A 115,343-nucleotide genomic window follows, 5' to 3' on the forward strand; every position below is an offset into this window, starting at 1 on the left:
AAATCATGCGATCCTCGGCCGTCACACTATCTGTATTGATCCCCGGTATTACAATCCGGTCGACATGGTCAATCGGCAGGGTTCGCAACAGGGTGCGCGGTGCACCATTGGCCAGGTGTGCTTCCATTGATTGCCGATCGCGATACTTGCCGGTGGCATCGATTACCATATCGACCGCGAAGATATCCCAGGGCATTTCTTCGGGGCTATCTATCTGCATCAGCCGCGCGCGAAAGCGCGGGTTAACCAGGAAGTTACCCTCCAGTGTATGCATCTGCGGCTCGTTCACTTCCGATGCCAGCAGATAATGCAGGATTTCAGCCTTGCCGATGTCGGCGATAGCGACGACTTCAATATCGCTGCTACAGGCGGCTAGATGGTAAATTTGCCTGCCAATCTGGCCAAAACCCATAATTCCCAGCCGAATAGGCCTGCTTGTTGCCATTGCTATGCTCCTCTGAAACCCGATACACGTTAATTGCGCATGCGCCAGTAACTGGATGCATTATCCCGCGCCGATCCGTCAACTACCATGACCCACCGCAACAAAACGGATCGGATGTCGGTCACAGCAGGAATGGACTTGCGCAGCGAGAATTCTCCTGCTTGACAGGAGACCTAGTAAAGAATCGGGCGGGGCCAGGCACCCCACATATCCCAATTCATGGTCGCATTGGTCACAGCCATATTCATGTTCTGGGCAGTCTGGCGCTGTTCATCCACAACGTTCTGTTGTATCGACAGGCGCTCGTACTCCTGATAGTTCTTCTGGGAACCGACATAGACACACTTGCAGCCTTTTCCGTCAGCGTAGACAAAGACCGTGGCACCGTCTTTCTCCATCGGTACCAGTCGGCGCTGACCGAGGCGGTTGAGGTGCTCCATTTTTTCAGGTGTGTTGGCCAGTTTCATCTGAAATCCGGCAGCGGACAGACGCCGCTCAGTCTCCATTGCATTCTGGTCGGCGATAGAGGCACACCCCCCTGCCAACGTTGCTACTACTGCGACTGCAACAAGTTTGTTTACACTGATGAACATAATTATTCCGTTCCTGTGAATGAGAGTTTCCCGAACTGGCAAATATAGAGTCTATCCGGGTTCGTGTCGATGGCTGGCCGCGAACTCGGGCACTTCAATTTGTGGACAGGCAGGCTTTCAAGAAAATTCACGCCGACACGTGGGGCTAGAGGAACAATGGCGGCGGCGCTAGAGGCCACTCACTCGGGCGAGATCGATGCCATAGGAAAGCGGCTGCAGACTCGTTTTTATCGTCAGGGGTGAAGCCCCTGATTCCGCGACAAATTCCTGTAGGTCTATTACCTGTGCAATGGGCAGCCGATTTTTCTGCTCATCAAGCAACAACATGACCTTTGGTCTTAAACGTCGCGTGCGATACTCTGCCACCACCACACCGACTTCGCCGGAAGACAACTCCACCAGCGTACCCGCCGGGTAGATTCCGACCGCCTGAATGAAGGCCTCCACCAGTTCTGCCTGGAAATCCTGGTCGCGCAGGCCATACAGCAACTTTATCGCATCGCTGGGGGAGACCGGCTTTGCGTGGCTGCGAGTAGTGGTAATGGCGTCGTAGGTATCAACGATGGCGGCGATACGTGCAAAGGGAGGTATCTGGTCCCTGGACAGGCCCGCGGGATAACCGGAACCATCATAGCGTTCATGGTGGTGCGCCACGATGTCTATAACATCCTGGTTGAGAATGCCGCACTCCTTGAGGATATCCAGGCCATGACTCACATGCAGCGCAACCTCGGCCGTCTCTTCGGTAGTTAGTTTGCGCTGTGCCTGCAACAGGGAACGATCGACACGCAGCATCCCAATATCCATCAGCATACAGCCCATGGCAAGTGAACGCAGGTCGCGCCGTGGCAGCCCAAGCTGGCGACCGAGTGATACCGCCCACATGGAGGCACTCAGGGCGTGATGATAGGTATATTGATCGTGGTCTTTCAAACGACTAACCCATAGGCAGGCATCGGGGTTTCGACTAATGCTTTCAACCATGGGCTCGACAGACTTCCGCAACTTGATGACATCCAGCTTTGCGCCGGCGCTGACGTTCTCAAAAATGTCATCGATGTCACCAATCAGCGTGGTCAGCATACGCTGTGCACGCGGTTGCTCTTCCTCCCACTTACTATCATCACGATAGGCCTTTAGTGGCCGGCCCAGAAAAATGTGGCTTAACGGAATTCGCGGGCGTTCCCTGAGTTTTTTGGCCGAACCCTCGTCGGGTTGCCGTTGAAGCCGCCTGGGTGGCTCGCTGCGCTTCGGTGGCGGCGACTCGCGCCGCACAACGGTGCCAGAACGGGCACTGCGCCTGCTATCAATATAAACAGACTCGCAGTACTTCTGCAGTTCACGTATATCCTCGGGGCGCTCTATCAGGAAGCCCTGCGTGATAAAAGGAGTCTCTAACCAGGGGCGGTCCAGCCCACTGATATACATACCAATGCTCAGGTCACTGGTGGGTATCTTAAGGGTTTTAAGCATAGCTGCCTGACATCCCGACTCAATCTTCCGTCCCGACAAATACAGCTCGAATACCGACAGTTGACCCGGTATGGGCTGCTCACAGCCTTTGACAGTATGTAGGCAATAGACAGGTGTCTACCAAAAACTGGAGATTTCTAGAGAAAAATCTGCGTAGAACGGCAAATTACGAAAAAATCTCTGGAAAATGCTCATCGGCTCGGGTATGAACCGCCAGAAAAATTCCCGCACAAAGGCCGACCCAGCCTGTGCTATATTCTCGCCACACGCTCAATCGCGATACTCTACACTGCCCTACAGGAACGCTTCATGCGCAAAATTCTAATTAGTCTGGTTGTACTGATAGCCCTTTTTGCTGGCTTAATCGTCGCACTGTTCACCAGCGGCCAGATAAGCGTCAATGGCCTGCCAGTACTGCTCAACACCCTGTTCGGCGTCGAGGGCCCGGCCGCCAATGATGCCACAGTGCGCCAGCGCTATCAGGTACCAGAGGGCTTTACGCTGGAACTGTATGCCAGTGAGGTGCCTCGCGCCCGCTTCCTACGGTTTACACCCGCTGGAGACCTGCTGGTCAGCCGACCCGGCATGGGCGATATCCTGCTGCTGCGCCGCGACACCGACGGCGACGGTCATCCCGATGCTCGTGAAACGGTGATTTCAGGGCTGGACAGACCGCTGGGGATGGAGATCAGTGATGGCTGGTTGTATATCGCTGAATCCACGCGCATCGGGCGCATTCGGTTGGACAGCAACAGCGGTACGGTGGAGGGTGACATCGAGCCGGTCGTGGAGGGGCTGACCGCCAACGGCAATCACTGGTCCAAAACCATCCGCATCGGGCCGGACAAGAAGCTCTATCTTGCACAGGGTTCAACCTGCAATGTCTGCGAGGAAGAGGACACCAGACGGGCGACGATGATGCGCTTTGAGAGGGACGGCAGCCAGGGCGAGATCATCGCGACAGGCCTTCGCAACAGTGTCGGTTTCGATTGGGCGCCGTGGAGCGGTGACCTCTATGCCACCGACAATGGCCGTGACATGCTGGGCGATGACTTTCCTCCCTGCGAGTTGAACCGGATAGAACAGGGAAAATTCTACGGCTGGCCCTATTTTAACGGAGACAACATCCCCGACCCCGACATGGGCGCGGACCCGCTTGCCGACCAACGCCAGCCGACAGCGCCAGCCCACGGATTTCAGGCGCACAACGCGCCGCTGGGCATGACCTTCCTGGATGCCGAAGCCCTGCCACCGCAGTACCGGCGCAGCGCACTCGCCGCGCTCCACGGCTCGTGGAACCGCAGCATACCCGACGGTTATAAAGTCGTGTCACTGCACTGGACAGAAGACGGCATCGAGGAGCGCGATTTTCTCGCCGGTTTCAATCTCGATGGCGATATTACCGGCCGTCCCGTCGACGTTGCTCAGGGTCCGAACGGCGACATTTATATATCCGACGACTACGCTGGCGCTATTTATCGGGTTGCCTACCGGGGAGACAATGACGATCTGGCACCGGGGTACAAGCCTGCGCCTATGGAGTTGCCCTCTGTGAGTAGTCTGGATACCACGCCCCCGGAGTGGCTGGCGGAGGCTGACCTACCGGAGATGGCCGCCAACGGTCGCGCGCTCTACCAGCGCTACCAGTGCAGCACCTGTCACGAGCAGGGCACCAATCCTGTGCGCCTTGATGATCTTGACCAGCGACTGGGATACACCGCAGTGATCGCGGCGCTCGAATCGCCGCAATCACCTATGCCGGTATTCCCCCTAAGTGCGACGGAGCGCCGCGAGCTGGCGGTATATCTGCTGTGGCAACCAGAGGCTGGCGACTAGATCCGGGCATGCTGCGATACCTCCCCAACTGCCTGACCTTTGTGCGACTATTGCTAGCGCTCCCACTGGGTCTACTGATTCTGCGCGAACAGTACGACTGGGCACTGATTACAGGCGTTATTGCCGGCATCACCGATGCACTGGATGGTTTTCTCGCACGGCGCCTCGACGCGCTGTCACGTTTTGGCGCCATACTGGATCCCATTGCAGATAAAGTTCTGATAACGGTCACCTTTGTCTGCATGGCGGTAGTTGGACTGGTACCGTGGTACCTTAGTATCGCCGTAATCGCTCGGGATCTGATCATCGTTATCGGCGCTGCCGCGTACTACCGGTTTGTCGGCCCGTTTGAGTTCGGCGCATCGACTTTGAGTAAGAGCAATATGGTGCTGCAGATCGCTTTTTGTGTGCTGGTATTGCTGTCACAGGTTCTGGATACGCTTCCACCACAGCTCACGCTTGCCGGAACTGCCGCGGTACTTTTCCTGGCCGCAGCGAGCGGCTTCGACTACGTTATGTCGTGGACAATCAAAGCCATTCAATCACGTAAAACCAAGGAATAACCTGGTGCAAATAGAAGCTTCAACTGTGTCAACGGGATGCCCGTGAGCGCAGAGATACATGTTTTAACGTACAACATCCACAAGGGGTACTGTACCGGTAACCGCCGCTTCGTGCTGGAGTCCATGCGCGAGAGAATTGCGGAGACGGGCGCTGACATTGTGTTTCTACAGGAAATACACGGGACAGCTATAAAAAGTGCTGCCAAACGCCGGCGCTTCTCCTACCCGGATCAGCCACATTTCGAATACCTCGCGGAGGAAGCCTGGCCTCACTACGCCTACGGTCGCAACGCGATCTACCGCAAAGGGGATCACGGCAATGCCATTCTCAGCATGTACCCATTTGCCAGCTTTGAAAACATCGATGTGTCAATATTTCCCCGCTCCAGCCGCAGCATTCTGCACGGTGTGATCGAATTGCCGCATAAAAATACGCGCTTGCATACGCTGTGCGTCCACCTCGGGCTACTCGAACAGGAACGTCGCGAACAGCTACAGGCGCTCACCGACAGGATAAACAGTCATGTGCCGCGCAATGAGCCGATGATCATTGCCGGAGATTTCAACGACTGGCGGCGCCGCGCCGAACTTCACCTGCATGACGATCTCGGCCTTGAAGAACTGTTCGTACAGATGAAGGGACGTCATGCGCTGACATTTCCGGTATGGCGCCCCATGCTGCCGGTGGATCGCATCTATTATCGCGGCCTGCAACCCGCAGCCTGCCAGCGGCTCAGTACCGGTCATTGGCGTGAGCTGTCCGATCACGCTGCCTTGTTTGGAGTATTTAAACTATGACAGGCAGCTCTCCAGATACCAAAGCCAGATCCATTTTGAGCGACGCAGCTTTCCTGAAAGAGCTGGAAGCGGCTGCCCGCGACAGCGGCAAAACACTGGAGCAGGCGCAGGCCTATGCACGCAAATGCCTCAAGGAAATCGAAGCCACGCCGCAGGAGTCCTGGCTGCGCCCGATGTCGAAACTCGCACGTTTTATTTACACGCGCAGCTATGAAGCAGAGCTGGACATCAACCTGGACAAACTCGAAGAGCTGCGGGAGCTCTCAAAAGATCATTTATTGCTTTTCCTTTGGTCACACAAGTCCCACATGGACAGCTTTGTATTTCTACTATCGCTATACCAGAATCACTTCCGCCCGCTGCCGCTGATATTTGCCGGCATCAATATGAATTTTCTCGGCTTTGGCGCACTTGCCCGTCGAGTGGGTGCAGTGTTCCTGCGCCGCACCTTTCAGGAAGACCCTGTCTATAAACTGGTGTTCCGACACTATATTGATCACCTGATCCGCAATCGTATGCCACTGTCATGGTCGATAGAGGGGACTCGCTCTCGCACCGGCAAATTGTCACCGCCCAAATTAGGGTTGCTCAACTGGGTGGTGGAGTCGTGCCACCGCGAGCAGACTGAGAACGTGCTGTTAGTACCCGTTTCCATCGCTTTCGATCGCATCGCAGAGATCGACGATTATGTGGCACTGCAGAGCGGACTGCCCAAGCGCAAGGAATCGTTGCGCTGGTTCTTCAACTATATATTTGGCATGAAACAGCCCTACGGCAAAGTGTATGTGCGCTATGGCGAGCCACTGCCGCTGGAGCAGCCAGATACACCGCAACCGGATGCCGAGTCCGCTGGTAGCGGACAGCAACAGTTCGACGTCACCCGTATGGCGCTGGAGGTCTGCACACGAATAGAGCAGATAACGCCTATCAAATCCGCCGATGTGCTGGCAATGGTGCTGTTAGGCGCCAACAAGCGCGCCCTGACAGCTGCGGAGATGTACAGCCAATCTGCCGGAATAGAAGAACTTATCCGCGAGCAGAAGCTGCCGACCGCTTCCGGTTTCAGCCTGAATAACGAGGCCCAGGTCAGCGCCGCAGTGCTGGCGCTGGAAACATCGGGTGTGGTGAAGTGCTTTGATGCGGCACAAGTACCTGTCTACTATATTCCGGGTGAACAGCGCCTGGCCGCTGCTTACTACCGCAACACCATCACCCACTACTTTTTACCTGCAGCGCTGGGTGAAATCGGTCTGGCAATGTGTGCGCTGGATATAGACCTCCCCAGTACGGAGTCACTCCACAGCAACGTGATGACTCTGCGGGACCTGTACAAATTCGAGTTCTTTTATAAATCCGCGGGTGATTTCTGGGCGGACGTACTGCATGAAACCGGGCGGCGGTACCCGAACTGGGACAACGGCGATCATTCCATACAGAAACTGCTACGCGATAAACCACCGCGCTTTGGGCATGCGATCCTGCGTTCTATCACCGAGGCCTACCTGATAATGGCTGTCGCCCTTCTGGATATGGAGGGACGCCCGGTACACGATAAGAAAGTCTTTACCCGGCAACTGATGGCACAGGGCCAGCAAATGTTACTGCGCCGGACGATCAGTTGTGAGTCCTCCATCTCGCAGGATCTCTTCACCAATGCTCTGCGGCTGGCCTCACATCTGGCGTTACTGGATGGACGGGACAGCGAGTTGAGCAGCAGACGCACCGAATTCGCCGATTCTGTGGTGTCGGCACTATCGGCGATTAATTTCCTGCAACGGGCCTATGACGAAGCCTGGTTTGCGCAGCTCTCGGCAGGGAAAATAGCCGATTTACTGGGGCCCTGATCGCAGCCAAACAGAGCGATGCCAATCTCTGTCTGTAGATACTTGCCGCAGTCTGTAAGACCCGTTATGGTTCCACCATAATCCATACCTAGAAGTGAACCGCAATGAGCCTACGCGATATTGTCACGACAATGGCAGAGACCTCCACACTACTGCAAGTTGTCAAGGAAGTTAAACCCAGACCAGCCACGACCCGCGACTGTTTCGCCGCCCGGGTTGAACGCACCACCGCCAGTTTCCCGAATCACACTGCCGTTAAGTTCGAGGGGCGGAGTCTGACCTGGCAGGAACTCAATGCGCAGGCCAATCGCTATGCTGCAGCACTGCGCACTCTGGGTCTGGTGCGCGGGGATGCGGTAAGTCTCATTATGGAGAACCGCATTGAGTTTCTCGCGACGATTATCGCGCTGAACAAACTGGGCATCATCGCCGCACTCATCAATACCAACCTTACAGGCAAACCCCTGATTCACTGTATGAACATCACCAGTTCCAGGCTTTGCATTTTCGGTGAGGAACAGTTGCACGCAGTAGAACAGGTGAGAAACGCACCGGAACTGGAAGGTATAGAGAATTGGCTGTTTGTCAGCGACGCTGGCGACAAGACCTGCCCCGACTGGGCCCAGGATTTCGACGACGAAGCCGCCGGCAAGCCCTCCGGAAACCCGCCCCAGACGAACCAGAACACGCTGGGGGATACCGCGCTTTACATTTATACCTCCGGCACGACCGGGTTGCCCAAGGCATCCGTGATCTCCAATCGACGCTTCCTGCTCGCCTCGGCCATGTCCTACAAGGGCGGACTGAAGTGTAAAGAGAATGACTGTATCTACCTGTGCCTGCCGCTCTATCATGGCACCGGCCTGTTTCTGGGCGTGGGCGCCTCATTCTCCACCGGGGCGACGATGTTCATCCGCCGAAAATTCTCCGGCAGCAATTTCCTCAAGGACATCAGGGAGAGCGGCGCGACATGCTTTATCTATATCGGGGAACTGTGCCGCTACTTGCTCAACACCCCCCAGGGGTCGGACGACCACGACAGCCCGCTGACTGCGATGATGGGCAATGGCTTGCGCCCGGATGTATGGCATGAGTTCAAGTCCCGCTTCGGCATCAAACGGATCGCAGAGTTCTACGGCTCCAGCGAGGGCAACGTCGCCTTCGTCAATATGCTGAACAAGGACTGCACCGTTGGCACCACCAGCATTCCTATCGCACTGGTTAAATACGATGTAGATGCCGATGAAATCGAGCGCGATAAAAATGGGCACCTGATAAAAGTCGCCAACGGCGAACCGGGGTTGCTACTCGGCAAGATCACCGAAAAAACAGCGTTTGAGGGATACACCAGCAAAGAGGATACCGAGAAGAAAATCCTGCGCGACGTGTTCAAACCGGGTGACGCCTGGTTCAACACCGGCGATCTGATGAAGACCGTGGATGTGGGTTTCTCACTGGGACTACCCCACTACCAGTTTGTCGATCGCATTGGCGACACCTTCCGCTGGAAGTCTGAAAACGTATCGACCAACGAGGTGGGTGAAATCATCAACGGTCATCCGCAGATCGATTTCTGCAATGTCTACGGTGTGGAGATACCCAAGGCCGACGGCAAAGCCGGCATGGCCTCGCTGGTGCTGGCACCCGGCGTAGACAGCCTCGATGTGGAGAGCTTCTCCAACTACGTCAACGAACAACTGCCGGCATACGCGCGGCCGGTCTTCCTTCGTATCCAGCGCGAACTGGATACCACCGGAACGTTCAAAATGGTCAAGGGTGATTTGCGCAAGCAGGGCTATGACCTGCAACAGGTCAGTGATCCGCTCTACGTCCTCAAGCCGCGCACCGATACCTATGTACCACTCGACGAAGAGTACGCCGAGATATTACGCACAGGAAAAGCCGGTTACTAGCGGGGGCGCCCGCCACCGCGCTTACCGCGCTGCGATCGCTTGTTCCCCTTGTCACCGCGCCGACGCGCGGTCGTTGCCGCTTTCCCGGTGCCAGCCCTGCGCGCGCTCGATGGCCTGCGCGACAACGGCTTTTTGGCCCGCCCCTGCCTGCGCACAGGGGCACTGTCCGGCACCTCGTGGACAGGCTCAAAATCACCGATATACTCGCGCGGAATATGCCGCTTCATTACCTGCTCTATCGCATTGAGCTGTTTGATTTCATCCGCACAGACCAGTGAACAGGCGTGGCCAGCGGACCCCGCCCGCCCCGTGCGTCCAATGCGATGCACATAGTCTTCGGGCACACTGGGCAGGTCGAAATTCACCACCTGTGACAACTGCGCGATATCCAGTCCGCGGGCTGCAACATCGGTTGCCACCAACACGCGAACCTTGCCGCGTTTAAATCCTGCCAGTGCGCGGCTGCGCGCGCCCTGGTTTTTATCACTATGGATAGCCACGGCATCGATACCACCTCCCTTGAGGTGCGCGACGATGCGGTCGGCCCCGGCGCGGGTACGCGTGAAGACCAGCACCTGTTGCCAGTCATTGCACGCAATCAGGTGCAGGAGTAGCTCGCTCTTGCGCTTTTTATCCACCGGGTGCAGGCATTGCTGCACGTTCTCTGCGGTGGCGTTCTCCGGCGAGACCGACACTTGCAGCGGCTTGTGCAGAAACGTGGCTGCCAGTGCGCGGATATCGCGGGAAAAGGTGGCAGAGAACATCAGGTTCTGGCGTCGCGTCGGCAGCAGCGTCAGGATACGCCGGATATCACCGATAAAGCCCAGATTGAGCATACGATCTGCCTCATCCAGCACCAGCACTTCCAACGCCGACAAATCCAGTGCTTGCCTTTGACATAAATCCAGCAGCCGCCCGGGAGTCGCAACGAGTATGTCGATACCTTTCGTCAGCGCGGTAATCTGTGGATCGATTTTTACACCGCCATACACTACGGTCGACTTGAACGGCAGATACGTGCCGTATGCAGCCGTGCTCTCGGCCACCTGCATCGCGAGCTCACGCGTCGGGGTCAACACCAGCACGCGAACCCGGCGGGGTTGGCCAGTGTTGATTTCTCGAAGTCGTTGCAGCAAGGGCAGGGTAAAGCCGGCCGTTTTCCCGGTACCCGTCTGGGCCGCAGCCATCAGATCCCGGCCGGCCAGAATCGCAGGTATCGCGGCGGCCTGAATTGGAGAGGGTGCGCGGTAACCTTTCTCCGCCAGCACTCGCAACAAAGGCGCGCACAGACCGAGTTGCTCGAAAGTCATGGGCAAACTGCGGAGTTAACGGTTCACCCTGCCGTGGGTTCAGGTGGGAAGTCCGCGAGAATCGCCTGCGCCACTTGCTGACGATACTGTGCGGCCTCTGCTGTGTCGGGCTGGTTGCGCAGGTTGGATTGGAAGGTGGCACGCCAGACTGATTGGAGCATAATGGGATCGATCATGGTCACGATCAAGGTACCACCCGTGACTTTTTGCGTTGCTGGGTCAAAGGTAGCGACTTCGTCTTTCTCCGGTGGCAGAAATTTCCACGAAAGAAAGATATCTGCCTGTGCATTTTCGGCCACCACCTGGAAACCACGGCGCTGAAATTCCGCAGTCAGCGCCTGATTGATACGCAAAATCTGTTCATCGGACGTCATCATTGTCGCCACAGTGTCCCTGGCGATCGGCTGAATAGCCACCTTGTGTATCTTGCTGAAATCATAGCTGTGATTGTAATTCGTTTTCACATCGAGATTACCCGGCATTGCGGCACAAGCACCGAGCACCAGCGTGAACCACATACCGACAATCACCCGATAGCTGAAAAAGAACATACACTCTCCTGAGCCGGTTGCCCGGCGGTTAACTATTCTGGCTATACGATTGGTCTCGCGCGGCCCACACAGACGGCTAGCAGCCCCAATCGCGTTGGCGACACATGTAAACTTCTGATCTGCACTTGGATCAATGCGCGATTAAACCTATATTGTTGTGCGATGCCAACCGCTGCAAGAGAAATTTGCCATTGAAAACACCTGCGCCTACCCTGATCGTGATTGCCGCCCTGTGTATAACAATGCTTCTTGGCGGTTGCGATAGCCCCGAGTTAATGCCCTGGCACACAGAGATTCTGGAGAACGAGTACTCCGACGCTAACGCAGACGGCATCATTACTCTCGCGGATTATCTGCAACTGGAAACAGCGTTGTTTGCCGAGCTGGAAAAGACGATCTACGCGTCATCCGCCACCGGCCCCGCCGAAGCACTTGAACGGTACAGCAGGGGCAGTCGCGCGGATCCGCAGCAGCGACAGCCCAACTGGAACCGCACATTCGAACTAACCAATGAATCTCCCGAGGCGGGCGTACTGCTACTGCACGGCATGTCAGATTCGCCCTACAGCCTGCGGGCACTGGGAGAGACACTGCAAAGCCGCGGCTACACCGTGCTGGGTCTGCGCATGCCCGGACACGGCACTCTTCCGTCCGGCCTTCTGGACCTGCAGTGGCAGGATATGGCCGCTGTGGTGAAACTCGGCATGAAACACCTCGCGCAGCAGGCGCCGGGTAAACGCCTGTACATTATCGGCTACTCGACCGGCGCCGCACTGGCGCTGGACTACGTCTTGAACCAATCGGGTAGTACAGCGCCACAGTCCGAACTACCCCCCGTCGCACGGCTGGTATTGATCTCTCCTGCCATCGGCGTCAGCCCGGCGGCAGCGCTGGCAAAATGGAGCCGACGTCTTTCAGAACTGCCGGGGCTGGATCGACTGGCCTGGCTCGACATTGAGCCCGAATTCGACCCTTACAAGTACAATTCGTTTGCGACCAACGCTGGCGAGCAAGTCTATGAACTCACCCGGTCGGTGGCGCAACGCCTGGCAAACCGTCCGGCAGAAGCGCCGCCACTGCCTCCAATGCTCGTGCTGAAATCCACGGTCGATGCGACGGTCTCCAACAATGCCGTGGTCGATCGCCTGCTGTTGAAACTGCCGCCCGAGCGCGATGAACTGGTGGTATTTGATATCAATCGCGTGGCCTCCCATTCCAGCCTGCTGATAAAAGACCCCGGCCCTTTCACCACCAGGATGATCGCCGACCAGCAGTTGCCATTCACCCTGACACTGGTCACAAACTCGGACGCAAACAGTCGCGCGGTGGCTGCATACACGAAGTTACCGTACGCAGCGGGCCACTCACACACGGAACATCTGGAACAGGCTTGGCCTGCCTCGGTGTTCTCACTCTCACACGTCGCACTGCCCTTCCCGCCCAATGACGCACTTTACGGGCGGCAACGCCCCGCCGGGAGCAAGCAGATTTTTCTCGGGGAGCAGGCCATGCAGGGTGAACGAGGGGTGTTAAAAATTCCCGGCGACTTCCTGCTGCGATTGCGCCACAACCCGTTCTACCGATATTTGCAGACGCGCGTACTGCAGTGGCTACAGTGATGCCGGCAAAGTCGATTCCGCCACACAGATATAGAACATGCGCCATCGTTCCCGCCACGTTCGAAAATCAGCGACGATGAGGTGAAGCGCACCGCTGTCGCCTCATCTGTTGGCCTTTATGGGAAGTACTGGTCGAGTGCCAAGGTGAGTTGATAGGTATTCTCAAAGTCGTCCTGTATGACTGTCGCAATACCCTCGACATCCTCCACTACCAGATCCTCTTCCAGCGTCAGTGCAGAAAAGCTCCAGCCGGCAGGCAGGCTCAGCCGACCAGAGAGGGATGCCAGGGTATTCAGGTTCAAGCCGTCGTCGACACTATGGCTGTAGGACTGCATGACATAGGTCTTGTTGTCGGGGCTGCGCAGCACGTAGTTTTCACCACCCTGGAAAAAGCTAAACAGGGTATCCCGCTCGACGCGCCTTTCGGTATACGGGGTTTGAACGGGGTTGGGCGGCAGCGCCAATGAAGCAGCAAGTCCCATCTCAAGACGGCCGAAGAAACGGATGTCCTCATAGCTTCCGCGATTGTTGAGGATAACATCCATCAGCCAGAAACGCGGGCCATTGCGCAGTGCGAACAAAGCACCCATGTCGGAGGCATACGCCACCAGATCATCACCTGAAATAGCATTCCACATCTCTTCGGGGCAATCATTGAGCCCGAACGTATTCCAGACATCCGCGTGCAGACCACCAACAGCTGGAGATACCAGCAGTAACTCGCAATAGCGCAAATTGCGAATACTGCCCGATATGGCCTCCTCGCCATCGCTGTCAGGTGTATCGGAGCAGGCCGTCAATAACAGTACCAGGCAGACAAATAAACGGTGTAGCGACATCGAGAGGCCCCCTGCTCGTCAAAGCATGGCAAATAGCAGAATCTTATTATGGACAAAGCAGCTTATACGAAATGACAGGAAAATGCCCAAGTCAGGCACAAAGGGACCTGGCGTGCGGGGAAAACCCGACCGTCTGGGGTTATCTCTGATCAGTGGCCGGTGGTACCGGCCATCTGGGGATCAACTCTCTACAAACGCTCGTTCGATAACATAGTGCCCGGCATCGCCGTGACGCGACTCCGCGAAACCGCGGCTGTTCAGCAGCGCGCAGATATCCTTGAGCATGCTGGGGCTGCCACAGATCATGAAGCGATCATTATCTACATTGATCGGCGGCAGACCGATGTCTGCATTCAGCTTACCGGTCTGTAACAGGTCGGTGAGGCGCCCCGTGTTTTCAAACGACTCACGTGTCACCGTCGGGTAATAGATCAGTTTGTCGCGCACGGAGTCGCCGAGGTACTCGTGCTGTGGCAAATGCTCAGTGATGAGTTCCCGGTACGCCAGTTCCTCAGTGTAGCGACAGCCATGTGTCAGTACGATTTTATCGTAGTGCTCATAGATTTCGGGGTCGCGTATGATGCTGAGGAACGGCGCCAATCCGGTACCGGTGGCAATCAGGTATAGGTGCTTGCCGGGCAGCAGATTGTCCTGCACCAGAGTGCCGGTGGACTTGCTGTTCACCAACAGGCCATCGCCGACCTTAATCTTCTGCAGTTGGGACGTCAGCGGGCCATCGGGCACCTTGATGCTGAAGAATTCCAGCTCGTCCTCATAGTTTGCGCTGGCCAGGCTATAGGCGCGCATCAACGGCTTGCCCTCCAGTTCCAGGCCAATCATCGTGAAATGCCCGTTCTTGAATCGAAATCCGGCATTGCGCGTGGTCTTGAAACTGAACAGGCGGTCTGTCCAGTGATGAACCGATGTCACTTCTTCCCGCAGTATATGTGCCATGGACTACTTCTCCTTGCCAATTTTGATAGGCAAATACTAAAAGGTATCCACTAATTGGAAAAACGGATATATTAGGTTAACTAAATCGATTTATACGATATAGGGAGATGCCATGCGTTATACACTGCGCCAGCTTGAAGTGTTTCTCGCGACAGCCCGCTTTGAGAATGTCACCCGGGCCGCTACCGAGCTGGCTATGTCCCAGTCTGCGGCCAGCGGGTCCCTGCGGGAGCTGGAGAGCCAGTTCGACGTAAAACTGTTCGACCGGCTGGGCAAGCGACTGCGCCTGAGTGAATTGGGGCAGCAACTGCGCCCCCAAGCTGAAAGCCTGCTGGCGCAGGCCAGAGCGCTGGAGCATGCGCTGGGCGGCGAGGATGTAATTGGGCGCTTGCAGGTGGGTGCGACACTGACCATCGGCAACTATATCGCGGTGAATATGATTGCCGACTTTCGACAGCGACATCCGCAGGCCGATATCGTACTGCGCGTCGCCAATACGGAGACTATTGCGGCGCAGGTGGCCAGTTTCGATCTGGATATGGGTCTCATCGAGGGGGAACTCCAACACACCGACCTCGACAGCCTGCACTGGCGCGGCGATGAACTAGTGGTGTTCGCCGCACCAGACCACGCGCTGGCGCAGGCCAGCGCCCTGACGGACGCTGATCTGCTGACACTGCCATGGATTGTCCGCGAACACGGCTCCGGCACCCGCCAGGCCTTTGAGCGCGCGATGCACGGCATCCTGACAGACCTGGACATCGCGATGGAGTTACAGCATACAGAGGCCATCAAGCGCGCTGTAGAAGCTGGCCTGGGTGTGGGTTGCCTCTCTCGCGTATGCCTTGTTGATGCCTTTAACCGGGGGTCACTGGTGCCGCTGGCCGTTCCCGAGCGCGACTTCCGCCGCGAGTGGTTCCTCATCACGCACCGCGAAAAGTTCCACAGCGCTGGTCTCCGGGAGTGGATCGCACTGTGCCGGGAGCGCTGGTCTGCCTGAGCAGGGCGGAATACCGTCAGGGCTTCCAGTTCTTATACGCAATATGCGCAGGGCCGGACTTCGGCTTGGCCTCCCGCGCCTGATCACCCAACCACTCAAACCACTCGCAAAACGACGGGTGCTGCTGCTCTTCACGCAGCTCCTCCATCCATCTATGCAACTTCTTGCTCATTACGGAGACGATACCCCCCGCCAGATCCAGCACCAGGTCCATGGGCGCGATGCGCTTGTATATCAGTAAACCCATCGTTTCAAACGAGGTACAAACAGTAATGGCCGCCTGCTGGTAGGGTTCCCCCATTGCGCGCAGTTGTGACAGCGATATCCCGTCGGGCAGGGGCTGCAGTAGCGCGATAGCCTCCGCGAGACTCTGGTTATAGAACGTTTGTGCGAGGTTGATCGCCACAGCATCGCGCTGTTGGCGGCGCACATGTCTGATCTGAATCCAGCCGACGATCAATCCGGTAACAATGCTGCCAGCCCCGATAATGTCGGCAATATCAGCCCAGGTTGAGAGGGCAAAATCCTGCATTGGCGTTCTCCCTGAAAATGGCGTCTTATAGTTTTGTGCGGGCAAGTCCTGTCGACTTAGCCTCTGAACAGTGTAGACTCCGCTGTAAAGTTGTACAGCCAATTCAGAGGATAGGATTATGAGTGAAGCCGCCAACACTATTGTGATGAATATGGACGACTCCAATAGCATGATCGCGCAGCCGGAGACTGTAGAGGAGATTCGCCAGGACCGGAAAAACAAGCTGGCGGCTGCACTGCGCCTGTTCGGTAAATTCGGTTTCGACGAAGGCGTGGCGGGCCACATCACCGTGCGCGACCCCGAGCGACTGGATCATTTCTGGGTCAATCCCATGGGACGCTCCTTCAAACAGATGACGGTTTCCGACTTGCTGCTGGTTAGCCACACCGGTGAAGTCGTGGAGGGCCAGGGCTTATTAAATGGCGCCGCCTTCACCATCCACTCGCAGATTCATATGGCCAACCCCAAAGTGACCGCTGCGGCGCACTCCCACTCGGTGTACGGCAAATCCTTCTCCTCTCTGGGCAAGCTTCTCGACCCGCTGACACAGGATGCCTGCGCCTTTTACGAAGATCATGTGCTATTTAATCACTTTACCGGGGTGGTACTGGACAACAGCGAAGGCAAAGCGATTGCAGCGGCACTGGGTGACTGCAAAGCTGCTATTCTGCAAAACCACGGGCTCCTGACAGTGGGCGAAACCATTGAAGCCGCCGCGTGGTGGTTTATTACTATGGAACGCAGCTGCCAGGCGCAATTGATGGCAGAGGCGGCGGGGACACCGAAGCTGATTCGCCCGGAGATAGCGCTAATGACGCGCGAGACTGTCGGCAACCCGCTGGCGGGTTGGTTCAGCTTTCAACCGCTGTACGACGTCATCACGGCGGAACAGCCCGAACTGTTGGGCTAATCCATCCGCCGCTCTCAGGATGCGCTGGCCAGGCGCTCGGCAGTTTGCTGGCTCGACAGGTATTCCTCGTAGGTTCCCTGGAAGTCGACAAGTTCGCCATCCTTGATATCGATGATGCGCGTCGCCAGTGACGATACAAATTCGCGGTCGTGGCTGACGAATATCAGTGTGCCGTCATAGTGTTCCAGTGCCAGGTTCAGCGCCTCGATACACTCCATATCCAGGTGGTTGGTCGGCTCATCCAGCACCAGCACATTGGCATCCATCATCATCATTCTGCCGAACAGCAGGCGATTCTTTTCGCCACCGGAACAGACTTTCACCTGCTTCTTGAAGTCGTCTGATGAGAACAGCAAACGGCCCAGCGTGGCGCGGACAATCTGGTCATCGTGGCTGGGTTTACGCCACTGGCTCATCCAGTCAAACAGGTTCAGGTCGCAGTCAAAATCGTTCGTACTGTCCTGAGGGCAATAGCCGAGCGTGGCGTTTTCCGCCCACTTCACGCTGCCACTGTTGGGCTTTATCTCATCCATCAAACAACGCAGGAAGGTGGTCTTGCCCGCACCATTTTCACCGATCACCGCAAGCCTCGCCCCGGCTTCCAGTATGATATTGCCGTGCTTGAACAGCGGGCCCTCATCAAAGCCGTGGCCCAGCTCCTCCAACACCAGCGCCTGGCGGTGCAGCTTCTTCTCCTGTTGAAAGCGGATATAGGGACTGACACGACTTGACGGCTTAATGTCGTCGAGCTTGATTTTTTCAATGCGTTTGGCGCGTGAGGTCGCCTGCTTGGCTTTGGAGGCATTCGCCGAGAAGCGGCTGACAAACTGTTGCAGTTCGGCGATCTCGGCACTCTTTTTGGCATTCTGCGATTGCAGCCGTTCGCGCGCTGCCGTTGAGGCCGTCATAAAATCATCGTAATTGCCCGGATAAACACGCAACTCGCCGTAATCAATGTCGGCCATGTGGGTGCACACCGCATTCAGGAAGTGACGGTCGTGTGAGATGATAATCATCGTGCACTTGCGCTCGTTCAGCATGGTTTCGAGCCAGCGAATGGTGTCGATATCGAGGTTGTTGGTGGGCTCATCCAACAGCAGGATGTCCGGGTCGGAGAACAGCGCCTGCGCCAGCAGCACACGCAGTTTCCAGCCGGGCGCAACCTCACTCATCGGCCCGTAATGCAACTCCTGCGCGATACCGGCACCCATCAATATCTCGCCGGCGCTGCTCTCGGCGCTGTAGCCGTCCATTTCGGCAAACTGCACTTCCAGATCGGCGACCTTCATGCCGTCTTCCTCGGACATTTCGGGCAGCGCATAGATGCGATCACGCTCCTGCTTCACCGCCCACAGTTCCTCGTGGCCCATCATCACGGTATCGATAACGGTGCACTTCTCGTAGGCGAACTGATCCTGGTTCAGCTTGCCCAGGCGTTCATTGGGCGTGATGGACACATTGCCCGCTGTGGGTGTCAGGCTGCCATCCAGGATCTTCATAAATGTCGATTTGCCACAGCCGTTGGCACCGATCAGGCCGTAACGATTGCCGTCGCCGAACTTGACCGAGATGTTTTCAAACAGGGGCTTGGCAGCGAACTGCATGGTGATATTGGCGGTAGAGATCAACGGGCTAATCCTGACACAGAAGTGTAGTTAAGGCGTGGGTACGAGGGGAATTCAAATAGGGGCGGTATTCTAGAGAGTTTGCGGCCTGAAATCGACCCCCGGCACTGGTAATAGTTGAATTAGCCCTCAGAGCTTGCGGACTTTGAATTTCCGGCCCTTGATCCTGCCATTGAGCAATCGTCCCAGCGCCTTGTCTGCGACGTTGCAGGCCACAGCGACGTAGGCGGCAAAGTCCGTCACGGTAATCTTGCCGATGGCCTTGCCATCGATACCGGCCTCCCCCGTCAGCGCACCCAGGATATCACCGGCACGTACCTTGTCTTTGCGACCACCGGCGATGACCAGCGTGTCAAAGGGCGCCGACGGCAGGTTTTGTGTACCCTGCGGCAATTGCTCTATTGCCTCATATTCCAGTTCCCGCTGTTGATACTCCCCGATATCCCGCAATCGGTGCCGTTCGGAGTCGGCGAACAGGCTCAGTGCCACACCCTCTTTGCCGGCTCGCCCGGTGCGCCCGATGCGGTGCACATACACATCCGCATTGCGTGGCAACTCAAAGTTCACCACCGCCGGCAGATCATCGATATCCAGACCGCGCGCCGCGACATCGGTCGCCACTAAAATAGTGCAGCTTTGGTGCTTGAACTGGATTAGCACCTGATCGCGCTCACGCTGTTCCATGTCACCATGCAGCGCCACTGCCTGAGCGCCTGACTGTCTCAGGTATTCACACACGTCCCGAACCAGCTGTTTGGTGTTGCAGAACACCACTGCCGAGGGTGGCTGAAAATGGGCCAGCAGCCTGATCAGTGACGGCAGCCGCTCACTTTTATCACAGACGTAAAAATGTTGTGTAATGTGTTGATCACTGTGCAGCGACTCAACGCTAATGCGTTGCGGATCGCGCATGAAGCGCTCACTCAGGCTCTGGATATTGTCGGGATAGGTCGCTGAAAACAACAGGCTCTGGCGCGCCGGGGGCGTTTGCGCGACGATTGTCTCGATGGCGTCGATAAAGCCCATCTCCAGCATGCGATCGGCCTCATCCAGCACCAGCGTATTGATATGCCGCAATGACAGCGTCTGCTTGCGCAGATGATCCATAATTCGTCCGGGTGTACCCACCACTACATGCGCACCGTGTTCCAGCGAACCGATCTGCGGGCCAATTGATTGGCCACCACACAGGGTGACGACCTTGACGTTGTCTTGATAGCGCGCCAGTCGCCGCACTTCACTGGCCACCTGGGTGGCCAGTTCGCGGGTCGGACAAAGCACCAGCGCCTGGGCGGAGAAAAACTGTGGCTGCAAGCGGTTCAGCAATGGCAGCGCAAACGCCGCCGTCTTTCCGCTGCCAGTTTTCGCCTGCGCGATCAGGTCTTTACCCGCCAGTGCCAGCGGCAGCGCCGCCGCCTGCACCGCTGTCATTTCGAGGTATCCGAGGCTTTTCAGGTTGTCGACCTGGGCGGCTGGCAATGGCAGGGTTGAAAAGGAATGCTCGCTCACAGTATAGGCCGTCGAGGATATCTGGGGGGCGGCAGTGTAACAGAACTGGCGATAACGTCACTGCGCGCGAGCGGACGGTACAGCACAAAACTCCGCTGAATCTACACTATGTCGCAAAGGTTACCCGCTATTTGAGCGCCGCGCTGGCGTATACTTTCGTCAAACGCGAGCTAGAGAGCTGTACTATGTCGACTCTACAACTTCACCGCCGCCGATTCCTGCAACACATGGCGACCATGGGTGTGCTCAGTGCCCTACCTGCTTCGCTACTGGCGCAGATCATCACACGCCAGCCTCCGCGCAGCCCTTTTGACAGCGATTCCACCGCAGAGGAAGTCACGGCGGGGCTGGATCTGAGTGGCCTTACCATCGCTATTACCGGAGCAAACTCCGGATTAGGATATGAAACCATGCGTGTTCTCGCCCTGCGCGGCGCACACGTCATCGGTATCGCACGCACGCAGTCCAAAGCCGAGGCGGCCTGTGCCACCATCGAGGGCGACACAACCCCGCTCTATCTGGATCTCACCGATTGGGAATCGATAGTGCGCTGTGCCGATACAATTCGCGCGATGAATATGCCGCTCGACGGGCTGATCTGTAACGCCGGCATTATGGCGTTACCCGAACTGGAGATTGTCAACGGTGTCGAGAAGCAGTTTGCCGTCAACCACCTGGGACATTTCATTCTTATCAATCAATTACTCGCACCGGTACTGGCCGCACCGCAGGGTCGCTTTACGCTGCTCAGTTCCATCGCACACCGCCGCGCAGACAACGGCATTGAATTCGATAATCTCGACGGCAGCCGCTTCTACGACCCGTGGACTGCCTACGGTGTTTCCAAGTTGGCCAACGCGCTGTGTGCGCGAGAATTGGCCGCGCGAATATCGCATACCGATGCTACGTCGAACAGCGTACACCCCGGTGTCATCGGCACCAATCTCCTGCAATATCTCCCGGCGTGGCAACAGTGGGGCGCCAAATATCTGGGTTGGATGTTCCTGAAAACCGTTGAGGAAGGCGCTGCCACAACTTGCTATGTAGCCACCAACCCTGAACTCGTGGATGTGCGCGGCTTCTATTTCTCAGATTGCAACGTGGACAAGGGCGACACCCCCTATATGAATGACGACGCCATGGCCGCAGAATTGTGGCAGGTGTCCGAACAACTCACCCGGGATTACCTCCCAACCAAGCAGCTGAGCTAGGGCTACCGCGCTACAAGCTGCACCGATCCGCCACTGTGCAGCAGGCGCTCAACCGGCCTGTGCCCTGAGCAGGGCTATCTGGTTGTTGAGCCACGACGTCAGCCAAAAGTTGTCGCTGTCCGCAAGTAATCCCTCGTGAGCTGCAATCCCGGCCACCAGCGCACCCGGTACCTGTCGATGCGCGGGGAGCACAATATCCAGCAGGTGCAACGCCTCCACATACTGTTTGCCGGCCAGCTTCTCCTGTGCGCGCGCGATGATGGCCTCCGGGCCTCCAGCGAGATCGATAAGGTCTTCGTTTACGCTGCTGCGCGGTTGTGGGTACAATTCGGTGGTGGATTCGTGCTTGAACCAGCCGGCATAATTCTCCCAGATGGCGCGCACACTCCATGACACCTTGCCGTAACCCTCTCCGACTTCCAGATGGGCCGGAAGTTTGATTTCGGACATCAATGTCGTCAGGCTCGCACCGGCATTCATGCCTTTTACCGTCTCATCGTGCACATAGAGTATGGCATCGCGCAGCACCTGCAACTCGGTGGCTATGAGTTCCCTGCCCACCACCGGTTGATGATGGCCGTATAAAATGGTGTCCGGCTCAAGATCCATCACCACCTGCACGGCCGCAGCAACCGTCAGTGCATCGCGGTAGCGGTCGCCCCGAATAGTGACCAGGTTGGGGAAATGCCCGAACGGGCACCCGAACAGATTGCCTGTCAGGCAAATTTTATGCTGCGGCAACCACACGATCAGCGAATCATTGGTCTCGGCACCGGGTACCGCTATCACTTCAACCTCCAGACCACCGAGTTCGAAAGCATGGCGCTCCTGCACCAGAATATCCGGCGTCGGCACATCCTGCGCCGGAAACTCCGTCAGCCCGTTTGCCGCGTAGTGCTCAAAAGCGCTGGCAAATTTCTCGGTAAACGCAAACGCAGAGCGACTACCCCTGAAATCCGCCAAACGCGTATCATACGACTGGTGCTCCGGGTTGCCGGCCTGCGCGATCACGCAGAGCTGCGGGTTGTGTTCGCGAAAATACGCGACCCCGCCAACATGGTCCACATGCCCCTGGGTCAGTATCAGGTAGCGCAAGGGATCGCCAGAAAACGCATCGAAGTTCTGTTTGACAACCGGAGCCTCAATGCCCATACCAGCATTGATCTGGATATTGCCTTCTGGTGTTTCCAACAGGTAGCAGTTGGAGAAGCCCTCGGACAAAACGATAAAATCATTGATGCGCTGGGCGCCCAATCGAGCCGGATTGGGTTCAACCGGGCGCGACTTGTAAATCGGATTTCTCATTGACGCTCCTTAGCCAGCATGCTGGATGGCATTAAGACTACCGCACTTCAATTTGCACAGGAAAACGCTCGAAGTAGAACGAAAAGTGCTCGCGCAATTGTACGGGATCGACCCCGAAGTCCTCGCGCAGGTTGTACACCACGCGGCCGTCTTTACCACGCGGATGTGTATCGACAAAGTGCTGCAGTTCAAGTCGCGCTGAATCCGTCATTACAAGGCCGGCAGTGGCATAGATCCGCTCGACCATACCAAGATCATCCGCCATAAATTCGTGGAACAGCACATCGATACTCTGCTGCACAGGCCACACAGCCCTGTCGTCCACACAGGCTTGCAGCAGGTGCAGTACGCGATCAGACCAGTACGTCACCAGTCCGTCGAGGTCCACTTGCTTGCGATTGATGCGCTGGCCGTAACCCAGCATAGTAATCGCCGACTGGATCACCGACACCGGGTCGCGATGTGTGACGGCCACCGTCGCATCGGGAAACACGCTGTGCAGCACTGTTAACTGTTCGAGGTGTTGTGGGCACTTCAACACCCAGCGCGTGTCACTGCCGCTGTGATCTCCATCCTGCCAGGTGAGAATCTTCAGCACCGTTTTGAGGTATTCGTAATGTGGAGTCTGGTCTGTGGCGTAATAGTGATCGCGCCAGCGCGGTGACACACTGAGCCACTCGTAGTTGTAAGAGGCGAAGTCCGGACCCATCAGCTCCAGCTCTTCGTGGATATGATCGGGGTTCATCGGGTGCATTGCCGCCAGTAGCGGTGTCAGGGATTGCATCATTTGCCACTGCTCGGCGCAGCGCTGGTAGCGAGGGTCCACCCCCGCCGCGGACGGCGTCTCGTCGGGGCGCGGAATGGGTTCGTACGACTCCCACAGCGGCAGGGCGCGCAACCTTGAGTCAGCCGCCATCAGATTGAGCAGATGCGTGGTACCCGAGCGCGGCAGGCCCGCTACGATTATCGGGGCCTGAATTTCGATGTCGTGAACTTCGGGGTGACGGCTTAGAACATCCTGGATCAACAGGCGACTGCTGGCGTGTTGCAGCAGCTTATTGCGCAATGACAGGCGTCCGAGACTGGTCAGACCAGCATCGCTACCCCACTCATCACACAGTAACTCAAGTCGCGGCCTGAAATCTGACGGCCCGAAATCGGTAAAACCCGTTATGTGCTGCGCTTCGTGCAGTATGCTGTCACTGTTTAACTCGATCTGCAGAGTGTCGACATAGTCCATTGCACCACGCTGCTGTGGCGTAAGCTCTGGATCTTTCAGGTCGCTTATCCGAATCTCATCACTCAAGAGGCAGAGTCTCGCATGAACACGCTACTGCGGTTGGGAAAAGCCAGGGTAAGCACCGTGGCTTCTGGCTAGCATAGGGTGAGGATCAGGACTGAGGCGCGAGTCGCTTCAGGTGCGCATTCAACAACTGCGCCCAGTGCTGCACGACGCGATCAAAGTCGGCGGTATTGGTAACGGCATTGGCCACCTCGGCAATACCATCCTCGCTCGCCGCTTCATTGTCGATAATTCTGGCCAGCAGATCACCGGTCTTACCGTCAAGCAGTTCCAGATACAAGGTCATGCTGCCGGTACTGGCAACAAAAGTCTGCTCCATACCGGGGGCCATCACATCGGGTGCAGTGATGCGCAGGTTGATGATGGCCGGCCGCAGGATAAGCACACCGGTGCCACCGGTTTTAACAAACTGACGGCCGTCGGCAGTCAATGTCTTGGTCAGCTCTTTGGCGAACTCCTCCGACACATTCGTGCGGATCTTCTGCATTTGCTTGTCGCTAACGCGGTCCTCGAAGGGGGCCTCTTCGTTGTAGTTGCGCTGCCAGTTCTTGGCAAAGGCCACATATGTGTCCAACAGTGCGAGTTTGTTGTACTGACTGAGGTCAGCTCCCGGCTTCAAATAGACGGCACCCAGCTTGGTGTCCGGCTCCAGATGCAGACCATCGGAGCTGACGGCGGGCAAGCTGGACTGCTGGTTGGCAGCACACGCCGACAACACTGCAACAAATATCAGAACAATCGTTCGCTTCAACATTACGCACACCTCACCGGGAGAATATAGAGCTATTAGAATTTGCGTTAAGTTAGTCCATTCATAAAGACAAATCAATCCTGAACTCCGCCAACAGCAAGCGCCGGCCCACGCGTTACACCCAATCGGGGTACTGGAGAATCTCGCGGCGGGCTGGTAGCATGTCCGGCCACACCCATGATACGGGAACGATTGCAATGTTTGATCGATCCAGGAAAAAAGCCGCTGCAAAACAACAGGCGCAGGAGCCCAAGCCTCCTCAATCTCCCCCTGTACCTGCTCCCCCCGTACCTGCGAGGAATACAGCAATGATTGGACCCAGCATAGTTATCAAAGGTGAAGTGACCGGCGAAGAAGATCTTCTCATCCAGGGGCGAGTTGAGGGTAAGATCAACCTCAACGGCAACCAGGTTTCAATTGGCGAATCCGGCGAGGTCTATGCCGACATCAAGGCCAAGGTGATACAAATCAATGGCAAAGTTACCGGTGACATCAACGGCCACGAGAAAGTGATTATCTCCAAGTCTGGCAATGTACACGGCAACATCGTTGCACCGCGGGTTACGCTGGAGGATGGCGCGATGTTCAAAGGGAGCATCGACATGGACCCGGCGGAGGCCAGTGCCGGCAGAACACCCGCGGCCGCTCACCCGGCAGGTCAGCCTTCGACTCCGCAGCTCAAGGCATCCGGCCTAGACCTGAAAAGTGTCTGACAGGGATGGCTCAAAGGTCTACCTACGCTCTGGTTGTTGCAGTCTAACCATTGCCTAAGATCACAACCCAGGCATCCAAGCTACTACCCTATCTGTTCCAGCATCTCGATGCGCAGCAGACGGTAACGGTTTTGCACGTCGGCTCGGCGCTGCCCGAGACGGTTGACTTTTTCTCTCACTACCGCTGTAAACTCTACTTCGTTGACATTTTCCAGGCCCTGCCTATCGTCTCAGATGAGGATGAAGATGAAGCCAGTGCAGCCCAGCAGCAGTTCCGACAAGTGCTGGAGCTACCAGAGGATACCGTTTTCGATGTCTGTCTTTTCTGGGATTTATTTAATTTTCTCAATGCAGAGGCCATCAAGGCACTTCTTGCCGTGCTGCAACCCCACCTAAAAAAGGGTAGCCTCGCTCACGCCTTCTCTGTGCACAACCGAAAAGCCCCGAAGCAGGATAACTATTATGGCATTCAGCAAATCGACGCGCTCAGCGTCAGAAATCGCAAAACATCCCCACCCGGTTACGCACCGCACAGTCAGCGTGAATTAACCGCCTTATTGGACGGTTTCCGGGTTGAACGCAGCGTCCTCCTCCCCGACAGCCGCCTGGAATTGCTGCTATTAAAGGCATAGACGTATAGTTCTGCATAAGACACTGTGCATTGGTTATACTTTCAACCGGTAAATTGAATCATCCACGCAGTAACGCCCGACAGGACACAACTCTATGGCACTACACGACAAAGATTCCATCCGTCACAAGCTGGACGACGATATATACGCCTCGGCAGACCTCAGCTTATCAATGCCGAAATACAAGTTCCCCGACGCCCAGCTCGACCCCCGGCACGCCTACACGGTGGTACACGATGAATTGATGCTGGACGGCAATGCACGCCAGAACCTCGCCACATTCTGCCAGACCTGGGAAGAGCCCGAAGTCCATCGCCTCATGGACGAATGTATCGACAAGAATATCGTCGACAAGGACGAGTATCCGCAGATTGCAGAAATTGAGTCGCGCTGCGTGCACATGCTGTCGGACTTGTGGAACTCACCATCCGGCGACAATGCCGTGGGGTGTTCCACTACAGGCTCCAGTGAGGCCGCCATGCTCGGGGGTATGGCCATGAAGCGCCGCTGGGAAGCCAAACGCAAGGCCGAGGGCCAGCCCATCGACAAGCCCAACCTGATCACGGGCCCAGTACAGATTTGCTGGCACAAGTTTACCCGCTACTGGGACATCGAACACCGCGAAATTCCGATGGATGAAGGGCGCATGCTGATGACGCCAGAAGAGGTGTTGGCGCGCTGCGATGAGAATACCATTGGCGTGGTTCCCACACTGGGCGTGACATTTACCGGCGAGTATGAGCCGGTGGCGGCAGTATCACAGGCACTGGATCAGCTTCAACAGCAGACAGGGCTGGATATTCCCATACATGTCGACGGTGCCAGCGGCGGCTTCCTGGCTCCGTTTTGCTCACCAGAGCTGGAGTGGGATTTCCGCCTGCCGCGGGTGAAATCGATCAATGCCTCCGGACACAAGTTCGGGCTGGCGCCACTGGGGGTCGGCTGGGTCATATGGCGCGAGGCGCAGGATTTACCCGAAGAACTGATATTCTGGGTAAACTATCTCGGCGGCAATATGCGTGATATCGCCCTGAACTTTTCCCGACCAGGAGGACAGGTCGCCTGCCAGTACTACAACTTTCTACGTCTGGGCATGGAGGGGTATCGAAAGATTCACACCGCCTGCTACGAAACTGCGCAATTCCTCGCTGGCGAGATCGCCAAACTCGGCCCGTTTGAAATGATCTATGACGGCGCCATGGACAGCGGTATTCCATCGCTGTGCTGGAAGCTAAAACCGGGCGCAGACCCCGGCTACAGCCTCTACGATCTGGCTAATCGGCTGCGCGCACGCGGCTGGCAGGTGCCGGCCTACTCGCTGCCGGCGAACTGTGAATCTATTCCGGTACAGCGAATCCTGGTACGTCACGGGGTGAGTCGTGACCTCGCTTCACTGCTGCTGGATGATCTTAAAAATGCGCTGGAGTTTTTTGAAAAGCACCCCGTGCACGCCACGCTGGGCGCTGCCGAAGCTTCCGGCTTCCACCACTAAGGCTTGCAGCATCTCCGGTTCAAAGCGCACTGAATCGGACGGCGCCTGGTACTTTGTAACCAGGCGGCGCCTCCCCAATCCGGATGGCTCGTTCACCGCACTGCACTCCCGCCCGCACCGCAAGGCGCTCTGTGGAGAGCGCTTGTGGGCCGATGTCGCCCGGCTGCGGTGGCGTGACCTGTGGTTACCAAACCGCCTGAACTGGTGGATTGGTGTAGTATTTGCGATCGGCGCCTCGCTGTTCGCACTGGGTGCCTTCCTGTCACTATTCCCGGTAGCCACCGGTTACTGGGCACTGGGCAGTGAACAGATCAACCTGATCTTTTTTATCGGTTCACTCCCCTTTACTACCGCCGCCTGGCTGCAGTTGATGCAATCTGCCAATGCCGGGGGGCTGTCAACACCGGCTGAAGAAGTAAACAGCAAGCGCTTTCGACTCTTCGGTTGGTACCCGGCCGATGCGGGATGGCTCAGCTGTGCGCTACAGTTTGCCGGCACCCTGCTGTTTAACCTCAACACCTTCAACGCCCTATCTCCCAGTGCCAGCCTAATAGTACAAAACCTGTCTATTTGGCTGCCCGACATGTTCGGATCGATATTCTTCCTGGCCTCCGGCTACCTCGCGTTTATCGAAACCTGCCACAGCCACTGGGCGTGGATGCCTCACCTGCTATCCTGGCGCATCACGTTCGTGAATCTGCTTGGCTGCATCTTTTTTATGATCTCAGCGGTTTCCGCATTTGTGCCACTACACCCGATAGGCTTCGATGCGACCACCGCGTCGTTGCTCTTCACGCTGCTTGGTGCACTGGCATTCTTTGTTGGCGCGCTCTTACTTTTACCAGAGGCCACCTCCGATGTGGGGTCCCCCGGTTAATTTACCGGCGCCAGGCTGGCAGAATCTAACACGCTTTCAGCAGGACAACACGCTGCCGAAAATACCGTATAATCTCTCGGGTATCTGCTGAGTTCGAGCGGGGATATCCGTACTCAAGACTATGAAGCACTGGCACAATCATTTCCTGACTTTCCCTTTGGCTCTGCTGTGCTGCCTGCCGGTTTTTGCCGAGACTGTATATAAGACCATTGACGACAGTGGTGTCGTGACTTTTTCGGATACCCCACCCGCGGAAAATGTAGTGGTGGAGACCGTGGTCATTGATACTCCGGCACCAGCTTCGAGCGATGTGACAGCACAGCGTCTTGAAGACATGCGAGAGACCACCGACCGTATGGTGGCCGATCGCATCGCGCGAGAAAAGCATCGCGCCGAGATGCGCCAGCTTGATGAACAGCGATACGTGGAAACACCCCATCCGCAACTGACAGAGTACTACGACACGACGGGCATCTATGCAGACTATATCCCCTATCCGACGCGTCGTAGCTGGCGACGTTCCAAGCGCCCGGTGCATCCAATCGCGCGACCGCCACATGTTTCTCCTGTGCCCTACCGACGGCCAGACTACAACTATCCAGCATCACTTATCCGCAAAAGCTATGACCCCAAAGTCAGGGCAGCGCTGCGCTGACCAGGGTTTCGTTACCCCCTTTTAGAAACTTCCACAGGTATGAATACCCCATGCAAGAACCCCGAGAATTCCGCCTCGACATCGGCGAGATTGAACTGGCCGGCATCGAATGGCCCGGACGAGGCGACCCCATACTGCTTTTGCACGCCACAGGCTTCCACAGCCGGTGCTGGAAGCAGGTGGTCAGGCACCTTCCCGATCGGCATGTCTACGCGATAGACCTTCGCTTCCACGGCGCTAGCGACAGCCATGGCGCTGTGGACTGGCAATTGATGGCGGATGATGTGTGCCAACTTGTAGAGAGGTTGGACCTGCGGCGTATAGTCGGTGTGGGACACTCCATCGGGGGCCATCTGATGGCGCGCGCTGCCGCGCGGATTCCCGCGCGATTCAAACACCTGGTACTGATAGACCCGGTGATTATGTCACCGCAGCGCTACGAGCAGTTTCAACATTTTTCCGCCGAGTTGAATGCCAGTGACCATCCGGTTAGCCGGCGCAAGAACCAGTGGCATGACGCGCAGGAGATGTACGATCGTTTCAGCGGACGCACGCCCTTCAATACCTGGCAGCCCGAGGTCCTGCGGGATTACTGCGATTACGCACTGCTACCCTCTGGTGAGAATGCCCTGTACCAGTTGGCCTGTGACCCGATCAATGAGGCCGGCATCTACCTCAACCAGGCTGGCAACGAAATCGTGCTTGACGAACTCTGCCACATCACCTCACGTGTCACACTGCTGCGCGCCGCCCCGTCTGAAACCGATGCACTGGACTTGAGCAGCTCACCCACCTGGCCCGGCCTCGCGTCAGCCCTGCCAGACTGCGAAGAGGTTTACCTTCCCGAACTGAACCATTTCATTCCAATGCAAGACCCGGAACTGGTAGCGCGCCACATCATCGCTGCGTATGATCATGCCTGAATAAAACTGGAGAACAGAATAATGGATACCGTTATCACAGGCTTACTCATTTTATGCATTCTTCCGATCGCCTGTTCCTGGGTTGCGGGTTATTACCGTCAGCAGCAGTTGGGCAGTGTCGACAACAAGGAACCTCGCGGCCAATGGCAGCAGTTATCCGGCGCAGGCGCACGGGCTGTGGCGGCGCAGGGAAACAGTTGGGAGGCGCTGGCGGTATACAGTGCAGCTGTATTGGCGCTGTTTATATCCGGCGTAAACCTGAACGGCGTCTCGACACCGGTCATGGTCCTTGTCGCCCTGCGCATCGCCTATATTCCCGCGTATATCGGCAATGCAGACAAGTTGCGCTCACTAATATTCATCGGCAGTTACGGCATCTGCATGTACTTTTTCTATCTGGCACTCAGCGCCAACTGACCCGCTTGGCATCAACTGATTAGCCTGGCGCGGTACCAAGCCGGTCCTGTCATCAAGAACCGGGCGCTTCAGCGACAGTCGATGTTCGCGCCCGCGCCTTGATCAACTGCGCATCTTTGGGAAGCAGGAAGCCAGCTGCTACCGACTCATCGGTAGATTTGTCGATGGCATCGATATACGCCTGCTTGTCCGGGTAGAGGCTTGCCAACAGCACATCATCAAACAGTTCGGTGGTGCCGAACAAGCCGCAGAATGCTGCGTTCGCAGGCGGCTGTCCGTCACCGGAAAGAACGGCGACAGGCGCATCGACATAGGGTGTGCGAACACCGCCGCGCACATTGCCCAAGTGGTCATACAGGAATTCTGTGCCCTGTGGATTCAGCGCCAGCAGCGGCGCTGAGGCCGCCGCCTCACCGCTGCGTATCCACTTGTCCACCGCCGCGACAGCGGCTTTAGCTACCCAGTGACCAGGACCATCGTTCACTGGGACAGGGCAACTGATAAATGGCGGGCGGGCATCACTGTTGGAAATAACATCGGCCACGGTGGGATCGCCGCCCCTGTCAACCGGCCCTTTTATGGTTGTGTACACATCGGAGTGGGCGGCACCGGCGACCTCCCACAGACGGATAAACCGCGAGTCAGGCTGTCGCTGCGTCACCGAACCCAGTATGAACAGGTCTGTTTCCGACTGCAGGACAAGTACCGGCTCAGTCAGGTCCTCACGGATAAACACAGGATCAGGCGTAGCAACCTCAAGCTGCGGCAATTGTGATATCGCGGAACTGCCTTTGCCACGAGCGTGAATGACAAAGCCATCGAACAGATCTATTGTGGGATGGACAGCATTAACATAGCTCACCAGGCGAAACGCCGACTGCGACTGCCCCACCGCAATCATACGCTGCACACTTAGGCCATCCAGCGGATCGATACCCACCGGGTTGCGTACGGCCTGTGCCGCCTGCGAGAAAATATCATAGGAGAAACTGTCACCGGGATGATTGAGACGGCCATAGCGCTGCGCATCGATCAGCTTCAATGGCAGGTCAAATGCACCACCGCCCTCTATGCCCGCTGACTGCGCGGACACCCCCACCCAGACATAACCTTCACGCATCAGTTCCGTGTGCATCTGGGTCAGGTCTGGCGCGGCATCCAGGCCACCGGAGACATTGAACCATTCCACGACAACAGTGCCGTTGAACGCGGCTTCATCCATGGGTCGCAGCACCACGATGCGCGATACATAGTCCGCAGCATCAGCACCCGTGACAGACCACTCCCCGTCAGATCGCAGCTCATCGGTGGCCATATAGGACATCGCCGTTCCGACTATAAAATACTCGGTTTCGCGATACCCGACTTCCGCTTCGTCGAATGAGACTCCGGCATAGAACGGTGTACCCGGTACATAGCCCTGTGTTCTTAAATCGACCGGCAGAGGACCGAAGTTAATAATGCAGCAATCCGCCGCTCCCCCACCGCTGACCGGCCCCTCGACAGTCGGGTTCGCTGCTTGCGGCTTCTGTTCAACAGGTGAATTATTCGATGTGTCGCTACAGGCCCAGAGCAGTGATAACAATGCCAGGGTTACAGACCACTTGCGCGACAGATGGCGAACGTACTTTGACTGTATCAACCTGAATCTCCCTACATATTGGGCGGCGGGTACCCACCCATTTATTATAATTACGGTACTTGGTCGAACGCGTACTGATGTAAAGAGTATAGTGCGGCGGCAAGCACGCCAAGACATTTTCGACGGCGTTGAAAGCTATGCCAAGCGCTATGCCTGGCTCAGCGCGGCAGCCGCCAGTTTACCGCGCTCTTCATTCACAGTGAACAACAGCAGCAGACCCAGCAGAAAGAATGCCAGTGTCGACACCATTGCGAGCGGGTAATTGCCGCCACTCAACTCACTGATAACCCCATAACTCACCGGGCCGATTATCGCAGCAGCGCGATTTGCCAGACCCCACAAACCAAATATTTCCGCGTTGCGTGATTCTGGGGTCAACTGTCCGATAAGCGCGCGACCACCCGCCTGCGTCGCGCCCATAGCAAGCCCCATAAGGTTTCCCGCCAGCCAGAGATCACTGGGCTCGTCAGCCAACAGTGTCACCACTATGGCGGCGACCCACACCAGCAACGCCACCGCGAGACTGCGCACAGAACCGAACCGATCCTGCGCATGGCCGAATGCGAAAGCACCGATGGCGGCCGTCAGGTTCACCACCATAATCAGGGTGATGAGTTGCTGCGTGTCAAAACCCATCTCCTCCTGCGCATAGATCGCCGCCACTACAATAACTGTAGCGACGCCGGCCTGAAACAGCGTAAGACACTGCAGAAAGCGGAACAGGTCCGGCATGTGTGCGGCGTGGCGCAGTGTTTTTCCAACCTGTGCGAAACCCGCCTTGAGGTAGGATACGCCGTCGATGGCCGGTCTGGGCTTTGCGCGCTCGCGCAGCCACAGAAAAGTAGGACAGGCAGTAATTGCGAAAATAACAGCTGTGATCAGCAGCGCAACGGGCACATAATCGGTGGAAGCAAGCCCCTGATCGCTCGCCCAATTGATATACATGAGGCAGGCACCCAGTGTCAGCAGCCCACCAAAGTAGCCCAGACTCCAGCCGTAACCGGACACGCGCCCCATTCCGTCGGGGTGAGCGATCTCCGGCAAAAAAGCCGCAATCAGATTTTCCCCCAGCGCGAATGCGACTGTCGCCACTACCAGAAGAATCATTGCTGGAGCCACTTCGCCAGGCCCTACCAGTGAGAGACCGGCTGTGCCGGCCACACACAGAATTGAAGACACCATCAGATAGCGCTTCTTTCTCGCCCTGTGGTCTGCCACCGCGCCAATAACCGGCCCTGCCAGTAGCACAAACAGATTTGCAGCGCCGATCGCGAGCGTCCAATACAGCGTCGCCGTACCAGGGGACTGCTCGTCAAGTGTCGCTGCGATCACGCCGACAAAATAGGCGCTGTAGATCGTCGTCATCACGACTGTGGTATAGCCGGAATTGGCAAAATCGTAGAATGCCCAGGCGGCCAATTCGCGCTTACTGGCGGGGTGACTACCGGGTGCAGAAGTCGTCAGATGGTTCGAGTTTCTCATGAAATTCTTCTGCTACTCCATTTACTCGGGCGCTACCGAGGGGCTAACATCCGGGGCAAATTCCCGAAAAAACTGTGGGTGGCCAATGAGTTTACTCGATATTGCAATGGCAGTCGTCGACTCAATCATGGCGGTGATACCCCGCCCAGTACCAGAGCACGCGGCACTTGAGCGCTGCAGAATCATTTCCCATCGGGGAGAACACAGTGGCAAAGGCGTGATGGAGAATACCATTGAGGCTTTCGAGCTGGCCAGCGCTGCTGGTGTCTGGGGAATTGAATGCGACATACGGTGGACGGCCGATCTGGTACCTGTTATCTGCCACGATGCCAGCCCGCAGCGTGTATTCGGCGAGCCGAGCGACGTCAGCAGCCTGACATTCGATCAGTTACACGCGCGGGTCCCCGACATTCCCAAACTGTCAGAGGTCATTCAACGTTTCGCGGGTAACACCCACCTCATGCTTGAATTAAAGGCGGAGCCGTGGCCGCAACCCCAGGAGCAACGCGAGATACTGCGCTCGCTGCTTGCACCGATGACGCCGGCACTCGACTACCACCTGCTGGCGCTGGACCCGACACTTTTCGAGCCGCTGGATTTTCTCCCACTCGAATGCTTCTTCCCCGTGGCCGAAACCAATGTAAGCACGATCAGCGCACAGACCATCGAGCACGGCTACGCCGGGCTGGGAGGACACTACCTGCTTTTGACCAATCAACTGATGCGGCGCCACGCGGCACACAACCAACGTCTGGGGACCGGTTTTCCCACGTCAAAAAACTGCCTGTTCCGGGAACTGAACCGGGGCATCGAATGGGTGTTCAGCAATGATGCTGTCGCCCTGCAAAAGATCCTGGATCGCCACCTCCAACGCCAGTAACCACTAATGGCACAGCACTGCGCAATGCGCGGCCTTGTAAAACAGCCTGTTTAATCCGCTCGCCAAGCTTTTCCCCAGAACTACAGCACATTTTTCAGTGCAAAAAAAAGCCGCGCTGTGACAGCGCGGCTTGAAGTGTCCCTGGAGGGAGTTGGGATGATCAGTCGAGAGACCCCTCGATGATCCAGTCTGCCCACCACGCGTCCGCCGGATCGGTACCAGGTTTGACCGCACCGATGTAGTCGGTGTTGTCAAACACAAAGCCTGAACCGTTGTCTACAGCGGGTATACCCGGTGCAACTACGTTGCCCGCAGCTGCGTTGAGTGCGTAGGCGGCATTCACCGTGAAGTTTGTGTCGCCTGAGTTCACTTCAGTATCCGCCGCTCGCTTGTTGTAGTAACCATCGATGCAGGCACCCGGTACATTGACCAACGTGACATTGGAAGGAACCGTGGTGTTTGTCAGCTCAGCATCATCGATGCGGATACAACCGGTGTCGAAATCCCTGACTGCCGAGTTGTAGATCGACGTGGTCAGCGCACCGCGCAGTCGCATGCCTGGCTGCTGCCCCTCTGCTGAGGAAGCATTGTTATTCACCGGGCCGCCGAGAACCAACACGTTTGCCAGTACGGCTTCCGTCTCGGGAACATAGGATGCATCACTTGAGTTGGCCTCAATACCACGTGGGTCGTTACTGCCTGTCGGTGCAACCTTGGTTTGGTTCTTACGAACGATGGCGTACTGGATATTACCTTTGTAGCCTTCGTCGTAATCTATGTCGTCATCATCGTTATTGGTGAGTACAACATGCGTTACGTTAACCGTACCACCGAACCACTCGATACCATCGTCAAGGTTGTTGTGAACCTGGATATAGCTGATATCAGTAGCATGACCCACACCTTGCAGGGTCAGGCCATTGAGCTCGTTATCCGGTCCGGCAACTTTACCACCCTCGGCAATACGCACATAGCGCAGTGAACCGCTATCGTCCGCTGGATCATTACCGCCGTAGTTACCTACGATGGTGCCACCCTCACCCTTGATGTTACAGACTGAACCCGTGCCGAAGCAGGCACCGGTACCACCCTGTCCATACTGAGGCGCAAAGCCCTGGATAACCACACCACCCCACTCGCCTTCACCGTCATAGCCTTCGTCGAGGCTGCTGAAGGTGATCGGCGCCGCGGGGGAACCCACTGCGTGAAGCTTCGAGCCGCGAGTGACGATCAGCGAACCGTCATCGAAAGAGCGAATATCCACACCGGGTCGGATAGTCAGTGTTACACCGGCATTGCGGATAGCCTGAACATCGGCGTCACCGGAAACTGTAACATTACCCGCGCCGACGATAACTTCACCATCGAGGCGCCACTCTACACCGGCGACCATCGTGTAATCCTGATCGATCGTACCGGTAACGGTACAAACGGTGGCGTCATCGGTACAGCTGACAAATGAAGCAGGCTCAACCGGCTCGGCCTCAGTCACAGTGCCGGGCAGTGTCCAGCCCTCCCACCAGGCAGTGCCGTTGGGGTCAACCGCGCCAATATAATCGGTCTGGTCAAAGACAAAACCTGAACCGTTGTTGACCGCAGTGATCACCGGCGCCTGCGCCAATTGAGCTTCACTTTCCTGGATAGCCATGGTGTCGCTGTAAGTCAGCACCAGCGCTTCCACATTGTCTTCAACATCGGGAGACAGTTTCTGGAACAGGCCATCCTCGCAATCACCGAGGAAGTTTTCCATGCCGATGATAGTAGGCACAATTTCTGTACCGTCACCTTTCACATCCGCATTGTCGATGCGCACACAGCCGATGTTGAAGTTGCTCACCGAGCTGTTGTAGATAGCTGTTTTTACAGCACCACGCAGACGCATACCAGGCTGCTGCCCTTCTGCTGAAGAGGCGTTGTTATTGACTTTACCGCCAATAATCGTGAAGTTGGCCAGTACTGCTTCCGTTTGCGGAACGTAGGCTGCATCGCTGGAGTTGGCTTCGATGCCGCGCGGGTCATTTGAACCCTGCGGAGCGTCATTGACGTTGTTTTTCGCAATGAAAACATACTGGATGTTGCCCATGTAGCCTTCATCGTAGTCAATATCATCGTCATCATTGCTGGTCAGTACCGCATACTTCAGATCTACCGTACCACCGAACCACTCGATGCCGTCATCCAGATTGCTGTGCACCTGAATGTACTCCAGCATAGTGCCGTAACCAACACCCTGTAATGTCAGGCCGTTGATCTCGTTATCCGGGCCGGCAACGAGGCCGCCCTCTGCGATACGCACGTAACGAATGACGCCTGAGTTGTCAGCCGGATCATTACCGCCGTATACGGATACGTCTGTGCCGCCCTCGCCTTCAACGTTACAGACATCGCCTGAACCGTAGCAAGGCCCTGTATCGCCCTGACCGTACTGCGGGGCGAAACCCTGGATAACCACACCACCCCATTCGCCAAGGCCATCGTAATCATCGTCCAGACTGCTAAAGGTAATGGGTGATGAGGCACTGCCGTCAGCCATCAGCATGGAGCCGCGAGTGACGATCAGGGAACCAGTATTGAATGCGCGGATATCAGTACCGGGCTGGATTGTCAGCGTGACGCCGGCGTCGCGAATAGCCTGGACATCGGCTTCACTGCTGACAGTGCGGTTGCCGTCGCCGACGATAACACTACCGTCGAGGCGCCACTGCACATCGCTCAACAGTGTGTAGTCCTCGTCTATGGTGCCAGAAATCGTACCGATGGAGCAGTCACTATTGAAATCGACAAAATCCGCAGCAACAACCTGTGCGCAATCTCCAGCGCCGCTGGAGCTACTGGAGCTGCTACTGCTGGAACTTCCCGAGAACTCATTGTTGATATTGACATTGTCTCCATCACTGCCACCGCAACCGACGAAGCCGGCGGTAAGCGGCACAAGTAATGCTATAAACAACTTTTGTTTAAACATGGTTTGCTTCCTGTCCAAGTTAAAATTTAATGCAGATCGACTGCACTTTCTTCGTTTTGCTGAGTAATTCATATCACCTCTCCCTGCCGCCTCGTGAACAAAGATCAGAACCTGTAGGTCATACCCACCTTGAAAAACCTACCCAAGTTGTAGCTTTCAATGGTGTTGCCGTTCTGCGAGTACTCGACTTTGGTGTTGAGGATATTTTTGATCGAACCCTCCAGTGTCAGGTTCTCGTTCCACTCTTTCTCGTAGGTGAAATCCACAAGCCACCGGCTATCCTCATACTCGGGTCCTGTGTTGGCACCGCGAGCAACCCGGAATATCCGCTTGTCGAAGTAGTTCACCAGCAGGGTAAATTTCTGCTCTGTCGGGTAGTGATCCATGCCGAGCTGCAAGTTGCCCAGCCATTCGGACTGACCCTGAAGCTGGCGGCCATCGGCATCGCTACCTTCGAGCCTTATCGAGTCGGGCGAGAGATCCACCTTGGAATCGATGTAGGACACGTTGCCGCTGACAAATACCAGGTAGTCGTCCTCTTCCAGTACATTCTTGAAGCCGTCCAGCTCGATACCCCAGAGGTCCGCGCTTTCCTGGTTGATGAAGGTATAACCGTTGGCAGAGGAACCCGAACCGTCCACGACCGCGCGCTCTACGGGGTTGTCGATGGACTTGTAGAAATAGGCAAGTGATACGCTCTCGGTTTCTGAGAAGTAGTACTCCAGGCGCAGATCCGAGTTATCAATCGTAGAAACATCGAGATCGGGATTGCCGTAGATCTCTTCGTTCGTCTGGTCGTCATAGGTCTGTGCGCTGGAGCGCTCGATGATCCCCGGGTAAGACACCGTCTGAGAGTAACCGGCGCGCACCTGTATTTCCTCGGTCGGCCGCCATGTCAGGTTTATCGCTGGATACCAATCGTCATAATCGAGTTCGCTGTTCACACGCGGGTCGTTGGGGTACTCCAGCTTCTGGTTGAATTTCTCAAAGCGCACACCGGCCAACAGCGACCAGCTTTCACCAAAGTCTGTATTGGTGGTGAGGTAACCCGCTTTGATCTCTTCCTCGGAGTTGTAGGAGTCGGTATCCGTGGTTTTGGCTGTCAACAACAGCTTGTTGATGGCGTAGTTGTTGTAGGTAAGAATCTCGTCCTCGATACTCTGGTCGATATTTCGGTCGATGTCGCTACCAAACTCGGTGAAGTCGACACCAAAGCGGTACTGATCGAAACTCCTGTCCTTGTCGGACCACATCCCACCCAACTTTATCTGTGTGGCGCTGTTGCTGCCCCAGTCCAGGTCGATGGCGTAGTCCGCGCCCAGGTCCTTGCTGGTCTCTTTCAGCTTGGACCAGCGACGCTCGAATGCCGTACTGTTGAAGAAGTTGTTGTAGTAGGTATAGGTACGTCGATCAGGTTCATCCCGACGGGTTTCCGAGTAGGCACCGCGCCAGTCCAGCTGGTGAATACCGTGATCAAAATCGAACTCGTTGTGCCCGGTCAGTGACTGTGAAATAAATTCCCGCTCGATCCAGTCCAGCAAATAGATGTTTTTCTGGTTCTCTTCCGCATTGTCGATAATGTCATCGACCCGCGTAATGTCGTCGGTATTATGCAGATACATGGTTTTTGCCATGATTTCATTCGCCGCACCGTACTCGTATCCCACGGCGCCATAACCCGTGATCGCAGTGGACTCATCAGAGCGTTGATACTTTCCCTCAGGGCCGATAGGGTCGGTGAGCTCGGCATCGCCGCGATCCGCAGTCTTGCGATCAAAATCGGCAGCCAGATAGTAACCCCACTCGTTTTCACCTGCGGGCAACCTGTCCCCAAAGGCGACTGATATCTCGCCATTGGGTAACCCGGTTTTGTCTCCCACCTTGTAGTCGTCCTGGAATTGAACTCCCAGTTGTGCCGCTTCCGCCGGCGATGTACAGCGAACCGGGTCGATGGCCGGGTCGCACACCGTCAATGAGCGACCGCCATCAGTGGCGCCAAGCACACCATTGGGCATTTCTCTCAAGCCGCTGTCATAGCCTGCCCAGTCACCATTGCTGCTGGCATAGCTGAGGATATCGGTGCCGGTAGTCCCCGGGTTGTAGCCGAGCGACCCACTCACCTGCAGAATGCGCTCATCGGGAATGCCTTTTGTTTCAATCTGGATGGCACCACCGGTGGTGGTCGCCAACTGGTCCGGGGTATACGATTTTTGAATCTCTATACCGCCCACGATAACGGTGGGAAACAGGTCGAGTTCGACCTCCCTGCGCTGCGTATCGGTACTGGGCATCAGCAGGCCGTTGAGCGTACTGGAGATATAGCGCCCATCGAGACCGCGAACAGTTGCATACTTGCGATCGACAATCGCCACACCTACCACACGATTCAACGCAGCACCTATATCGCTGTCGCCAAAGCGGCTCAGCTGTTCGGCGTCGATAGCATTGGTGATGGAAACCGCATAGCGCTCAACACTGGAGGCGTTCTCCTGCGGGTTGAATACACCCAGTACGAATACTTCTTCTATTGGCTGTGATGCTGCACCACCGGCGACAGGACCGGCAGCCCCCTCGGGCCGCAATGTTACGGTCGCGTTGATACCCAGGTCTGCCATCACGCGCACCTTCGGCGCAGTGGCACTCTGATACCCCGGGGCACTGACATCAATGGCGTACTCGCCGCGTGGAATCTTCAGCACATAGACACCGAATTCGTCGGTGGTGACAGTATAGGTAGAGTCTGCAGCGGCTACGGTTGCTCCGGAGATGGCGGCACCACTCGGGTCGAGAATCTTGCCCGTGATAAAGCCCTCACCAAGTCCCCCTTCAATACCAAACTTGCGAATAGCCACATCGGGCGCCGCACCGGCGCTAAACGTGACTTTTATCTCTACATCTTCCTCTGTAGCCGATCTGAACTCGACCGGAAAGTCGGTACCGTCATCTCGATCCACCAGCGTCAACACATGATCACCGGACTCCAGCACCGCCTCGGCACTCCCCCTGGCATCCGTTGTTCCCAGATTGCGCTCGTCGAGGAGCACGGTCGCACCACTCAGAGGTGCATCCTCGTAAAAGACCATTAGATACAGGTTGGCAGCAAGCACCTGTTGCGACAGAAGAGAAAGCGCGAGACCCGCGTATACTGCTAATCGTTTCATATTTGGTGTTCGCCTTGACCTTGGAACGGTTTGGTTTACGTGAGCTGTTTTTCCACCGGCCTGTATTCGTTTCAGAACCGGTGGAATAGACGTGGGTACTCACAGAATCGATCTGTTTTCTATGGGGAGGCATGCTAGGCGCAGCAGGTGACAGTCTCGTGATAGTTGTGTTTCAGATTTGTTAAACCTTTCAGGGCTGACAGATAAGCGTCCCTCGAACGACATCCACAGACGTCTGCCGGCATACCAGTACAAGGCCAGCCAGTGAAGGAACGGGATGGTGTCAGAGTGTTAGAAACTTTGTGTAGGCAGAGTTACGCGGGACACATCAGCCTGGTGACGACTGAAACGGGTTGACTGCTAAAGCGGGTAGACGGCCAAAACTGGTTGAAGAATCCCATCAGCGGCGGATTGCCCCGCTGTGTTGTTGCCCGGCTTTGGGATTACAACCGAAGAGTTACCTTACTATAGCCGTCGGCGCAGGTGCTGCTCGCGAGAAAATCCTCAAGCTTCAGATTTACGCCGGCATCATCGCTACTGGTTGTGGTGAACACCAGTCCACCATAATAGCCAAGCGCCTGAGCCAGAATATTGTCGCGCTCAGTCTCGTCAAACCCGTCCAGAAGCGTGTGCGTTCTCTCACCGTACTCATCTTCGCTGAGCTGACCGAGAGACTGTTGCGCCAGCACACATGCCAGCTTACGGGATGCCTGAAACTCCTCTGGCGCAAATGACAGGGCCAAGGACGGTGTCGCGTGGACGAACAGCAGGACCAGGCAGCAGCGGATCGTAAGTTTCATATAAAGGCAATCTCTTCAGGTCCTGCAGATACACAGGGGGTCGACGGATGGCCAGAGTATAGGCGGCGTTTTTTACAGGGATGTGACAACTTAATGACAACATCGGACGGTTCGCAGCAGATTTTTCACGCCCGGACGATCCGCTCCAAACGCATTACCCCGACTCACCGACGGGGCCAAACACATTATTGTTACAATTTGATGAATTTTCTTCCCCGCAAGGTGGCAAGCACGCTTCATTTAGGTGTACTGTTTTCCCGTGGACAAGAAATGGAGGTACATAATATGAAACCACTACTTAAAACACTGGCTATTCCGGCATTGGTACTCCTGACGCCTGTGGCATTTGCTGGCAGTGAGAAAGATTGCTTACTGGAAGGCACTGTGCAGCACGGTGAACAAGCTGGGCAAAATACTACGAGTGTGAAAATCCACTCTATCAGCCAGTACGATTCCGATTCCCGCTGCAAAATACGCAGCAACCAGAAGATGGAATTCAAGCTGCCACAGGATACGCGGCTGCAAAATGCGCCATCGGGAAGCGATGTTAAATACCGCTACCGCAGCGATGGAAGTGGCCAGTCCGATACACAGCTGATCAGTGTGGGTGCCTGACCCTCGCGCAGGCAGTAGGTGCTGATATCACACTGACTACTCCTAACGGGTAGTCGCTCCACCACCGTGCAGGTGCACAGCTGTAACCATGCACGGTGGTTTCTGCTCGAAGCAGGCTTTATCCAGTCATAAAGGCTTCATTTCTAATTCGCGCAAGTGAAATAAAAGCGTGTCATCGTTCCCTCACGTCAAAGGGAGAGCGAACCATGCACACGAGTCAAGAGCAGGACAATTTGCAGGCCAAGGCGCGTTTACGCATTGAAATTAGCAACCAGGTAGAGGCATTTCTGCACAGCGGTGGACGAATCGAAGTGCTGAACAACCTCCCCGATCACAAAGACAAGAAGATCGGTCACTGGCCGGCGGCTACGGAAGTGGGATTTACTCCCAGCATATCAACTGATTTCTAGGGATACGCCGTCGAGACAGCGCGGCATCCGCCTATCGCTGATCTACAACGCACACTTGTGCCAACAATGAACACAGCCCCGCTGTAGACCGGGGCTTCTCTTTCAACGACTCCCGCATGTAGAATTCCCGATACCAACCCAGACATATAACAAGGTGGATTCTGCTATGACTAATAATCGCGTGGCACTGCGTGAGTTTGTGTCAATGTACGGCCTTTTCCTGCTGTGCTACTCCATCGTTCACCTGAAGTTCGAATGGAACTTCTGGACCAAGGATGATTTTGCCATCTTCGCCAAGTATGCGCAGGGCGACAGTCCTGCCGCGCACCTGGCGGTAGCCAAACTGGTCTATTTCAGCAAGGCGACCTGGATGATATTGCTGGTGTGGCTTTGTGCACTCAAACTCCCCTTTCGGCGCGCACTGGCCATCAGCTTCGTGTACTACGCCATCGCCCTGATATTCCTGTTTCCCATCAACATTTACACCGCACTGAATGTACTGCTGGCATTCGGTTTCGGATTGGAGGAATGGCGCCTTTACAGAGCCGACTCGGCCGACTGATCTCGTCTCGGAACGCGCTTTACGCACCGCGATCAAAGCGACTGCGATCACCTCTCAGCCTCTACCTGCTCCGGTGAGGCTGCCTGGGTCGCTGCCGGCGAAAAAGGGCATCTTCACAACAACAATAGGCGACCCGCGCCGATGAAGCGGGGTGGGCAATGCTACGCACTGGCTCAAACATTAACAAATTGTAAGCTTTGTCATCTCGGGCAGCACATAAATTGACACTGCAAAGGCTGTCAATTTTAGGGCTGAAATTCCCAGCTATTTCACCGCCGCCAGTGACATGCATCCCACTCAAAACGGGAAAAATGACACTTGTCACCACACAACTGATTGATTTTTTTAGGATCTATCGAGGGTTCACATCAGTAGCAGAAGTCGTATACTCGGTTTAGCAGCGCGCTCATCAACAGGTGGTTATCGCGTGATCCAGTCCCGCGGACGCCACCGGCCCACAAGGAGGCTCAGCATGACACGTAGACAACGATTGCAACAATCAGCCCGGCATATGGATTCCAATGCGATAGCAGCTGCCGTCGCGGCAACCAAGCGAGGCGATGCCGAAGGGCGACTGCAACTCAGCGCCGTCATGGCGTGGGTCGCGTTCGCCTGCCCGGAGGCCTGTGAGTCTGTGTGTGACAATATCGCATCGGCCTGGCTCGGCAGCGGCCCCACCCCCGAGGTTCCCGTCGGTCTGGATGAGGCTCCGTTGGAGGACAGTTTCTGGTCGGCTTTCTGGACAGTAGTCGACGGGCACGATGAGGGCTACGATGCAATCTCTATCACAGTGGCAGTCGCGTCACTTGCCGGAGCGGTGCATCCGAAAATGGCTGAACTCGCCGAACACCAGGCTCGTCATCACAAGGGTTCTGCCGAGGCGGTAAAAAACCCGATTCCGGGCCACACAGATATAGAAGCACTGGCCGAATGCCCGCCCGGCAGCCTGGGACGTTCCCTACACACCATGATTGTGGAGAATGGCTATGATCCTGAAGTGCTGGATCGTGAATCCATTGCCCTGAGCGAACTGCCGCACTCCCTGCACTACCTCAATGCCCGCATACTGCAAATGCACGATGTCTGGCATCTGGTTGCCGGGTATGAAACAACATCCTCCAATGAGATTGCCATTTCGGGTTTTCAACTCGCCCAGTTTGGACACAACTACTCAGCGATGTTTCTCGCAACAGTCATGGCGATCAGTACGTTTAAGGAACCGCTGGGATTTACCATCCTGATGCAGATTATCTGGGAGGCCTGGCAGCACGGCCGGGAAGCGCCGGTGATGATGAACATCGAATGGGAGAAAGAGTGGAACAACTCTCTCGAATCGATTCGCCGTACGCACAATATTCCGAAGTACCAGAGTATCTTCCCGGCTGACCTGCTGGAAACGGCAGAAACTGCCTCGTTCTGGAAGAAGCTGCAACTGGGTGCTCAGCTATTGCTGTACAATTTCCGCCTGCGTCAGAATAAGCGCCAGCCCGCGCACCAATAGGTCCGGCATCGTCGCGTGGGGTATTTTACCCACGCAAGCCCGCAAAGCCGATGCTGCATGGCCACTGGCCTGTATGGGGTGGCAGTAGATTGTTATAACAAAAAATAAGGCTACACTATGACCATCGATCGCAAAGCCGCAAGGTTTGTTCATACCGCTTTACTTGCAAGCTTGCTACCCGTGCCCGTGCTGGCACAGTCACCCGCTACCGGTGCACGCCCGATACTCGAAGAGCTCATCGTAACCGCCCAGAAACGCGAAGAGAATCTTCAGGATGTACCCATTGGTGTCTCTTTGCTGTCGGGCAGGGCAATGGCGGAGGCTCAACTGAAAAACGCCGGCGAACTGGCCACATTGATTCCGACGCTAAACCTGCAGGCCAGCTCCGGCCCATCAACCTCCTCGTTCAATATTCGGGGTATCGGCACACAGACCTTCAGCCCCGGTGTAGACCCGAGTGTCTCCACCATGCTCGATGGCGTCGTGATGGGTCGCTCAGGCATGGCTTTCCTGGACCTGGTGGATGTGCAGCGCGTTGAAGTGCTGCGCGGCCCCCAGGGCACCCTGTATGGCAAAAACGCATCGGGCGGCGTGGTACACATCATCACCAAGGACCCCACGCCCGAATTCAGCGGCACCGTTGCAGCCACGGCTATCGAGGAAGGCGAGTACCGCATAGACGGCAGCGTAGCGGGTCCCATCACCGATACGCTGGGCTACCGGCTGACCGGCTTTGGGGTGAACGATGACGGCTACTCCAAGAACTATTACAACGACAAGAAGGTGAACGATAATGAAGCCTTTAATGTCCGCGGAAAGTTATTGTGGCAACCCACGGAGGATCTCGATTTTCTGTTGGCCAGTGACTACAGCAAAAGCGATTGTGATTGCACAGCACTGAGCGTGCGCGCCATTCTGCCCGGCCCGGACCAGCAGCGCCTGTTACAGGAACAATTACCGGTGGTGCCATCCAAGCACAATCAGGATGTGAACAACGATCAGCGGACATTTACCCGCATCACAAGCAGTGGCTATTCACTCACCGGCAACTGGGACGTTGATGGTTATGTGCTGACATCGATAACAGCCTACCGCGACTGGGAGAGTGAGAGCATTGTGGATTTTGATGACTCACCGATAAACCCACTGGCACTGACCTTTCCCTCCCCACCCAAAACGGAGCAGAATCAGTTTTCACAGGAGTTCCGCCTCGCTTCACCACCAACAGATTGGGGCTCGTATGTCATCGGTGCTTTTTATTTCGAGCAGGATGTAGATACCGGCAATACCGCCACCGCCGGCGTGCTGGAACCCATTGTTCCCGCCACTACGCGGATATCCAAAACCAGTGTCACCAGCAAGAATACCGCCGTTTTCGGCGAGGTGACGCTCAATCTCTGGCAGCAGTGGCGGCTCATTCTGGGCGGGCGCTATACCTATGATGACCTGAGCTATCATACATCGGCAGACAAGACCGACGGCATCGTCTTTGGTGACCCCGGCGAGGCCAAGGATTCGCTGGACAAGAGTGACTTCTCTCCCAAAGTAGCCCTGCAATGGGATGTCAGCGATAACGCCATGGCCTATGCCAGTTATGTCAGCGGTTACAAAGGCCCGGCTTTTGACACCGGCCTGTTTCCCGAAACGGCGCGAGTAGACCCGACGGACCCGAACTCGCCTCTGGCGGGCGGCGTTGTCGATCCTGAAACCAGCGATTCCTTCGAGATCGGCCTGAAATCAAGCTGGTTGGACAACCGTCTGATTGTGAATTTGGATGTCTATTACTCCAAATACCACGATTTTCAGGCGGAGACCTCACTCAATATCGGGCCGCTGGGTACTATCGTCGTGACGAATGTCGGTGCCGTATCCACCCAGGGTGTAGAGATGGATTTTATCGCCCTGCCAATGGAGAACTGGAGCATCAGCGGCGGTATCGTCTATACCGATGCCCAGATTGATGACTACCCCAATGGCAATTGCAGCGGCGGACAAAAAGCCAGGGGCGAGTGTCCCAACAATTATCAGGATCTCTCCGGCGGGAAGCTACCCTACACGCCGGACTGGAAGATGAACCTCAGCACAGACTACACGCTACCGCTGGATGATATGCCCTTCAACCTGACTCTGGGTGCCAATATACGCTGGCAGGACGACGTGCTTTACGAACTGTCACAAGATCCCTACACCAAGCAGGATGCCTATGGTATTGTCGATATCCGCGCCATAGTAGCAGGTGAGGATCAAGGCTATAGAATCACCGCATTCGTAAAGAACGTGTTTGACAAGAACTACGCCTCGTTGATTTACGCCAATAGCCCCGCACTGCTGCCCAACGGCTACATACAAAAAGTACCGAAATATGCCAACCGCATGGCCGGGATAGAAGTGAGGTATGACTTCTAGCACACACCAGCCCAGCACGGTGCCGTAACAGCGAGAACATTTGGTTTATGAGTGGGTGCTATAAAACGCCGGATAGACAGGCTATTGCTTCATGCCTGCTTTTTCTGGCCCTTTCTCCATACTCCATCACATACACAGTCGCCGCCGAAGGTGCTACATCGACAGTCCCACAGGGACAATTGACGCTGGATGAGGTCCTCGTGACGGCCAGAAAGCGAAATGAAGTGCTGCAGGAAACACCGGTTGCGGTCTCCGCATTTTCAGCCGAGGCACTCGAAGTGGCAGGGATTGCGAACACTCGCGATTTACAGGAATCCGTACCCGGGCTGATATTCAGTGAGATGGGCAACAAGGCACCCTCCATTTTTATACGCGGCGTTGGCCAGAAAGAGGCCTCGGCAGTGCTGGACCCTGGCGTCGGCGTGTATATCAACTCCGTCTATATCGCGCGTACCGACAGCCAGTTACTGGACGTGGTGGATGCCTCTTCGATACAGGTATTGCGCGGTCCACAGGGCACCCTGTTCGGCAAGAACAATACCGGCGGCGCGGTGCTGCTAACCACCCAGCTACCCGACACTCACGAATACGGCGCAGAGGTATCGACGCGGCTGGGGAATTACGGCCGTCGCGACCTCAAGGTAAGCGGCAACCTTCCCCTTATTGAAGACACACTGGCAGCGCGGGTCAGCCTGAATACAACCAACCTCGACGGTTACCTGAAAAACCGCTACGACGGCAATAAGTACGGGGATGAGGACAGGCTGGGTGCGACGGCCCGACTCTACTGGCAACCCACGGAAACGTTTAACACCGATGTGTTTTACTACTGGTCAAAAATCGACGAGAACGGCGCTGGCCTGACCTGTTTCCTGCAGAACCCGGACAGCGTTTTCAATACGTTCACCTGGCCGGGATTCACCGCACCCGAGTCGTACCAGTCTCGCTGCGACGCCAGCGAATCTGAAGCCGACGATGATAGAATCATCATCAACGGCCCCTCGAAATTCGAGATGACCAACCAGGTTCTCAGCCTGACGGCGAACTGGAAGTACGATAAGTTTGAGATCAAGAGCATCACAGCCTGGAGCCACCAACACGACATTCGGATAGTCAATGACAGTGACGCCACCGATATTCCCGGTGTTGAAACAGGTGGGGAAGCAGTCTACAACGCACTGCAGCGCTCACTCGATGCGGGCCAGGGGGACTTCTCACTGCCCAATGGCGAAAAGCGCGATCAGTACAGCCAGGAGTTACAGCTCTCCGGCAGGGCGTTCGACGAGCGCCTGTCGTTTACCACCGGCATTTTTATTGCCCGTGAAGAAATCAAGGACAACCTGTCCGGCAATATCGCCGGCTTCAATGGCTATTCCTACAAAGCCGATGCCGGCACCCTGATACCTAAGGTTATCGGCACCCGCAGCGACCTCACCAACGAGAGCTATGCCATTTTCGCTGAGGGCACCTACGATGTAACGGACTGGTATCAACTGACAATGGGTACGCGCTTCACTACGGAAAAACGCAAGCGCGAAGCGACACTGTATGAGGCCGATTGTGAAACCATCGCCGACGAGGACCTTGTTCCCGGCGCAAGTGGTGCCCTGTGCCTGTTTGATGTACTGGGACTGTCTGACCCCAGCGGATTTTACGCCGACCCTCCCTCATACCTGCCGATCCGTCTGGTAGATGAGTATGAAACTCTCAGCGGTGAAATCATCCGCACCGATAACAGTAAAGTGGAGGAAGACAAAGAGTGGTCGAAATGGACGCCCACCATCACCAACGCGATCACCCTACCGGACAGCTACCTGCACAATACAGTGCTGGACAGTACACTGGTGTACTTCACCTACAGCAAAGGGTTCAAGTCGGGCGGTTTCGAAATGAAGGGGCTGGAGATATCCGAGTTTGAGCCGGAGTCCGTCACCAATTACGAACTCGGTCTTAAGCTGGATGCGTTCGATCAGCGCATCCGTTTCAATACCGCGTTCTATTACATGGATTACGACGACATCCAGATACGCATCACCGAACAGGGGCGGTCATTCGCGGATATTCTGCTATTTATCGACAATGCCGGGGCCGCAACCATCAAGGGGTTCGAGATGGAGTTGACCGCCCTGCCCCTACCCAATGTCATACTCTCGGCAACCACCAGCTACACCGATGCCAGCTACGACGAGTTCATCGCGTCAGACGTGGATACCTCTACCATCCCGCCCACCCAGTCAGTAATAGACCGCTCCGACGAGGATTTCGCAGCCATTCCCAAACTGACCTACTCGCTCTCGGCGATGGCCGTCCTGCCCACAGCCATTGGCGAGTTCGCGCCGCGCCTGTCGATGTACTACCGCGATTCCTTCTACACCGGGCTGGACGCAACAGCGTGGGAAGAGGCGTATCGAGACAGTGCCACCATTGACGATGTGACACTATGGAACTTCCGACTCGGCTACAGCCCGGTCAATCATGACAATATTCAGCTGTGGCTCTACGTCGACAACCTGACGGACGAACAGTACTACCAGGGTGGCTTTTCCAATACTGAATCACTGGGCGCAGGCTCCTACGCCCTCGGGGCACCGAGATCATACGGCATAGAGGCATCCATCACGTTTTAGCGCGGGGTAACTGTCGCGCTGATCAGAGTATCGGCCCCAGCATCGCTACCGAATTATTCCACAGCCGCCGCGACAGAGACCAGGCTTCGACCTGCTCCAGTGTCACATCGTTGGCACTGTCGATGTAGCTTTGCTGGCGCGCTCGCACCGTCTCCGTCAACTCCGGGTCGTACATCAGAATATTGTTCTCGAAATTGAGGTCGAAACTGCGCCTGTCCATATTTGCAGACCCCACCAGCACAATCTCGCCATCGAGGGTCACGGTTTTGCTGTGCAACAAACCGCCCACGTACTCACGAATATCGACACCCGCCTGCAACAGTTCGGCATAGTAACTGCGACTGGCTGCTGCCACCTCCCTGGAATCGTTTCTGGCAGGCAGGATCAGTATCGTGCGGACACCGCGATAGGCAGCCGCGCAAAGGGCGGATTGCATGGACTGATTGGGCACGTAATAGGGTGTGGAAATAACAAGTTCGTGTCGCGCGGCAAACATCAGGGATACAAACACTTCGGGCATTGCGGATGCGCGCAGTGTCGGACCGCTGGCAATCACCTGTGCGATAACGCCCTTGGTCTCATCGCTGTCAATCGCCTCGTCACTATTGGCAGTATCCTTCCCTGAGTAGACCTTCCAGTCGCTGTTGAACAGCAGTGCATTCTGGTGAGCGATGGGGCCCTCGAGGCGCACGACAGAATCCACCCAAGGGGCAAACTTGGGTTTGACCCTGAACTCGGCATCCGCGCAATTCTGGCTGCCGCAATAGGTGATGCGATTGTCGATAACAATGATTTTGCGGTGATTGCGCAAATCGACGCGACCCTGTAGTGGCCGCAACAGAATATTACCCAGCGGCAGCGCTACACTGGTATGTACACCGGCCTTTTTCATCTTGCGCCAGAGTTTCGAGCGCAGCAACGGGCGCGAACCCAGGCCATCAACCATCGCTCGGCAGTTTACCCCGCGCTCGACGGCACGCATCAACGCCTGCGCCACGCTGGTGCCGTTATTGTCGGTCAGCCAGATATAGAACAACACATCAACCTGCTGTTTGGCGGCGTCAATATCCGCGATGACGCTGTCTATCGTCGCCTGTGAATCCGCCAGTAGCTGCGCTGTGTTGCCCGCGACAGCTGGATAGCCGCTTACCGAGTGCCCGACGCGGAAGAGGTGTGCGTACCGCACAGGCACACCGATTGGATCTTTTGCCTGACTTTCATCAACGGTCTGTTTGTGTAACTCCCCGCCTACAACCCCCTTCATTGCCTTTTGGTTGCGGCGACCAACATTGGTCTCACCCAACATCAGGTAGGCGAGGATTCCCAACACCGGCAAAGCCAGCACCACAACCACCCAGGCAATACGGGATGTTGGCTCCCGATTAGGACGCTGCAGTACGCGCACGATAACGGCCACCTGAATTATCAGGTGCAGGAGAACAAACCAGAGACTGTCTATAACCATTGGCGAAGCTTGCACTATCCGCAATGACGCATCAAGCACCGCAGCGGTGCACTACTGCAACTTGAAAATTCGCATGTCCAAAGCCAACCGTCGACATGGGTATATACGACGCCATAGATCCCTGTGCGATCTAGAATGTATAGCCCACGTAAAGTCTCACTGTGCGCGGCTCCAGTACATGGTAGTGGATATCCTCCACGCCGCCACTGGGTTCACCCGGCAGGCGCGAGGCATAAAAATAATCGATATCGTGATCATTGCTGTCCAGCACATTCAATACATCCACTTTCACAGACCACTGCCTGGCCTGGTATCCGGCGCGCAGATTCACCACCGTGGAGTCATCGGATTTGACGCTGCCGTCCTCGACCAGCGGTCGTTCACCAAAATAACGTACACGCACACTGCCGAACCAACCGCTGTCCAGTTCCGCGCTGATACCCGCCTGCAAAACCTTATCGATGGCCCCTGGAATATCATTGCCTTCTGGCGCGTAATCGGTAAATTTTGAATCGGTGAAGGCGTATTCCAGATCCAGTGTCCACTGATCCGTCAGGCTATAGTACGTCGACAACTCCACACCTTTGCGGCGCGAGCCACGGCTCGCCTCGGTGTTGCCGGCGTCACCGACGAACAGCAGTTCGCTATCGATTTCCAGCCGCCACAGCGCAATAGAAGCATTCAGGCGATCGCCCAGAAAACCGCGCGCCCCCACTTCGTAACCCAGGGAATCCACCAGCGGATCGACCGGCAAGACACTGCCACCATCAACCGGATCAACCGCTGCCGTTGTACCGCGCGCATCATTGGAATGCAGCCCCTGACCGATGGAGAAATATGACTCCCACGCCTCATTAAAGGTATAAATCGCACTGCCTTTGAGCGCCAGCTTGTCATCGTGCTCCTCACCGCTGTTGCTGCCCAGATCGACGCCGTAGATATTCTGATCAATTCGGCTGTCCACATCGAAGTTGAAGTAGTCGTAACGCGCACCCAGTACCGTGCGAATCCTGTCGCTCCAGGCAATCTCGCTCTCCACATAGGCACCGGTACTCCACTCGTCGACGCGATCGCTACGAATCGTGCCCAGACGATGCTGTCCCTGTGTTTTATACAACCCCACCTCATCGATATCGTCATAGCGAAGGTCCGCGCCATAGCGATTGGTCATCGGAAAACCCGCTATCGACAGTTCCTGCCGATATTCACTTCTACCGCCGTACACCCAGCGATTATCGCGCTGCTCAAACTGGTCACCGTCGGCCTCGTCATCGAGGAAATAGGTGAAGTTTGACCACAGCTTGAGTGAGTAGCGGATAGCGTAAGCGGACACGTCCCAGTGTTCATTCTGCCAACGGGTAGCCAGACTATAGCGATGTGATTTACCACCGAGAGTCTCATCGATAGAGCCGAGTTCATCAATAATCCCCCCTTCCACCGCTCTCAGCGGTATCTGATCGGGGCTGTGCCATTTATTGTCGTATGCCATAACGCTGACACTGGCCACACCATCACCGATATCTCGCGCATACTTCAGCATCAGGTTGTACTTCTTCACATCCTCCTTGATGTCACTCCAGGGGCCATCGTAGCCATTGATCTCCACCGCGTAACTGGCGGCACCGTCCAGCAGCGGTACGCTATCCAGCAACAGCATACGGTAGAAGTTGTTTTCGCCGGCGCCCACTTCCAACAGGCCGTCGTCGAACCTTTCTGGAGTTTGCAGATGGGCACTACCCGCGCTGCTGAAGTCATTCACATCGGCGTAGTAGGGTCCTTTTTTGTACGCAAGTGTTGCAATGGTCTCGGGAATGACAAAGTTTAGATCTGTATAACCCTGACCGTGTCCGTGTGTGCGCATATTCACCGGCATACCATCGACATAGGTCGCGAAGTCGGTACCGTGATCGAGGTTGAATCCTCTCAGGAAGTACTGGTTCGCCTTACCGGTTCCGCTGTGCTGGGTGGCAACCATGCCGGGTACGAGTTCGAGCACATCGCCACTGCGCAGCAACGGTCGCAGGGCAATCTCTTCCTGACTGATCACACCCTCGGAGGCAGACACCGCATCCCCGACCAGATTGATGTGCCTACCAGTCACCTGCACTTCCTCCAGCCCGGGGGAAGACGCTGTTGCCAGCGCAGTAGCGGGGAGCAGTAAAAACGTGTACAGGCGTTTGAGCATGTTGTAGTAACTCCGACAGTGGTTAAATCCTGCGACGGCCCCTGCGCTGTCAGGCTGCACTTGACTGCGCTGATCATTGCGTTAATCTTGGCCCCAATTTGGCCGCGAGCATAATAGTCATATACGCTTGCGTCAAAATTAATATTCATAAATATCAATAACTTATGATATTTTCGACACAAGCATTACGGGCGTCGTAACACCGAGCGACGATCGGTTTTTTAGGACGGATACTGTGGTCAGCAAGTCCCCCAATCCGAGCAATACACTGCCGCAGCTGGGCGAGTTGGAACTCACCCTGCTCAAGGCGCTGTGGCAGGCACCGGACCAGTCCGCACAGGCGCTGCGCGAACAACTGCCGACCTCGCGCACGTGCAGCCTGAGCACGGTGCAATCGACACTGGAGCGCCTGCACCGCAAACGGCTGGTCAACCGCGAGAAGCACGGCCACGCCTACCTGTACCGTGCGCGCATGGGACGCGCGGAATTACTTGGGAAATTGCTGGGAGGAGTGATAGGCCAGTTACACACAGGCAGCCTGGAACCCATACTGAGTAGCTTTGTCGATTTTGCCGATCGCTTTGACGAGAGCTCACTGGATCAACTCGATGCGCTGGTACAACAGCGACTTACCGAACGGGGTGACGAGTCATGCTGACACTGCTCTCCTCAGTTGTGCTCTGCATAGTTGTCCTGTGGCTGTTCTTTGGGGCGCTACAGGCATTGACCTACCGCTTACTGCAACCGTCACTGCTTTCGATAGATCCAGCACAGGCCAGCAAATGCCTGCTGGTGTGGCTGGCACTGCCGCCCGCAGCGGCACTGCTGGCAAGCTATGTCCTGTATTCACCTGATCTCGCGCAATGGTTCGTCGCCGGTCACTGCCACACCAACCAGTGTCAGTCGCACGGCCCGCAGTCGTCGCTGGCAGTGCTACCTGCGGCACTGCTGGCGGCGTGGACGCTCTACAGTGTCGTGCAGTGTCTGTACCGCCAGTGGCTAGCAGCCAGTCGCCTGTGCGATCAACTGACGATGATGGGCGTTGATCAGGGTGGCTATATCACTCTTGAGGACAACCAACCGATGGCGTTCACGCTGGGCTGGCTCAATCCCAGGATTTTTATTTCAAGAGGCCTGCAGAACGCGTGCTCGGCGACAGAGATCGACTGTATTCTCCATCACGAGGCCGCACACAGAGAGCGGCGCGACAATCTGTGCCTGCTGGCAGCCCGCGTACTGACTGCGCCACTACCACAGCGCTGGACGCACGGTGCACTGGATGATTTGAAACTGTGTTGTGAGCAGGCCTGTGACAGCCGCGCAGCCAACCTACTGTCCCGCGAGTCAGTGGCCGCAGCACTGATCAGTGTCACGCGGCTGCAACAGCATGCATCCCCCGTCGGCAGCCTGGCATTTTCCGGTAATCACACCCGCCAGCGTATTCTCGCGCTGCTTGATGAACCGCAAACACCGCTGGAAAAGGGCAAGCTGTTTGCGGCAGCCGCTGTCACACTGGTAATCATACTGGCGATCATCAACCCCTTGCATCAAGCCGTTGAGTTGCTGCCCTGACCAGGCCGGCTGACTCGATGCCTCAGGCATGCACGGTCAGCAGGCAGCTCCAACCGACCCACGCCCACAGCATTACGTAACTTGGCGGGACGAAGACGCAGTGTCCTGTCAGGCTCACATAGCACAACAAGTCTGGTACAGTAGTGCGTTATCAGAATAACAGTGTGCAGCCCCGCAACGGTTGCGCGGCGAAGACATGGCGAACACAGGGTCAACCATGGTTTTTACGCTGACATCAAGTAGTGTATGGCATCGGTGATACGGCTCACTCTACCGGCCCCTATCACTCAGCCAACAACGGCATGGTTACTGTGCATCATGCTGGCTCTCTCGAGCATTGTCAGTTGCTCGAGTAAAACCACGGAAGAGTACATTGCGTCAGCCCAGCAAAATATCGCTGAATCCCGTTACGGGCCCGCCACTATCGAACTGAAAAACGCGTTGCAGAAAGATCCTATGTCCACGCAGGCGCGCTGGCTTCTGGGCGAGACCTATCTGCTCACAGGCGATACCGAATCCGCAGCCAAGGAGTTGCAGCGCGCCTTGGAGCTGGGCTGGCCGGCCAACGATGTGATGCCGGCGCTGGCCAAAGCACTTCTCGCGCAGGGTGACTACGGCGGTGTCAGCGAATTACCCAGAGGGGAGATCGACCCCGCGCCCAAAGGTGAACTGATGGCGGTGCAGGCGCTTTCAGAATTTGCCCAGGGCAACACTGAACGGGCCAACTCACTGATCCGCCGCGCACTGAAGCTGGCGCCCGCAGTTGCCTATGTACAGATTACACAGGCCAGAATCCGATTTGCCCAGCAGGATTTAACCGGCGCCCTGGCTGCCACCCGCGAGGTACTGGAGAGATCCCCCGATGCAGCGCAGGCCTGGAGTGTCAGCGGTGATGTTTACATGCGCCAGGGTAAACTCGACGAGGCACTGAATGCCTATTCGAATACGATCAAGTACCAACCTTACAGCCCGATTGAACACCTGAAGAGAGGGATGATACGCCTACAAATGAAGGACTATGGCGGGGCGCTGGCAGATGCCAGGGCGCTGCTGGGCTATTCGCCGTCCAATCCCGCAGGGAACTATATCAAGGGGATAGTGCTGTTCCAGAAAGGACAGTACACCCAGGCACAGCGCCCTCTTGCACTCGCCGAACCCGCCTGGCAGCAATTTCCGCTGGTGCTGTTCTTTCTCAGCTCGACCAATCTGATGCTGGACAACCTTGAGCAGGCGGCAACCTATGCCGGTCAATTTTACGAGACCTTTCCCGACAACCTTGCCGGGAGAAAATTACTGGCAACCATTCGCCTCAAGCAAAAGGAATTCCCGCAGGTAGAGCCGCTGCTGATGCCGGTGCTGGAGGAAAACCCGGACGACGTCGACACCCTGACATTGCTGGCCAACGCCCTGCTGTTTGACAACCGGGTTGACGAAGGGATCGCCCTGCTGGAGCGGGTGGCACAGTTGCAACCCGCATCCGCATCGGCCCGCATCCGCCTGGGTACCGGTCTGATACTGGGAGGAGACAACACAGCGGCCAATGAACAACTTGAAACGGCTCTCGAACTGGACCCACAGTTTCAACAGGCTGGCGTGCTACTGATACTCAGCCACCTGCAGGCGCAGGACTACCCCGGCGCCATCGATGCGGCGAAAAAGTATCAGCAGCGCCATCCCGGCAACGCCATGTCCTACAACCTACTGGGCAGAGCCTACCTTGAAAACGGCCAGGCGGAAGACGCCAGAGACGCCTTTGAAGCAGCTGTAGAGGTGGCTCCGGGAGATCCCTCCGCTAACCATCAACTGGCGCAGATGGCCGAGGCAGAGGGGCATCCGGAGAAAGCAAGAGACTATTATCAAGGCGTGCTGGACCATCACCGCAACCACCTCTCTACGCTGATCCAACTGGCCCTACTCGATGCCGAGGACGGCAATGAAGAGGCTGTAATAGAAGGCATGGAGCGCGCGATGACGGCCCACCCGACAGCACTGCAACCCCGTTTACTGCTGGGCCGCTATTATCTTTCCCTGGGCAAACCGGAGCTTCTACCGCCGCTGTTTGCCACGCTTAACAAGGCCCAGCGTCGCTCGCCCAAAGTGCTGCTGCTGCTCGCACTTTCACAGATTTCGGACGCCGATAATATCAGCGCACAATACACGCTCGAAGAGATGCTGCGGGCCACGCCGGAAACGCCCGAGACCCATCACCTGCTGGCGATGGCCGCCGCCGGCACCGGTGATGGTGAACAGGCACGCGCGTCTCTGCGGGCCGCGCTGGCGCTCAACCCCCAGTTCCTGCCCTCTCGACTGGCACTGGCGCGAATGGATCTGGGTGTTCGCGAGTTGGAGGCCTTCCGAGCGCACCTGGACGTTCTGGTGGCACTGGCGCCGGAGTCAGTTGATGTTCTGCAGCTGCGGGCCGCTGCTGCCGCACTCGATCAACAACCGCAGGAGGCGCTAACATTCAGCCGACAGGTGTTCGCGCTGGCACCCTCCACCCAGACCGCGATGGAACTTGCATACTACCTCAATTTTGCCGGTGACAGCGACGCAGCAAGCAACGTGTTGCGGGAATGGGTTGCCGAGCACCCATCTGACCAGTCGGCCCGTCTTGCCCTCGGCGATCAACTCGGCCTGACAGGCCACAAAAAGGAATCCCTGGCGCAATATGAGGCTGTGTTGGAAGCAGATGAAAACAATGTCCGGGCGCTCTCCGCACTGTCCCGGGCACTGCAGCAAAGTGACCCGAGGCGGTCGTTGGCGCTGGCAGAGAAGGCCATTGAACTCGTGCCGGAGTCCGCCGCCGCACTCGATACGCTGGCTCTTGCCGCCTACTACAATGGCGACAATGCCAGAGCGGCGCTGAGCATTCGTCGCGCCGTGATGAAAGCCCCGCAACGCGCGGACTACCAGTATCACCAGGCATTGATTCTTCTGGCACAGGAAAAAACCGAGGGCGCTATCGCAGCACTGGAAGAACTACTGACCCGGGAGACGGCGTTCGCGGAGCGCGACAAGGCGATGCAATTGCTGGCCGAACTCAAGAACCCACAGTAGCGGAGCCCGGCAGTTCACTCTCGGGTAGTTCTACCCAACGGTAGGCGCCATTGAGCGTACCGTTAACCATCCAGGAACCCGAGTCCAACCGGTACAGTTCAAATGAGTCATTACAGTCGCGCCCGGTACCGGACTCACCCATCACGAATTCGACGCAGGCAACCACTTTCCAGGTGTCCTGCGCAGGCCTGTAGTGCTTGCCCAGTATTTGTGATGAACTGACATCGCTGGCGAGACCGGAACGCAGATACAATTCACCGACCGCCTTGCTGAGCGCAACATCCGCTGGTGGTTCCTGCGGCGGTATCGCAATATCGCACCCCGCCGGGAGACACAACAACGTGGCAATCCCTGCAGCCACAAATAGTGATGCCCCCCTGCTCACGCTTGAGACACCCAGCAGACCCGGTCAACAGCAGGCCGCGACCGACTGCTCAATGCACCACCTGCCGACGTCGGCGGGAAGTCATTACCAACAACCCTGTCACGAACAGCACAAGCGTGCCAGGCAGCGGCACATCGGTACCGGACTGGCGTACATCGATACGGAGGCTCAGAGTGATGGGATCCAAAGCGATATCGTCAAAGCCGGCGAGCGTGCTGAACGGGTTCAGCATAATACTGTCTTCGTACACACCCAGACCCAGCAGCGTGGTATCCAGTGACACCATCAGATTACCCAGTACATCACCGGCTGCGATATCGAAGAAGTCATCAAAGCTCGTCATACCATCGAGGCAGAAGATCGAGCAATCACTCAGGGCACTGAAAGTACCCGCCAGCAAATCGGCCGGACCGACCGCGATATTCTGTACACCGATCACATCGTCGAACATGGCGCCCAGGTCATCCGAGAAGATGGTTCCGAAGTCCAGCAGAAACGCTGAACCAGAGCCGCTCAACACCGCGTCGCCATCCGGGTCGGGGACATCGACAAATGCGGCTTCAGCGAGATTGTTAACCGTGCCGGTAAATGCGATTGTCTGGCTGCCCAGATCGATGTCGTTGAGGTGATCGTTATGACTGGCAAAACCAAGGCTGGCGGCGCCGGAAAACACACCAGCAACCGAGGTATCCATGCCTACCCCCAGTGCTCTGGTATCACCAGCGGCGATATCCCCGCCAAGTGCATCAACCGAGAACGGCGCAGCCACTGAGCGGGAGGTTTCGCGCAGATCATCAACCAGAGAACCGGTGCCGGTGTTGGCTACATCGACGCTGGATACCGCCGCTGTACCCACACGCACCGTTCCAAAGTCTACCGCCGGTGTCACGCTGGCCTCTGCCTCAGCATACACTGAGGTGTTGACGGCGACTTGTTGATTGCCGAGATAAACATTGTCGCCCAGACCCCACTGCTGGCCGTTGGATTCAAACGCCACGTCGACCTGACCGCTAAACACACCTGATGTGCTGGTATCTGCCGAGACACTGATACTGCTGTCGGCGTTACCAGCTGCCAACGCCAGCACCGGACCACCGGAAACGAAAGCGTTGCCACCGGCAAAAGCGCTGGCATTGAGGTTCTCAGAGTAGCCATCTACCAGTGCGGTATTTTGTACAGTGAGAGCCTGCCCAACGATATCGCCCACACGGGCATAGAAATCAATCGGGTCCGGAGAGGCTGCGCCCTGTGCCAGTCGATAGACCGCACCTGTAACAGCCACTTCCTCGGATGGCAGAACAGTAATTCCCAGCCCACTCGTGCCGGTACCATCAGACTGGAAGTCGATGGTGGTATTGCCGGATTTGTCACCCGCAGTGCTGGTGTCGATACTCACCGCAATCGCTGTGTCATTGGTGGCACCCGGGCCCAGCAGCGCAAATGAACCGCCATTGTTCAACACACCGCCTGTCGTGCCGGCCGCCTGTGCATTCAGCGCTTCAGAGAAGCCATCGTCCGGCACATCATTAGTAATGGAAATCGCCTGCTCGGACACTACTGTGCCCTCGCGCACATTGCCGAATGCAACCGGCTGCGCATTGTTGATTTCCGGATTGGCCAGACGATAGACGCCGCCCTCAATGACCGCCGTGACTGACAGATCCTGTGGGGCCAGCGCTGTTGTTCCCAGACCGCTGGTGCCGGTGCCGTCCGATTCAAAGTTGATCGTCTGTGTGCCGACGAGCACGCCCGCCACCGAGGTGTCAACACCAACCATCATGCTGGCAGTATCGCTTCCTCCCGCAGCCAACAGCGCAATGCTGCCGCCGTTATTGGTGATGCGCGCATCGCTGGATGCACCGAAACTGGCGTTCAATGCCTCGGAGTAGATGCCGTCCAGCGCGGTGTTGCTGATCTCCACCGACTGCGACACGGCATCGCCCACATGCACATTGCCAAAGGCAAAGGCCAGCGGGTTATCAATCGTCGCTTCCGCCAGGCTGTAAACCCCACCGCTGACATTGACTGTCTGCCCCGTCAGCGTGGTCTGACCCAGCGAGTTGATACCATCGCCATCGGACTCCAGCCCCAGCGCCACCGTACCGCTCTTGGCTCCTGCCGTCGCGGTATCAATACCGACCACCAGTGAGCTGTTGTCACTGCCACCGGCTGCCAACTGATTGATGGATCCGACACCTGTAGCGTCACCGGTAGTCGCACCGAGCACCGCATTCAGTGCTTCGGAGAAGCCATCTGCAACCGCCGTGTTGCCGATCGTCAGCGCCTGCTGCGCGGTATCGCCCACGTGCACATTGCCGAACACCACGGGCTCGGGTGTGTGCGTGCTGGCCTCGGCCAGACGGTAGACATTACCACTCACGTTCACCGTCTGGTCGCCCAGAACCACGTTGGGAACGATACCGCTGGTACCGGTACCATCGGACTCCGAGCTGATCGTCGCAGTACCACTCTTCGCACCGGCAGTACTGGTATCGATACCTACCACCAGACTGCTGTTGTCTGTCGCCTGTGCAGCCAACAGGTTGAACGAACCGGTACTGCTCACATCACCGGTATCGCCGCCGATAACAGCGTTGAGGCTCTCGGAGAAACCATCAGCGGCCGCCGTATTGGTCATCGATAGTGCCTGCTGTGCAGTGTCACCCACGTGCGAATCGGCAAGCACAACCGGCTCCGGTGTATGCGCACCGGCCTCGGCCAGACGGTAAACTGCACCGGTGACCGCGACGTTCTGTGACGGCAGTGCTGTGATACCCAGCCCACTCGTGCCAGTACCATCAGACTGGAAGTCGATGGTGGTATTGCCGGATTTGTCACCCGCAGTGCTGGTGTCGATACTCACCGCAATCGCTGTGTCATTGGTGGCACCCGGGCCCAGCAGCGCAAATGAACCGCCATTGTTCAACACACCGCCTGTCGTGCCGGCCGCCTGTGCATTCAGCGCTTCAGAGAAGCCATCGTCCGGCACATCATTAGTAATGGAAATCGCCTGCTCGGACACTACTGTGCCCTCGCGCACATTGCCGAATGCAACCGGCTGCGCATTGTTGATTTCCGGATTGGCCAGACGATAGACGCCGCCCTCAATGACCGCCGTGACTGACAGATCCTGTGGGGCCAGCGCTGTTGTTCCCAGACCGCTGGTGCCGGTGCCGTCCGATTCAAAGTTGATCGTCTGTGTGCCGACGAGCACGCCCGCCACCGAGGTGTCAACACCGACCGACATACTGGTGGTGTCGCTGTCACCGGCGGCCAACAGCGCGATGTTGCCGCCGTTATTGGTGATGCGCGCATCGCTGGATGCACCAAAACTGGCGTTCAATGCCTCGGAGTAGATGCCGTCCAGCGCGGTGTTGCTGATTTCCACCGACTGCGACACGGCATCGCCTACATGCACATTGCCAAAGCCAAAGGCCAGCGGATTATCAATCGTCGCTTCGGCGAGGCTGTACACCCCACCGCTGACATTGACTGTCTGCCCCGTCAGCGTGGTCTGACCCAGCGAGTTAATACCATCACCATCGGACTCCAGCCCCAGCGCCACCGTGCCGCTCTTGGCTCCTGCCGTCGCGGTATCAATACCGACCACCAGTGAACTGTTATCACTGCCACCGGCTGCCAACTGATTGATGGATCCGACACCTGTGGCGTCACCGGTAGTCGCACCGAGCACCGCGTTCAGTGCTTCGGAGAAGCCATCTGCAACCGCCGTGTTGCCGATCGTCAGCGCCTGCTGCGCGGTATCGCCCACGTGCACATTGCCGAACACCACAGGCTCGGGTGTGTGCGTGCTGGCCTCGGCCAGACGGTAGACATTACCACTCACGTTCACCGTCTGGTCGTCCAGAACCACGTTGGGAACGATACCGCTGGTACCGGTACCATCGGACTCCGAGCTGATCGTCGCAGTACCACTTTTCGCACCGGCAGTACTGGTATCGATAGCCACCACCAGACTGCTGTTGTCTGTCGCCTGTGCAGCCAACAGGTTGAAAGAACCGGTACTGCTCACATCACCGGTATCGCCGCCAATAACAGCGTTGAGGCTCTCGGAGAAACCATCAGCGGCCGCCGTGTTGGTCATCGACAGTGCCTGCTGTGCAGTGTCACCCACGTGCGAATCGGCAAGCACAACCGGCTCCGGTGTATGCGCACCGGCCTCGGCCAGACGGAATACATTACCGCTAACATCTACATCCTGTGACGGCAGAGCGGTCTGGCCGAGGGAGTTGACGCCGGTACCGTCCGACACCAGCTCAATGGTCGCAGTCCCCGATTTGTTGCCCGCCGTTGAGGTGTCGATGCCAACAATAATATCCGTGTCATTGGTTTCCTGAGGCCCCAGCCCCGTGAAGGAACCACTGGCAGCAACGCCACCGGAAGTTCCATCAACACTGGCATTCAGGTTTTCAGAGAAGCCGTCATCCGCTGCCGAGTTGGTAACAGACAGCGCACCTTCAGCAGTATCGCCGACGCGCACGTTACCAAAGCTGAAAGGCGAGTTATTGATGGTGGGATCAGCGTATTCATACACCGTCCCATCTACGGTGACATCGGCGCTGCCGAAGACTTCCGCATTACCTGTCACCGTACCGTCTGTGCTCAGCTGAATCGTCGCACTGCCAGACTTAATGCCCGAGGTGCTGGTATCGATTCCCACCTGCATACTGGCGTTGTCAGTGCCGCCATTCGCGGCAAGACCGGTAATCGTGCCTGCGTTAGTGGTAACGTCGCCGGTTACCCCCGTGAACTCAGCATCAGCACCATCGGAGCCAGCCACGGCGACGTTGGTGACCTCAACGCCCTGCAAAACCACGTCACCGACATGGTGATCGCCGACAGATACCGTGGTTTCAGGGACGTAGGGCACCGCGCGTTCGGTAATTGTCGAGTTACCGAAGACATAATCCACGGTGACACCATCACCGGGGTTGTCATTGCCTTTGACTTCCAGCTGGAACTTGATATCGCGATCGGTATCGCCGGCACTGGTAGCGCCCAGATCGAGCGTGTTGCCGGTGAAGAAGGCATTGAAAGACGCCTCGTCGGTAAAGGTCTGGTCAACCAGCGGTGTGCCCGTATTGTTATCGCCAAAAATTCGGAACCTGACTTCGAAATCCGGATCGTCAAATGGTGTACCTGTGATCTCCGGATTCATGAAACCAACCACAAGATTCTGCGCACCGCTCTGCAACAAAGTGGTGTCCACATCGTAATCCGCTGAACTGGTGTAGGTGCGAATCGTGGTGCCGCTGCCGTCTTCTGCATAGCGTCCACCGAGAACACCCATGCCGTATACGTCGCTGTCCAGTTGCGCGCTGTTGTTCACGGTATGCGCACCGTTAGTACCACTGATATCTAGATTCGCGAGAACGGCATTGCCAAGCACATTCGGCAGTGTAACGCTATCGGCAGGGGCACCGTACGCCAATGCAGCCGCCTGCTGCCCGGTGGCGCTAGATGTATCAAACCCATCGCCACTCAGTTGCGCACTCGCCTGGGTATTCACTGTACTGGCCACCTGCCCGGATGCATAAGTGGTCAGGTCATTAACCAAATTACCTACCGAGGTACCGGCGGTAGCCTCGGACGTGACAGTACCCGATGCGCCCGTACCCGTGGCAGTGGCAAACGCATTACCACCGAGGCCTGCCGTTGCACCCGCATTTGCCGCCCCGGCGTTACCGCCATCGGCATCGGCGCGGACGTTAATATTTCCGCCGCCGCTACCGCTGGCATCTGCGACTGCCGAGCCACCATCACCGCTGGTCTCTCCAGCACCGCGGCCACTGCCGCCATTACCGCCCTCGGCAGTTGTACCAACGGTGACTGACAAGGCACCAACATTGCCGCCCACTGCCGACGAGTTGGCGTCGCCACCGTCACCGCCACTGCCCGTTCCGCTATTAACTGAACCGCCACTGCCGCCATACGCACCGACTGAGTTGGCATCGATGGTGCCATTGCCGGTAGAGGTTACCGTAGTGGTGTCCATCGCATCGCCACCGGCACCTGCCGTACTATCGGAACCATTGCTGACACTGCCACCGTTGCCGCCTGTGGCGCGGCCAAAGGTTCGCGCCGTGTAATCGCCGATAGTGGTCGCAGTGGCAGTTCGCGTTGCGGCACCGCCATCGCCACCGCCCGCACCGTTGCTGCCCGCACCACCGGCACCACCCTGCGCATCTGTCGTAAAGGCGTAGTTGGCGCGTGCCTCACCGGCGGAATTCTCCGCGATGGACACCGATGTCGCCGCACCGCCATCGGCCGCCTTACCGCTGGCGGCATTGCGCGCACCTCCATTACCCCCGGTCGCTCGAGCGTCCACTGTCAGCAGGCTGCTGGTCGTACTACTTTTCGTCAGCGAACTGAAGGCATCCCCGGCTGTGCCATTGACACCCTCGTCCACCGTACCGCTGTTACCCCCGGTCGCCACCTGAGCTAACGAGAGGTTGCCCGTTGTATCACCATCCACCTGATCGGTCAGACTAGTGCTCGCGCCGTCTCCCGCATTCCCGGTCCCCGTCGCATTGCCACCATCACCGCCATTGGCCGTGCCGGTCACTCTTACTGTGCCGCCACTCGTGGAGTCGCCGCTGACACCCACCAGACCCGCACCCAGGTCGGCGCTGCCGCCGTCGCCTGCATCACCGTCTATTGCCGCACCGCCAGTTCCGCCATCGGCGATGGCATTCGCGGTCACGTTGCCGCTATCCGTCAACGCGATAGCAGCTGCCGCGTTCCCACCATCTGTCGCATCAGCCGTATTGCCGGCGCTGAAGACGTTACCACCGGCTCCGCCATCGGCGTTGCTGGTACCGGTGACATTGCCACCGTCGGAATTATTCGCCGTCAGTGAGGAGGTCGCATCACCCGCCGCGCCAGCCACGCTGGTCGAATCGCGCGCCGCACCGCCGGCCCCGGCCGCCGCGGTCTGGGTCAGCGTCAAGTTGCCCGATGTTGAACCGGTCACGACATCCACCAGATCCGAATCAGCACCCGCGCCACCGGCCGCGCCATCATACCCGTCACCACCACTGCCACCGCGTTGCGTGGCTGTCACATTCACTGCACCGCCGCCGGTTGACGTACCGGTCGCGGACACAATCACACCGGCAGCACCGGCGCCGCCTGATTCACCCACGCCGCGGCCATAACCGCCGTCACCGCCCTCTGCTGTCGTACCCACGGTAACACCCAGCGCACCGGCATTGCTGCCCGCGGCCGCAGCCGTGGCAAGGCCACCGTCACCACCGGTACCTGTGCCACTGACCACTGAACCACCGTTGCCGCCATAGGCCCCGACTGAATTGCCATCAATCGTACCGTTGCCGGTGGACGTCACTGTTGTGGTATCTGTGGCAGCACCCCCGGCACCCGCAGTACCGCCGGTGCCGCTGCTGAGACCACCGCCATCGCCGCCGGTGGCCCGGCCAAAGGTCCGCGCGGTGTAATCACCGAAAGTAGTCGCGGTAGCAGTCCGGGTCGCCGCACCACCGTCACCACCATCGGCACCATTAGTACCCGCACCGCCTGAGCCTCCCAGCGCATCGCTGGTGAAAGAATAATTGGCCCGCGCTTCACCCGCGGAGTTCTCCGCGACGGATACCGACGTCGCCGTGCCGCCATCGGCAGCCTTGCCGGTGGCTGAATCACGAGCACCTCCATTACCCCCGGTCGCTCGCGCGTCCACTGTCAGCAAGCTGCTGGTCGTACTGCTTTTCGTCAGCGAACTGAAGGCATCCCCGGCTGTGCCATTGACACCATCGTCCACCGTACCGCTGTTCCCCCCGGTCGCCACCTGAGATAACGAGAGGCTGCCCGTTGTATCACCATCCACCTGATCGGTCAGACTAGTGCTCGCGCCGTCTCCCGCATTCCCGGTCCCCGTCGCATTGCCACCGTCACCGCCATTGGCCGTGCCGGTCACACTCACAGTCGCGCCACCGGTGGAGTCGCCGCTGACACCCACCAGGCCCACACCCAGATCGGCGCTGCCGCCGTCGCCTGCATCACCGTCTATTGCCGCTCCACCAGTTCCGCCGTCGGCGATGGCTTTCGCGGTGACGTTGCCGCTATCCGTCAATGCGATAGCAGCTGCCGCATTCCCTCCGTCCGTCGCATCAGCCGTATTGCCAGCGCTCAAAACGTTACCACCGGCCCCGCCATCGGCGTTGCTGGTACCGGTGACATTGCCACCGTCGGAATTGTTCGCCGTCAGTGAGGAGGTCGCGTCACCCGCCGCGCCAGCCGCGCTGGTCGAATCGCGCGCCGCACCGCCGGCCCCGGCCGCCGCCGTCTGGGTCAGCGTCAAGGTGCCTGATGTTGAACCGGTCACGACATCCACCAGATCCGAATCAGCACCCGCGCCACCGGCCGCGCCGTCGTAGCCATCACCGCCACTGCCGCCGCGTTGCGTGGCGGTCACATTCACTGCACCGCCGCCAGTTGACGTACCGGTCGCGGACACAATCACACCGGCAGCACCGGCGCCGCCTGATTCACCCACGCCGCGGCCATAACCGCCGTCACCGCCCTCTGCTGTCGTACCCACGGTAACACCCAGCGCACCGGCATTGCTGCCCGTGGCCGCAGCCGTGGCAAGGCCACCGTCACCGCCGGTACCTGTGCCACTGACCACTGAACCACCGTCACCGCCATAGGCCCCGACTGAATTGCCATCAATCGTACCGTTGCCGGTGGACGTCACTGTTGTGGTATCCGTGGCAGCACCCCCGGCACCCGCAGTACCGCCGGTACCGCCGTTGAGGTTACCACCGGCACCGCCCGTGGCCCGACCGTAGGTCCGTGCAGTGTAATCTCCGAGGGTCGTCGAGGTAGCAATCCGGGTCGCCGCGCCACCGTCACCACCATCGGCACCGTTGCTACCCGCACCGCCTGAGCCTCCCAGTGCATCGCTGGTAAAAGAATAATTGGCCCGCGCTTCCCCCGCGGAATTCTCCGCGACGGATATCGACGTCGCCGTGCCGCCATCGGCCGCCTTGCCGGTGGCTGAATCACGAGCACCTCCATTACCCCCGGTTGCTCGCGCGTCCACTGTCAGCAAGTTGCTGGTCGTGCTGTTTTTAGTCAGCGAACTGGAGGCATCACCGGCCGTGCCATTGACACCATCGTCCACCGAACCACTGTTTCCACCGGTCGCCTCCTGAGTCAGGGTCAGGTTGCCGGTTGTATCACCGTCTACTTCATCGGTCAGACTGACACTCGCACCATCGCCTGCATTGCCACTGCCGGTGGCATTACCACCGTTACCGCCATTGGCCGTGCCGGTCACATTTACTGTGCCGCCACCGGTGGACTCGCCGCTGACACCCACCAGGCCCACACCCAGGTCGGCACTGCCGCCGTCGCCCGCATCACCGTCTATTGCCGCACCGCCATTGCCGCCATCGGCGATGGCATTCGCGGTGACGTTGCCGCTATCCGTCAACGCGATAGCTGCTGCCGCGCTCCCACCGTCCGATGCATCAGCCGTATTGCCGGCGCTGAAGACGCTACCACCGGCTCCGCCATCGGCGTTGCTGGTACCGGTGACATTGCCACCGTCGGAATTATTCGCCGTCAGTGAGGAGGTCGCGTCACCCGCCGCGCCAGCCGCACTGGTCGAATCGCGCGCCGCACCGCCGGCCCCGGCCGCCGCGGTCTGGGTCAGTGTCAAGGTGCCAGAGGTGGAGCCGATCACGACATCCACCAGATCCGAATCCGCCCCCGCGCCACCCGTGGCGCCATCATACCCGTCACCGCCACTGCCGCCGCGCTGCGTAGCTGTCACGTTCACCGCACCGCCACCGGTGGATGTACCCGTCGCAGACAGGATCACACCCACCGCACCCGCACCGCCGGATTCTCCCACGCCACGACCATAACCACCGTTACCACCCTCAGCCGTTGTGCCCACGGTAACTCCCAGTGCCCCGGCATTACTGCCGATGGCCGTGGCCGTGGCTATGCCACCGTCACCACCCGTACCGGTGCCACTGCCAACTACCCCACCGTTACCACCGTAGGCACCGACAGAGTTGCTATCTATCGTACCGTTGCCAGTGGACGTCACCGTTGTGGTATCCGTGGCAGCACCCCCGGTACCCGCAGTACCGCCGGTGCCGCTGTTGAGATTGCCGCCACCGCCGCCGGTGGCCCGGCCAAAGGTCCGCGCGGTGTAATCACCGAGGGTCGTCGCGGTAGCAGTCCGGTTCGCCGCGCCACCGTCACCGCCATCGGCACCATTGCTACCTGCACCGCCAGTGCCACCCAGCGCATCGGTGGTAAAGGCGTAATTGGCCCGCGCTTCACCCGCGGAGTTCTCCGCGACGGATACCGACGTCGCCGTGCCGCCATCGGCAGCCTTGCCGGTGACTGAATCACGAGCGCCTCCATTACCCCCGGTTGCTCGCGCGTCCACTGTCAGCAAGTTGCTGGTCGTGCTGTTTTTAGTCAGCGAACTGGAGGCATCACCGGCCGTGCCATTGACACCATCGTCCACCGAACCACTGTTACCACCGGTCGCCACCTGAGTCAGGGTCAGGTTGCCGGTTGTATCACCGTCTACTTCATCGGTCAGACTGACACTCGCACCATCGCCTGCATTGCCACTGCCGGTGGCATTACCACCGTTACCGCCATTGGCCGTACCGGTCACATCTACTGTGCCGCCACCGGTTGACTCGCCGCTGACACCCACCAGGCCCACACCCAGGTCGGCGCTGCCGCCGTCGCCCGCATCACCATCTATTGCCGCGCCGCCATTGCCGCCATCGGCGATGGCAGTAGCGGTGACGTTGCCACTATCCGTCAACGCAATAGCTGCCGCGGCCGCTCCGCCGTCCGTCGCATCAGCTGTATTCCCTGTTCCGGTTGCGCCGCCGCCCGCTCCACCGTCTGCATTGCTGACCCCGGAGACATTGCCACCATCGGAATTGTTGGCCGTTAATGAGGAAGTCGCATCACCCGCCGCGCCCGCAGCACTGGTCGAGTCGCGCGCCGTACCGCCGGCCCCGGCTGCCGCCGTCTGGGTCAGGGTCAAGGTGCCAGAGGTGGAGCCGGTCACGACATCCACCAGATCCGAATCAGCACCCGCGCCACCGGCGGCGCCATCATACCCGTCACCGCCAGTACCGCCGCGCTGCGTGGCTGTCACATTCACTGCACCGCCGCCGGTTGACGTACCGGTCGCGGACACAATCACACCGGCAGCACCGGCACCGCCGGATTCTCCCACGCCACGACCATAACCGCCGTTACCACCCTCGGCTGTCGTGCCCACGGTGACACCCAGTGCCCCCGCATTACTGCCGGTGGCCGTGGCCGTGGCAATGCCTCCGTCACCACCCGTACCGGTGCCACTGCCAACTACCCCACCGTTACCACCGTAGGCACCCACAGAGTTGCTATCTATCGTACCGTTGCCGGTGGACGTCACCGTTGTGGTATCCGTGGCAGCCCCCCCGGTACCCGCAGTACCGCCGGTGCCGCTGTTGAGATTGCCGCCACCGCCACCGGTGGCCCGGCCAAACGAGCGGGCGGTGTAATCACCGAAGGTCGTCGCGGTGGCAGTCCGAGTCGCCGCACCGCCATCACCACCATCGGCACCATTGCTACCAGCACCGCCGGTACCGCCCAAGGCGTCGTTCGTTGTACTGTAATTCGCGCGCGCCTCTCCCGCAGAGTTTTCCGCAACGGATACCGACGTCGCCGCACCACCATCGGCGGCTTTACCGGTGGCTGAATCGCGCGCCCCCCCGTTGCCTCCGGTTGCTCTGGCGTCCACCGTCAGTAAGCTGCTGCTGGTGCTGGATTTAGTCAAAACACTGGAGGCATCCCCAGCGTTGCCATTGGCGCCATCGTCCACTGCACCGCTGTTACCTCCGGTCGCAACCTGGTTCAGGGTGAGGTTACCGGTCGTATCGCCATCCACCGCATCAGTAAGACTGACACTCGCACCATCGCCTGCATCACCCGTGCCAGAGGCACTCCCGCCGTTACCACCATTAGCCGTGCCCGTCACCGAGACTGTGCCACTATTGGAGCTGCCATCGACAGTCCCAAGAAGAGCCGCGCCACCGTCGCCACCGTTTCCTCCCGCGCTGCCCCCTGCGCCACCGTTACCGCCATTGGCGGTCGCGCTTACTGTAGCTGCGCCACTACCATTATTGGCAACTACCGCAGAGGAAGTTGCCGTGCCGCCATCTCCCGCATCACCACCAGTACCGGTGGTCCCACCACCGCTGGCAAACCCCCCGGTGCCACCCGCACCGCCAGTACCGCCATTAGCGGTTGCTGTTGCAGAGCCATTGCCACTGGCTACTGTCGTAGTTGCTGTCGCATCCGCATTCCCGCCAATGGCACCTTCACCGCCATCACCACCGTCAGCTCCACTGGGCGTACCTTGACCACCATTACCTCCACGCCCTCCCGCGCCGGCATTGGCTGTGGCGGTATTTGTCGCATCGGTATTTACCGTTGTCGCATCGGCCGAGGCATCCCCACCGACCGTACCATCGTCGCCATCCGCTCCCGGGTTGCCGGCAGCACCCGTTGCACCATTGGCACCGGCAGTGCCGCTGACCGTATCGACAGCTGCCCAAGCGCTGCTGGTTAGCAGAGGAAGCGAAAATACAGATAACAGGGGGAAAACAAGGGCGGGGAGAATACGAGTAGTCAGAGACATTTTCTCAATCCTTAAGTGTAGGCTGAATTTGCGGATTCAGCGTTTTCTCTTTTTTTTCGGTCGCGAGTCAGAGGGCACGGTGACACCGCGTTGAACTCGACTCACAAACCGCTATTCGAACCTTTGCACAATCAGGCAAAATTCGTACCAGAGGAATCAGCGCATTCGGTATGTCATTGTTTTACTATTGAATAAAAAAAGGGCTCGCTTTAATTGACCACGATAAAAGCATGGCAAACACGAGAAATGTAAAAAAACCTGACACACACTACGTGGTACAAATCATCGCTGCTGAAGCGCGGAAAGTACTAGAAAAATAGTGTTAACCAACTTTTTTAGTCCTCGCGCCCTTACACTTTTCATGCCCCAAAGACCCTTAAAGCAGACGCATTTATCGCAACAAATTTTTACTCCCACACACTGCGTACGGGACGTTCTCTGCGTCAAGAAAATTTACAGTTCAGGCCATTTCGAGAGTAGAGCAAAATCCCGTTTTATAAATTCTGTGTACGGCTGATCTCTTGCACTCACCGAAGCTACATCTGGAATTTTTCGCGGAGTCGCTCGTAACTTATTGTCTATTAGAAGAATACTCTGCTGAGTGAGCCACCCTCTCTGCACCTGTCATGCGATCAACCCGCCTCGACAGTAAGTACAAGCCACCCGATGGCTTGTTTATTGCATGAAATTAATAGAGTCAACGGGTTGAGATCTATAATTAAAAATTAACTCAGGAGGGCACTGAATGAACACCTGCCTCTCATCGAAAAAATTTGCCTTTACGGCTATATCCTCGTCTCTCATTCTCTGCACACTCATGTTTGCCTCACCGTTCGCGCAGTCCACACCGGTTGACTGGCTCAACGACGTCGATGGTCTTTGGAGTGATGCGACCCAGTGGAGTTCCAACCCTGCGCTCCCCGGTGCTGCCGATGACGTCTCTGTCACGACGGTCACCGGCCTCAAGACGGTCACACACGATAGCGGCAGCGATACCATCAAGTCACTGACAACCAACAACAGTGCACGGGTACTCGTTAACGGCGGCTCATCGCTGCGCATCAACAGCGGCGGTAGCAATGCCGGGATACTGCAAGCCGGCAGCACCAGTGCCGGCACGATCACACTTGCCGGTGGCACATTGACCAATACCAACGGCGCACTATTGGCCGACAATGACGGTCTTATCGAGCTCAGTGCGGTACAGATACTCGGCGGCGAATTGAACAGTGCCGGCAACGGCAGCTTTCGCGTCAACTCCAGCGGCGTCAATCGCCTGCAGGGCGTCACGATCAATGGCCCACTCGACATGGCGACCAACCTGAATACGCGCGAGCGCGTATCGGATGGGCTCACGCTGAACGGCACCATTGATATAAACCGCAACGGCATCCTGAGCTTTGAAGGCGACAACCTGCTCGATGGCACCGGCACAGTGAACCTCGGCGATACCGGCGCCGGCAACCGCATTGACCTCGATGGCAACGGGACCACTACCATCGGTTCGGACATTACGATACGCGGTGAGAACGGCACCATCGGCCAGCAGCTCAATATTGCCGGTACACAGACATTGGTCAATAACGGCCTGATCTCTGCTGACGTTAACGGCGGCACCCTGTCGCTGGTGCAGTCGGAAGTTACCAATAACGCCGTGCTCGAAGCGCGTAACGGCGGCACGCTGAATATGCAAATTGGCGTCGACAACACAGCCGGTGAAATTCTGGCTGACAACAGCGTGGTGATCCAGAATGGAATGCGTGTCACCGGCGGGCAAATGACCTCTACCGGCACCGGCAGTATTCGGGTGACTTCCAGCGCCAGCAATTTTCTCGAAAACGTCGCACTCGACGGTACGCTTGATATGGCGACCAACCTTAACACCCGCGAGCGCGTGACCGGCGGGCTGACGCTGAACGGCACGATTGAGATCAACCGCAACGGTATCCTGAGCTTCGAAGGCGACAACCTGCTCGATGGCACCGGCACAGTGAACCTCGGCGACACCGGTGCGGGCAACCGCCTCGACCTCGATGGCAATGGGACCACCACCATCGGTTCGGACATTACGATACGCGGTGAGAACGGCACCATCGGCAACCAGATCAATCTCGGCGGCACACAAACGCTCGTCAATAACGGCCTGATCTCTGCTGACGTGAATGGCGGCACCCTGTCGCTGGTGCAGTCGGAAATTACTAATAACAATGTGCTCGAAGCACGCAACGGCGGCACGCTGAATATGCAAATTGGCGTCGACAACACAGCCGGCGAGATCCTGGCTGACAACAGCGTGGTAATCCAGAGTGCGATGCGTGTCACCGGCGGGCAGATGACCTCTTCCGGCACCGGCAGCTTCCAGGTGACCTCCAGCGCCGGCAATTTTCTCGAGAACGTCACGCTCAACGGTACGCTAGATATGGCGACCAACCTCAACACCCGCGAGCGCGTGACAGGCGGACTGACGCTGAACGGCACCATTGATATCAACCGCAATGGCATCCTGGGCTTCGAAGGCGACAACCTGCTCGACGGCAGTGGCACGGTAAACCTTGGTGACACAGGCCCGGGCAACCGCTTTGATCTCGATGGCAACGGGACAACCACCATCGGCTCAGGTATCACAATACGTGGCGAAAACGGCACCATTGGCCAACAGCTCAATATCGGCGGCACGCAAACACTGGTGAACAACGGGCTGATATCGGCCGACGTCAACGGCGGTACGATTAGAATCACCGAATCAGTGGTACAGAACAACAACGTGATGGAAGCGCGCAATGGCGCGACAATGGTGCTGGACAGCAATGTGACCAACTCTGCCTCAGGTGAGATACTGGCGGACGACAGCCTTGTACTGCAGACTGGCCAGCGCATTGTCGGCGGCGTGATTCGCACCTCAAACGGCGGTATATTTCGGGCCAATAACAGCAGCGTCAACTACCTCGACGGGACCAGCATCGAGGGCGACTTCGACATGGCCACCATCGCCAACGGCCGCGAGCGCGTGATCAACGACCTGATGCTGGACGGCACCCTGAACCTCAATCTCAACAGCATTTTGAGTTTTGAGGGCGACAATACGCTGGACGGGAATGCTACCATCGTGCTCGGCGATACAGGTGCCAGCAACCGTATTGTGCTCGATGGCAATGGCAACACGGTGCTGGGGTCCGGCGTCACCATTCGCGGCGAGAACGGCACCATCGGCGGGCAACTCAATATTGGCGGCACGCAGGTGCTGACCAACAACGGTCTGATCTCGGCTGATGTCAACGGCGGCACGGTCACACTGACCGAATCCACCGTGGCGAACAACAACGTAATCGAGGCTCGCAATGGCGCCACCCTGGTGCTGGACAGCCATGTGAACAACAGCGCATCCGCGGAGATTCATGCCGACAATGGCACCGTCGTGCAATCCGGCCAGCGCGTCACCGGCGGCACCATCTCAACCGTGAATGGCGGCATTTTTCAGGTCTCCACCAGCGCTGCGAACTATCTGGATGGAACCACGATTAACGGCACAATGGATATGGCGAGCATTGCCAACAGCCGCGAGCGCGTGGTGAATGGCATGACGCTGGACGGACTGCTCAATCTTAACCAGAACGGCATACTCTCCTTTGACGGAGACAACACCGTGGACGGCTCCGGCTCCATCGTCCTCGGCAATACCGGCGCAAGTAACCGCATCACCCTGGAGGGTAATGGCACGACCACGATTGGCGCCGGAGTGACGATTCGCGGTGAAAACGGCGCGATCGGGAATCAGATCTTTGTCGGAGGAACACAGGTACTGCACAACGACGGCACCATCAACTCGGACAGCGGCGGCACCATCACGCTGGCGGATTCGGCTATTACCAACAACGGCCTGATGCGCGCCCAGAACGGCACGCTGAATGTACAGGTGCAGGTCAGCGGTACCGGTACCATGCAGGTAGACAGCGCCGGCGTAATGAACCTGGCCAACGTCGCGAACACACAGGGTGTATTGGCCATGGGCGGGATCGGCGCCGCACTCAATATCGGCAGCCAGAACCTGACTGTCAACACCGACTACACCAATGTCGCAGCGGGCTCAGGCAACAGCTTTGACCGCCGCGCGGGCGTCAGCGGCGCCGGACAGATCATCGCTGGTGGGGATGTGGCACAAGCGATTACCGGCAGCGGTGTCAGCGACGGTGAGACACCCAATGCAACATTGACGATCGGCAATATGCGCGTCGGTGACAATACCTTCAACTACCAGATCGGCAATACCGGCAACACCGGCCCGTCATTGCGCGGGGCGATCCAGACGGGCGTCAATGGTGGCAATATTACTGACGCCCGCCTCTCGGGAGCTGGCGTCACCGCCGGCAACTACAACACCGGCGGGCCAGGCAGCGATAGTGGCGATCTGGCTGTGGTATTCACAGCCGCCAACGCCGGTGCGCTGGCACCGCTGGTCGATCAGAAAGTGAACCTTCGCAGTAACTTTGAAAACATCGGCGACCAGCTGTTGGACATCGTACTCGAAGGCAACGCAGCGGCATACAATGCTGCCATCGGCGATGCCGGCTCCCCGGTGCAGGTTGCCAACCAGCGTATAGGCGGCACCACTAGCGCGGCGGTAGCGGTCAGCAATGCCGCTGCGGCGGGTAGCTTCAGCGAAGACCTCAACGCCACCGTTAACGGCATGACGGGCGATGCGAACGGCAGCGGCAGCATTGCGGGCCTGCTCGCAGGTGCCAACAATAACAGCGGCGCCATCTCGGTTGCGGTTGATACCAGCACCGCAGGTGCCAAGAGCGGCACGGTGACTCTGGACTACGAGACGACAGGCACGGTCAACGGCGTCAGTAACGGACTGGGCACCGCCTCCGCCGGCAGTCAGGCAGTTTCGGTAAACGGTAATGTGTATCAGGTGGCGCAGATTTCTGGACCGCTGCCTTCCACTATCGAACTGGGGAATTTCCGCGCTGGATCCGGCCCGCAATCAGCAGCGGGTATCAATATCACCAACACCGATATCGCCCCTGCTGGCTTTCAGGAAGGGCTGGATGCGGTTGTCGGCACGATCACCGGGCAGGCCACCGGCAACGGATTCAGCAATGCGGTGGCCGGGGACAGCGGCACGATCAATGTCGGGTTGTCCGCGATCAACGCCGGCCTGAACACCGGTACGGTTGATGTGCAATTCAACTCCAACGGCACCACTACTGGCGGCTCAAACGGACTGGGTGATCTCGCACTGGGCGGCCCCGAGACTATTACCATCAACGGCACTGGGTGGCGTCTGGCCGAGGCCAATATGCAACCGGCCACCATCAACTTCGGCAATGTACTGGTGGGCAGCGCGCAGGCGCAGTTGCTGGACATCCAGAACACCGCTGCCAACGATGGCTTCAGTGAGCGACTGGACGCGATCTTCAAGGCCGGCGGCACCACCGGCGATGCCACCAACAACGGCGGCTCGGTCAACCTGCTCGCGGCGGGGGCCTCCAACAACAGCGCAATGGCGGTGGGTATCGATACATCGACGATTGGCAGCAAATCCGGCCAGGTGATAGTCGCGTTCAACTCCAACGGAGCCGGCACCAGTGAACTGGGTATTACCGCACTGCCAGACCAGAATATCGGCGTGCTGGCCAATGTCGAGGCGAACGTCGGCTCACTCGCACAACCGGGCCCGGTCACCCCGAACCCGGTGGATTTCGGCAAGGTGCGTATCGACTCCGCTGCTGCTGGCCCCGTCAATCTGTCGATCTCCAATAATGCGATTGTCGGCGAGGGACTCAATGCTGCGATCTCCACACTCGACAGCGATTTTTCAGCCAACGGCGCGTTTGCCAGCCTCGCGCCGGGCGCCACCAATAACAGCTCGCTGCAGGTGCAGTTCACCGGCACCGATACAGCGGGGGCACACACGGGTTCGGCGACGGTGGAGCTGGTTTCGGACGGCAGCTTCAACGGCGGCCAAACCACCAACCTGCCCTCACAAACTGTTGATATGAGTGCCGAGGTGTACCGTCTGGCCAACCCACTGTTGAACACCACCAGCGTGGACGTGGTCGCCAGGGTGGGCGATTCTGTCACCGCCGATCAGATGGTATCTATCGGCAATAATTCGCCCGACATCTATACAGAGGGCCTGAAAGTGAATATCGCCGGCAGTACCGGCAATGCGCAGGGCAACGGCGGCAGTATTGCCAACCTCGCTGCGCAGGATACAGACAATACTTCGATTAAGGTCGGCCTCGCCTCCACGGCAACAGCGGGCACAAGCAGTGACAGCGTCAACCTCGACTTTATTTCTACCGGTGCCGGCACTACCGGTGCGGCAGATGTGGCGGCGCAGACCGGCAGCGGCAGCGTCACTGTGAATGGCAAGGTGTATGCAGCCGCCATTGGACAACTCAATACACCGACAGTGGACTTTGGTATCGTGCGCGTCGGCGATTCCGTGGGGCCGAGCAACATCACTGTGAAAAACGCTGCCGACACAGCGGCCCTGAACGACACACTGCGCGCCAACCTGAGTGGCGTGGGCGGTGCGTTCACCGCCGATACTAGCGTTGGTAATATCGGTGCTGGCGACAGCGGCGTTCTCACTGTCGGGCTGAACACAAGTTCCGCCGGCATCTACTCCCAGACCGGCACCGTGAGTTTCCTCAGCCAGAACCCGGATATGGCGGATGTATCAGCCGGCAGCGATGGTACGGTTCAGGTTAGTGCCCAGGTGAATAATCTGGCGAATGCCGACTTTGACCTGCTGTCATCCTTCGGCACCCTGTCGCAAAGCGGCGATGACTACCTGCTGGATTTCGGCAATATCCTGCTGGGTGACTCCACATCGGGGCTGCTGCAGCTGGAGAATGATATTTTCGGCCCTGCTGACTTCCTGATGGGCGCATTTGACCTCACCGCAATCGACGACTTCCTGTTCACCGGCTGGGACCCGTTCAGTGGTCTCGGAGCGGGCGATGCAATCGGTGGTTTGAATGTCGATTTCACCTCCTCCGTTCTCGGTCTGTTCGAGGACAGCATCGCGTTCAACGGTTTCAGCTATAACGACTCTGACCCCAACGGCATCGCGCAGTCGCGCAACCTGCTGGTGCGTGTCAATGTGATCGACGGGAATTCAGTGCCCGCACCGGGCACCGTACTTCTGGTACTGCTCGGACTGTTGGCCATGCGCGGACAACTGCGCCACAGGCGTGCTTGAGACGCCGTGACGAGTCAGGCGACACGCTGGTGTCGCCTGCAGGCTACTTACAACGCATCTTCCAGCGACAGTGAATCGCGAACGTCACGCTTGACGAACTTGCCGTTCGCATTGCGCGGCAGCGGCGCGTCCACCACCCAGATATAACGGGGAATCTTGTACGATGCCACCCGCTCGCGCAGCGCTTTGCGCAACTCGTCAACATCGACAGTAGCCCCTGCCTTGGGATAGATGGCAGCGGCGACCTCCTCGCCGAGGCGCTCGTCCTCCACGCCAAACACTACACACTCCGCGACGCCTTCCTGATCGAAGATGGCGCTTTCCACTTCCGCACAATAGACGTTTTCACCACCGCGCAGCACCATCTCCTTGGCGCGGTCTACGAGGTGGATGAATTCGTCTTCATCCATATAGGCGATATCTCCAGTGTGCAACCAGCCATCAGTGATCGTCTCAGCCGTGGCTTCTGCGCGGTTGAGATAGCCCTTGATCACACAGGGTCCGCGCACCCACAACTCGCCCGGTTGTCCGGTGGGCACGGTATTGCCCTGTCCATCCACACACTTGGCCTCGAAGGTTGGCATCGCGCGGCCCACGCTGGTGGGCCGGTCTACCAGATATTCTCCGGACAGTGCAGAGATAATGCCGCAGGTCTCGGTCATGCCATACCCGGCACTGGGCGCGGCGTTTTCCATGGTCTCGTCCATTTTGCGGGTGAGGTCCGGCTGCACGGCAGCGCCACCGCCGCCCATGCTTTTCAGACTGGAGGTATCCCGGCTGTCAAAATCAGGATGCAGCATCATTTCACGCGACATCATCGGCACGGCGCTGAATGTGGTGACCTTTTCTTCCTCGACAATGCGCAGGGCTTCACCGGCATCCCACTTGTACATATGGATCAGCTTGCCGCCGGTGGCGGCGATGCCCTGGGCCACGCAGTTGTTACCCGTCACATGAAATAGGGGGGTTGCCACCAGCGCTATGTTGGTTTGATCGGGTGCCAGTGAACCCTTGGACTTCATGCCTGCCCTGGTAAGCGCATCGCGCTGCAGGGCCTGGCCAAAACCGATGTTCATCAAGTTTGACACACAGCCTCGGTGAGTGAGCTGTGCGCCTTTGGGCGTGCCGGTGGTACCGGAAGTATAGAAAATACAGGCGTCATCATCCGGGTCAACCACCACCTCAGGCATTGCCGATTCGCTGCCAATTAGTTCAGACCAATCCACGACGTTGTCGGGTTTTTCATCATCCAGGCGAACGCCCACTGCCACCATATCGGGAAAACTGCCGCGTATTTCCTGAAAATGGGCGAGGCGCTCCCGGTCGGCGATCAACACCTTGGGCGTTGAATCCTTCAGCGCGAATTCCATTTCGTGGGGCACCCACCAGGCGTTCATCCCAACAACCGCAGCACCCATGGATACCACTGCCCAGTAGGCCAGCATCCACTCCGGATAATTGCGCATAGCGATAGCCACGCGGTCGCCGGGCTGCACACCCTGCGCGGACAGCCAGTTGGCGATGGATGCCGTCATCTCGTGACACTGGGCATAGGTGTAGCGCTCGTCCTGATAGATCAGGTACTCCCGGTCACCGAATGCGGCGGTGCCCAGCCATATATCGCGCAGGGATGCGGGTGCGTGCTTATAGGTACACATTGGAGCACCGCGGACCTGCAGCGTCTCGATCTCAAATATCTGCCCGGGGGCGGTCAATTCAGACCAGGCTGCTTTAAATTCCTCGTACATACAGTCACCTCATTAGGAGTTCTATTATAGTGTGAGCAGGATAACGGCGCGGACGCACTACCTCAAGGCATGTTGCACCGCTGCGGCGTTTTAGTGCCATTAACGACTGAATAACGGGCCCCAAAACCCCATGACAGACACCCATACCCCCGAATCCAGTATTGACGCCGCCAGTGTGAAGCGCTGGCACAGTGAAACCGATGTTCTGATAGTAGGTGGCGGCGGTGCCGGTATCTCTGCCGCTATCGAAGCGGCCGATGCCGGGGCCAGCGTCACCGTACTGGAGGCTGCCAGCGAGGCGGGAGGCTCCACTGCGATGGCCGGGGGCCTGATCTACATGGGAGGCGGCACCCCGATACAGCAGGCCTGCGGTTTTGAGGACGATATTGAGGAGATGTACAAATACCTGTTGCAGGCGTCGGGCCCGCATGCCGATCCCGCCAAAGTACGGCTGTACTGTGACCGTACGCTGGAGCACTACGACTGGCTGACCCGACAGGGGGTTGAATTCAAACCCGAGTACTACCCCCACAAACACACCAACACGCCCAACGAAGCGGCGCTGATGATCACCGGCAATGAGGAAGCCTGGCCATACAGCGAGGCCGCAAAAGCCGCGCCCCGCGGACACAAACCACAGATCAAGGGCGACCACGGCGGCATTCCGCTGATGCATAACCTGCTGCGCAGCGCGCGGGAAAAAGGCGTGCAGATACTCTGCGAGGCACGAGCACTGGCGGTAATCAAGAGCGGCGAGACCGTTGTGGGCATCGCCGCTCGGATCGACATGCAGGTTCAGTATATCCGCGCGCACCGTGGTGTGGTGCTCGCCGGTGGCGGCTTTATCATGAACCGGGACATGCTGGAACGCTACGCACCGCGCCTGGCGCTGGGCAACTACCCCAACGGCAACCCCAATGACACCGGAGACGGGATTCGTATCGGTATGGCGGCGGGTGGCCACGCTATCAATATGGACGAAGGCTTTATCTGCACGCCCTTCTACCCTCCCCACCAGTTCCTCGAAGCCATCATTGTCGATGAAACCGGCAGGCGCTTTATCAATGAGGATGTGTACCACGGGCGTTTGGGCAGCGCGATACTGGACAGGCCCGAAGGTCGCTACTACCTCATCATCGACAGCCGCCATTTTGAGGTGCTGGAAAGGCCACCCATGGGCGGTTACCCGGTGGCGGGCACGGGAGAAGACCTCACCGAACTGGCGCGGGAACTCGACTTACCCCTGGATGCACTAACAGGCACACTGGAGACGTACAACCGCCGCGCTGCCGACGGTGAAGACCCGGTGTGTCACAAGCACAAGAAATACCTCACGCCTCTGGACCGCCCACCCTATGCCGCTTTCGACCTGACACCCGGCAACGGTGCAATTTTTGCCACGATGACGTTCGGCGGGCTGGATACGCTGCCCACCGGCGAAGTGCTCGACAAGGACCGGCAGCTTATTCCGGGGCTCTACGCCGCCGGTAGAAACAGCGCCGGTCTGCCGCGCTGCGCCGAGGGTTATTCCAGCGGCATGAGTATCGGCGATGCCACGTTCTTTGGCCGACTCGCGGGGCTGAGTGCGGCATCGCGTAGCTGACTGATTCGCAGTTGCACGGCCGATACCACCACTGCACATCCTGTCGCACCATGAACAGCGCACAGTGGCAGACGCTTTACTGCGGCTGCTCAGCCCGAACCATACAGATGTTCTGATGGCTGCTGTTCTGACACTTTGCCCTGCTCGCTACTGCGGTTGCTTATCGGCGGACTTCATCAGCCATTCTTTCAGCAGCAACTGCTGCTCCGGGTATCGCCATTCGAAACTCTCAAACTGTGCGACGGGCAGATAGAAGGCGTCGCGCACTTCAAAGCGCATCGGCGGATTGATCTTTCCCGAGTGGCTATCCGGATCACAGCGATACAGGTGAAACCCGGTATCGAAAACCCCCAGTAATTCACCGGGCTGCAAACGCAAACCCGTTTCCTCCCAGGTTTCCCTGAAGGCGGTGCACTGCGCGGACTCCCCGGGAGCGCTGCTGCCGCCCGGCGGACTGAGTTTGCCGTTGAGCCCCTGTACCAGCAACAGCGCCTGATCGGATACTACAAAACAGCCGGCGCTCGGTGCGGTATCCGCGACACCGGTGAAGGGACAGGATGGCGCATCACCGGAACAGGCGGTAAGCACGAGAGCGACCAGAGGTAGACAAAACCCTCGGAATATCAGTGACAAAGACAAGCCTCTATCGTGTGCTTCGGCAGACACGTTGTACTTGCGGCAATCCCACGGATCTGCGACATAAAAAACTCCCATTACCTGTGTGGCAGCGCCAAACGCTACAATGTAGCGATCATGGCGGCGTAATCGGTAAAACCGAGTTCCTTGGTGATGCGCTCCTGCCACAACTCATCGAGCTCGCGGACAACATCCGCTCCAAGCGCTTCTCGGGATAGACCCACCTCGCCGTCGCGTACCTTCGACGCTTCGCTGTCGGTGGGCAGCCCCGCGACAGCGACGGCTCGCTCGCGCATCAGCTTATCGTCAAAGCGATCCTTGTGTTGCTGCATGAACGCCAGCGAAGCTTGCTCTTCGGTAATCGCCAGCAGTTCATCGTCCAGTGTGATATCCATAAACGCGGCGACGGCGCGGATCGTGCCGCCGAGGTCATCCTTCATATGCTCGTAGGCCATCAACAGCACATCGGGGTCATTGCGCCTGTGCCACCACGAGATCAGGTGCGTCCAGTAATCCCCCTTGCCATTGCCGGGCGACCTGCCGCTGCCGATAAATGCAGTGCGCACGAAATCGTCCAGCGCGATGGCACCGGGCTCAATAAACCAGCCCTCCATAAACCTGAACATGGAATAGGCCGCGTCCCTGGGATCGCGACAGGCGATGATATAGCGCCCGCCCTTGGGAATACGATGCGCATCCAGATGGCTTTTAAAGCAGCGCGGCTGCGCTTTCTGCGGGGCATCGAGATCCAGCCCCAAATCGGTTGAGTTTTCTATCCACGGCACCACTCGGCTGATGTCGTCAAAATCCATATCACCGCGCGTGCGCAGGGTATGGGCCATCTGCTGCAACCAGGTGGTCCCGCTCTTACCGAAAGGTGTAATCACAATATCGGTGGGCGCCAGCGTCATGGCCAACCCCTTCTCCAAGCCCTCGCGCGTACCCATTGCCGCCAGCTTGCCCAACAAGCCTTCAAACGTGGTGGCGCGGCCCGGTGCGGTGCCTGATTCTACACCGGTTGTTGTCATGCGCTACTTCCATCCGGTGCGCTTGCGAAGCAGGTTTCCAGCAGCGCGCGAGTGTTCTCCGGTGTGAGGGTGACCGGGTTGCCACCGGCGCAGGGGTCGGCGATCGTCGCGCCCACCAGCGCATCCATGTCCGGGTTAACAACACCCAGCGCCGTCAGGTTTTCAGGGATATTCATGCTGCGGTTGAGCGCGACCAGAAACTCCACAAAGCCATCGAAGCCTCCGGGAATTTCGAGGTAACTGGCCAGCCGCCGTATTGGTTCCTCAATTGCCGGTCGATTGAATGCGACCACGGCCGGCATCACCACGGCATTGGTGGTACCGTGGTGCGTGTTGTACAGCGCGCCGATGGGATGTGAGATCGCGTGAATTGCGCCGAGGCCTTTCTGGAACGCAGTCGCTCCCATAGCCGCCGCCGACATCATATGGCCGCGCGCCTCGATATCCGCACCATCGGCGTACACCTTGGGCAGGTTCTCCTTCACCAGCCGCATACCCTCGACAGCGATGCCCTGCGACATCGGGTGATAGTTCGGCGCGCAGTAAGCCTCCAGGCAGTGGGCAAAAGCGTCGAGGCCGGTACCGGCGGTGACGGACGGCGGCATACTGAGGGTAAGCGCGGGATCACAGATCACCTGGCACGGCAGAATTTTCGGGTGAAAAATAATCTTCTTTTCATGGCTCACCGAGTTGGTAATGACACCGGCACGGCCGACTTCTGAACCGGTACCTGCGGTTGTCGGCACCGCGATAATCGGCGCGATGCCGCTGGCATCCGCGCGCGTCCACCAATCGCCGACGTCCTCAAAATCCCATACCGGGCGGGTCTGCCCCGACATAAATGCCACCAGTTTGCCGAGATCCAGCCCCGAGCCGCCGCCGAAGGCGATAACGCCATCGTGTCTGCCCTGGCGGTACACAATCATACCGGCCTGCAGGTTGACTTCCGTGGGGTTTGAATCCACTTCGGCAAACAGCGCGCGGCCGAGCCCGGCCTGCTCCAGTAGTGACAGCGCCGTTTCCACAATCGGCAGATCCGCCAGCATGCGATCAGTGACCAGCAGGGGCCGGGTGATACCCGCAGTGGCGCAGGCGTCGGCAAGTTCCGAAATTCGCCCGCTGCCAAAACGGATCGCAGTCGGGTAAGACCAGTCAGCAGATGCAGTCATAATACTACCTTGCAGTGTTTACAGTTTTTTGAAATGGAGGGACATCGGGCGGGTCAGGTTGTGATACGCAATCACCGAGAGACTGCCACCGCGGCCGGTATCCTTGCAACCTGTCCAGCACAGTGCCGGGTCGAGGTAGTCGCAGCGGTTCATATACACCGTGCCGGTTTGCAGTTGGCTGGCAATGCGCTGTGCGCGCTCGGCATCAGCGGTCCACAGCGATGCGGTCAGCCCAAAATCGCTGTCGTTCATCAGCGCTATGGCTTCCTCGTCACTGCTGACCTTCATGATGCCCACGACCGGCCCGAATGATTCCTCGCGCATGACACGCATATCGTGTGTCACATCGACGAGGATTTGTGGCATCAGGTAGGCACCGCCGTCTTTGGGGAACAGCTCGGGGTTGATCAGCGCGGTGGCACCGGCATCCACCGCCTCGGCAACCTGTGCGCGCACCAGCTCGGCGAAGCGCACATTGGCCATCGGGCCCAAGGTGGTCTCCACCTCCAGCGGGTTGCCAAGTGTGTACTGCTCGACAATGGCCACGGCCTTGGCCACGAACGCGTCAAAATGCTCGGCGCACACGTAGATGCGCTCGATGCCGCAACAACACTGGCCGGCATTGAACATGGCGCCGTCGATCAGTGTGTCTACGGCGGCATCCAGATCGGCGTCCTCCATCACATAGCCCGGGTCCTTGCCACCGAGTTCCGTACCCACCGCAGTAAAGGTGCCCGCCGCCGCCTGCTCCATCGCCTTGCCACCGCCCACGGAGCCGGTGAAGTTTACAAAGCCAAAGGATTTACTGCCAATCAGCGCCGCTGTGGTGTCATGATCCAGCACCAGATTCTGGAATACCGCCGACGGGATACCCGCCGAGTGAAAGGCCTCGGCAAGGCGATCACCGGCCAGCAGGGTCTGTGAGGAGTGTTTCAATACCACCGCATTGCCGGCGATCAGCGCGGGCAGTACGGTATTCACTGCTGTCAGGAAAGGGTAATTCCACGGCGCCACCACCAACACAATGCCCAAGGCCTTGCGCTCGATGCGGCGGATGAAGGTGTCACTGTTTTCTATCTCTATCGGTGCCAGTGCCTCGGCGGCGATACTGGCCATGTAGTTGGCGCGCTCACTTACGCCGGAGAATTCACCGCCGTAGCGGATAGGCCGGCCCATCTGCATGGCCAGCTCCGTGGTGATTTCCTCGTTCATGTCGCCGAGCGCGGCGACACCCGCCAGCACCAAATCGATACGCTGCTGCAACGGCAGCGCCGCCCAATCGCGCTGCGCCGCTGTCGCCTCTGCCACAGCCTCCTGCGCTGCCGCCAGTGGCAATGGTTCGCGCTCGACATACACCGAGCCATCGACAGGGGAAATACACTGAATGGTTTTCGACACTGCTCAGGCCCTCTCGAAGCCGCGTACTTTTTCGTAATCCGTGACCTTCTGGTCGAAATCCTCCTGCTCCCATTCGGCCGCTCTGACGTAATGGTCGATAACCTCATCCCCCATCGCCTCGCGCAGCATACTGGAATTGCGCAGCGCCGCAGTGGCCGCGCGCAGGGTGTTTGGAATCTCCCTCACGCCCTCGGCCTTGTAGGCATCGCCGGTGAACGCCTCCTCCAGACTCAACTTCTCCTCGATACCCTTGATGCCCGCTGCGAGCTGCGAGGCGATGGCCAGGTAGGGGTTGAGATCGGAGCCGCCCACGCGGCACTCCACCCGCACGGATTTCGAGCCCGGCGCCACGATGCGGTAACCCGCGGTGCGGTTGTCGATAGACCAGACCGCCTTGGTCGGGGCAAACGTGGCCGCGCTGAAGCGCTTGTAGGAGTTGATATACGGCGCCAGAAAATAGGTGTTGTCGTCGGCGTACTTCAGCAGGCCCGCAAGATAGTGACGCATGGTGTCGGACATACCGTGCTCCGCATCGGCATCATAGAATACCGGCGTGCCGTCTTTTTTCACCAGTGACTGGTGGATGTGGCTGGAGGAACCCGCTGCTGCAGTATCCCACTTCGCCATAAACGATACGGCCCTGCCCTCCTGAAACGCCATTTCCTTGATCGCGTTTTTCAGCAACACATGGTTGTCGGCCATTTCCAGGCCATCACCATAGCTGACGTTGATTTCTGCCTGCCCGGCCGACGCCTCGCCCTTGCTGTTTTCCACTTCGATTCCGGCCGCCTGCAGGCCGTTGCGGATTTTGCGCATCAGGCTCTCTTCCTTGGTGGTCTGGAAGATGTGGTAATCCTCGTTGTAGGCACTGATGGTTGTCGGGCTTGAGTAACCCGTGTCCGAAAGCTCCTCAAAAGTCTCCCGAAAAATAAAAAATTCTAGCTCAGTGGCAACCGCAGATACCAGCCCCATCTGCTCAAGCCGCTGCAGTTGTTTGTGCAGCACACTGCGCGGCGCGTGTGGGACCAGTGCGTGCGTGTGGTGGTCATAGGCATCGCACAGTACCAGCGCCGTACCTTCCAGCCACGGCACCAGCCTCAGCGTCGCCATATCCGGTTTCATGGTGTAATCACCATACCCGGAGGACCAGCTGGTGGAGGCAAAACCCTCCACCGTATTCATCTCCATATCGGTGGCCAGCAGGTAGTTACAGCCGTGCGTTTCCTCCCACGCTGTCTTGACGAAAAACTCCGCCTGAAAGCGCTTCCCCATCAACCGACCCTGCATATCCGGCATGGCCGCGATGACAGTGTCGATAGCGCCCTCGTTAACCAGCTTTCCCAATTGTTCGAACGATAAATTTCCAGGCATGCTACTTCCTTAATCTTGTCTTTATAGCGTGACTGGCAGGCTGCACGCAGCCTGCCAGTAGCACCCTAGCTGTAACGGTAGGGAGGACCCGCTTTTTCCATATCGGCATTGTACTGCCTGAAGATACTGACCACCTTCGCCTTGGTTTCCGACTCTGCGGCGATCTCATCCCAGAATTTCTCGGCCGCTTTCTGCACGGTCGCCCACTCCTCATCCGGAATAGTGGTGAGCTTCATCTTCGTGCCCGTCACCCGCAGTGACGCCTCACCGCCCCAGTACCACCACAGGCGGTGGTAATGCGAGGTATCCATCGCCAGCTTCAGCAGCCCCTTGAGATTATCCGGCAGTGCTTCGTACTTTTCCATATTGGCGAAGAACGAACCGACCCAGGCACCGGAGATATTGTTGGTGAGGAAGTAGTTGGTGACATCCGCCCAACCCACCGTGTAATCCTCGGTGATACCCGACCAGGCGATACCGTCGAGCTCTCCCGTCTGTACCGCGACCTCGATATCCTCCCACGGCAGCGTTACCGGCACCACACCGAACTGGCTGAGAAATCGCCCGGCTGTCGGGAAGGTGAACACTTTCTTGCCCTTCAGATCCTCGAGACTGTTAATAGGCTCCTTGGTGGCGAAGTTACACGGATCCCAGGCACCGGCGGACAAATGCTTCACACCGACCTTGGCGTACTCCGCTTCCCAGATATCAGCCAGGCCATACTGATTGAACAACACCGGCACATCGAGTGAGTAGCGTGTGGCAAACGGGAAATACCCGCCGAACACCGCCACCTCGGTGGGCGACGCCATCGAGTCGTCATCCGACTGCACTGCATCTATGGTGCCTTTTTGCATGGCCCTGAACAACTCGCCGGTGGGCACCAGCTGATCGGCGTAGTACAGCTCTATCTGCATATCGCTGCCGGCGATCTTGTTGAAGGCATCAACCGCCGGTTTGACGACATGCTCCCCCAGCGCCGGCCCGGCGTACGTCTGCATCCGCCACTTGATCGTCGTCTTGCTCTGGGCGTGAACGGCAGGCGCACCGACAGTGGCCAGGCCGGCCACGCCGACACCGGCCGTTTGTAAAAACTTCCTTCGACTAGTCATATAAACTCTCCTTTGTGCATAGGTAGGAGAACCGATGGACAACAGGTTCCCCGGTTATTTTCCCCGTCACCGGGAAGTGCTTTGCGGACAGCGCACTGAGTGCGTTCATTTGTTATAGACCAGATTCGGTAACCACAGCGCCAAATTTGGGAACATCATCACCACGGCCAATGCCACCACCATCACCAGCACAAACGGCAAAATGGAGCTGTAGATATCGCGCAGGCTGATTTCCGGCGGCGCCATGGCGCGCATCAGAAACAGGTTGTAGCCAAACGGCGGCGTCATATAGGCCACCTGGGTGGTGATGGTGTAGAGCACGCCATACCACACCAGATCAAAGCCCAGCAGGCCGACCAGTGGCACGTACAGCGGTGCGACGATAACCAGCATGGCGGTATCGTCCAAAAAGGTTCCCATAATCAGAAAGGACAGCTGCATGATGATAAGAATAGTCCATGGGCCCAGATGCAGCTGCTCGGTAAATAGCCCCTCTATTGCACCCACCGCCCCCAGCCCGTCGAATACCGCACCAAAGGCCATCGCCGCGAGAATAATCCACATAAACATGCAGGATATGGCCAGCGTCTGTCGCACCGAGGCCTCGAACACGGTCCTATTCATGCGCCCCTTGAACACCGCCACCATAAAGGCGGTGAGTGCGCCGATGGCCGAGCTCTCGACGAGGCTGGTCCAGCCATTCACAAACGGCACCATCATCGCGGCGAAAATAAGAACGGGCAGCAGGCCGGAACGCAGCAGGCGCAGCTTCTCGCGCATGGGCACGTCGCGCTCTTCTTTTGACAGCGCCGGGCCCAACTCGGGCTGGAAGTGGCACCGGATCGCGATGTATAGGATAAACATCGCAGCCATCATCAGGCCAGGCACCACACCGGCCAGCCACAGCTGACCCACGGGCTGGCGCGCGATCATTGCATACAGCACCAGCACCACCGACGGCGGCACCAGAATGCCCAGGGAGGAGCCGGCCTGCACCACGCCGGTGACCATGCGTTTGTCATAGCCCCGGCGCAGCAGTTCCGGCAACGCGATAGTAGCGCCTATCGCCATGCCCGCCACGGAGAGGCCGTTCATCGCCGAGACAAGCACCATCAGGCCGATGGTGCCGATAGCCAGACCGCCGTTGATCGACCCCATCCAGACATGAAACATTTTGTACAGGTCGTCGGCGATCTTGGATTCCGACAGGATGTACCCCATAAAAATGAACATGGGCAACGTCAGCAGCGGATACCACTTCATTAACTTCATCGCCGCAGAAAACGGCAGATCCGAGCCACCCGTGCCCCACAGCGACAGCGAGGCGACGGCCGCGACCAGACCAATCGCCGCAAAAACCCGCTGCCCCGTCATCAGCATCAGCATCATCGAGGAGAACATCAGGATGGCGATCATTTCCGGTGACATCAGATCTCCACGCCCTTGATTTTCGCAATATCCTTGAACAGCTCCGACACCGACTGCAGCAACATCAGGAAGATACCGATACAGGTAATCAGTTTGATCGGCCACATATAAGGCCGCCAGGCGGAATAGCTGCGCTCGTTGTACTCAAACGCATAGGCGGTGCTGTCGATACCGCCGTACAGCAGTACCCCGAGGTAAAACATCAAAAAGAAAATGGTGAAGGCATCGACCCAGGCGCGCTGCCTGTCAGTCCATGTGGAGTAGAACAAATCCATGCGGACATCCGACCCCTGCTGCAGGCAGTACGGACCACCCAGAATGTAATAGGCGACCATCGCAAACTGGGCCATTTCCAGTGTCCAGAGCGAGGGCAGAAAGAAAACTTTACTGACAGAAGACCACAGCAGAATGCCAATCAGGACAAAAATCCCATACATGGCAATGCGACCAATCCGATAATTGATAGCATCGACGACAGCTACATAACCGCTCACAAATCGACGCAAATGGACTCCCTTGGGCTAAAGGCCTCGCACAGATAATGCCCCTTGTGCGAGAGATTTACAAAGACTTCGTTTGGTGGATGCAATTTTTGGACCAGTAGTGGATGACGTGCGAAGAGTGTGCATTGGTGGAGCTGTTGAACATCGGCGCGCCGTTTGGAGGCGTTGGCGCGATCATGGCGCACCGTGGCAGTGCAAGGTCTCGTCGGGAATGGGCGAGTAAGCTTCCCCCACAACGAAGACAGGACATTGGATCAAGGACACTGAAGCTCCCTAGAACCGCTGCCCCCTTGATACCCCTGATCCTCTACCCCTTTTCAAGCCTTTACACTTTCATAGCAACATCATTTGCAGAGACCACGGTCCTACCACGCACAAAGTAGTTATTCACAACCAAATACGCCCATGGCACCACGAACAGTGTCAGTATCGTCCCTAAAGACATACCACCAATGATGACCCAGCCAATCTGGTTGCGGGCCGTGGCTCCAGCGCCATCAGAGAGCACTAGTGGTAGCGCACCAAATACCATCGCAGCTGCCGTCATTAATATGGGTCGAAGCCGTGTAGCAGCGCCCTGCGAGATGGCATGACGCACGCTCATACCCTGTTCCAACAAACGATTGGAAAAATCGACAATCAGGATGCCGTTTTTACTAATCAGCCCTACCAGCATGATCAAGCCAATTTTTGTGTAGATATTCAACGTGGTATCGGTGAGATACATTGCATACAGCGCACCGGCCATCGCCAATGGCACGCTCAACATCACCACCAGAGGATCCACCAGACTGTTAAAATGCACGGCCAGGAGTAGATAAATCAGCGCGAGTGCAACGCCAAAAGCGACTGCCAGCTGCGTACCAGATCGCATCAGGTCTCTTGCCTCATCCGTGAACGCTGAGCTGTATTGCCCCGGTAACGTGTCAACATATGCTTCCAGCCAACTGATCGCCTGACTCAATGTATAGCCATTGCCAATACTGGCTGTGACCGTTGCCGATCGCATCTGGTCGAATTGATCAAGGCTCTGCGGGATAACGACCTCATTCAGGGTTACCATATTCTCTAGCGAAACCATGGCGCCAGACGCAGCTCTGACATACATTCTATTAATATCATTTGGATTCATTCGATACTGTTTCGGCACCTGTGGAATGACTTCATAGCTATAGCCGTCCAGCCCAAAGAAACCCACTACCGGGCGCCCCAACATTGTACTGAGGGTTTCGTCAATATCGCTTACAGCCACACCCATGGCTGCAGCCTTGCTGCGATCGATATTGACTTTCAACTGTGGCTTGTCGATGCGAAAGGTGGTGCTTGGATTAGTAATACCCGGGTAGTCGGCTACGGCAGCCATCAATTTTTCTAACTGATAGCTCAGTTCCTGATAGTTACCCTGGGTTTTCAGAACAAACGTCAGTGGCTGCTGCGCACCTCCGGGAACGGTGTTCAACTTAAATGCAAAAGCCTGTAGGCCAGGAACAAGGTCTACCTTAGCTTGCAAATCGGCCAGCACCTCATCCTCACTACGCGTTCGTTCATCCAACGGCTTGAGCAACATCCAACTAATACTATTGGTTGGACCAAACAGCGGAATACCATTGAGCATGCCCGAGGAATCCATCTCCGGGAGGTTCTCGTATATCTCCAGAATTGGCTTGGTATATTCTTCGAGGTACTCATAATTGGCATCGGCAGGCCCCATACCAAGCACATTGAGCGCACCGGTGTTTTCAATTGGCATCAATTCTGAGGGAATGTCATCAAAGAGTTTTATCGCGCCGGCAATCAGCAGTACAAAAACTAACGCTACCAGCCAACCTGTCTGTAAAACGGTCGCCAAGATGCGGTGATAGCCCAACCGAATCTTGCGAAAGCGGGAGTCGACCAGTTGTGTCAGGCGCCCAGACTCAGCAGTGGGTTTGAGCAAATAGGTGCACATTACCGGCGATACAAACAGCGCCAATATCCCCGAAATAATCACCACAAAGGACATCGTTAGCGCGAACTCCTTAAACAACGCGCCAGAAAAACCGGGCACAAATGCAATCGGGGCAAACACAACTGCCACCGAAAGCGTGATGGTAATAATGGCAAACTTGAGTTCACTGACACCGGCTATCGAAGCCTCAAAGCGCGTTAAACCCTTTTCCATGTGCCGGTGAATATTCTCCAGCACGACTATTGAATCATCTACCACCAGCCCGATAGCCAGCACCCACGCCAGCAGTGTTAATGCGTTAAGACTGTAACCCATTGCATACATAATCGCGGCGGCGCCCAGCATGGATAAGGGGATAGTAAGCAGGGGTATGGTAATCGCCCGAAGTGAGCCCAAAAAGATGAAGATGACGATAAAAACGAAAACACCGGCCTCGACAAATGTTCGGTACACTTCTTCGATGGAAGCCTTACTGAACTTGGTAACATTCCAGTTCGGCTTTATGATCAAGCCTTGAGGTGCAGATGCCTGAATCTGCTTCACCATTTCGATGACAGCGTCTGCGGTGGCAATCGCGTTGGCCGTATCCGTTGGACTGACTCCGAGGAAAACTGCAGACTCATTGTTGGCGATACCCCCACTCTGATAGTCAGCAGCGCCGAACTCCGCGTAACCGATGTCCTTGATCCGCACCAGATGATCACCCTCGCGCCGTATCACGATTTCATTGAATTCCTCCGCGGTAGACAAGCTGGTGGTGGTATCAACCTGTATCTTGATCTTTTCGCCATAGAGACTACCCGTTGTCGAGCGTAGGTTCTGCGCATCCAGCGCCTCAATGACGTCGCCACTTGTGACGTTTCGCGCCGCCATTTTGTGCGGCAACAACCACAGGCGCATGGCATACTGGCGACCGCCGAAAATATTCACCTCATAAACGCCGGGCACCGTTTCAATTCTCGGCACGGCCACGTTGCGCAGGTATTCGGTTATTTGCAGTTTGCTCAGCGTTGAACTCATGCTCTCAAGGTAGAGAATACCGCTGGTAGCGCTGGCATTGGGATCAATCTTGGTTATTACGGGGCTGTCGATACCTTTCGGCAGCTCCCACATTAAACCGCCAATACGGTTACTGATCTGCGGCAACAGCGCATCAACGTCAGAGCCAATATAAAACTTTAGTGTAATCAGACTCTGCTCATAGGTATTGCTCGCAGTGACATAGTCCAGCCCGGGTAATCCACTCAAGGAACGCTGCATCGGAACAGTGACAAACTCTTCCATAACCGCAGGGCTTGCGCCGGGATAGACCGTCTCGATCGTCACCTCCGATGTCGGCAAGAGCGGGTAATGCCTAATCGGCAACTCGATATAAGCCAGCGCGCCAGCGAGCACAATTAACAGGCACAAACTAATTGCAAGGACTGGCCGCTCTATAAAGCGCCTAATCAACATTTTTTGCCCCCCCACCGGCACCAGCCGCCGAGGGAGCGGCAGATGTCGGTGTAGGTGCAGAAGCCGGTGAACCCTTTACCGCCACTCCGTCCTTGAGTTTCCTTAGACCAGCACTCACGACTGTTGCACCGGCATCCAGCCCACTCAGGATGGCAATATCGCCACCGCGTCGAGATCCCAATATGACATGGGTCAAGACGGCTTTACCATCGACAACCTCATAGACACTGTCGCCATACAGCGAGCGTTGGATGGCCGTCTGCGGCACCGTGATCACATCAGCCACATCATTCAGTGTTAACACCACATTCACATAGCTCCCCGGGAAGAAACTGTGAGCGGGTAGTTCTGCGCGGATAGTAGCTGTGCGAGTATCCGGGTTGATCATGGGGTCAACCGCGTAGATTTTTGCCTTCACGGTCGCCGCCGAACTCTGTTCGGCACTCAAGGTGACGCTATTCTGAGGCGTTACCTGAAACGCGTACTGCTGCGGTATCGAAAACTCCACGCGCAACCGCTCCGAAGATTCAAGCGTCGCCAGCTCCTGGTTAACACCCACCTCATCACCAACCTCAACACGGGTAAGGCCTACAATGCCGTCAAAGGGCGCATAAGTGGTAGCCAGCTCGAGTTTTTGCTGCGTGGTTTGAACTGCGGCCAAATCAGCTTCGTACTGGCTGCTCGCGGCCGTAGTTTGCTGGAGTGATATCTGTCGCTTGCTATAGAGCGTCTTCATTCGCTCAGCGTCAAACTGGCTGATTTTCAGTTGCGCCTTGCGCTGCTCCAATTCTGCCCTCAGCACCTCGGGATTGATCACAAACAACGGCTCTCCCGCGTCGACCGAAGCACCCGACACCGCGTTGACTGCCGTAACTCTACCGCCGATCTGAGACCGCAGCGTTACTCCCGAGAAAGACTGCACGGTACCTACCGATTCGAGCTGTGTACCCCATTGTTGTTGTCGGACCTTAGCGGTTTCCACATGCACAGGCCCTGGCGGAGGTGCAGATGCCAGTTTACGAGCAGACAGCTCATCCTTAATTAGGTAAACGGTAACAACTGATACAGCGATAGCAGCTACAACGCCAGTAAGTAGTGCTCGGGGATGTTCTATCATTATAGTATCTCGTCCGGCAGCGCTAGGTGAGATAGTACTATGCAACAGAATTCGCTCGCCAGCAAAGCCTGCAGGACCCGGCTTGTAGAGATTTCCCTGTGTGCTTAGCCGCTAAATAGAGCGAATAGACTTGAGAGCGAGTTGTAGACGTGTGTCGCCGAAGATGTAGCGGGAGGTAAAGAGCATTGACCAACCCAAATATCTGCACATCAAATGCAACAAGGCCCCAGAGAATGGAGGCCGGGATGAAGGGCAGGGGCGAGAAGCCCGAAACGGCCTGATGAGCATCACATTGACACAACCTTTACTGGCTAGATGTAATAGTCAGCACTTGATATGACAGACAGTGTCAGATGATTTCGTCCGCTTTCGCCTATTAAGGGACAGTAACAGCGTTCATCTTCAGGCAATAAAAAAAACCCACCGAAGCGGGCTTTAGCATCAGGAGTTTTGGTTACACTTTCTTGCGCCGCATCGATCCCAGACCTGCAAGACCAAGACCGAATAGGGCAAGGGTGGCTGGTGCAGATACTTCTTCGCTGCGGTACAACCATGCGCCGACGCCGTGGTTAGACCGGTGCAATACTCTTGGTACATTGGTATATGCCAAGTTAAGAGTGGACATACTTGGTTGATTTGCCGTCATGGCTGCTTGATATGCCTCTGAACCAATTGTCGTCGCGGTCCACCCTGCGGCTCCGACGGCGGCTAAACTTGAAGTTGTTTCTCTGAATTCGGACAAGAAATTCCGCGCGAAAGAATTTGTATCTACATTGATAGAATCCGGGCCGGGGCCTAGTAAATCGTCTCCAGAAAGCCCGTCATCAATTAGATACCCATTAAATAAATGGCTGATCTCATCGAGCGATGCCCAAATAAAGTCAGTGACATCATAACCGTTTAGTGTACCACCAGCCGTGCACACTCCCGCAGGGCAAACGGCGCTAATGTCGTTCCAGGATAAGTTGGTGAATAAATCAACCTGCGCCCAGTCCGTACCATCGACTGAAACTATACCCGCACCAGTGATCGGTACGGCCGAAACGCCACCCACCCATCCAGCGAATATCAGTAGTGTCAGTACTCTTGTGATTGTTTTCATTTGGCCATTCCTTACGCCCCTGTTTCTCCAAATTGAAGATACGGCAATAACTATGCCACACTATATGAATCAATAACATGCGGTAAAGTCGAGCTTCTCTGCGCTCCCGCATGTAAATTATTCTGACAGTTTTTGCGGTTGCCTCACTAAAGGTCTACAAAAATGGGTTGGCAAGAGCCCAGCGTAAGGTCCGCTATGAGGAGAAAGGGGACATTAAGGTTCAACCACATCTGACACTACTCGACAGGTCAGATCTAGACTATTACAGCTAGAATACCTATAACGTTTTCCCATCACGATTGAGTCTACAGCGCTACGCCAGCTCAGCACTCATCATGCATAATTATGCAGAACAAATTCCCGAAGTTGTTCAAATAGCCTCTGGTGTCCCTGGACGTTGGCGTGCAACCCATCTTCGGCCAGCAATGTTGCTGTATCTTCGCACGACCACAGCGAAAAATAATCGAGAACAGGTACCTCGTTACCCTCACAAACCGAGCGAATAATATCTGTGTAGGCGTTCGCATCCTTCAACAGGTAGTACGAATTTGTTCCCGGATAGGGCGTTGTCCGTGACTCTTCAAACGGAAAACCCGTCATCATCAGAAGGGGAGAAACCGACCTCGCCGCTGCAACGAGCGCTTCTACCGACGCCTTGAACTCAATCTGCGATCTGTTATTTGAGGACGCTAGTCCCCCATCTCTGCGGATGTCATTGAAGCCGGGGTACAACACTATCAAATGAGGTCGACGGGCGGCGGCCTCAGGTGCCAATCTGGCAATTAGTGATTCAGTGGTTTCCCCGAAGATGCCCAACTCATACACACGATTTCCCGGACTGGCGGATTCATACCACAGCCGGAAGCGATTCACGAATCCTCCGAGCTGGCTGTCTCCGTGCCCATGGATCGAGCTTGAACCCACAAACACAATCCGCTTTGGTAACATAACAGGGACCCGGTCGCGCTACGGAACTGTGGCCCATATGCCGATCTCAGAACGACCGACAATCAGGCTATTACTGGAAACGATATCCTGCAGCAAACGCTCTGGCAAGGTAGCCAGCCCCACATCCTGCTCAGCGACAACGCCATACTCCATCATTGTCGGCAAGAGGCTCCCAACAATATCGCATAAGGCCATTATCCATTCTCGCCCTGCAGACCCGCCAGCCACATATGTATGCATGCGCATGGTGGGCGCGGGTAGCCCTGCGGCAGTAAACGATTGGTGAGCCTTATCCAAAAAACTCCAGGAATGGCCACTCAACCGGGTTGTTTCGTTACACCATTGGCAAACCTGGTCATACAGTGGCACCGGCGGAGATGACCGTACACATGTCCAGTCTGGCTCGTGGAACACCATCACACCACCGGGCACCAAATGCTTTGAAAACCCTCGCAACTTTGCCGCGACGTCGTCCTGAAAGGGCAATACATAGCGACCTATCACAGCATCAAAGGGTTTCTCGAAGACCATCTTTGCCGGATCACCTTCCTCGAACGCGACATTGGAAAGCCCGATTTCCTGTGCAGTGGCCGTTGCCGCGGTAACTGCGGTTGCTGATTTATCCGCTCCCAGCACGAAGCCCGTCTCACCCACAATGTCAGCAGCAAGGAAAGCGACATCGCCTGTACCGCTGCCCACATCAAGTACACGCATACCCCGACCCACGCCGGCCGCGCAGAGAAATTGCCGGGTGGTAGGCGCCAGAAGGCTCGCTTGAGCGCGTAGACGGTCCAATTCCCGGTTAGAGTGACCGAGGATGTACCTTCTATCTACATCCGGGGTTTCGTTACTCATATGGATACCTCTATGGGGACATTAACACCCTGCCCTAAAGTCTATCTGGTGAATCGTTCCAGAAATTGAATTTCATGAACATTTTTGACTTGCTTTATGTATACCTTATTTCCAGCCGACTTTCCCGATGGGAACACCCGTATTCTGCTCTATTGCTTAAGCTTCCCCACAAACGAAAACATGACATTGGGTTGCAAACCTCTGGCTCTTGAATGTACGCGCAACACACTGATTTACTACTTTTTTCGACCAATTGCTTGAACAACCGAAGCCAAACCAGTGTGATAACTACCTTCGACCACCTCTCGCTCAAGTTCTACCAAATGACCAAATTCCAAACCCGGGAATTCGTGCACAAGCGATTTCTTCGTTTGCATCGTATCCACACAATCACCACCACCGGTACCATGATTTAGCTGATCAGGCGTATACGCTTCTGTCATAAACACACCGCCAACTCGTAAACTTAACTCGACTTTTTGGTGGATCACCGCGCGAAGCTCTGACGCCAATGGACAGAATATTGAAATCACGCCATCCCACTGTCCTTCCTTAAACTCAAATTCCGCTAAATCAGCTTGAACACATTCGATTGAAACCCCATTTTCGCTGGCGAGCTTCCGAGCTTTTTCCAGCCCGACCGCAGAGCTATCTACCGCGGTTACTTCGTAACCCAGTTTGGCAAGAAACACCGCGTTTCGACCTTCGCCCTCCGCCAGGCTTAGAATCTTGCCTTTAGGGAGGGAATCTACATTTTCGCGAAGGAAGTCATTGGGCGCTGTGCCGTAAGCGTAGTCAACTGAACTGTATCTTTCATCCCACATTTCTTGCTCCTCTTTCTCCAGATCAACAATTTGTTAGAGTATGCTATTACTTCAAGTCGACTTTAAGTCAAGAGGGTATTTATGGATATTGGAGAGGCTTCCAGGCGATCAAATCTACCGCCATCAACACTGCGATACTATGAAGAGAAAGGGCTTATTAAGTCCATTGGGAGGAGCGGCCTAAAAAGGGTGTTTGCGGATGACATAGGTGAACGGCTCGCCTTCATCTCATTGGGGCGTTCAGCAGGCCTCTCGCTCAATGAACTCAAAAATATGTTGCTATCAGACAACATACAAGTTGATAGAGACGTATTACTATCGAAAGCGGATGAGCTGGATTCACGCATAAGTCACCTTGAATCAATGAGAGACGGGCTTCGGCATGCCGCCAATTGCCCCGCTCCCAATCATTTTGAGTGCCCGAAATTCTTAAGGCTTTTAAAGATTGCAAATCAACGGTGGAGTAAATCAAGGCGCGATCACAAAGTATGACCGCTCAAGATCAAGGTGACTTTTGAGTGGCTTCGTAAGTTTCCCAAAACGAATACAGGACAATGGATCAGGGACTCGGATCAAGGACTCTGACCCCTTGATGCTAGATGTTGGAGTTCTCACCAGTGGCTTGGCAGCATCTAAAAATAAGCTCTGACAAATCGTATAGTTATGGACAGTTTGCAATGTGTTCCAGGTGAGAGTCATTGAACTCCGATAACCGACCAAGTTTTATATGGGCTATGTCGTATTTTTTGGCGGCAAACTCGTTCCGCGGTGGAACTGCGACAGTTTTCATCCTGGCCCTGCTCGCGGAGAGAATTCCAGAGAGGGAATCTTCGAACGCAATACACCTCGAAGGTTCAACCGCCAATTTTTTTGCTGTAGTCAAATATACTGCCGGGTCAGGCTTTCCATTCGTTTCATGCTCAGAGGATGATGTGCTATGAAAAAATCTGGAGATGCCTAGCTTGTTTAGAACGACAGGGATCAACCTGGAGGGCGCATTGGTTGACAAGCCAATTTTGAATTTCTGCTTTTGAAAGAAGTTCAAGACCTCGTCTACACCTTCCATGGGAGCTCCCTTCTCACCGATAAGTGTTGCTACTCGATGAATCACTTCATTTTCCACCTGCTCCAGACTTTTACCTGACCAGGGATAATGGCTATACCAAAACTCTGTTACCGCTCGCGTTGTCATGAAAGCCGTCCTAGCAGATAGCTCCTTACTTACGTTGACCCCGACAGACGCAAACACTTCCTCCTCTGCCTCCTTCCACATAGGTTCTGAATCTATGAGAGTTCCATCCATGTCGAAAATGACTGCTTGCATCACATTGGTCCCATAATGACTAAAGCAAGCGCGTAGTTACGCGTCGCCTTGGCTTGTCTCGTTTGCCGCAATATCTCACACTACCGAACACCACTTCACACTTAACACCTTGCTAACGGGAAAATTCACAGCGCAGTGAGCAATTTTGTCGTGTGCAGTCGCTTGTTTAATAGAAGTGCCTCGATGAATTATCGATTTAGAATATCTTCGATCCAATGTAGAAATCTGACTGCACTTCTGGTTTCGAAGCTTTCCCTATTCGGTACGTAATAGCAAAAATCGGATTTGACCGGTCGAGTTTCAAATTGCTGCAAAAGATTGGATTTTAGCAGCCCTTTAGTGAGCGTCGTAGAACAGAACACAAGTCCATTTTCAGCCATAGCCTGCTGGATCCCAAAAAGCTCCTGATCATACTTTTTAAACCGAATATTGGCGCTATCCAATCCATTCGTTTCCAGCCAGGCTGCCAGTGGAGGGTCCGGCAACGACTTATTTTTCCACTGCGTTGTATAAAGCGTAAGGGGTTCATTTGACCACGAGGGAGACTTCATTCCATAAGCACCAAATACATCGAATGACTCATATCTGATGACATCGGCATCATCAACGACTGAGATATCACCAAACCGAACTGGAATAATATAGGATTGGCTATCGACTGACTCGCCGGTCGATATTTCCAGAGAAATATCGGGGTTATGTTGTTCAAATTCATGCTGCGAAGGGATCAGCACCATAGCTGCCAATGCCGATGTCGTCGTCACCCTGACCACCCTGCCGGCCTCCATCAGCTCGTCCAAAGCACTGTCAATCTTTCGAAACCCGTCCGAAGTAGCTTTAGCTAATCTAATACCTGTTCCGGTTAGTGATATCCGCCTTCCTCGTCGATGAAACAGGTTTACATTCAACCGACTTTCCAGATTGCTAATGTGGTGAGAAATGGCAGTTGGCGTCAGCGAAAGCTCTTCTGCAGCCAGTTTAAAACTCCCTCGACGGGCAGCTGACTCAAAGGCTTTCAGAGCCTGCAACGATACCTGCATTCTTCATCTCCAGATTCACAAATCGCTCATCGACATTATAGATGAATTTTCCTCATCTAATAGTGTGGTTTTTTCGTTTGTGCGGTTCTGTACATGCTCACAAAATGACGCCTACCCTAATCAACGAAGGTCATTAACATGAAAACACTACTACACGTCGATTCAAGCGTAAGAGCTGCGAGAAACCCAAACCCAGACCATGATTCAATATCGAAAAATGTCGCTCTCCGATTTTTTGAAACATGGAAACAGAATCGCCCTGAAGATGAATATATCTACCGTGATGTTGGTGCGAATCCACCAGATTTTATTACACAGGATTGGATTGGTGCGGTGTTTACCCCTGAGGAAGAAAGAACCCCGGCACAGAAAGCGCGACTGGCACTATCCGATACACTGATTGCTGAAATTTCAGCAGCCGATGTGATCTTGATTTCCTCACCAATGTACAACTACGGAATGCCAGCCCAGCTAAAAGCGTGGTTCGATCAAATTGTACGCATCAACAAAACGTTTGATTTCGATCTCTCACGGGGGGACTTCCCGTTACGGCCTCTACTCTCAGGCAAGACATTGATCACTGTGACGTCCAGTGGAGAGTTTGGATTTGAAAAAGGCGGACTAAGAGAAGGTTCTGGCCACCTGGCACCGCACCTACGAACACTCAGCAAATATTTAGGGGTGGACGTCATGCATGAGATTGCTGCGGAATACCAGGAATTTGGTGATGAGAGACACCGACTGTCAGTAGCTCATGCAGAAGAACGTGCCGCAAGTATTGCATCAGAACTCAGTAGGTCAACTCTGGCTCCATCATTGGATTACAAAGTCGCCAATGTGTAACCAGATAGTGCGATTCCCGAATCATTATCGATACTGGTAGCAACGAGAGATTATGATTATCTCAAAGTTATCTACGGCACAAATAGGCCGATTGGTATCAAGGACTCTGACCCCTTGATTTCAAGGGGTCAGAGTCCTTGATTTGCTGGCTTTATTAAGCCGCCTCAGTTGCGTCTGAACCGAACTGGCTATCAAAGATCGCCTGCAGGTTGTCGCTCTCAGCCAGCAGGTATTCGAAGGCTGACAGCGAGGCCTTGGCGCCCTCACCCATTGAGATCACGATCTGCTTGTAAGGCACAGTGGTGACATCGCCACAGGCATAGATGCCCTCGGCAGAGGTCTGGCACTTCTCGTTGATCTCAATTTCACCAAAGCGTGTGCGATCGACAATGCCCTCGACCACCGCGCTGCTCGGTACCAGGCCGATCTGGACAAACACACCATTCAGCGGCAGTTCCTTCACTTCATCGGTATCACGCTCGACATACTCGATCGCATTCACTTTGCCGTTCTCCGCCTTGATCGAGCGGGTAGCGACGTTCTTGTAAATACTGATGTTGTCGCGCGACAGTGCCCGGTCAACCAGCACCTTGTCCGCCTTCAGCTCGGGCAGGAACTCGAACACCGACACGGATTTTACGATCCCGGCGAGATCCAGCGCCGCCTCGATACCCGAATTACCGCCACCGATAACTGCGACATCCTTACCCTTGAAGAACGGGCCGTCACAGTGGGGACAGTAGGCGACACCGTTACCAATGTTCTCCTTCTCTCCGGGCACACCGAGTTCGCGCCATTTGGCACCCGTTGCGACAATCAAGATCTTGGCGTAAATCACCTCACCGGAGGAAAGCGTGACCACCTTCAACGGCCCCTGTTCAATACTCGCGACGGTCAAATGCTCTTTCACCGTCACGGGGTATTCGTTCAGGTGGGCATGCAGCGCGCCCGACAATTCCGGCCCGGTGGTTCTGGGCACCGAGATAAGGTTCTCGATATCCATGGTGTCCTTCACCTGCCCGCCAATACGATCGGCAACCAGGGTGACGTTCAGGCCCTTGCGCGCACTGTAGATCGCAGCGCTCACACCCGCGGGGCCACCGCCGATAACCACGACATCCTGCAACGGCAACGCGGGACCCGATGCCACCTGGACGATATCGGGGTTGCGCGCCGCCAACTTCTCAACCAACTCGGCCGCTGTCACCTTGCCATTGGCAAAGAGCTCACCGTTGACGTAGACACTCGGCACGCCCTGGATATCGCGTTCCTCGACCATGTCCTGGAACAGGCCGCCGTCAATCATCTCGGTGTGTATGCGCGGATTCAGCAATGCAAACTGGTTCAGCGCCTGCACGACATCGGGGCAGTTGTGACAGCTAAGGCTGATGAACACTTCAAAGTGCAGATCGTCCTGCACATTCGCGACCATTGCCTTCAGGCTGTCATCCAGCTTTATCAGGGTACCCGATGCCTGCAGTATCGCCAGCACCAGGGAATTAAATTCGTGGCCTGAGGGAATACCGGAGAAACGTATGCCGGTATCCGCGCCATCGGCCTCCAGCAGAAAACTGATGGGGCTGCGCAGCGCACCGCCACCGTCCCGTTCCTGCAGTTCAAGTTTATCGCTCACACCTGCAATCTCCGCCAGAAACTGCTGCAGTTCCGCTCGCTTGCTGTGCTCGCCTGTCTGCAATACAAAGGTCACCGACTTCTGCATATTTTCGGTGTAGCCTTTTAACGCATTCAGAATGTCTTTCGTTAACATGATAATGCTCCTGTTGTTAACTGATTGTGTTGAGTAAACGGTGTCACTAAGTCAGCGGCGGGAGAAAGCCAGAGCGCGCTCCTCATTGAGGCTGGGCGCGCCCTGGTGCGATTTTCACGCGTTGCCCGCGCTAGATTTTTCCGACCAGATCCAGCGACGGTGCCAGTGTTTCCTCGCCTTCTTTCCACGCCGCAGGACACACTTCACCGGGGTGGGCCGCCACGTACTGCGCCGCTTTCACTTTGCGCAGTAGGTCCTCTGCATCGCGACCGATACCTTCGGCGGTGATCTCCATCGCCTGGATCGTGCCTTCCGGGTCGACCACGAAGGTGCCGCGGTCAGCCAGTCCCTGCTCTTCACGCATCACCTCGAAATTACGGGTGATGGCACCGGTCGGGTCGCCGATCATGGTGTACTGAATCTTGCCGATGGTGTCGGAAGAATCGTGCCAGGCCTTGTGGGTGAAATGGGTATCCGTGGACACCGAGTAGATTTCCACACCGCGTTTCTGGAATTCAGCGTAGTGATCCGCCAGGTCACCGAGTTCCGTGGGACACACAAACGTAAAGTCAGCGGGGTAGAAGAAAAAGACCGCCCACTTGCCTTCGATGTCCTTGTCGGAGACTTCTATAAAATCGCCGCCTTTGAAAGCGCTGGCGTTGAACGGTTTGATTTTGGTGTTGATAAGTGCCATTTGAGGCCTCCTCGTCTACAGTGATGAACCCTGTTACAGGTTCGTGATTTCATCGGGGGCTGGTGATGCAGACAGTGTTTGATCTGCGTCACCCCAACCGAGGACCCAGTGTAAAAGGCTACCCATGTACCGTAAATTTGATTATATTTATATTTATGATCTATTTTATAGAACATAGAGTCTGTTCCGAGCGAGGCGCCCATGATCTCCACCAAACAGCTGCTGTATGCCCTGGCCGTTGAAAAGCACCTGCATTTCAGGAAGGCCGCGCGGGAGTGCAATATCAGCCAGTCGGCCCTCAGCACCGCGCTACACGAGCTCGAAGACCAGCTGAGCCTGCAAATATTCGAGCGCGACAACCGCAAAGTGCTGGTGACCCCCGTAGGCCGGGAAGTGCTGGCCCGGGCGCGCAGCATCATTGTGCAGGTAGAGGAACTGGAGCGTCTGGCGGACAGCCAGAAGCAGCCACTGAGCTTTCCGATGTCGGTGGGTGTCATCCCCACCATCGCGCCCTACCTGTTGCCTCGCATCCTGCCGGCGATCAATCGCGAGTATCCCGAGTCGCAGTTGAATATTGTGGAGGAGCAGTCACATGTCGTGGTCGACATGGTGAAAACCGGTGCCATCGACACGGCTATCCTCGCGCTGCCGTTCGACTGCGAGGGGCTGTTGACCCTGGAGTTCTGGCAGGAGGATTTCTACTGGGTGGCACTGAAAGGCGAGGAGCATACGCGACAAAAGGAAATCACCAGCCAGGAACTGGCGCACAGCAACCTGATGCTGCTGAAAGAGGGCCACTGCCTCAAAGACCAGATACTCGATACCTGCAAGATATCGGAACAAACCGCCAATCACGGCTTTGGCGCTACCAGCCTGAATACACTGATCCAGATGGTGTTGGGCAAAATGGGTACGACCCTGATCCCGGAGATGGCCATCGAGCAGTTGGTGTCACAAAATACTCAGCTCAGCGCTGTGCACTTGAATGAACCCAGCCCACACCGGCGCATTGCCTTTATCATTCGGCCCAACTACACGCGTATGTCGAGTATTGAGGCATTGATCAACGTGAGTAAACATGCGTTGAAGGGGTGACGGCGTAAGCCTCCCCAAAACAAAGACAGCACAATGGATCGAGTACTCTGCCCCCTTGATCCTTGACACTAGCTCTCCAAATAAGCTGCAACAGCTGTTTCTAGTTCTTGAACCAATTCAGGGTCCATATATCTATATTCGTCGGGTATGTCTAATACATAAATCGGCTTGTACTCCAGCATTCGGGCGAACGACGCCTTAAGCCTATTCTTATGCTTTTGTTCCATAACGAATATCATGTCAGCCCAGACGATGTCTGCTGAGCTGACCGTCTTTCTAGCCCGAGGGCTAGTACCCGCAGACTTTGCATTACAATCAGGACGCTTTCGCCATATAGCTTCTGCAGTAGGACTACGCCACTGATTTCGACTGCATATGAACAGCAGGTTCTTCACGCTTTACTCGATCAAGGGGTCAGAACTGAAGTCACGCTGAGTCCTTCAGTATTTGGTCAATTTCCCGTTGGAAATCTGGATGGAACTCGTTTCGATATTTTTCCCAGAACCATACTCCGCCGGGCTGAGACAAAAATCTGCTTACAATGTTTCTTTGTGAATTCCACGATTGCTTGCCGCCCAGTTGAGACTGCGAGTAAGTATTCCAGAACGCCCAAAGAGCATTCGTCATAATAAGCCTGAATCTCTCGCGGTCTATCTCTGACAGAGATGATACATCTCTCAATCCTTCAAAGTAGATATTGGTAATCTCGGGGTCGGTAAACAGGCTGGCTCTGATTTCATTGGCCGTTTTGGTCGTTGAGTCCATACTTGTGGCCTGCAGAGCTCGCGTGTTCTGGCGAACTTGAGTAGCAAGGTAAACAAGCGTAGCGATGGTAGCAATCGCTCCAAGTATTTCACCGATAGACCCCCAATCCTGAATCGTCATACTGCCTCCTTTTCCTACAGCTGATTGAATGGTCGGCCACGCGGTGGGCGTCCCGAAGGGAGATCAAAGGGTCAGAGTACTTGAAGATACACTTGATAGAAACCTGCCGTTTCCAGCAACCGTCAGTCCAGTTGTTGTTGGGTAATCGAATTTAAGGTACGTATCCTACACCGTTTAAACTAGGCATTTCGAAATCAAGGACTCTGACACCTTGGCCCCCAAAAGAGCGCGCTGTTTGCGCACCTGTCGGGCCACAGTGTACTGACTATAGATTGAAGACTCGGCACGCGTTACCACTTAAGAATAGCGACTGCACATCGTCCCCCAAAGCCAGTTCAGGCAGATCCTCGAGCGCCTTGCCGGGCATGATCATCGGGTAATTCGTGCCGAAGAGAACCTTGCTGCGGCCGTGCCCGCGCATAAACTCGACTAAAGACGGTGGGTATCTTCTGGCGGTGTACGCCGAGGTGTCGATGTATACGTTCTCGTGCTTTGTCGCCACTGCAATCGCCTCATCTGTCCACGGGTAGCCAATGTGGCCACCGACGATTGTCAGTTCTGGAAAATCCAGAGCCACCTGATCGAGGTAAATTGGCCGACCAACCTCAGACGGCATGAGTGGCCCCGTGTGGCCAATCTGGGTACAGAAGGGAACACCAAGTTCGCAGCACGCGGTGTACACGGGATAGAACCGACGATCAATTGGCGGCACCTCCCACAACCAGGGCAAGACCCGAATCGCTTTGAAGCCCAGCTCATCTATGCAGCGCCGAATTTCGCGAACGGCTTCCATCGGCTTCGAAATATCCACTGACCCCACGCCCACCAACCGGTCAGGTGCCTCAGCCACGAACCCTGCGACCTCATCGTTGGAGATCATGACATTGCGAGGAGCAACCCAAGCCGATATCAGGCTACGATCCACACCACCCTGATCCATTATGCCGAGCGTCATGCTGACTGGGAGTTCTTCAGTCGGCATCGGCATTTTGGTCCACCGGCGCAGCGACTCGAAAATGGGATCTTGCGAGTGCCTCAACGTGGGGTGCTGCGCCCAGGCATCAACAATCATCTATCTATCTCCTGTAAGGGAACGCCCATTGCACGGTCCAGAAGTCGGACGTGAAACGCCGAAATGGAGATTCGGGTCTGGAGGCGCTAGCATCGTTGTGTGCATTCGGCACTGGCTACCTAAAGCGATTATGCCACTTGCCATCGTTTTCGTTACGGCAGCTTTGAGTATCGAAGCTAACATGTCGGCGAATATTTTTCAGTTTGAATGTCGAGCACTCTGACCCCTTGAACGCGTACTTGCTAGGCTTCGCTCCCATGGAATACCACTTCGATATTGTGTCCGTCGGGATCAAGAACAAAGGCCGCATAATACTGTCCACTGTATTGAGGCCGCAGCCCAGGCGGCCCATTGTCTCGACCACCTGCGTCAAGAGCGGCTCGATAGAACGCGTCGACCTGACGTTGATTTTCAGCCACGAACGCAATGTGCAGATGCGCGGGCTTCTCTTTGGTCTGCTACAGGCATAAAGAACTTGTGCCTGTTGGTTGATAAATCTCCGTACCGTTTGGCGGCCAATCCGTGACCCCAGTCACTCCAATCGGCTTGAGTGCCTTCAGGTAGAAGGTCTTACTCACCGCAATATTGCGAACACCGAATTTGACATGGTCAAACATGAGCGCCTTCCTTATTTTTCGTCGGCAGAGAGGTCACGCCTGTTGAGCGGGTCCCACCCACAAAAAGTAGGCAGTTTTCTACGCATACTGTGCATAGTATTCCTGCTCGTACTGTTTGGGGCTGCGGTAGCCATTTGGAGCGAGAATAGTTGCGGCCCCATTATTCCATTCCATTCCTTTCATTACTCGCGACAGCCACCTGATCTTCTAAAGCGCAGTCGGTGCGGTTCCCAGCGCTTCCAGTTTACGGAGAATCTCTATTGATTCGGAAAAGCCTTGCTCCGCAGAGAGTGAAATCAACTCTATACTCTTTTGTTGGTCGGCCTTGAGACCGCCCTGACCGTGCCAGTACATTCTACCCAGGTTGAGTTGGCCGGCGGGGTTTCCTATAACGGCAGACGATGCAAAATTGTAAACAGCTGCGTACATGTCTCGCAATTCCTCTGGCCCGGAGGAGTAGATCGACCCCAGGTTGTTATGCGCGTCGGCGCTCCCGCCACGCGCCGCCCGCTCATACCAAAAAATGGCTTTAGCAGTATCTTGCTTTACACCTCTGCCTTCGTAATACATGTTGGCCAAGTTTGACTCAGCGGTTTCTGAACTTTGGAATGCCGCTTTCTGATACCAGAAAAAAGCTTCTTCGTTGCTCTGCGGAACGCCATAGCCGTATTCATACATCACCCCCAGATTATTCTGAGCCTCATAGTCACCCTCTTGCGCAGCTGAAAGCATGAGTTCCAGAGACTTGGCATAATCAACTTCAACGCCGCGGCCCTCTGCATACATCAGTCCCAGTTTTGCTGTGGCGCGCGCATTTCCGAGCGCGCTAGCCTTCGAATAGAACTTGAAAGCTTCTTTCAAATCCTGAGGCACAGAAATCCCCTGGTCTAGCAGCCATCCCAACTCCGTGAGTGCGATAGCATTGCCATTGGCAGCCGACCTTGTCAAAGCTTCGATTGCAGTGGCTCTCGCAGAGCTATCCATATAGGGTAGGATGTTCTCAACAGTGTTGCTCCAGCAATTCTGTTGAGCATTTGCGAAATGGCTAATCGGGAATGTCGAGAAAAGGACGGCCAAGAGGATTCTTATCAAATGCAATTTTTTCATAGCGGGTACCGGGTTCGGGATCAAGGGGGCAGAGTCTTTGAAAACAGCCTTCGTAGGCTTCCCCAAAACGAAGACAGGGTAGTTGGATCAAGGACTCTGACCCCTTGATCCAAAGGGCGATTTTCCCTCCATGAATGCAGCCCGCGATATATCGAGGTCATAATGTTTAATTGACCTAAAAACTCTTTTACCTGTAGCGGCTGAATTTCTTGACAATAAAACAACCTCGACCGGCAGCTTCTCAGGAAACCGCTGGTTGATTTTTAGAAAGCGCTTTATAAAAGGAAAAGCAACGCCTTTTTCAAGAACCTTGTCTAAATTTTCTTCTTGAAACTTTTTATAGGCTTTCGGCCCTTTCTCGACAAAAACCGAATGCGACTCAGATAAATCAAATAAAGCACTTGATGAAACCGCTACAACTAGCTTCCTTTCAATTGGGTATGGCATATAGCTCCTCAGGAATTGAACGCTTACTGTAGGGCTTGAAGTTTGGCATGTTACCACTCCGTTGGTGATGCTGTATTTTATCAGAAATATACTGTTTTTTAAGTGTTTTTCTACAACATCAACGCTGCCTCAGCGGTTTTAGCAACCGGGCCATAAGGGGGCGCACTGCCGGTTATCGTTATACCTTTTTCCCGATAAACTCAAAACCTATACCCCATTCTGTAACGGCTCGATTCAATCCGTCAACACAATCAATAGCTGCTCCCATTGGCCTTTTGAGATCCGCTTTTTCGCTGCTGAGCAGTAAATCTACAACAGTGTCCGCAGAGAACTCACACCAAACTAGAAAATACAAATTGAAGAAATTGTTGACTGTTTTAAGAGCCAGTATAGCTTGCTCCTTACTCCACCTACTTGGATCACGAGGAAACCCCAATTGATTGGTTTCACCATAATCCGTATCCCAGACATTCTCAGCGATCCGGTCCCATCTTGATCTCTTTATCTTAGGGTGTACATAAAAGTCACGGATGGACTTCAACTCAGATATTCCTTGTACTTCGGACGAACCGCGATCGAAGGTTATTTCAGGCTTTATCTTACTCAGAAAAAACTCATACTTGGATAGCACGGGCAGCTTTTCAATATCAGCGTAAAACTGGCAAGGCAAATCGAGAGCATCGATAAGGCTGTTTGCCGCGCTTTCCAAAAGTAGAATGCTGTTCAGTATCGAGGCTCTAGTGAGAGGTCTAATAACGTCATCGGGATATTGATCCTGATTGGTATCAAATGAGAAATATAGGAGATAGACAGAATCATAAAGTTGATCTTCAAAAGTACGCAGATAATGTTTTGAATCTTCAATATTCAATGAGCAGTCCATAGGTATAACGCTGCTGGCCCAGGCGAGCGGCTTGTCCGCGAGTCCAGCCGCCGAAGGCGGCGGTGTGGCCGGGCTTGTATGATCGAAATACCAACATTTTCAGATATTTCCCATAAGCGATAAAGTGAGGCTCAAACCTGTAGCAGCAGGTTTTCGGTGTGGCAGCCCGGTTGCGCACAGGTGCAGACACAGTCTAGCCCGTTAACAAGCTTGGGCGCCTCATCGATTTCATCTTTAAACTCGAACAGTCGAAAGAGCCTCGAGCTCGAATGTAGCAAGGGAGAGTTATGAACACAATCTACATTGCAGACAGTAGAAGCACCGAACGTAACGTTGGTATCGATGTCGGGAAGGATACTCTCGATATTGCCATTGTAGAATTAGGTACACACTGGCAAGTTGCAAACGATAACACCGGCATCCAAGCGCTCGTAAAACAGCTTAAACGCTACAAGCTCACACACGTTGTCGTGGAGGCCACTGGCGGGTATGAACGGAGGGTCGCAGAGGCCTGCGCAGAGAAGGCGCTGCCGATCATCATCGTTCAACCCCTGAAGGTCAGACAGTTTGCCAAAGCTGAGGGGCTCATGGCCAAAACTGACAAAATTGATGCCTACCTGATCGCCCGTTTTGGCAAAGTCATGGCACTCAACCCAAGGCCACTACCTGATAAAAAGATCCGAAAAGTCAGGGATTTGCTGGCTCGTAAGCGACAGCTGAATGAACAGCGTACGCGTGAGTTGAATCGCTTACACAAGGCACAGAAATTCCTGGAGGCATCACACCGGCGCTCCATAAAACTTATGGATAAGGAGATCGCCTGGGTTTGAGAAACACATCACCACCATCGTCTCAACCGTTGAAGAGTGGCAAGAGACATGCTCGATTATCACGTCTGTACCAGGCATTGGCGACGGCGTCGCGTACACACTGCTGGGGGAGCTTCCAGAACTCGGGCATCTCACTCACAAGCAGATCGCCGCCCTGACCGGGCTGGCGCCCTTCAACCGCGACAGTGGCTCTATGCGCGGTAAACGACGCATACGCGGTGGACGAGCGCCGATAAGAACGATGCTCTATATGGCGATGCTGTGTGCGAACCAGCACAACCCTGTGATGAAGGCGTTCTACAATAAACTCGTCGCCCAGGGTAAACACAGCAAGGTCGCGCTCACCGCCAGTATGCGGAAGATGATGACGATCTTGAACGCTATGGTTCGCGATCAGCAAGGGTGGAAGATGGCGTAAATGAATTTGGCTACGGGGTTGATTTGGGATCACCGTCGCTTGTTAACTGCATAGTAGTTGACTCAACAGAACATAAATCCAAGCAACTAGAAAACATACAATGAACCAATGATTTAGCCCTGTAGGACTCAATGCTCTCTTTTTGTAGGTGTTATGAAACTTCGAACGGAGATAGGGGTCACCCTTAATGACGGCCTCTAAGTCACGTGCTAGAGAATGATTGAGATCTTTGCTCGCCTTATTCATCAGCAACCAAAATAGGCTGCTGACAAAACCCGCGACACAAATCAAAATTACTATTTTGTTAGAGATTTCAGGATCCTCTTTGGGGATGAATATCGAATAGAAAGATCCTCCCAGCAATGCCGTATTGACCAGGAAAAAGAAATTATTTCTTTGCCAGAAAAGTTGAGCTTCAATATGGCTGTGGTTGTATATAAACTTTGCAAGGTCAAGCTCGTTCTTATCACACTCCGGCATTGGCTATTTCCTCATCGGTGGCGAGCAGTTAACGCCAAAAGCTGCGGCGGTGAAACCGTCCGTAGCCTTTACTTGTTATGTGTGTAATTACGCCCACCCACTAGGACTTCAGATCCGATCTAATGGCGCGCTCTATACCTTGAGATATTCCAAGTGCGATGAGCCTAATATTTCTTTCTGGGTACATTTCAGAATATTCTTCGATCACCATATCTTGTACCGTTTTTTGAAATTCTTTTTGAACTTTTAGAGCACTTTTTTCAAAGGGCCTAACAACTTCTTCTGGTGTTTCTTTATACACCTTTTCAACCAGATTCCACGGAGCGTTTGGATCATCAGGTTCTATACCGTCGGATCTTGGGTCCGCACTGCCAAAATAGTTTCCTAATAATGTTAATGCAATTTGTAACCCGTCATACAATCCGCTCAGCAATAGAGCTTCAACAATTACTTGTGCGTAATTCCGCTCGAAACCCAGACCGGGCACAGAGCTTATTTGACTTACAATTATTTCTGCCTTCTCTGAAACATTACGGTCTTTTTTCTGGGCAAGTTGCTCAAGTTGAAGCGTCAGTTTTTCTGCTTCTTCTGGTGTGTGACCTGCCCTGCGCAAAAACGATTCCGTATCTAATCTTTTATCCATATCAATCACTCCGGCGGTCTCACTTTATAGAGCTGCATTCACATAACAGTTATGTATATGTTGTAGCTAAGTCTAGCCATTGTGTCCACATCTAGCCATGTGTAGGTAGATATAGCCATGCCTGACTACTAGCCATGTCTATATGTAGACACAAACCCAAATCCAATCCTGAGTACAGCCCCCAACACCTACCCCCCATGAATCTCCCGAATCAAAGCCGGAATCTCCCCCGGATGCAGCACCGTATGATGCGGATTAATCCCCAGCTCCGCATCCAATGGCTGCTGGTGCTGAATCCACACCGAGGTAATGCCGCTGTTATGCGCACCCGCAATATCCGCTGCAAGGCTGTCACCCACATGAATCGCCTCGTGCGCTTCACAGTTGGCCAGTCTCAGTGCTTTTTCAAAGATTGATGCGGCAGGTTTTTGTTCGGGCTCCTGGCCGCCGATGATTATGTGATCTACATGCCGGGCTAGATGCACGGCCTGTACCTTGGGAACCTGTGAGTACTCGGGGCCATTGGTGATGACGACCAGTGTGAACAGTTTGCGCGCTTCGGCAAGGAACTCTTCGATACCGGGGTAGAAGTGGAATGCGTCGAGGCGATCCTTGTCGAACTTGTCCAGCAGGGCCTCGGCGGTGGCCTGGCTGACGTCGTTTATGCCCTGCTCGGCCAGCAGGTCGCGAATGAGTTGCGCCCGAAATGTACCTTCACCGCGCTGTGCGATAATGGGCAGGTAGCGCTGGCGCTGGCTGTCATTCCACTGGCGATACATGCCGCGAACGTAGGCCTCTGCCACGCTCTGGCTGTCAACTGCCTCGCCGTACAGTCTCGTCAGTTCTTCTGCCATCCGGCGCGTGGCTTCTCTGTTGGCCGCAGCGGTATCGCAGAGTGTTTCATCCATATCGAGGAAGAGTGCTTTTAACATGGTTTTATTCTCAGTCGGCGCTGGCGTTGGCGCTGGCATCCGCTGCGGCGCCGAACACGGAGGCACCGCGGGTGGATTTGCTGACGTTTCTGCGGAACACATCGAACAGGTTGCGGCCCAGTGTGTGCTCCTGTGGCGTGAGCTGTGCCAGCGGGCGGGCTTCCAACTCTTCCCGGGGCAGCAGCACATTTAACTGGCCTTTGTGGGCATCCAGTTCAATCACATCGCCATCCTGCAACCGCCCTATCGTGCCGCCCTCTATCGCTTCCGGTGAGAGGTGAATGGCCGCAGGCACTTTGCCCGATGCGCCAGACATACGCCCGTCGGTAACCAGCGCCACCTTGAAGCCGCGATCCTGCAGTACACCGAGGTAGGGTGTCATCTTGTGCAGCTCTGGCATGCCGTTGGCGCCGGGGCCCTGGAAGCGCACAACGGCGACTACGTCCCGGTCCAGTTCGCCTGCATCGAAGGCGGCTTTCAATGCCTCCTGTGATTCAAATACGCGGCACGGGGCTGTCACGCTCTGGTGCGCTTCTTCCACCGCTGAGGTTTTGATCACGCAGTTGCCGAGGTTGCCAGCGAGGCTGCGCAAGCCACCTTCGGGCGCGAAGGGATTGGTGACCGGGCGCACCACGTCCATGCGGCGTGATTCCGCTACGGCATCTACCCACTGCACGTTCTGCTCGTTGTCGAACGTTGGCCTGTGTGCATAGGGTTCGAGGCCGCTACCGAGCAGGGTGACAACGTCTTCGTTCAGCAGGCCGCCGCTGCGCAGTTCCTGCACGATAAAGGCGGTGCCGCCTGCGGCCTGAAAGTCATTGATGTCGGCGGAGCCATTGGGGTAGACGCGCGCCAGCAACGGCACCGCGCGCGAGAGCTTGTCCATGTCGTCCCAGGTGAGATCGATACCCGCTGCGTGGGCAATGGCCAGCAGGTGCAGGGTGTGATTGGTGGAACCGCCGGTGGCCAGTATCGCAATCACCGCATTTACCAGTGAGGCCTCGGTCACTACATCGCACAGTCGGCGTGTTTGGGTGATTGCGGCGGGCTGCACCAGTTGTTCAACCGTGCGTTTGGTCAGCGCCGGGCGCAGCGGGTCATCGGGGTGCAGGAAGGAACTGCCCGGCAATTGCACCCCGAGTATTTCCATCATCACCTGGTTGGTGTTGGCGGTGCCGTAGAAGGTGCAGGTGCCAGCGCTGTGGTAGGAGGCGGATTCCACCGCCAGCAGGGCCGCTTCATCCGCTTTGCCCTCGGCGTACTGTTGGCGCACGGCGGCCTTTTCCTTGTTGGGGATGCCGGTTGCCATCGGGCCGGAGCCGATAAACGCGGTGGGCAGGTGGCCGAACTGCAGTGCGCCGATCAACATGCCCGGCACGATCTTGTCGCAAATGCCCAGGCACAGGGCGGCGTCAAACAGGTTGTGGCTGAGCCCTATCGCGGTGGCCATAGCCACTACATCGCGGCTGAACAGGCTAAGTTCCATACCCGGCTGGCCCTGCGTGACGCCGTCGCACATCGCGGGGACGCCGGACGCCACCTGCGCGGTTGCGCCCAGCTGCAGCGCCAGTTTCTTTATCATCGCCGGGTAATCTGCCAGCGGCTGATGTGCCGACAGCATATCGTTGTAGGCATTGATGATGCCGATGTTGGGGGCTTCCATGCCGGCGATCAGCTGCTTCTCTGTGTCGCTGCAGGCGGCATAGCCATGCGCCACATTACCGCAGGACAGCGTGCGCTTTGGCGGGGTTTCGTCACGCGTCCGTTTGCAGTGATCCAGATAAGCCTGT

At 56.3% G+C, this 115,343-nt stretch carries 84 protein-coding genes (2 of these 84 running past the window's edge); 33 read left to right on the forward strand and 51 right to left on the reverse strand.

Features of this window, described 5'->3' with window-relative positions; all coding sequences use genetic code 11:
- The 3 genes from AC0L6S_RS08540 to AC0L6S_RS08550 all read right to left on the reverse strand — a co-directional run.
- Positions 1–445 carry the start of a type I glyceraldehyde-3-phosphate dehydrogenase gene (locus tag AC0L6S_RS08540; RefSeq protein ID WP_473428003.1) on the reverse strand. Its footprint begins 578 nt before the window's first position, so only the first 445 of its 1,023 coding nucleotides appear in the window; it begins with the start codon at positions 443–445; the stop codon falls past the left edge of the window.
- Positions 446–618: 173 nt separating this feature from the next.
- On the reverse strand, positions 619–1,038 hold the full coding sequence (locus tag AC0L6S_RS08545; RefSeq protein WP_473428005.1) for a hypothetical protein: 420 nt from the start codon (positions 1,036–1,038) through the stop codon (positions 619–621).
- 168 nt (positions 1,039–1,206) lie between these two features.
- The gene (locus AC0L6S_RS08550; protein ID WP_473428006.1) at positions 1,207–2,511 is read right to left on the reverse strand and encodes an HD-GYP domain-containing protein; all 1,305 of its coding nucleotides are present in this window, start codon (positions 2,509–2,511) and stop codon (positions 1,207–1,209) included.
- A 309-nt stretch (positions 2,512–2,820) separates the two neighbouring features.
- Between AC0L6S_RS08550 and AC0L6S_RS08555 the strand changes: the two genes are divergently transcribed.
- The 5 genes from AC0L6S_RS08555 (at position 2,821) to AC0L6S_RS08575 (ending at position 9,465) form a co-directional block, all read left to right on the forward strand.
- Positions 2,821–4,347: a PQQ-dependent sugar dehydrogenase gene (locus AC0L6S_RS08555; protein WP_473428007.1), complete on the forward strand. Its 1,527-nt coding sequence runs from the start codon at positions 2,821–2,823 to the stop codon at positions 4,345–4,347.
- Between the two features lie 8 nt (positions 4,348–4,355).
- Complete coding sequence (locus AC0L6S_RS08560; protein WP_473428008.1) at positions 4,356–4,910, forward strand: CDP-alcohol phosphatidyltransferase family protein; 555 nt, start codon at positions 4,356–4,358, stop codon at positions 4,908–4,910.
- A 42-nt stretch (positions 4,911–4,952) separates the two neighbouring features.
- Positions 4,953–5,708 carry an endonuclease/exonuclease/phosphatase family protein gene (locus AC0L6S_RS08565; protein WP_473428009.1) on the forward strand — a complete coding sequence of 252 codons (756 nt, stop codon included), beginning with the start codon at positions 4,953–4,955 and terminating at the stop codon, positions 5,706–5,708.
- Positions 5,705–7,552, forward strand: a complete 1,848-nt coding sequence (locus AC0L6S_RS08570; RefSeq protein ID WP_473428010.1) for a 1-acyl-sn-glycerol-3-phosphate acyltransferase — start codon at positions 5,705–5,707, stop codon at positions 7,550–7,552. Before AC0L6S_RS08565 ends, AC0L6S_RS08570 begins: the two co-directional genes overlap by 4 nt.
- 104 nt (positions 7,553–7,656) lie before the next feature.
- Complete coding sequence (locus AC0L6S_RS08575; protein ID WP_473428011.1) at positions 7,657–9,465, forward strand: long-chain-acyl-CoA synthetase; 1,809 nt, start codon at positions 7,657–7,659, stop codon at positions 9,463–9,465.
- On the opposite strand, the gene AC0L6S_RS08580 is transcribed toward AC0L6S_RS08575, so the two are convergent.
- Positions 9,462–10,775, reverse strand: coding sequence for a DEAD/DEAH box helicase (locus AC0L6S_RS08580; RefSeq protein ID WP_473428012.1), 1,314 nt, complete (start codon positions 10,773–10,775; stop codon positions 9,462–9,464). The genes AC0L6S_RS08575 and AC0L6S_RS08580 overlap by 4 nt on opposite strands.
- 23 nt (positions 10,776–10,798) lie before the next feature.
- A complete protein-coding gene (locus tag AC0L6S_RS08585) occupies positions 10,799–11,326 on the reverse strand; it encodes a DUF4136 domain-containing protein (protein WP_473428014.1) in 528 nt (175 codons plus the stop codon).
- A 191-nt stretch (positions 11,327–11,517) separates the two neighbouring features.
- Here AC0L6S_RS08585 and AC0L6S_RS08590 point away from each other — a divergent pair, with 191 nt between their 5' ends.
- Positions 11,518–12,945: an alpha/beta hydrolase gene (locus tag AC0L6S_RS08590; RefSeq protein ID WP_473428015.1), complete on the forward strand. Its 1,428-nt coding sequence runs from the start codon at positions 11,518–11,520 to the stop codon at positions 12,943–12,945.
- A 116-nt stretch (positions 12,946–13,061) separates the two neighbouring features.
- Here the strand turns inward: AC0L6S_RS08590 and AC0L6S_RS08595 are convergent, their stop codons facing one another.
- Together AC0L6S_RS08595 and AC0L6S_RS08600 are read right to left on the reverse strand one after the other, a co-directional pair.
- The gene (locus AC0L6S_RS08595; RefSeq protein WP_473428016.1) at positions 13,062–13,784 is read right to left on the reverse strand and encodes a hypothetical protein; all 723 of its coding nucleotides are present in this window, start codon (positions 13,782–13,784) and stop codon (positions 13,062–13,064) included.
- Positions 13,785–13,964: 180 nt separating this feature from the next.
- Positions 13,965–14,738, reverse strand: a complete 774-nt coding sequence (locus tag AC0L6S_RS08600) for a ferredoxin--NADP reductase (RefSeq protein ID WP_473428017.1) — start codon at positions 14,736–14,738, stop codon at positions 13,965–13,967.
- A 112-nt stretch (positions 14,739–14,850) separates the two neighbouring features.
- Here AC0L6S_RS08600 and AC0L6S_RS08605 point away from each other — a divergent pair, with 112 nt between their 5' ends.
- On the forward strand, positions 14,851–15,738 hold the full coding sequence (locus AC0L6S_RS08605; protein WP_473428018.1) for a LysR substrate-binding domain-containing protein: 888 nt from the start codon (positions 14,851–14,853) through the stop codon (positions 15,736–15,738).
- Between the two features lie 16 nt (positions 15,739–15,754).
- On the opposite strand, the gene AC0L6S_RS08610 is transcribed toward AC0L6S_RS08605, so the two are convergent.
- Positions 15,755–16,270, reverse strand: coding sequence for a DUF4760 domain-containing protein (locus AC0L6S_RS08610; protein ID WP_473428020.1), 516 nt, complete (start codon positions 16,268–16,270; stop codon positions 15,755–15,757).
- A 118-nt stretch (positions 16,271–16,388) separates the two neighbouring features.
- Here AC0L6S_RS08610 and AC0L6S_RS08615 point away from each other — a divergent pair, with 118 nt between their 5' ends.
- Positions 16,389–17,180: a class II aldolase/adducin family protein gene (locus AC0L6S_RS08615; RefSeq protein WP_473428021.1), complete on the forward strand. Its 792-nt coding sequence runs from the start codon at positions 16,389–16,391 to the stop codon at positions 17,178–17,180.
- A 14-nt stretch (positions 17,181–17,194) separates the two neighbouring features.
- On the opposite strand, the gene AC0L6S_RS08620 is transcribed toward AC0L6S_RS08615, so the two are convergent.
- Positions 17,195–18,808 (reverse strand): ABC-F family ATPase, encoded by a 1,614-nt coding sequence (locus tag AC0L6S_RS08620; RefSeq protein WP_473428023.1) that lies wholly within the window; start codon positions 18,806–18,808, stop codon positions 17,195–17,197.
- Positions 18,809–18,934: 126 nt separating this feature from the next.
- A complete protein-coding gene (gene dbpA, locus AC0L6S_RS08625; protein WP_473428024.1) occupies positions 18,935–20,314 on the reverse strand; it encodes an ATP-dependent RNA helicase DbpA in 1,380 nt (459 codons plus the stop codon).
- Positions 20,315–20,499: 185 nt separating this feature from the next.
- Here dbpA and AC0L6S_RS08630 point away from each other — a divergent pair, with 185 nt between their 5' ends.
- On the forward strand, positions 20,500–21,525 hold the full coding sequence (locus AC0L6S_RS08630) for an SDR family NAD(P)-dependent oxidoreductase (RefSeq protein WP_473428026.1): 1,026 nt from the start codon (positions 20,500–20,502) through the stop codon (positions 21,523–21,525).
- Between the two features lie 48 nt (positions 21,526–21,573).
- On the opposite strand, the gene AC0L6S_RS08635 is transcribed toward AC0L6S_RS08630, so the two are convergent.
- The 3 genes from AC0L6S_RS08635 to AC0L6S_RS08645 all read right to left on the reverse strand — a co-directional run bounded on the left by AC0L6S_RS08635 (position 21,574) and on the right by AC0L6S_RS08645 (position 24,887).
- A complete protein-coding gene (locus tag AC0L6S_RS08635) occupies positions 21,574–22,830 on the reverse strand; it encodes an alkyl sulfatase dimerization domain-containing protein (protein WP_473428027.1) in 1,257 nt (418 codons plus the stop codon).
- A 37-nt stretch (positions 22,831–22,867) separates the two neighbouring features.
- On the reverse strand, positions 22,868–24,136 hold the full coding sequence (locus AC0L6S_RS08640) for a sulfotransferase family protein (protein ID WP_473428029.1): 1,269 nt from the start codon (positions 24,134–24,136) through the stop codon (positions 22,868–22,870).
- An 85-nt stretch (positions 24,137–24,221) separates the two neighbouring features.
- The gene (locus tag AC0L6S_RS08645) at positions 24,222–24,887 is read right to left on the reverse strand and encodes a DUF3313 family protein (RefSeq protein WP_473428030.1); all 666 of its coding nucleotides are present in this window, start codon (positions 24,885–24,887) and stop codon (positions 24,222–24,224) included.
- A gap of 305 nt (positions 24,888–25,192) precedes the next feature.
- Between AC0L6S_RS08645 and AC0L6S_RS08650 the strand changes: the two genes are divergently transcribed.
- The 7 genes from AC0L6S_RS08650 to AC0L6S_RS08680 all read left to right on the forward strand — a co-directional run bounded on the left by AC0L6S_RS08650 (position 25,193) and on the right by AC0L6S_RS08680 (position 30,593).
- Positions 25,193–25,597 carry a bactofilin family protein gene (locus tag AC0L6S_RS08650; RefSeq protein WP_473428032.1) on the forward strand — a complete coding sequence of 135 codons (405 nt, stop codon included), beginning with the start codon at positions 25,193–25,195 and terminating at the stop codon, positions 25,595–25,597.
- A gap of 50 nt (positions 25,598–25,647) precedes the next feature.
- Complete coding sequence (locus AC0L6S_RS08655) at positions 25,648–26,229, forward strand: hypothetical protein (protein WP_473428033.1); 582 nt, start codon at positions 25,648–25,650, stop codon at positions 26,227–26,229.
- A 94-nt stretch (positions 26,230–26,323) separates the two neighbouring features.
- Complete coding sequence (gene gad, locus AC0L6S_RS08660) at positions 26,324–27,721, forward strand: glutamate decarboxylase (RefSeq protein WP_473428034.1); 1,398 nt, start codon at positions 26,324–26,326, stop codon at positions 27,719–27,721.
- Positions 27,660–28,598 carry a hypothetical protein gene (locus AC0L6S_RS08665; protein WP_473428035.1) on the forward strand — a complete coding sequence of 313 codons (939 nt, stop codon included), beginning with the start codon at positions 27,660–27,662 and terminating at the stop codon, positions 28,596–28,598. Before gad ends, AC0L6S_RS08665 begins: the two co-directional genes overlap by 62 nt.
- A gap of 121 nt (positions 28,599–28,719) precedes the next feature.
- Positions 28,720–29,253, forward strand: a complete 534-nt coding sequence (locus AC0L6S_RS08670) for a DUF4124 domain-containing protein (protein ID WP_473428037.1) — start codon at positions 28,720–28,722, stop codon at positions 29,251–29,253.
- Positions 29,254–29,303: 50 nt separating this feature from the next.
- On the forward strand, positions 29,304–30,176 hold the full coding sequence (locus AC0L6S_RS08675) for an alpha/beta fold hydrolase (RefSeq protein WP_473428038.1): 873 nt from the start codon (positions 29,304–29,306) through the stop codon (positions 30,174–30,176).
- A gap of 21 nt (positions 30,177–30,197) precedes the next feature.
- Positions 30,198–30,593 carry an MAPEG family protein gene (locus tag AC0L6S_RS08680; protein ID WP_473428040.1) on the forward strand — a complete coding sequence of 132 codons (396 nt, stop codon included), beginning with the start codon at positions 30,198–30,200 and terminating at the stop codon, positions 30,591–30,593.
- Positions 30,594–30,645: 52 nt separating this feature from the next.
- On the opposite strand, the gene AC0L6S_RS08685 is transcribed toward AC0L6S_RS08680, so the two are convergent.
- Together AC0L6S_RS08685 and AC0L6S_RS08690 are read right to left on the reverse strand one after the other, a co-directional pair.
- Positions 30,646–32,235 carry an alpha/beta hydrolase domain-containing protein gene (locus tag AC0L6S_RS08685; RefSeq protein ID WP_473428041.1) on the reverse strand — a complete coding sequence of 530 codons (1,590 nt, stop codon included), beginning with the start codon at positions 32,233–32,235 and terminating at the stop codon, positions 30,646–30,648.
- 147 nt (positions 32,236–32,382) lie between these two features.
- Complete coding sequence (locus AC0L6S_RS08690; protein WP_473428044.1) at positions 32,383–33,717, reverse strand: MFS transporter; 1,335 nt, start codon at positions 33,715–33,717, stop codon at positions 32,383–32,385.
- Positions 33,718–33,802: 85 nt separating this feature from the next.
- Here AC0L6S_RS08690 and AC0L6S_RS08695 point away from each other — a divergent pair, with 85 nt between their 5' ends.
- Positions 33,803–34,597: a glycerophosphodiester phosphodiesterase gene (locus AC0L6S_RS08695; protein WP_473428045.1), complete on the forward strand. Its 795-nt coding sequence runs from the start codon at positions 33,803–33,805 to the stop codon at positions 34,595–34,597.
- A 160-nt stretch (positions 34,598–34,757) separates the two neighbouring features.
- Here the strand turns inward: AC0L6S_RS08695 and AC0L6S_RS08700 are convergent, their stop codons facing one another.
- The 3 genes from AC0L6S_RS08700 to AC0L6S_RS08710 all read right to left on the reverse strand — a co-directional run bounded on the left by AC0L6S_RS08700 (position 34,758) and on the right by AC0L6S_RS08710 (position 41,523).
- A complete protein-coding gene (locus tag AC0L6S_RS08700; RefSeq protein ID WP_473428046.1) occupies positions 34,758–37,562 on the reverse strand; it encodes a hypothetical protein in 2,805 nt (934 codons plus the stop codon).
- A gap of 104 nt (positions 37,563–37,666) precedes the next feature.
- Entirely contained in the window at positions 37,667–40,723 is a 3,057-nt protein-coding gene (locus tag AC0L6S_RS08705; protein ID WP_473428047.1) for a TonB-dependent receptor, read from the reverse strand.
- A gap of 443 nt (positions 40,724–41,166) precedes the next feature.
- Positions 41,167–41,523 carry a hypothetical protein gene (locus AC0L6S_RS08710; protein WP_473428048.1) on the reverse strand — a complete coding sequence of 119 codons (357 nt, stop codon included), beginning with the start codon at positions 41,521–41,523 and terminating at the stop codon, positions 41,167–41,169.
- Between the two features lie 93 nt (positions 41,524–41,616).
- Here AC0L6S_RS08710 and AC0L6S_RS08715 point away from each other — a divergent pair, with 93 nt between their 5' ends.
- The 6 genes from AC0L6S_RS08715 to AC0L6S_RS08740 all read left to right on the forward strand — a co-directional run bounded on the left by AC0L6S_RS08715 (position 41,617) and on the right by AC0L6S_RS08740 (position 49,644).
- Positions 41,617–42,138 (forward strand): hypothetical protein, encoded by a 522-nt coding sequence (locus AC0L6S_RS08715; RefSeq protein WP_473428050.1) that lies wholly within the window; start codon positions 41,617–41,619, stop codon positions 42,136–42,138.
- Between the two features lie 206 nt (positions 42,139–42,344).
- The gene (locus tag AC0L6S_RS08720) at positions 42,345–42,548 is read left to right on the forward strand and encodes a hypothetical protein (protein WP_473428051.1); all 204 of its coding nucleotides are present in this window, start codon (positions 42,345–42,347) and stop codon (positions 42,546–42,548) included.
- A gap of 166 nt (positions 42,549–42,714) precedes the next feature.
- Positions 42,715–43,110 carry a hypothetical protein gene (locus tag AC0L6S_RS08725; RefSeq protein WP_473428052.1) on the forward strand — a complete coding sequence of 132 codons (396 nt, stop codon included), beginning with the start codon at positions 42,715–42,717 and terminating at the stop codon, positions 43,108–43,110.
- 472 nt (positions 43,111–43,582) lie between these two features.
- Positions 43,583–44,611 carry a Coq4 family protein gene (locus tag AC0L6S_RS08730; protein ID WP_473428054.1) on the forward strand — a complete coding sequence of 343 codons (1,029 nt, stop codon included), beginning with the start codon at positions 43,583–43,585 and terminating at the stop codon, positions 44,609–44,611.
- A 117-nt stretch (positions 44,612–44,728) separates the two neighbouring features.
- Positions 44,729–47,017 carry a TonB-dependent receptor gene (locus AC0L6S_RS08735; protein WP_473428055.1) on the forward strand — a complete coding sequence of 763 codons (2,289 nt, stop codon included), beginning with the start codon at positions 44,729–44,731 and terminating at the stop codon, positions 47,015–47,017.
- 200 nt (positions 47,018–47,217) lie between these two features.
- Positions 47,218–49,644, forward strand: a complete 2,427-nt coding sequence (locus tag AC0L6S_RS08740) for a TonB-dependent receptor (RefSeq protein ID WP_473428056.1) — start codon at positions 47,218–47,220, stop codon at positions 49,642–49,644.
- Between the two features lie 22 nt (positions 49,645–49,666).
- Here AC0L6S_RS08740 and cls read toward each other — a convergent pair whose 3' ends face one another.
- Together cls and AC0L6S_RS08750 are read right to left on the reverse strand one after the other, a co-directional pair.
- Entirely contained in the window at positions 49,667–51,109 is a 1,443-nt protein-coding gene (gene cls, locus AC0L6S_RS08745; RefSeq protein WP_473428057.1) for a cardiolipin synthase, read from the reverse strand.
- Positions 51,110–51,239: 130 nt separating this feature from the next.
- Positions 51,240–53,294: a TonB-dependent receptor gene (locus AC0L6S_RS08750; RefSeq protein ID WP_473428058.1), complete on the reverse strand. Its 2,055-nt coding sequence runs from the start codon at positions 53,292–53,294 to the stop codon at positions 51,240–51,242.
- 235 nt (positions 53,295–53,529) lie between these two features.
- On the opposite strand from AC0L6S_RS08750, the gene AC0L6S_RS08755 reads away from it, so the two are divergent.
- The 3 genes from AC0L6S_RS08755 to prsT all read left to right on the forward strand — a co-directional run bounded on the left by AC0L6S_RS08755 (position 53,530) and on the right by prsT (position 57,923).
- Positions 53,530–53,952, forward strand: a complete 423-nt coding sequence (locus AC0L6S_RS08755) for a BlaI/MecI/CopY family transcriptional regulator (protein ID WP_473428061.1) — start codon at positions 53,530–53,532, stop codon at positions 53,950–53,952.
- Positions 53,946–54,866 (forward strand): M56 family metallopeptidase, encoded by a 921-nt coding sequence (locus AC0L6S_RS08760; protein WP_473428062.1) that lies wholly within the window; start codon positions 53,946–53,948, stop codon positions 54,864–54,866. The genes AC0L6S_RS08755 and AC0L6S_RS08760 overlap by 7 nt, the downstream gene beginning before the upstream one ends.
- A gap of 246 nt (positions 54,867–55,112) precedes the next feature.
- Positions 55,113–57,923, forward strand: a complete 2,811-nt coding sequence (prsT, locus tag AC0L6S_RS08765) for an XrtA/PEP-CTERM system TPR-repeat protein PrsT (protein ID WP_473428064.1) — start codon at positions 55,113–55,115, stop codon at positions 57,921–57,923.
- Here the strand turns inward: prsT and AC0L6S_RS08770 are convergent.
- Positions 57,907–58,308, reverse strand: coding sequence for a hypothetical protein (locus AC0L6S_RS08770; RefSeq protein ID WP_473428065.1), 402 nt, complete (start codon positions 58,306–58,308; stop codon positions 57,907–57,909). The two genes, prsT and AC0L6S_RS08770, sit on opposite strands and share 17 nt — an antisense overlap.
- A gap of 49 nt (positions 58,309–58,357) precedes the next feature.
- Complete coding sequence (locus AC0L6S_RS08775; protein ID WP_473428067.1) at positions 58,358–71,017, reverse strand: beta strand repeat-containing protein; 12,660 nt, start codon at positions 71,015–71,017, stop codon at positions 58,358–58,360.
- 745 nt (positions 71,018–71,762) lie between these two features.
- Between AC0L6S_RS08775 and AC0L6S_RS08780 the strand changes: the two genes are divergently transcribed.
- Positions 71,763–78,230: a choice-of-anchor D domain-containing protein gene (locus AC0L6S_RS08780; protein WP_473428069.1), complete on the forward strand. Its 6,468-nt coding sequence runs from the start codon at positions 71,763–71,765 to the stop codon at positions 78,228–78,230.
- Between the two features lie 47 nt (positions 78,231–78,277).
- On the opposite strand, the gene AC0L6S_RS08785 is transcribed toward AC0L6S_RS08780, so the two are convergent.
- Complete coding sequence (locus AC0L6S_RS08785) at positions 78,278–79,978, reverse strand: AMP-binding protein (protein WP_473428072.1); 1,701 nt, start codon at positions 79,976–79,978, stop codon at positions 78,278–78,280.
- 130 nt (positions 79,979–80,108) lie between these two features.
- On the opposite strand from AC0L6S_RS08785, the gene AC0L6S_RS08790 reads away from it, so the two are divergent.
- A complete protein-coding gene (locus tag AC0L6S_RS08790; RefSeq protein WP_473428074.1) occupies positions 80,109–81,581 on the forward strand; it encodes an FAD-dependent oxidoreductase in 1,473 nt (490 codons plus the stop codon).
- A 147-nt stretch (positions 81,582–81,728) separates the two neighbouring features.
- On the opposite strand, the gene AC0L6S_RS08795 is transcribed toward AC0L6S_RS08790, so the two are convergent.
- The 14 genes from AC0L6S_RS08795 to AC0L6S_RS08860 form a co-directional block, all read right to left on the reverse strand.
- Positions 81,729–82,214, reverse strand: a complete 486-nt coding sequence (locus AC0L6S_RS08795; protein ID WP_473428075.1) for an NUDIX hydrolase — start codon at positions 82,212–82,214, stop codon at positions 81,729–81,731.
- A 104-nt stretch (positions 82,215–82,318) separates the two neighbouring features.
- Positions 82,319–83,245: a sulfotransferase domain-containing protein gene (locus tag AC0L6S_RS08800; protein ID WP_473428076.1), complete on the reverse strand. Its 927-nt coding sequence runs from the start codon at positions 83,243–83,245 to the stop codon at positions 82,319–82,321.
- Entirely contained in the window at positions 83,242–84,414 is a 1,173-nt protein-coding gene (locus tag AC0L6S_RS08805) for an iron-containing alcohol dehydrogenase (RefSeq protein ID WP_473428077.1), read from the reverse strand. The genes AC0L6S_RS08800 and AC0L6S_RS08805 overlap by 4 nt, the downstream gene beginning before the upstream one ends.
- 18 nt (positions 84,415–84,432) lie before the next feature.
- The gene (locus AC0L6S_RS08810; protein WP_473428079.1) at positions 84,433–85,812 is read right to left on the reverse strand and encodes an aldehyde dehydrogenase family protein; all 1,380 of its coding nucleotides are present in this window, start codon (positions 85,810–85,812) and stop codon (positions 84,433–84,435) included.
- Positions 85,813–85,815: 3 nt separating this feature from the next.
- Positions 85,816–87,183 (reverse strand): glutamine synthetase family protein, encoded by a 1,368-nt coding sequence (locus tag AC0L6S_RS08815; RefSeq protein WP_473428080.1) that lies wholly within the window; start codon positions 87,181–87,183, stop codon positions 85,816–85,818.
- Positions 87,184–87,248: 65 nt separating this feature from the next.
- Positions 87,249–88,295, reverse strand: a complete 1,047-nt coding sequence (locus tag AC0L6S_RS08820; protein ID WP_473428081.1) for a TRAP transporter substrate-binding protein — start codon at positions 88,293–88,295, stop codon at positions 87,249–87,251.
- 105 nt (positions 88,296–88,400) lie between these two features.
- On the reverse strand, positions 88,401–89,723 hold the full coding sequence (locus tag AC0L6S_RS08825; RefSeq protein WP_473428082.1) for a TRAP transporter large permease: 1,323 nt from the start codon (positions 89,721–89,723) through the stop codon (positions 88,401–88,403).
- Positions 89,723–90,229: a TRAP transporter small permease subunit gene (locus AC0L6S_RS08830; protein WP_473428083.1), complete on the reverse strand. Its 507-nt coding sequence runs from the start codon at positions 90,227–90,229 to the stop codon at positions 89,723–89,725. Before AC0L6S_RS08830 ends, AC0L6S_RS08825 begins: the two co-directional genes overlap by 1 nt.
- A gap of 322 nt (positions 90,230–90,551) precedes the next feature.
- The gene (locus tag AC0L6S_RS08835; RefSeq protein WP_473428087.1) at positions 90,552–93,629 is read right to left on the reverse strand and encodes an efflux RND transporter permease subunit; all 3,078 of its coding nucleotides are present in this window, start codon (positions 93,627–93,629) and stop codon (positions 90,552–90,554) included.
- Positions 93,619–94,611, reverse strand: coding sequence for an efflux RND transporter periplasmic adaptor subunit (locus AC0L6S_RS08840; protein ID WP_473428088.1), 993 nt, complete (start codon positions 94,609–94,611; stop codon positions 93,619–93,621). Before AC0L6S_RS08840 ends, AC0L6S_RS08835 begins: the two co-directional genes overlap by 11 nt.
- Before the next feature lie 589 nt (positions 94,612–95,200).
- Positions 95,201–95,848: a PEP-CTERM sorting domain-containing protein gene (locus AC0L6S_RS08845; protein WP_473428090.1), complete on the reverse strand. Its 648-nt coding sequence runs from the start codon at positions 95,846–95,848 to the stop codon at positions 95,201–95,203.
- A gap of 333 nt (positions 95,849–96,181) precedes the next feature.
- Positions 96,182–96,796, reverse strand: coding sequence for an SGNH/GDSL hydrolase family protein (locus AC0L6S_RS08850; RefSeq protein ID WP_473428093.1), 615 nt, complete (start codon positions 96,794–96,796; stop codon positions 96,182–96,184).
- 18 nt (positions 96,797–96,814) lie between these two features.
- Complete coding sequence (locus AC0L6S_RS08855) at positions 96,815–97,651, reverse strand: methyltransferase domain-containing protein (protein ID WP_473428094.1); 837 nt, start codon at positions 97,649–97,651, stop codon at positions 96,815–96,817.
- A 236-nt stretch (positions 97,652–97,887) separates the two neighbouring features.
- Positions 97,888–98,475, reverse strand: a complete 588-nt coding sequence (locus AC0L6S_RS08860) for a class I SAM-dependent methyltransferase (RefSeq protein ID WP_473428095.1) — start codon at positions 98,473–98,475, stop codon at positions 97,888–97,890.
- 81 nt (positions 98,476–98,556) lie between these two features.
- Between AC0L6S_RS08860 and AC0L6S_RS08865 the strand changes: the two genes are divergently transcribed.
- The gene (locus AC0L6S_RS08865; RefSeq protein WP_473428097.1) at positions 98,557–98,967 is read left to right on the forward strand and encodes a helix-turn-helix domain-containing protein; all 411 of its coding nucleotides are present in this window, start codon (positions 98,557–98,559) and stop codon (positions 98,965–98,967) included.
- A 169-nt stretch (positions 98,968–99,136) separates the two neighbouring features.
- Here AC0L6S_RS08865 and hxpB read toward each other — a convergent pair whose 3' ends face one another.
- The gene (gene hxpB / locus AC0L6S_RS08870) at positions 99,137–99,799 is read right to left on the reverse strand and encodes a hexitol phosphatase HxpB (protein WP_473428099.1); all 663 of its coding nucleotides are present in this window, start codon (positions 99,797–99,799) and stop codon (positions 99,137–99,139) included.
- A gap of 188 nt (positions 99,800–99,987) precedes the next feature.
- A complete protein-coding gene (locus AC0L6S_RS08875; RefSeq protein ID WP_473428101.1) occupies positions 99,988–100,839 on the reverse strand; it encodes a LysR family transcriptional regulator in 852 nt (283 codons plus the stop codon).
- A gap of 138 nt (positions 100,840–100,977) precedes the next feature.
- Between AC0L6S_RS08875 and AC0L6S_RS08880 the strand changes: the two genes are divergently transcribed.
- Entirely contained in the window at positions 100,978–101,682 is a 705-nt protein-coding gene (locus AC0L6S_RS08880) for an FMN-dependent NADH-azoreductase (RefSeq protein WP_473428103.1), read from the forward strand.
- A 154-nt stretch (positions 101,683–101,836) separates the two neighbouring features.
- On the opposite strand, the gene ahpF is transcribed toward AC0L6S_RS08880, so the two are convergent.
- Positions 101,837–103,450, reverse strand: a complete 1,614-nt coding sequence (gene ahpF / locus AC0L6S_RS08885) for an alkyl hydroperoxide reductase subunit F (protein ID WP_473428105.1) — start codon at positions 103,448–103,450, stop codon at positions 101,837–101,839.
- 130 nt (positions 103,451–103,580) lie between these two features.
- Positions 103,581–104,144 carry an alkyl hydroperoxide reductase subunit C gene (gene ahpC, locus AC0L6S_RS08890; RefSeq protein WP_473428107.1) on the reverse strand — a complete coding sequence of 188 codons (564 nt, stop codon included), beginning with the start codon at positions 104,142–104,144 and terminating at the stop codon, positions 103,581–103,583.
- Positions 104,145–104,345: 201 nt separating this feature from the next.
- Between ahpC and AC0L6S_RS08895 the strand changes: the two genes are divergently transcribed.
- Positions 104,346–105,239, forward strand: a complete 894-nt coding sequence (locus AC0L6S_RS08895; RefSeq protein ID WP_473428110.1) for a LysR substrate-binding domain-containing protein — start codon at positions 104,346–104,348, stop codon at positions 105,237–105,239.
- A gap of 426 nt (positions 105,240–105,665) precedes the next feature.
- On the opposite strand, the gene AC0L6S_RS08900 is transcribed toward AC0L6S_RS08895, so the two are convergent.
- From AC0L6S_RS08900 to AC0L6S_RS08925, 6 genes are all read right to left on the reverse strand, one after another.
- Positions 105,666–106,124, reverse strand: a complete 459-nt coding sequence (locus tag AC0L6S_RS08900) for a hypothetical protein (RefSeq protein WP_473428112.1) — start codon at positions 106,122–106,124, stop codon at positions 105,666–105,668.
- A gap of 265 nt (positions 106,125–106,389) precedes the next feature.
- Complete coding sequence (locus AC0L6S_RS08905) at positions 106,390–107,196, reverse strand: amidohydrolase family protein (RefSeq protein WP_473428116.1); 807 nt, start codon at positions 107,194–107,196, stop codon at positions 106,390–106,392.
- A gap of 242 nt (positions 107,197–107,438) precedes the next feature.
- Positions 107,439–107,615, reverse strand: a complete 177-nt coding sequence (locus AC0L6S_RS08910) for a VOC family protein (protein ID WP_473428118.1) — start codon at positions 107,613–107,615, stop codon at positions 107,439–107,441.
- A gap of 405 nt (positions 107,616–108,020) precedes the next feature.
- Complete coding sequence (locus AC0L6S_RS08915; RefSeq protein WP_473428119.1) at positions 108,021–108,920, reverse strand: SEL1-like repeat protein; 900 nt, start codon at positions 108,918–108,920, stop codon at positions 108,021–108,023.
- Positions 108,921–109,007: 87 nt separating this feature from the next.
- The gene (locus tag AC0L6S_RS08920; protein WP_473428120.1) at positions 109,008–109,367 is read right to left on the reverse strand and encodes a 5'-nucleotidase; all 360 of its coding nucleotides are present in this window, start codon (positions 109,365–109,367) and stop codon (positions 109,008–109,010) included.
- A gap of 178 nt (positions 109,368–109,545) precedes the next feature.
- Positions 109,546–110,238, reverse strand: coding sequence for a hypothetical protein (locus AC0L6S_RS08925; RefSeq protein WP_473428122.1), 693 nt, complete (start codon positions 110,236–110,238; stop codon positions 109,546–109,548).
- Positions 110,239–110,537: 299 nt separating this feature from the next.
- Between AC0L6S_RS08925 and AC0L6S_RS08930 the strand changes: the two genes are divergently transcribed.
- Positions 110,538–111,080: an IS110 family transposase gene (locus tag AC0L6S_RS08930; protein ID WP_473428125.1), complete on the forward strand. Its 543-nt coding sequence runs from the start codon at positions 110,538–110,540 to the stop codon at positions 111,078–111,080.
- A 103-nt stretch (positions 111,081–111,183) separates the two neighbouring features.
- Positions 111,184–111,498: a transposase gene (locus tag AC0L6S_RS08935; protein WP_473428575.1), complete on the forward strand. Its 315-nt coding sequence runs from the start codon at positions 111,184–111,186 to the stop codon at positions 111,496–111,498.
- Positions 111,499–111,540: 42 nt separating this feature from the next.
- Here the strand turns inward: AC0L6S_RS08935 and AC0L6S_RS08940 are convergent, their stop codons facing one another.
- From AC0L6S_RS08940 to edd, 4 genes are all read right to left on the reverse strand, one after another.
- Positions 111,541–111,978, reverse strand: coding sequence for a RipA family octameric membrane protein (locus AC0L6S_RS08940; RefSeq protein WP_473428128.1), 438 nt, complete (start codon positions 111,976–111,978; stop codon positions 111,541–111,543).
- 100 nt (positions 111,979–112,078) lie between these two features.
- Positions 112,079–112,621, reverse strand: a complete 543-nt coding sequence (locus AC0L6S_RS08945) for a hypothetical protein (RefSeq protein ID WP_473428130.1) — start codon at positions 112,619–112,621, stop codon at positions 112,079–112,081.
- A gap of 188 nt (positions 112,622–112,809) precedes the next feature.
- Positions 112,810–113,553: an HAD family hydrolase gene (locus tag AC0L6S_RS08950; protein ID WP_473428133.1), complete on the reverse strand. Its 744-nt coding sequence runs from the start codon at positions 113,551–113,553 to the stop codon at positions 112,810–112,812.
- A gap of 10 nt (positions 113,554–113,563) precedes the next feature.
- Positions 113,564–115,343, reverse strand: the 3' portion of a protein-coding gene (gene edd / locus AC0L6S_RS08955) for a phosphogluconate dehydratase (protein ID WP_473428136.1). Its footprint extends 59 nt past the window's final position; the window shows 1,780 of its 1,839 coding nt (coding positions 60–1,839); its start codon lies off the right edge, out of view; it ends in the stop codon at positions 113,564–113,566.

It is taken from the genome of Halioglobus sp. D3-4, assembly GCF_055809315.1.

Coding starts and splice junctions, on each gene's coding strand:
- AC0L6S_RS08545 (WP_473428005.1), bottom strand. CDS start 1,038: ATGTTCATCAGTGTAAACAAACTTGTTGCAGTCGCAGTAGTAGCAACG.
- AC0L6S_RS08550 (WP_473428006.1), bottom strand. CDS start 2,511: ATGCTTAAAACCCTTAAGATACCCACCAGTGACCTGAGCATTGGTATG.
- AC0L6S_RS08555 (WP_473428007.1), top strand. CDS start 2,821: ATGCGCAAAATTCTAATTAGTCTGGTTGTACTGATAGCCCTTTTTGCT.
- AC0L6S_RS08560 (WP_473428008.1), top strand. CDS start 4,356: ATGCTGCGATACCTCCCCAACTGCCTGACCTTTGTGCGACTATTGCTA.
- AC0L6S_RS08570 (WP_473428010.1), top strand. CDS start 5,705: ATGACAGGCAGCTCTCCAGATACCAAAGCCAGATCCATTTTGAGCGAC.
- AC0L6S_RS08575 (WP_473428011.1), top strand. CDS start 7,657: ATGAGCCTACGCGATATTGTCACGACAATGGCAGAGACCTCCACACTA.
- AC0L6S_RS08580 (WP_473428012.1), bottom strand. CDS start 10,775: ATGACTTTCGAGCAACTCGGTCTGTGCGCGCCTTTGTTGCGAGTGCTG.
- AC0L6S_RS08585 (WP_473428014.1), bottom strand. CDS start 11,326: ATGTTCTTTTTCAGCTATCGGGTGATTGTCGGTATGTGGTTCACGCTG.
- AC0L6S_RS08595 (WP_473428016.1), bottom strand. CDS start 13,784: ATGTCGCTACACCGTTTATTTGTCTGCCTGGTACTGTTATTGACGGCC.
- AC0L6S_RS08600 (WP_473428017.1), bottom strand. CDS start 14,738: ATGGCACATATACTGCGGGAAGAAGTGACATCGGTTCATCACTGGACA.
- AC0L6S_RS08605 (WP_473428018.1), top strand. CDS start 14,851: ATGCGTTATACACTGCGCCAGCTTGAAGTGTTTCTCGCGACAGCCCGC.
- AC0L6S_RS08610 (WP_473428020.1), bottom strand. CDS start 16,270: ATGCAGGATTTTGCCCTCTCAACCTGGGCTGATATTGCCGACATTATC.
- AC0L6S_RS08615 (WP_473428021.1), top strand. CDS start 16,389: ATGAGTGAAGCCGCCAACACTATTGTGATGAATATGGACGACTCCAAT.
- AC0L6S_RS08630 (WP_473428026.1), top strand. CDS start 20,500: ATGTCGACTCTACAACTTCACCGCCGCCGATTCCTGCAACACATGGCG.
- AC0L6S_RS08635 (WP_473428027.1), bottom strand. CDS start 22,830: ATGAGAAATCCGATTTACAAGTCGCGCCCGGTTGAACCCAATCCGGCT.
- AC0L6S_RS08645 (WP_473428030.1), bottom strand. CDS start 24,887: ATGTTGAAGCGAACGATTGTTCTGATATTTGTTGCAGTGTTGTCGGCG.
- AC0L6S_RS08650 (WP_473428032.1), top strand. CDS start 25,193: ATGATTGGACCCAGCATAGTTATCAAAGGTGAAGTGACCGGCGAAGAA.
- gad (WP_473428034.1), top strand. CDS start 26,324: ATGGCACTACACGACAAAGATTCCATCCGTCACAAGCTGGACGACGAT.
- AC0L6S_RS08670 (WP_473428037.1), top strand. CDS start 28,720: ATGAAGCACTGGCACAATCATTTCCTGACTTTCCCTTTGGCTCTGCTG.
- AC0L6S_RS08675 (WP_473428038.1), top strand. CDS start 29,304: ATGCAAGAACCCCGAGAATTCCGCCTCGACATCGGCGAGATTGAACTG.
- AC0L6S_RS08680 (WP_473428040.1), top strand. CDS start 30,198: ATGGATACCGTTATCACAGGCTTACTCATTTTATGCATTCTTCCGATC.
- AC0L6S_RS08690 (WP_473428044.1), bottom strand. CDS start 33,717: ATGAGAAACTCGAACCATCTGACGACTTCTGCACCCGGTAGTCACCCC.
- AC0L6S_RS08695 (WP_473428045.1), top strand. CDS start 33,803: ATGAGTTTACTCGATATTGCAATGGCAGTCGTCGACTCAATCATGGCG.
- AC0L6S_RS08700 (WP_473428046.1), bottom strand. CDS start 37,562: ATGTTTAAACAAAAGTTGTTTATAGCATTACTTGTGCCGCTTACCGCC.
- AC0L6S_RS08705 (WP_473428047.1), bottom strand. CDS start 40,723: ATGAAACGATTAGCAGTATACGCGGGTCTCGCGCTTTCTCTTCTGTCG.
- AC0L6S_RS08710 (WP_473428048.1), bottom strand. CDS start 41,523: ATGAAACTTACGATCCGCTGCTGCCTGGTCCTGCTGTTCGTCCACGCG.
- AC0L6S_RS08715 (WP_473428050.1), top strand. CDS start 41,617: ATGACAACATCGGACGGTTCGCAGCAGATTTTTCACGCCCGGACGATC.
- AC0L6S_RS08720 (WP_473428051.1), top strand. CDS start 42,345: ATGCACACGAGTCAAGAGCAGGACAATTTGCAGGCCAAGGCGCGTTTA.
- AC0L6S_RS08725 (WP_473428052.1), top strand. CDS start 42,715: ATGACTAATAATCGCGTGGCACTGCGTGAGTTTGTGTCAATGTACGGC.
- AC0L6S_RS08730 (WP_473428054.1), top strand. CDS start 43,583: ATGACACGTAGACAACGATTGCAACAATCAGCCCGGCATATGGATTCC.
- AC0L6S_RS08735 (WP_473428055.1), top strand. CDS start 44,729: ATGACCATCGATCGCAAAGCCGCAAGGTTTGTTCATACCGCTTTACTT.
- cls (WP_473428057.1), bottom strand. CDS start 51,109: ATGGTTATAGACAGTCTCTGGTTTGTTCTCCTGCACCTGATAATTCAG.
- AC0L6S_RS08750 (WP_473428058.1), bottom strand. CDS start 53,294: ATGCTCAAACGCCTGTACACGTTTTTACTGCTCCCCGCTACTGCGCTG.
- AC0L6S_RS08760 (WP_473428062.1), top strand. CDS start 53,946: ATGCTGACACTGCTCTCCTCAGTTGTGCTCTGCATAGTTGTCCTGTGG.
- prsT (WP_473428064.1), top strand. CDS start 55,113: ATGGCATCGGTGATACGGCTCACTCTACCGGCCCCTATCACTCAGCCA.
- AC0L6S_RS08775 (WP_473428067.1), bottom strand. CDS start 71,017: ATGTCTCTGACTACTCGTATTCTCCCCGCCCTTGTTTTCCCCCTGTTA.
- AC0L6S_RS08780 (WP_473428069.1), top strand. CDS start 71,763: ATGAACACCTGCCTCTCATCGAAAAAATTTGCCTTTACGGCTATATCC.
- AC0L6S_RS08785 (WP_473428072.1), bottom strand. CDS start 79,978: ATGTACGAGGAATTTAAAGCAGCCTGGTCTGAATTGACCGCCCCCGGG.
- AC0L6S_RS08790 (WP_473428074.1), top strand. CDS start 80,109: ATGACAGACACCCATACCCCCGAATCCAGTATTGACGCCGCCAGTGTG.
- AC0L6S_RS08800 (WP_473428076.1), bottom strand. CDS start 83,245: ATGACAACAACCGGTGTAGAATCAGGCACCGCACCGGGCCGCGCCACC.
- AC0L6S_RS08805 (WP_473428077.1), bottom strand. CDS start 84,414: ATGACTGCATCTGCTGACTGGTCTTACCCGACTGCGATCCGTTTTGGC.
- AC0L6S_RS08815 (WP_473428080.1), bottom strand. CDS start 87,183: ATGCCTGGAAATTTATCGTTCGAACAATTGGGAAAGCTGGTTAACGAG.
- AC0L6S_RS08820 (WP_473428081.1), bottom strand. CDS start 88,295: ATGACTAGTCGAAGGAAGTTTTTACAAACGGCCGGTGTCGGCGTGGCC.
- AC0L6S_RS08825 (WP_473428082.1), bottom strand. CDS start 89,723: ATGTCACCGGAAATGATCGCCATCCTGATGTTCTCCTCGATGATGCTG.
- AC0L6S_RS08835 (WP_473428087.1), bottom strand. CDS start 93,629: ATGTTGATTAGGCGCTTTATAGAGCGGCCAGTCCTTGCAATTAGTTTG.
- AC0L6S_RS08845 (WP_473428090.1), bottom strand. CDS start 95,848: ATGAAAACAATCACAAGAGTACTGACACTACTGATATTCGCTGGATGG.
- AC0L6S_RS08850 (WP_473428093.1), bottom strand. CDS start 96,796: ATGTTACCAAAGCGGATTGTGTTTGTGGGTTCAAGCTCGATCCATGGG.
- AC0L6S_RS08855 (WP_473428094.1), bottom strand. CDS start 97,651: ATGAGTAACGAAACCCCGGATGTAGATAGAAGGTACATCCTCGGTCAC.
- AC0L6S_RS08860 (WP_473428095.1), bottom strand. CDS start 98,475: ATGTGGGATGAAAGATACAGTTCAGTTGACTACGCTTACGGCACAGCG.
- AC0L6S_RS08865 (WP_473428097.1), top strand. CDS start 98,557: ATGGATATTGGAGAGGCTTCCAGGCGATCAAATCTACCGCCATCAACA.
- hxpB (WP_473428099.1), bottom strand. CDS start 99,799: ATGCAAGCAGTCATTTTCGACATGGATGGAACTCTCATAGATTCAGAA.
- AC0L6S_RS08875 (WP_473428101.1), bottom strand. CDS start 100,839: ATGCAGGTATCGTTGCAGGCTCTGAAAGCCTTTGAGTCAGCTGCCCGT.
- AC0L6S_RS08880 (WP_473428103.1), top strand. CDS start 100,978: ATGAAAACACTACTACACGTCGATTCAAGCGTAAGAGCTGCGAGAAAC.
- ahpF (WP_473428105.1), bottom strand. CDS start 103,450: ATGTTAACGAAAGACATTCTGAATGCGTTAAAAGGCTACACCGAAAAT.
- ahpC (WP_473428107.1), bottom strand. CDS start 104,144: ATGGCACTTATCAACACCAAAATCAAACCGTTCAACGCCAGCGCTTTC.
- AC0L6S_RS08895 (WP_473428110.1), top strand. CDS start 104,346: ATGATCTCCACCAAACAGCTGCTGTATGCCCTGGCCGTTGAAAAGCAC.
- AC0L6S_RS08900 (WP_473428112.1), bottom strand. CDS start 106,124: ATGACGATTCAGGATTGGGGGTCTATCGGTGAAATACTTGGAGCGATT.
- AC0L6S_RS08905 (WP_473428116.1), bottom strand. CDS start 107,196: ATGATTGTTGATGCCTGGGCGCAGCACCCCACGTTGAGGCACTCGCAA.
- AC0L6S_RS08915 (WP_473428119.1), bottom strand. CDS start 108,920: ATGAAAAAATTGCATTTGATAAGAATCCTCTTGGCCGTCCTTTTCTCG.
- AC0L6S_RS08920 (WP_473428120.1), bottom strand. CDS start 109,367: ATGCCATACCCAATTGAAAGGAAGCTAGTTGTAGCGGTTTCATCAAGT.
- AC0L6S_RS08930 (WP_473428125.1), top strand. CDS start 110,538: ATGAACACAATCTACATTGCAGACAGTAGAAGCACCGAACGTAACGTT.
- AC0L6S_RS08940 (WP_473428128.1), bottom strand. CDS start 111,978: ATGCCGGAGTGTGATAAGAACGAGCTTGACCTTGCAAAGTTTATATAC.
- AC0L6S_RS08945 (WP_473428130.1), bottom strand. CDS start 112,621: ATGGATAAAAGATTAGATACGGAATCGTTTTTGCGCAGGGCAGGTCAC.
- AC0L6S_RS08950 (WP_473428133.1), bottom strand. CDS start 113,553: ATGTTAAAAGCACTCTTCCTCGATATGGATGAAACACTCTGCGATACC.